The organism is Pseudomonas sp. NFACC05-1, assembly GCF_900100135.1.
Taxonomy (GTDB): Bacteria; Pseudomonadota; Gammaproteobacteria; order Pseudomonadales; family Pseudomonadaceae; genus Aquipseudomonas; species Aquipseudomonas fluorescens_Q.
On sequence record NZ_FMTR01000003.1, the window covers coordinates 228,755 to 344,097 of the forward strand.

At 61.7% G+C, this 115,343-nt stretch carries 98 protein-coding genes and 4 pseudogenes (2 of these 102 running past the window's edge); 44 read left to right on the forward strand and 58 right to left on the reverse strand.

Going from position 1 to position 115,343, the window contains the following annotated elements; all coding sequences use genetic code 11:
- The 8 genes and pseudogenes from tatC to ubiE form a co-directional block, all read right to left on the reverse strand.
- A protein-coding gene (tatC, locus tag BLO97_RS07370; RefSeq protein WP_060739577.1) for a twin-arginine translocase subunit TatC crosses the window boundary here: on the reverse strand, positions 1–774 show its 5' portion. The gene continues 24 nt to the left of window position 1, outside the view; the window shows 774 of its 798 coding nt (coding positions 1–774); its start codon is at positions 772–774; its stop codon lies beyond the left edge, outside the window.
- Positions 771–1,193: a Sec-independent protein translocase protein TatB gene (tatB, locus tag BLO97_RS07375; RefSeq protein ID WP_092146802.1), complete on the reverse strand. Its 423-nt coding sequence runs from the start codon at positions 1,191–1,193 to the stop codon at positions 771–773. The genes tatC and tatB overlap by 4 nt, the downstream gene beginning before the upstream one ends.
- Before the next feature lie 10 nt (positions 1,194–1,203).
- Positions 1,204–1,491, reverse strand: coding sequence for a twin-arginine translocase TatA/TatE family subunit (locus BLO97_RS07380; RefSeq protein ID WP_063323323.1), 288 nt, complete (start codon positions 1,489–1,491; stop codon positions 1,204–1,206).
- A 24-nt stretch (positions 1,492–1,515) separates the two neighbouring features.
- Positions 1,516–1,848, reverse strand: coding sequence for a phosphoribosyl-ATP diphosphatase (locus BLO97_RS07385; RefSeq protein ID WP_003186671.1), 333 nt, complete (start codon positions 1,846–1,848; stop codon positions 1,516–1,518).
- A complete protein-coding gene (hisI, locus tag BLO97_RS07390) occupies positions 1,841–2,239 on the reverse strand; it encodes a phosphoribosyl-AMP cyclohydrolase (protein WP_063323322.1) in 399 nt (132 codons plus the stop codon). Before hisI ends, BLO97_RS07385 begins: the two co-directional genes overlap by 8 nt.
- Before the next feature lie 112 nt (positions 2,240–2,351).
- Positions 2,352–3,956 (reverse strand): ubiquinone biosynthesis regulatory protein kinase UbiB, encoded by a 1,605-nt coding sequence (ubiB, locus tag BLO97_RS07395; RefSeq protein ID WP_092345454.1) that lies wholly within the window; start codon positions 3,954–3,956, stop codon positions 2,352–2,354.
- Positions 3,953–4,577: pseudogene (locus BLO97_RS07400) on the reverse strand (SCP2 domain-containing protein). Before BLO97_RS07400 ends, ubiB begins: the two are co-directional and overlap by 4 nt.
- Entirely contained in the window at positions 4,577–5,347 is a 771-nt protein-coding gene (gene ubiE / locus BLO97_RS07405) for a bifunctional demethylmenaquinone methyltransferase/2-methoxy-6-polyprenyl-1,4-benzoquinol methylase UbiE (RefSeq protein ID WP_003196937.1), read from the reverse strand. The pseudogene BLO97_RS07400 and the gene ubiE overlap by 1 nt, the downstream one beginning before the upstream one ends.
- 155 nt (positions 5,348–5,502) lie before the next feature.
- Between ubiE and BLO97_RS07410 the strand changes: the two genes are divergently transcribed.
- The 3 genes from BLO97_RS07410 to BLO97_RS07420 all read left to right on the forward strand — a co-directional run bounded on the left by BLO97_RS07410 (position 5,503) and on the right by BLO97_RS07420 (position 7,367).
- Complete coding sequence (locus tag BLO97_RS07410; RefSeq protein ID WP_092146798.1) at positions 5,503–5,778, forward strand: polyhydroxyalkanoic acid system family protein; 276 nt, start codon at positions 5,503–5,505, stop codon at positions 5,776–5,778.
- Between the two features lie 265 nt (positions 5,779–6,043).
- Positions 6,044–6,466 (forward strand): phasin family protein, encoded by a 423-nt coding sequence (locus BLO97_RS07415; RefSeq protein ID WP_003196940.1) that lies wholly within the window; start codon positions 6,044–6,046, stop codon positions 6,464–6,466.
- 10 nt (positions 6,467–6,476) lie between these two features.
- Complete coding sequence (locus BLO97_RS07420) at positions 6,477–7,367, forward strand: phasin family protein (RefSeq protein WP_092345456.1); 891 nt, start codon at positions 6,477–6,479, stop codon at positions 7,365–7,367.
- A gap of 207 nt (positions 7,368–7,574) precedes the next feature.
- On the opposite strand, the gene BLO97_RS07425 is transcribed toward BLO97_RS07420, so the two are convergent.
- The 10 genes from BLO97_RS07425 to BLO97_RS07470 all read right to left on the reverse strand — a co-directional run bounded on the left by BLO97_RS07425 (position 7,575) and on the right by BLO97_RS07470 (position 20,575).
- Positions 7,575–8,195 carry a TetR/AcrR family transcriptional regulator gene (locus tag BLO97_RS07425; protein ID WP_092146795.1) on the reverse strand — a complete coding sequence of 207 codons (621 nt, stop codon included), beginning with the start codon at positions 8,193–8,195 and terminating at the stop codon, positions 7,575–7,577.
- 61 nt (positions 8,196–8,256) lie between these two features.
- The gene (phaC, locus tag BLO97_RS07430; RefSeq protein ID WP_063323317.1) at positions 8,257–9,939 is read right to left on the reverse strand and encodes a class II poly(R)-hydroxyalkanoic acid synthase; all 1,683 of its coding nucleotides are present in this window, start codon (positions 9,937–9,939) and stop codon (positions 8,257–8,259) included.
- 112 nt (positions 9,940–10,051) lie between these two features.
- On the reverse strand, positions 10,052–10,906 hold the full coding sequence (gene phaZ / locus BLO97_RS07435) for a poly(3-hydroxyalkanoate) depolymerase (RefSeq protein WP_072344981.1): 855 nt from the start codon (positions 10,904–10,906) through the stop codon (positions 10,052–10,054).
- A 98-nt stretch (positions 10,907–11,004) separates the two neighbouring features.
- The gene (gene phaC, locus BLO97_RS07440) at positions 11,005–12,684 is read right to left on the reverse strand and encodes a class II poly(R)-hydroxyalkanoic acid synthase (RefSeq protein ID WP_092222305.1); all 1,680 of its coding nucleotides are present in this window, start codon (positions 12,682–12,684) and stop codon (positions 11,005–11,007) included.
- Positions 12,685–12,962: 278 nt separating this feature from the next.
- Positions 12,963–13,340 (reverse strand): gamma-butyrobetaine hydroxylase family protein, encoded by a 378-nt coding sequence (locus tag BLO97_RS07445; RefSeq protein ID WP_063323314.1) that lies wholly within the window; start codon positions 13,338–13,340, stop codon positions 12,963–12,965.
- A 186-nt stretch (positions 13,341–13,526) separates the two neighbouring features.
- A complete protein-coding gene (gene hslU, locus BLO97_RS07450) occupies positions 13,527–14,864 on the reverse strand; it encodes an ATP-dependent protease ATPase subunit HslU (RefSeq protein WP_063323313.1) in 1,338 nt (445 codons plus the stop codon).
- A 56-nt stretch (positions 14,865–14,920) separates the two neighbouring features.
- On the reverse strand, positions 14,921–15,451 hold the full coding sequence (gene hslV / locus BLO97_RS07455; RefSeq protein ID WP_003196958.1) for an ATP-dependent protease subunit HslV: 531 nt from the start codon (positions 15,449–15,451) through the stop codon (positions 14,921–14,923).
- A gap of 294 nt (positions 15,452–15,745) precedes the next feature.
- On the reverse strand, positions 15,746–16,441 hold the full coding sequence (locus BLO97_RS07460; protein WP_063323312.1) for an SPOR domain-containing protein: 696 nt from the start codon (positions 16,439–16,441) through the stop codon (positions 15,746–15,748).
- Between the two features lies 1 nt (position 16,442).
- Positions 16,443–18,179, reverse strand: a complete 1,737-nt coding sequence (gene argS, locus BLO97_RS07465) for an arginine--tRNA ligase (protein WP_092345458.1) — start codon at positions 18,177–18,179, stop codon at positions 16,443–16,445.
- Between the two features lie 176 nt (positions 18,180–18,355).
- A complete protein-coding gene (locus BLO97_RS07470) occupies positions 18,356–20,575 on the reverse strand; it encodes a primosomal protein N' (RefSeq protein WP_092345460.1) in 2,220 nt (739 codons plus the stop codon).
- A 289-nt stretch (positions 20,576–20,864) separates the two neighbouring features.
- On the opposite strand from BLO97_RS07470, the gene rpmE reads away from it, so the two are divergent.
- The 3 genes from rpmE (at position 20,865) to BLO97_RS07485 (ending at position 23,366) form a co-directional block, all read left to right on the forward strand.
- Entirely contained in the window at positions 20,865–21,089 is a 225-nt protein-coding gene (gene rpmE, locus BLO97_RS07475; protein WP_003196965.1) for a 50S ribosomal protein L31, read from the forward strand.
- A 41-nt stretch (positions 21,090–21,130) separates the two neighbouring features.
- Positions 21,131–21,913 (forward strand): thermonuclease family protein, encoded by a 783-nt coding sequence (locus BLO97_RS07480; protein ID WP_092345462.1) that lies wholly within the window; start codon positions 21,131–21,133, stop codon positions 21,911–21,913.
- A 184-nt stretch (positions 21,914–22,097) separates the two neighbouring features.
- Positions 22,098–23,366 (forward strand): malic enzyme-like NAD(P)-binding protein, encoded by a 1,269-nt coding sequence (locus tag BLO97_RS07485; RefSeq protein WP_092146789.1) that lies wholly within the window; start codon positions 22,098–22,100, stop codon positions 23,364–23,366.
- A 223-nt stretch (positions 23,367–23,589) separates the two neighbouring features.
- Here the strand turns inward: BLO97_RS07485 and BLO97_RS07490 are convergent, their stop codons facing one another.
- Complete coding sequence (locus BLO97_RS07490) at positions 23,590–26,034, reverse strand: penicillin-binding protein 1A (RefSeq protein WP_170862058.1); 2,445 nt, start codon at positions 26,032–26,034, stop codon at positions 23,590–23,592.
- A 208-nt stretch (positions 26,035–26,242) separates the two neighbouring features.
- Between BLO97_RS07490 and BLO97_RS07495 the strand changes: the two genes are divergently transcribed.
- The 24 genes from BLO97_RS07495 to gspM all read left to right on the forward strand — a co-directional run bounded on the left by BLO97_RS07495 (position 26,243) and on the right by gspM (position 53,794).
- Entirely contained in the window at positions 26,243–27,307 is a 1,065-nt protein-coding gene (locus BLO97_RS07495) for a pilus assembly protein PilM (RefSeq protein WP_092146785.1), read from the forward strand.
- The gene (locus BLO97_RS07500) at positions 27,307–27,873 is read left to right on the forward strand and encodes a PilN domain-containing protein (protein ID WP_092222311.1); all 567 of its coding nucleotides are present in this window, start codon (positions 27,307–27,309) and stop codon (positions 27,871–27,873) included. The genes BLO97_RS07495 and BLO97_RS07500 overlap by 1 nt, the downstream gene beginning before the upstream one ends.
- A complete protein-coding gene (pilO, locus tag BLO97_RS07505) occupies positions 27,870–28,493 on the forward strand; it encodes a type 4a pilus biogenesis protein PilO (RefSeq protein ID WP_092222313.1) in 624 nt (207 codons plus the stop codon). Before BLO97_RS07500 ends, pilO begins: the two co-directional genes overlap by 4 nt.
- On the forward strand, positions 28,490–29,017 hold the full coding sequence (locus BLO97_RS07510) for a pilus assembly protein PilP (protein WP_063323303.1): 528 nt from the start codon (positions 28,490–28,492) through the stop codon (positions 29,015–29,017). Before pilO ends, BLO97_RS07510 begins: the two co-directional genes overlap by 4 nt.
- A gap of 13 nt (positions 29,018–29,030) precedes the next feature.
- A complete protein-coding gene (pilQ, locus tag BLO97_RS07515) occupies positions 29,031–31,121 on the forward strand; it encodes a type IV pilus secretin PilQ (protein ID WP_063323302.1) in 2,091 nt (696 codons plus the stop codon).
- 4 nt (positions 31,122–31,125) lie between these two features.
- Positions 31,126–31,644 (forward strand): shikimate kinase AroK, encoded by a 519-nt coding sequence (aroK, locus tag BLO97_RS07520; RefSeq protein ID WP_003196983.1) that lies wholly within the window; start codon positions 31,126–31,128, stop codon positions 31,642–31,644.
- 178 nt (positions 31,645–31,822) lie between these two features.
- Positions 31,823–32,923, forward strand: a complete 1,101-nt coding sequence (gene aroB / locus BLO97_RS07525) for a 3-dehydroquinate synthase (RefSeq protein ID WP_063323301.1) — start codon at positions 31,823–31,825, stop codon at positions 32,921–32,923.
- Between the two features lie 9 nt (positions 32,924–32,932).
- Positions 32,933–34,513: an AAA family ATPase gene (locus tag BLO97_RS07530; protein WP_092146782.1), complete on the forward strand. Its 1,581-nt coding sequence runs from the start codon at positions 32,933–32,935 to the stop codon at positions 34,511–34,513.
- A 350-nt stretch (positions 34,514–34,863) separates the two neighbouring features.
- The gene (gene gltB / locus BLO97_RS07540) at positions 34,864–39,312 is read left to right on the forward strand and encodes a glutamate synthase large subunit (protein WP_063323299.1); all 4,449 of its coding nucleotides are present in this window, start codon (positions 34,864–34,866) and stop codon (positions 39,310–39,312) included.
- Positions 39,313–39,345: 33 nt separating this feature from the next.
- Positions 39,346–40,764, forward strand: coding sequence for an FAD-dependent oxidoreductase (locus BLO97_RS07545; protein WP_039592434.1), 1,419 nt, complete (start codon positions 39,346–39,348; stop codon positions 40,762–40,764).
- A 187-nt stretch (positions 40,765–40,951) separates the two neighbouring features.
- Positions 40,952–42,019, forward strand: coding sequence for a uroporphyrinogen decarboxylase (gene hemE, locus BLO97_RS07550; protein ID WP_092222317.1), 1,068 nt, complete (start codon positions 40,952–40,954; stop codon positions 42,017–42,019).
- A gap of 340 nt (positions 42,020–42,359) precedes the next feature.
- Positions 42,360–43,823, forward strand: coding sequence for an N-acetylglucosamine-binding protein GbpA (gbpA, locus tag BLO97_RS07555; protein ID WP_092222319.1), 1,464 nt, complete (start codon positions 42,360–42,362; stop codon positions 43,821–43,823).
- Positions 43,824–43,889: 66 nt separating this feature from the next.
- Positions 43,890–44,435, forward strand: a complete 546-nt coding sequence (locus BLO97_RS07560) for a cytochrome b (RefSeq protein ID WP_092345527.1) — start codon at positions 43,890–43,892, stop codon at positions 44,433–44,435.
- Entirely contained in the window at positions 44,432–44,956 is a 525-nt protein-coding gene (locus tag BLO97_RS07565) for a type II secretion system protein N (protein ID WP_092222321.1), read from the forward strand. The genes BLO97_RS07560 and BLO97_RS07565 overlap by 4 nt, the downstream gene beginning before the upstream one ends.
- 8 nt (positions 44,957–44,964) lie before the next feature.
- Entirely contained in the window at positions 44,965–46,887 is a 1,923-nt protein-coding gene (gene gspD / locus BLO97_RS07570; protein WP_170862056.1) for a type II secretion system secretin GspD, read from the forward strand.
- Positions 46,884–48,356: a type II secretion system ATPase GspE gene (gspE, locus tag BLO97_RS07575; protein ID WP_092222325.1), complete on the forward strand. Its 1,473-nt coding sequence runs from the start codon at positions 46,884–46,886 to the stop codon at positions 48,354–48,356. The genes gspD and gspE overlap by 4 nt, the downstream gene beginning before the upstream one ends.
- Before the next feature lie 4 nt (positions 48,357–48,360).
- Entirely contained in the window at positions 48,361–49,569 is a 1,209-nt protein-coding gene (gene gspF, locus BLO97_RS07580) for a type II secretion system inner membrane protein GspF (protein WP_092222327.1), read from the forward strand.
- Between the two features lie 3 nt (positions 49,570–49,572).
- Entirely contained in the window at positions 49,573–50,028 is a 456-nt protein-coding gene (gspG, locus tag BLO97_RS07585; RefSeq protein ID WP_092146771.1) for a type II secretion system major pseudopilin GspG, read from the forward strand.
- Positions 50,029–50,030: 2 nt separating this feature from the next.
- On the forward strand, positions 50,031–50,498 hold the full coding sequence (gene gspH / locus BLO97_RS07590; RefSeq protein ID WP_092222328.1) for a type II secretion system minor pseudopilin GspH: 468 nt from the start codon (positions 50,031–50,033) through the stop codon (positions 50,496–50,498).
- Complete coding sequence (gene gspI / locus BLO97_RS07595) at positions 50,491–50,877, forward strand: type II secretion system minor pseudopilin GspI (protein ID WP_092222330.1); 387 nt, start codon at positions 50,491–50,493, stop codon at positions 50,875–50,877. Before gspH ends, gspI begins: the two co-directional genes overlap by 8 nt.
- Positions 50,870–51,403, forward strand: a complete 534-nt coding sequence (locus BLO97_RS07600) for a type II secretion system protein GspJ (RefSeq protein ID WP_092222332.1) — start codon at positions 50,870–50,872, stop codon at positions 51,401–51,403. Before gspI ends, BLO97_RS07600 begins: the two co-directional genes overlap by 8 nt.
- Positions 51,400–52,248 carry a type II secretion system protein GspK gene (locus tag BLO97_RS07605; protein ID WP_092146763.1) on the forward strand — a complete coding sequence of 283 codons (849 nt, stop codon included), beginning with the start codon at positions 51,400–51,402 and terminating at the stop codon, positions 52,246–52,248. The genes BLO97_RS07600 and BLO97_RS07605 overlap by 4 nt, the downstream gene beginning before the upstream one ends.
- Positions 52,245–53,348 (forward strand): type II secretion system protein GspL, encoded by a 1,104-nt coding sequence (gene gspL, locus BLO97_RS07610; RefSeq protein ID WP_092222334.1) that lies wholly within the window; start codon positions 52,245–52,247, stop codon positions 53,346–53,348. The genes BLO97_RS07605 and gspL overlap by 4 nt, the downstream gene beginning before the upstream one ends.
- Positions 53,348–53,794, forward strand: coding sequence for a type II secretion system protein GspM (gene gspM / locus BLO97_RS07615; RefSeq protein WP_063323286.1), 447 nt, complete (start codon positions 53,348–53,350; stop codon positions 53,792–53,794). Before gspL ends, gspM begins: the two co-directional genes overlap by 1 nt.
- Positions 53,795–54,013: 219 nt before the next feature.
- Here the strand turns inward: gspM and BLO97_RS07620 are convergent, their stop codons facing one another.
- On the reverse strand, positions 54,014–55,189 hold the full coding sequence (locus tag BLO97_RS07620; protein ID WP_371914892.1) for an MFS transporter: 1,176 nt from the start codon (positions 55,187–55,189) through the stop codon (positions 54,014–54,016).
- Between the two features lie 221 nt (positions 55,190–55,410).
- On the opposite strand from BLO97_RS07620, the gene BLO97_RS07625 reads away from it, so the two are divergent.
- Together BLO97_RS07625 and BLO97_RS32220 are read left to right on the forward strand one after the other, a co-directional pair.
- Positions 55,411–56,316, forward strand: a complete 906-nt coding sequence (locus BLO97_RS07625; protein ID WP_092222338.1) for a LysR family transcriptional regulator — start codon at positions 55,411–55,413, stop codon at positions 56,314–56,316.
- Between the two features lie 228 nt (positions 56,317–56,544).
- Positions 56,545–56,634 (forward strand): annotated as a pseudogene (locus tag BLO97_RS32220) (VUT family protein); the annotation flags it as partial.
- Between the two features lie 50 nt (positions 56,635–56,684).
- On the opposite strand, the gene queC reads toward BLO97_RS32220, so the two are convergent.
- From queC to BLO97_RS07640, 3 genes are all read right to left on the reverse strand, one after another.
- Positions 56,685–57,380: a 7-cyano-7-deazaguanine synthase QueC gene (gene queC / locus BLO97_RS07630; protein ID WP_092222340.1), complete on the reverse strand. Its 696-nt coding sequence runs from the start codon at positions 57,378–57,380 to the stop codon at positions 56,685–56,687.
- 263 nt (positions 57,381–57,643) lie between these two features.
- Positions 57,644–61,708: a dermonecrotic toxin domain-containing protein gene (locus BLO97_RS07635; protein ID WP_092222342.1), complete on the reverse strand. Its 4,065-nt coding sequence runs from the start codon at positions 61,706–61,708 to the stop codon at positions 57,644–57,646.
- Between the two features lie 172 nt (positions 61,709–61,880).
- A complete protein-coding gene (locus BLO97_RS07640; RefSeq protein WP_371914891.1) occupies positions 61,881–62,930 on the reverse strand; it encodes an alpha/beta fold hydrolase in 1,050 nt (349 codons plus the stop codon).
- 246 nt (positions 62,931–63,176) lie between these two features.
- Between BLO97_RS07640 and BLO97_RS07645 the strand changes: the two genes are divergently transcribed.
- Positions 63,177–63,809 carry a PAAR domain-containing protein gene (locus tag BLO97_RS07645; protein ID WP_256571721.1) on the forward strand — a complete coding sequence of 211 codons (633 nt, stop codon included), beginning with the start codon at positions 63,177–63,179 and terminating at the stop codon, positions 63,807–63,809.
- Between the two features lie 75 nt (positions 63,810–63,884).
- Here BLO97_RS07645 and BLO97_RS07650 read toward each other — a convergent pair whose 3' ends face one another.
- The 21 genes from BLO97_RS07650 to BLO97_RS07750 all read right to left on the reverse strand — a co-directional run bounded on the left by BLO97_RS07650 (position 63,885) and on the right by BLO97_RS07750 (position 82,493).
- Positions 63,885–64,331 carry an excinuclease gene (locus tag BLO97_RS07650; protein ID WP_092222344.1) on the reverse strand — a complete coding sequence of 149 codons (447 nt, stop codon included), beginning with the start codon at positions 64,329–64,331 and terminating at the stop codon, positions 63,885–63,887.
- 42 nt (positions 64,332–64,373) lie between these two features.
- Complete coding sequence (locus BLO97_RS07655) at positions 64,374–65,600, reverse strand: beta-ketoacyl-ACP synthase (RefSeq protein WP_072339967.1); 1,227 nt, start codon at positions 65,598–65,600, stop codon at positions 64,374–64,376.
- Positions 65,600–66,328: a 3-oxoacyl-ACP reductase FabG gene (fabG, locus tag BLO97_RS07660; protein WP_003197011.1), complete on the reverse strand. Its 729-nt coding sequence runs from the start codon at positions 66,326–66,328 to the stop codon at positions 65,600–65,602. Before fabG ends, BLO97_RS07655 begins: the two co-directional genes overlap by 1 nt.
- The gene (locus BLO97_RS07665; RefSeq protein ID WP_092345465.1) at positions 66,325–66,792 is read right to left on the reverse strand and encodes a hotdog family protein; all 468 of its coding nucleotides are present in this window, start codon (positions 66,790–66,792) and stop codon (positions 66,325–66,327) included. Before BLO97_RS07665 ends, fabG begins: the two co-directional genes overlap by 4 nt.
- A complete protein-coding gene (locus BLO97_RS07670) occupies positions 66,789–67,985 on the reverse strand; it encodes a beta-ketoacyl-[acyl-carrier-protein] synthase family protein (RefSeq protein ID WP_092345467.1) in 1,197 nt (398 codons plus the stop codon). Before BLO97_RS07670 ends, BLO97_RS07665 begins: the two co-directional genes overlap by 4 nt.
- Complete coding sequence (locus tag BLO97_RS07675) at positions 67,982–68,464, reverse strand: DUF3261 domain-containing protein (protein ID WP_063323276.1); 483 nt, start codon at positions 68,462–68,464, stop codon at positions 67,982–67,984. Before BLO97_RS07675 ends, BLO97_RS07670 begins: the two co-directional genes overlap by 4 nt.
- Positions 68,461–69,189 (reverse strand): class I SAM-dependent methyltransferase, encoded by a 729-nt coding sequence (locus BLO97_RS07680; protein WP_092345469.1) that lies wholly within the window; start codon positions 69,187–69,189, stop codon positions 68,461–68,463. Before BLO97_RS07680 ends, BLO97_RS07675 begins: the two co-directional genes overlap by 4 nt.
- 10 nt (positions 69,190–69,199) lie before the next feature.
- The gene (locus BLO97_RS07685) at positions 69,200–70,447 is read right to left on the reverse strand and encodes an NAD(P)/FAD-dependent oxidoreductase (RefSeq protein ID WP_072339979.1); all 1,248 of its coding nucleotides are present in this window, start codon (positions 70,445–70,447) and stop codon (positions 69,200–69,202) included.
- On the reverse strand, positions 70,434–71,591 hold the full coding sequence (locus BLO97_RS07690; RefSeq protein WP_092345471.1) for a sodium:proton antiporter: 1,158 nt from the start codon (positions 71,589–71,591) through the stop codon (positions 70,434–70,436). Before BLO97_RS07690 ends, BLO97_RS07685 begins: the two co-directional genes overlap by 14 nt.
- Positions 71,588–73,927, reverse strand: coding sequence for an MMPL family transporter (locus tag BLO97_RS07695; protein ID WP_092345473.1), 2,340 nt, complete (start codon positions 73,925–73,927; stop codon positions 71,588–71,590). The genes BLO97_RS07690 and BLO97_RS07695 overlap by 4 nt, the downstream gene beginning before the upstream one ends.
- Positions 73,911–74,504, reverse strand: coding sequence for an outer membrane lipoprotein carrier protein LolA (locus tag BLO97_RS07700; RefSeq protein WP_063323271.1), 594 nt, complete (start codon positions 74,502–74,504; stop codon positions 73,911–73,913). The genes BLO97_RS07695 and BLO97_RS07700 overlap by 17 nt, the downstream gene beginning before the upstream one ends.
- Positions 74,501–74,926: an acyl-CoA thioesterase gene (locus BLO97_RS07705; protein ID WP_063323270.1), complete on the reverse strand. Its 426-nt coding sequence runs from the start codon at positions 74,924–74,926 to the stop codon at positions 74,501–74,503. The genes BLO97_RS07700 and BLO97_RS07705 overlap by 4 nt, the downstream gene beginning before the upstream one ends.
- Positions 74,919–76,463 (reverse strand): HAL/PAL/TAL family ammonia-lyase, encoded by a 1,545-nt coding sequence (gene hutH, locus BLO97_RS07710; RefSeq protein ID WP_063323269.1) that lies wholly within the window; start codon positions 76,461–76,463, stop codon positions 74,919–74,921. The genes BLO97_RS07705 and hutH overlap by 8 nt, the downstream gene beginning before the upstream one ends.
- Entirely contained in the window at positions 76,444–77,388 is a 945-nt protein-coding gene (locus tag BLO97_RS07715; protein ID WP_092146738.1) for an LpxL/LpxP family acyltransferase, read from the reverse strand. The genes hutH and BLO97_RS07715 overlap by 20 nt, the downstream gene beginning before the upstream one ends.
- On the reverse strand, positions 77,385–78,119 hold the full coding sequence (locus tag BLO97_RS07720; protein WP_063323267.1) for a glycosyltransferase family 2 protein: 735 nt from the start codon (positions 78,117–78,119) through the stop codon (positions 77,385–77,387). The genes BLO97_RS07715 and BLO97_RS07720 overlap by 4 nt, the downstream gene beginning before the upstream one ends.
- Before the next feature lie 146 nt (positions 78,120–78,265).
- Positions 78,266–79,945 (reverse strand): acyl-CoA synthetase family protein, encoded by a 1,680-nt coding sequence (locus tag BLO97_RS07725; protein ID WP_092345475.1) that lies wholly within the window; start codon positions 79,943–79,945, stop codon positions 78,266–78,268.
- Positions 79,942–80,487, reverse strand: coding sequence for a COG4648 family protein (locus BLO97_RS07730; protein ID WP_092146734.1), 546 nt, complete (start codon positions 80,485–80,487; stop codon positions 79,942–79,944). Before BLO97_RS07730 ends, BLO97_RS07725 begins: the two co-directional genes overlap by 4 nt.
- Complete coding sequence (locus BLO97_RS07735; RefSeq protein ID WP_003197040.1) at positions 80,484–80,738, reverse strand: acyl carrier protein; 255 nt, start codon at positions 80,736–80,738, stop codon at positions 80,484–80,486. Before BLO97_RS07735 ends, BLO97_RS07730 begins: the two co-directional genes overlap by 4 nt.
- 9 nt (positions 80,739–80,747) lie before the next feature.
- On the reverse strand, positions 80,748–81,008 hold the full coding sequence (locus BLO97_RS07740; RefSeq protein WP_063323264.1) for a phosphopantetheine-binding protein: 261 nt from the start codon (positions 81,006–81,008) through the stop codon (positions 80,748–80,750).
- Entirely contained in the window at positions 80,989–81,798 is an 810-nt protein-coding gene (locus BLO97_RS07745) for a lysophospholipid acyltransferase family protein (protein WP_072339995.1), read from the reverse strand. The genes BLO97_RS07740 and BLO97_RS07745 overlap by 20 nt, the downstream gene beginning before the upstream one ends.
- Positions 81,774–82,493, reverse strand: a complete 720-nt coding sequence (locus BLO97_RS07750; RefSeq protein ID WP_063325179.1) for a beta-ketoacyl synthase chain length factor — start codon at positions 82,491–82,493, stop codon at positions 81,774–81,776. Before BLO97_RS07750 ends, BLO97_RS07745 begins: the two co-directional genes overlap by 25 nt.
- A 359-nt stretch (positions 82,494–82,852) precedes the next feature.
- On the opposite strand from BLO97_RS07750, the gene BLO97_RS07755 reads away from it, so the two are divergent.
- On the forward strand, positions 82,853–83,623 hold the full coding sequence (locus BLO97_RS07755; protein WP_003197050.1) for a ParA family protein: 771 nt from the start codon (positions 82,853–82,855) through the stop codon (positions 83,621–83,623).
- A gap of 59 nt (positions 83,624–83,682) precedes the next feature.
- Here the strand turns inward: BLO97_RS07755 and trxC are convergent, their stop codons facing one another.
- Together trxC and ycaC are read right to left on the reverse strand one after the other, a co-directional pair.
- Entirely contained in the window at positions 83,683–84,105 is a 423-nt protein-coding gene (trxC, locus tag BLO97_RS07760) for a thioredoxin TrxC (protein WP_092146730.1), read from the reverse strand.
- A 174-nt stretch (positions 84,106–84,279) separates the two neighbouring features.
- Positions 84,280–84,906: an isochorismate family cysteine hydrolase YcaC gene (gene ycaC / locus BLO97_RS07765; protein WP_025211469.1), complete on the reverse strand. Its 627-nt coding sequence runs from the start codon at positions 84,904–84,906 to the stop codon at positions 84,280–84,282.
- A 207-nt stretch (positions 84,907–85,113) separates the two neighbouring features.
- Between ycaC and BLO97_RS07770 the strand changes: the two genes are divergently transcribed.
- The 4 genes and pseudogenes from BLO97_RS07770 (at position 85,114) to BLO97_RS07785 (ending at position 87,252) form a co-directional block, all read left to right on the forward strand.
- Complete coding sequence (locus tag BLO97_RS07770; protein WP_218189611.1) at positions 85,114–86,019, forward strand: LysR substrate-binding domain-containing protein; 906 nt, start codon at positions 85,114–85,116, stop codon at positions 86,017–86,019.
- A gap of 132 nt (positions 86,020–86,151) precedes the next feature.
- Complete coding sequence (locus BLO97_RS07775) at positions 86,152–86,430, forward strand: hypothetical protein (protein WP_092222361.1); 279 nt, start codon at positions 86,152–86,154, stop codon at positions 86,428–86,430.
- Between the two features lie 165 nt (positions 86,431–86,595).
- A pseudogene (locus BLO97_RS07780) lies at positions 86,596–86,854 on the forward strand (type II toxin-antitoxin system HigB family toxin).
- Entirely contained in the window at positions 86,851–87,252 is a 402-nt protein-coding gene (locus BLO97_RS07785) for a helix-turn-helix domain-containing protein (RefSeq protein WP_092345479.1), read from the forward strand. Before BLO97_RS07780 ends, BLO97_RS07785 begins: the two are co-directional and overlap by 4 nt.
- Positions 87,253–87,489: 237 nt before the next feature.
- Here BLO97_RS07785 and selO read toward each other — a convergent pair whose 3' ends face one another.
- The 5 genes and pseudogenes from selO to BLO97_RS32230 all read right to left on the reverse strand — a co-directional run.
- Complete coding sequence (selO, locus tag BLO97_RS07790) at positions 87,490–88,953, reverse strand: protein adenylyltransferase SelO (RefSeq protein ID WP_092345481.1); 1,464 nt, start codon at positions 88,951–88,953, stop codon at positions 87,490–87,492.
- A gap of 37 nt (positions 88,954–88,990) precedes the next feature.
- Complete coding sequence (gene mscK / locus BLO97_RS07795) at positions 88,991–92,353, reverse strand: mechanosensitive channel MscK (protein ID WP_092146718.1); 3,363 nt, start codon at positions 92,351–92,353, stop codon at positions 88,991–88,993.
- 34 nt (positions 92,354–92,387) lie between these two features.
- A complete protein-coding gene (locus BLO97_RS07800; protein WP_092146716.1) occupies positions 92,388–94,130 on the reverse strand; it encodes a potassium/proton antiporter in 1,743 nt (580 codons plus the stop codon).
- A 273-nt stretch (positions 94,131–94,403) separates the two neighbouring features.
- Entirely contained in the window at positions 94,404–95,276 is an 873-nt protein-coding gene (locus BLO97_RS32225; protein ID WP_371914213.1) for a methyl-accepting chemotaxis protein, read from the reverse strand.
- Positions 95,277–95,306: 30 nt separating this feature from the next.
- Positions 95,307–96,029 (reverse strand): annotated as a pseudogene (locus BLO97_RS32230) (MCP four helix bundle domain-containing protein); the annotation flags it as partial.
- A gap of 268 nt (positions 96,030–96,297) precedes the next feature.
- On the opposite strand from BLO97_RS32230, the gene BLO97_RS07815 reads away from it, so the two are divergent.
- Positions 96,298–96,528, forward strand: coding sequence for a hypothetical protein (locus tag BLO97_RS07815; RefSeq protein WP_063323244.1), 231 nt, complete (start codon positions 96,298–96,300; stop codon positions 96,526–96,528).
- Entirely contained in the window at positions 96,525–96,827 is a 303-nt protein-coding gene (locus tag BLO97_RS07820) for a cell division protein ZapA (protein ID WP_003197073.1), read from the forward strand. The genes BLO97_RS07815 and BLO97_RS07820 overlap by 4 nt, the downstream gene beginning before the upstream one ends.
- A 214-nt stretch (positions 96,828–97,041) precedes the next feature.
- On the opposite strand, the gene BLO97_RS07825 is transcribed toward BLO97_RS07820, so the two are convergent.
- A complete protein-coding gene (locus BLO97_RS07825; protein WP_092345487.1) occupies positions 97,042–98,844 on the reverse strand; it encodes an acyl-CoA dehydrogenase in 1,803 nt (600 codons plus the stop codon).
- A gap of 162 nt (positions 98,845–99,006) precedes the next feature.
- On the reverse strand, positions 99,007–102,960 hold the full coding sequence (putA, locus tag BLO97_RS07830) for a trifunctional transcriptional regulator/proline dehydrogenase/L-glutamate gamma-semialdehyde dehydrogenase (RefSeq protein WP_092345489.1): 3,954 nt from the start codon (positions 102,958–102,960) through the stop codon (positions 99,007–99,009).
- A gap of 462 nt (positions 102,961–103,422) precedes the next feature.
- Here putA and putP point away from each other — a divergent pair, with 462 nt between their 5' ends.
- On the forward strand, positions 103,423–104,907 hold the full coding sequence (putP, locus tag BLO97_RS07835) for a sodium/proline symporter PutP (RefSeq protein WP_092146708.1): 1,485 nt from the start codon (positions 103,423–103,425) through the stop codon (positions 104,905–104,907).
- Positions 104,908–105,046: 139 nt separating this feature from the next.
- Here the strand turns inward: putP and BLO97_RS07840 are convergent, their stop codons facing one another.
- Positions 105,047–105,811: a heparin lyase I family protein gene (locus tag BLO97_RS07840; RefSeq protein ID WP_092345491.1), complete on the reverse strand. Its 765-nt coding sequence runs from the start codon at positions 105,809–105,811 to the stop codon at positions 105,047–105,049.
- A gap of 90 nt (positions 105,812–105,901) precedes the next feature.
- Entirely contained in the window at positions 105,902–106,396 is a 495-nt protein-coding gene (locus tag BLO97_RS07845) for a DUF2165 family protein (RefSeq protein ID WP_063323239.1), read from the reverse strand.
- Positions 106,397–106,665: 269 nt separating this feature from the next.
- Here BLO97_RS07845 and BLO97_RS07850 point away from each other — a divergent pair, with 269 nt between their 5' ends.
- The 3 genes from BLO97_RS07850 to BLO97_RS07860 all read left to right on the forward strand — a co-directional run bounded on the left by BLO97_RS07850 (position 106,666) and on the right by BLO97_RS07860 (position 110,369).
- Positions 106,666–108,720, forward strand: a complete 2,055-nt coding sequence (locus tag BLO97_RS07850) for a type VI secretion system Vgr family protein (RefSeq protein ID WP_092345493.1) — start codon at positions 106,666–106,668, stop codon at positions 108,718–108,720.
- Positions 108,717–109,448: a DUF4123 domain-containing protein gene (locus tag BLO97_RS07855; RefSeq protein WP_170862057.1), complete on the forward strand. Its 732-nt coding sequence runs from the start codon at positions 108,717–108,719 to the stop codon at positions 109,446–109,448. The genes BLO97_RS07850 and BLO97_RS07855 overlap by 4 nt, the downstream gene beginning before the upstream one ends.
- 81 nt (positions 109,449–109,529) lie before the next feature.
- Positions 109,530–110,369 carry a 23S rRNA (adenine(2030)-N(6))-methyltransferase RlmJ gene (locus tag BLO97_RS07860; protein ID WP_072340026.1) on the forward strand — a complete coding sequence of 280 codons (840 nt, stop codon included), beginning with the start codon at positions 109,530–109,532 and terminating at the stop codon, positions 110,367–110,369.
- Between the two features lie 136 nt (positions 110,370–110,505).
- On the opposite strand, the gene msrA is transcribed toward BLO97_RS07860, so the two are convergent.
- The 3 genes from msrA to BLO97_RS07875 form a co-directional block, all read right to left on the reverse strand.
- The gene (gene msrA, locus BLO97_RS07865; protein ID WP_072340029.1) at positions 110,506–111,153 is read right to left on the reverse strand and encodes a peptide-methionine (S)-S-oxide reductase MsrA; all 648 of its coding nucleotides are present in this window, start codon (positions 111,151–111,153) and stop codon (positions 110,506–110,508) included.
- Positions 111,154–111,238: 85 nt separating this feature from the next.
- Complete coding sequence (locus BLO97_RS07870; RefSeq protein ID WP_092345495.1) at positions 111,239–113,932, reverse strand: putative bifunctional diguanylate cyclase/phosphodiesterase; 2,694 nt, start codon at positions 113,930–113,932, stop codon at positions 111,239–111,241.
- A 182-nt stretch (positions 113,933–114,114) separates the two neighbouring features.
- A protein-coding gene (locus BLO97_RS07875) for an alkaline phosphatase D family protein (protein ID WP_092345497.1) crosses the window boundary here: on the reverse strand, positions 114,115–115,343 show its 3' portion. The gene runs 163 nt beyond the window's last position; the window shows 1,229 of its 1,392 coding nt (coding positions 164–1,392); the start codon falls outside the window, past its right edge; its stop codon occupies positions 114,115–114,117.

Consider the following 115,343-nt stretch of genomic DNA (forward strand, 5'->3'; position numbering starts at 1 on the left):
GTCGTTGTGGTCATCGACCGGCTGGTCCTCGGGTTCTTCTTCCCGGCGCTTGCGCACCAGGCCACCGAACAGGATGCCGATCTCGAACAGCAGCCACATCGGCACCGCCAGCAGGGTCTGGGAGAAGATGTCCGGTGGGGTCAGGATCATGCCGACCACGAAGCAGCCAATGATCACGTAAGGGCGGATCTTCTTCAGGTAGGCCACGTCGACCACGCCGATCCATACCAGCAGCACCACGGCCACGGGGATTTCGAACGCCACGCCGAAGGCGAAGAACAGCGTCATGACGAAATCCAGGTAGCTGCTGATGTCGGTCATCATTTCCACGCCCGCCGGGGTGGCGGCGGCGAAGAACTTGAAGATCAGCGGGAACACCAAGTAATAGGCGAAGGCCATGCCGGTGTAAAACAGCAGGATGCTGGACACCAGCAGCGGCACGGCGATGCGTTTTTCGTGCTTGTACAGGCCCGGTGCGATGAAGCCCCAGATCTGGTGCAGGATCACCGGGATCGCCAGGAACAGCGAGACCATCATCGTCAGCTTCAGCGGTGTCAGGAACGGCGACGACACGTCGGTGGCGATCATTGTCGCCCCTACCGGCAGGTACTGGCGCAGCGGCGTGGAGACGAAGGTGTAGATCTGCTGGGTGAAGGAAAACAGCCCGGCGAAGATGATGAAAACCGCCGCGACGCAACGCAGCAGGCGTGTGCGCAACTCGGTGAGGTGCGATACCAGCGGCATCGGCTGGTCGTTTTCAGGGATATCGCTCATGGGGCTCGCGGCGGCAAAGTAGGGTCGTTAGGCGCAGGGACAGCAGGGGGCGCTGTATCCGTTACCGTCGGTGTCACTGGTGCCGGTTCAGCCAGCGGCTGCGCACCATCCACCGGCGCCTGTGGCGCAATCGTCGGTTCGGCCACGGGCTGAACCGGCGTCGGTTCCTGTTGGGTCGGCGTGAAGATTTTCCGCGCTTCCTGCTCCAGGGACAGAATATGTTCGTTGTGAAGTTGCCGACGGATGTCGTCGGCCCCGATTTCACGTTCAACTTCCTGTTTGATCGCATTGAAGCTGCGCTTCAGGCGGCCGATCCACAGGCCGGCGGTGCGCGCAGCACCCGGCAGACGCTCGGGGCCCAGTACCAGCAGGGCGACGAGGCCGACGAGCAGCAGTTCAGTGAAGCTGATCCCAAACATTAGTCAGTGCTCACGAGTCTTTGCGGACGGGCTCTTCGACTTTCTGTGCCTGCACGTCGATGGTGTGCGGCGCGTTCACAGGCTGGCTGGCCTGGGGGTGTACCGGTTGGGTCGGCTGCGCCGGTTGGCTAGCAGCCGCCGACGGGTCGGCCGGTTTTTCGTCGTCGTTCATGGCCTTGCGAAAGCCCTTGATCGACTCGCCGACATCGGTGCCGAGGTTTTTCAGTTTCTTGGTACCGAACACCAGCACCACGACGACCAGGATGACGACCCAGTGTTTCCAGTCAAAGATACCCATGTGGCTACTCCTCTCAAAAATTGATCAGGCGGACGGGCGCGAGGCTTTCTCGACATGCCCGGACAGACCGAAGCGACGGTCCAGTTCATCCAGTACGGCCTGCGGATGCTGCCCCAGTTGGGCCAGCATGACCAGGCTGTGGAACCACAGGTCGGCGGTCTCATAGATCACGTCGCTGCAATCGCCACTGATGGCGGCGTCCTTGGCGGCGATGATGGTCTCGACCGACTCTTCGCCGACTTTCTCCAGAATCTTGTTCAAGCCCTTGTGGTACAGGCTGGCGACATAGGAACTGTCGGCCGCGGCGCCCTTGCGCTCTTCCAGCACCTGGGCCAGGCGGGTCAGGGTGTCACTCATGCGTATGTCCTGAATAAATGGCGTGCGGGTCCTTGAGCACCGGGTCGACGATTTTCCAGTCGCCGTTCTCGAAGACGCGATAGAAGCAGCTTTGACGGCCGGTGTGGCAGGCAATCTCACCGACTTGCTCGACCATCAGGATGATGACGTCGCCGTCGCAGTCCAGGCGCATCTCATGCAGGTGCTGCACGTGCCCGGACTCTTCACCTTTGCGCCACAGCTTGCCACGGGAACGTGACCAATAGATGGCGCGGTTCTCGGCGGCGGTCAGGGCCAGCGCTTCGCGGTTCATCCAGGCCATCATCAGCACACGCCCGGTCTTGTGATCCTGGGCGATGGCCGGCACCAGGCCGTCAGCGTCCCATTTGATCTCGTCCTGCCAGTTTTTCATCTTGAGTCCTGACGGCAGCGGCAAGCTTTAAGCTTCAAGCTGCAAGTAAAAAGCAGATTTATGTATGTATGGAGCTTGTGGCTTGCAGCTTAAAGCTTGCGGCTGATTCCTGCTATCGGCGAACGACCAGATACAGACCGACCACCATCATGATACCGGCGGGCCAGTGACCCAGCTGGCTCAGCGGCCCGCCGGTCGCCAGCACGGCGCCGCCACCCAGGTGAGCTGCGCCCAGCAGGCGCAACAGCCAATCGTCCTTGCGTCGTTGCCACGGGGGCGCCGGGTCGTGGGCGTGGGGCTGTGACATGCGTTCGAGCAGGTCGCGGGTCATGTTGGCCAGGTGCGGGAGCTGCTCGAGCTGGCTTTGCACGTTGCCCAGCAAGGTTCTGGGGCTGACGCGCTCGCGCATCCAGCGTTCGAGGAACGGCTGGGCGGTATTCCACAGGTCGAGGTCTGGGTACAACTGGCGGCCGAGGCCTTCGATGTTCAACAGGGTTTTCTGCAACAGCACCAACTGTGGCTGGACTTCCATGTTGAAGCGTCGCGCCGTCTGGAACAGGCGCATCAGTACCTGGCCAAAGGAAATGTCTTTTAACGGTTTTTCGAAGATCGGTTCGCACACGGTACGGATCGCCGCTTCGAATTCGTTGAGCTTGGTCTCGGCCGGCACCCAGCCTGAATCGATGTGCAGCTGGGCGACGCGACGGTAGTCACGCTTGAAGAAGGCGAACAGGTTACGCGCCAGGTAGTCCTGGTCTTCAGGGGTCAGGCTACCGACGATGCCGCAGTCGATGGCAATGTACTGCGGGCTCCACGGCTGCACCGTGCTGACGAAGATGTTGCCTGGGTGCATGTCGGCGTGGAAGAAGCTGTCGCGAAACACCTGGGTGAAGAAGATTTCCACGCCGCGTTCGGCGAGCATCTTCATGTCGGTGCGCTGGTCGGCCAAGGTCGCCAGGTCGGTGACCTGGATGCCGTAGATACGCTCCATCACCAATACTTTCGGCCGGCACCAGTCCCAATAGACCTGCGGCACATAGAGCAGAGGGGAGCCCTCGAAGTTACGACGCAACTGGCTGGCGTTGGCGGCCTCGCGCAGCAGGTCAAGTTCATCGTAGATGGTTTTTTCGTAGTCCTGGACCACGTCCACCGGGTGCAGCAGGCGGGCATCGGCTGACAACCGCTCGGCGGCGCGGGCGAGGATGAACAGCCACGCCAGGTCTTGGGCAATGATCGGCTTGAGGCCCGGGCGGATGACCTTGACCACCACTTCTTCGCCGCTCTTGAGTTGTGCGGCGTGAACCTGGGCGACGGAGGCCGAGGCCAGGGGTTCGACGTCGAAACGGCTGAAGACTTCGCTGATCTTCTTGCCCAGTTGTTCCTCGATCAGCGCCACCGACACCTTGGAATCGAACGGCGGCACGCGGTCTTGCAGGCGCATCAGTTCATCGGCGATGTCTTCGGGCAACAGGTCGCGACGGGTCGAAAGAATTTGCCCGAACTTGATGAAAATCGGCCCCAGGTCCTGCAAGGCCAGGCGCAAGCGCGCACCGCGACTCAAGTCCAGCGTTCGCCGGGGAAACCAGCGCCACGGCAGCACGAAGCGCAGGGCCAGGAGAAACCAGGGCAGCGGCAGGGCGAACAGCAGGTCATCGAGGCGGTAGCGGATCACGACGCGCTGGATGCGCAACAAACGGCGGACGGCAAGCAGCTTCATGCGTTATCGCTTGGTTTCAAGGGATCGGGAAAGGCGCTCGAAACGCGCCTCGAGACGTTCCAGGTCAAGTTTGATCTGGTCCAGTTCATTAAAACGGGCTTGTGCTTCGCGTTGGCCTACGAGGGTACGCGATTCTTCGGCCAGGTATTCACTCAGATTCTGCCCCAGGCTGGCGAACCCTTGCCGATACCAGCGGCTGCGGCTGCGCAAATGGCCGCTGAGCAATTGGGTCGCCACCGGACCGATCCAGCGAGACACTTCGTATTCCCAGTCCAGTTCCAGGTCCTGAAGAATCGCCGCCAGCTCCAGCAGTACGCCGCTGTCGCCGTCGAGCTCCACGTCGGGGCTGTGCAGCACCGCGGTCTTGTCCTTGCCCAGGGCCAGGTTCAGCAGGCTCGACGCCGGTGCGCGCAGCGTGCAGTCGGCCTCGGCCTCCCAGTGCGCAGCGAGCATCAGGCCCTCGTCGCTGGGCAGGATGAACAACCGCAACGTCGGGCTGCGGCAGTCCACGGCAATCACCTTGCCGCTCAAGTGCGCCAGGCGCGCGAGCGCCGTGCTGTCCAGGCGCAACACCCGGTTGAGGCCGAGTTCAACGCTGGCAAGCAGGCCGGTGAGCAGCATCAGGGCTTGATACCGCGGTGCAGGGCGACAATGCCTGCGGTCATGTTGTGGTAGGTCACGCGGTCGAAACCGGCCTCGACCATCATCGACTTCAGGGTTTCCTGGTTCGGGTGCATGCGGATCGATTCGGCCAGGTAGCGATAGCTTTCCGAGTCGTTGGTAATCAGCTTGCCCATCAGCGGCATGAAGGCGAACGAGTAGGCGTCATAGGCCTTGGACATCAGCGCGTTGGTCGGCTTGGAGAACTCCAGCACCAGCAGGCGGCCACCGGGCTTGAGCACGCGCAGCATCGAGCGCAGGGCATCTTCCTTGTGGGTGACGTTGCGCAGGCCGAAGGCGATGGTCACGCAGTCGAAATGGTTGTCGGGGAACGGCAGCTTTTCAGCGTCGGCCTGGACAAACTCGACGTTGCCGGCCACACCCAGGTCCAGCAGGCGGTCGCGACCGACCTTGAGCATGGATTCGTTGATGTCGGCCAGGACGACTTGGCCGGTCGGCCCAACGATGTGGGAAAACTTCTTCGTCAGGTCGCCCGTGCCGCCGGCGATGTCCAGTACGCGATTACCACTGCGCACGCCCGACAGTTCGATCGCGAAACGCTTCCACAGGCGGTGCATGCCGCCCGAGAGCAGGTCGTTCATCAAGTCATACTTGGCGGCTACGGAGTGGAAAACCTCAGCGACTTTTTCCGCTTTCTGGCTTTCCGGCACGTTCTTGAAGCCGAAGTGAGTGGTGGGTTCGGCATCGCTGCCTTTGCGCTGATCAGTCATATCGCGGTCACCAAAAAAGAATGCGGGACATTCTAATCCCGGTGGAGGGCTTTGTCTTGGCAAGGCTGAAGGTAAGATGGGCGACCGCCGGGACGTTTTGACGCAGGCAGGGTCTGAAACGTTCAGGCAAGTCCCGATAAAACAGGAGTCACCCGATGGCCCGTATAACGGTTGAGCGTGCCCATGGCCTGGGCAAGGAAGCGGCACGAGAGAAAGCCGACAAGCTGGCGCAGAAGTTGTCCGATAGCTATGGCCTGGAGCCGCAGTGGGAGGGCGACACCCTGAAACTCAAGCGTTCCGGGGTCAAGGGCGAAGTGCATGTTGGCGAGGACTCGATCCGCGTCGATGTGGAACTGGGCATGTTGATGTCGGCCATGAGCGGCACGATCAAGAGCGAAATCGAAAAGGCGTTGGATAAGGCGTTGGTCTGATTGTTCGAAAGGGTGGGGTGGAACACATCCAAGTTCACAACCTACTCCTGTGGGAGCGGGCTTGCTCGCGAAAGCGGTGGATCAGTCGACATCAATAGTGAATGGTCCACCGCATTCGCGAGCAAGCCCGTTCCCACATGAAGTCGGTCGCCATCCGGTTATGTGTCAGTTGTTAGGGTGCCCTTTCTAATTATTGTCACTACTTTGTGCCTGAGCCCGACCGTGTGCGGGCAGTTCCTCAAACCATTTTCGAGTGAGGTGCACCATGGCCAAAGTTATTCTGAAGAAAAAAACCGACGTTGAATCTTCCACGCTCAGCGACGTGAAAACGTACGCGCGCAAGATCTGGCTGGCGGGCCTGGGCGCCTACACGAAGGTCGGCCAGGAAGGCAGCGAGTACTTTCAGGAGTTGGTAAAGGCTGGCGAAGTTATTGAAACCAAAGGCAAAAAGAAAATTGCCGGAAAACTTGAAGCGGCCAACAGCGAATTGATTGAAGCCAAGAGCGACGTCAATACTTTCAAGGCCCGGGTTGAAGTACAACTCGATAAAGTCGAGAAGGTATTCGATGCCCGTGTTGCAAGTGCCTTGAATCGTATCGGCATTCCGTCTAAACATGACGTTGAGACACTCTCTGCTAAGCTCGATGAGCTGACAGCATTGCTCGAACGTGTCGCGCGTAAACATTAAGGAGAACGGGATGGCTGGCAAAAAAATCACAGAAAAAGAGGGCAGCTCGTGGGCCGGGAAGATTGAAAAGTATTCCCGCAAAATCTGGCTTGCTGGTTTAGGCGTGTACTCGAAGATCGACACTGACGGCAGCAAGCTCTTCGAGTCCCTGGTTAAGGACGGCGAAAAGGCCGAAAAACTCACCAAGACGGCAGTCGGCAAACAAGTCGATGCAGCCAAGGACTCTGCCGAGTCCGCCAAGTCGCGAATCGGTGGCGTGAAGGAGCGTGCACTGGGCAAATGGGACGAACTGGAGGGGGCTTTCGACAAGCGCCTGAACAGTGCGATCTCGCGCCTGGGTGTGCCGAGCCGTAATGAAGTCAAGGCACTGCACAGCAAGGTCGACACCCTGACCAAGCAGATCGAAAAACTCACCGGCGCCAAAGTCGCACCCGTGGCGACCAAGACTGCAGCGGCCAAGCCGGCCGCTAAAACGGCGGCCAAGCCACTGGTCAAGGCTGCGGCAAAAACCGCCGCCAAACCTGCGGCGAAAGCAGCAGCCAAGCCCGCGGCTAAAACTGCTGCGGCCAAGCCTGCTGCCAAGGCGGCCAAACCGGTAGCGGCCAAAGCGGCAGCCAAGCCTGCGGCCAAACCCGCGGCTAAAACGGCAGCGGCCAAACCGGCAGCGAAACCCGCGGCCAAGCCTGCGGCCAAGCCTGCGGCAAAAGCGGCCAAACCTGCTGCGGCGAAAAAACCGGCCGTGAAAAAGCCGGCCGCGCCGAAAGCCGCTGCACCGAAGGCGCCAACCGCGGCCGCCAAACCGGCGACCCCGACGAGCACGGCGAACTCCGCCGCCGCTCCGACCCCGGTCGCCACGCCAACTCCAGCGCCGGCTCCAACGACGCCTCCCACCCAGTCCTGATTCTGCGGGACATGCAAAAACGCCCGGCCTGTGAAGGTCGGGCGTTTTTGTTTGTACGCAGGTCAATCTCAAACTTTGAAATCACCCAGAAAACAATGTGGGAGCGAGCTTGCTCGCGATAGCGGCGGGTCAGCAGTATTGATCTTGACTGATACACCGCAATCGCGAGCAAGCTCGCTCCCACAATGGATCTTCCACTGCTGGTCGTCAGTCATGCTCTTCCAGGTAGCGCAACGCCAGTTGCTCAGTCGCCACCTTGGTCGCGGGCGGGAGGTGCGGGGCCACCAGCATCATGATCTGGTAGACCACCAACCGAACCTCGCCTTCACGGTCGAGGATCCGCTGGTAGTCCAGGGAGAACAGCAAGGTCATGGTGATCTGCTCCACCAGCTGCCCCAGGGCCTGGGTATCGCTGATCAGCAAACCCTGGGCCTTGAGCTGCGCCAGCAGTGAGGCGAGGGTGCGCTTCAGGGCATTGAGCAACTGGCGGATACCCTTGGCCAGCTTCGGCAGGCGCCCGGCCAGGTTCGACAGGTCCTGGAACAGAAAGCGGTACTGGGCCAGGCGTTCGACGATCAAGTGCAGGAACAGCCAGTAGTCTTCTGGCGCCAACTGCACGTCCGCCGGAGGGTCCAGCAGCGGCGCCAGTTCGCCCTGGAATCGCTCGAATAGCCCGAGGATCAGCGGTTCCTTGCCATGAAAGTGGTAATAGAGGTTGCCCGGGCTGATGCCCATTTCGTTGGCAACTTCCATGGTGGAGACGTTCGGCTCGCCCTTTTCGTTGAACAATTGCAGGGCACATTCAAGGATGCGGTCGCGGGTTTTCATCCGGTCTTCTTAATGATCAAGTCATGCCACGGCCAATCGCCTGGCCGTGGGGTAAGGTGCTTCAGCGCACGCGAACATAGGTACCGGGAGCTGCGTCCAGAGGCGGGTAGTTCGCGTTGCCCAAGGTCATCTGGGTTTCGTGCTGGGCGCCGGAACGCTCCTGGATCCAGCCCAGCCATTGGGTCCACCAGCTGCCTTCGACGTGCTTGGCGTCGTAGTACCAGGCCCGTGGGTCGCTGCTCAATTTTGCGCTTTCGATGAAGTTGGCCTTGGGGTTGCCCGGCGGGTTGAGGATGCTCTGGACGTGGCCGCTGTTGGAGAGCACGAAGCGTTTTTCGCCACCGAGCAACAGGGTCGAGCGATACACCGCGTCCCACGGTGTGATGTGGTCATTTATGCCGCCCACACTGAAGCTGTCCACCGTCACTTTCTGCAGGTCGATAGGTGTGCCGCACACTTCCAGACCGCCGGGATGGGTCAGTGGGTTGTGCTTGAAGAAGTCCAGCAGGTCGCCGTGGTAAGCCGCCGGCAGGCGGGTGCAGTCGTTGTTCCAGTAGAGGATGTCGAAGGCCGGCGGCTCCTTGCCCAGCAGATAGTTGTTGATGAAGTAAGTCCAGATCAGATCGTTGGGGCGCATCCAGGCAAACACCCGGGCCAGGTCGCGGCCATCGAGGATGCCTTTCTGGTAGGAGCGGCGCTTGGCGGCTTCGAGAGTCTGCTCGTCGATGAACAGCGTGGCCGGGCTGTCGATCTGGCTGTCCAGCAGGCTCACCAGGTACGTGGCACTGGCGACCCGACGCAACTGGCGCTTGGCTTGCAGGTGGCCTTGCAGGGCGGCGATGGTCATGCCTCCGGCGCAGGCGCCCATCAGGTTGACCTCGCGGGCGCCGGTGATCGCCCGGCAGACGTTCATGGCCTCTTCCACGGCCTCGACGTAGCTGGACAGGCCCCATTCGCGGTGGCGTACGTCAGGGTTGCGCCAACTGATGATGAAAACTTGCAAACCGTTTTTCAGGGCGTACTGGACGAAGCTGTTGGAAGGGCTCAGGTCGAAAATATAGAACTTGTTGATCTGCGGCGGCACGATCAGCAACGGCTTGGCGTATTGCTTTTCGCTCATGGACCGGTACTGGATCAGCTCGAGCAATTCGTTGCGAAACACCACCGCGCCAGGGGTGGTTGCCAGGGTCTTGCCGACTTCAAAGGCATGGGGCGTGGTTTGTCGCGGCAACCCGTCGTTGTGCAGCAGGTCATCCACCAGATGGCTGAGGCCTCGAACCAGGCTGGTGCCGCCGGAGTTGAACAGCTCCTTGACCGCCAGCGGGTTGAGCAAGGTGTTGGACGGCGAAACGGCGTCGTTGAGCAGGGCGAAGGCGAAGTGGGCGCGGGCGCGGTCATCCTGGCTCATGGTGCTTTCGTCGATCCAGCTCGTCACCTGTTTCTGCCAGCTCAGGTAGGCCTGCAGGCTGCGGCGGTAGAACGGATTGAGCTGCCAGGTGGGGTCGGCGAAACGCTGGTCGTTGGGGTTGGTGGGGTGCAGGGTCTCCCCCAGCAGCACTCGGCCCAGTTGACCGCCCAGCTTCAGCGCATGCCGGGCACTGTGCACCGGGTTGCGCAAGCCGTGTACGGCAACGCTGCGCAAGGTGGACAGCAGGTCCCTGCCACGCAGGCCGGTGACCGCACTTTGTGCGTTGATGAAGCTGGCAGGGGCGGGCATGGAACCCTTCGCCGGTTTGTCGCGCATGAGTCAACTCCTTCGTCATCAGGCTAAAAACAAACACACCGAACCAGACAACATAGTCGCTGTTTCGGGTCGCTGCGCGGTCCGGCGTCCTGCCAGGCGCTAATGGGCGGTTTCAGCCGCCCAGTGGTGAGGGGTGCGGATGCATCACCGCACGCTGACGTTCTTCCTCCAGGAATTTCATGATGATCGGCGCCACCGCCTCGGCCCGGGTGATCAGGAACAGATGGCCGTCATCGATGATGTGCAATTGGGCGTTGGGAATGCGCCAGGCCAGCATGCGCATGTTGATCAGCGGGATCAGCGGGTCATCGTCGCCAGCCAGCACCAGGGTCGGCTGGTGGATCTTGTGCAGCCAGTGGATGCTGGTCCAGCCCAGGCCGGCGAACAGTTGCCAGTAATAACCGAGCTTGCCCGCCGAACGAACCTTGGCCGCATGGCTGGCCGCCAGGCTCGGGTCGCGACGGAACGAACCGCCGTAGATCAGTGGGGCGATACGCATCACATGGGAAGGTTGAACGTAGCGCCGGGGACTGGCCATCATCCACAGCACCTTCGGTTTACCCGGCACCATCACCGCCCCGGCCGCCGTGGCCGCCAGTACCAGCTTCTTGCAGCGCTCGGGGTAGTCATGGGCGAACTGCTGGGCCAGGGCGCCCCCCCAGGACACGCCGATCACATTGACCTGCCCGTAGTCCAGGTAATCGAGCATTCGCGCGGTGAGTTTGGCCAGGCCAGGAAAACGATACGGCCGGTTGGGCGTCGATGAGCCGCCGACACCGGGTACGTCAAAGGCGATGACTTCCAGGTCCGGGTCCAGGGCCTGGATGAACGGGAACACCAGCTCGAGGTTGGCGCCGATGCCGTTGAAAATCAGCAGCGGCGTCAAGTGAGGCTTGCCGGGACGTACCGCGGTGCGCAAGGTCTGGCCATCCAGATCGACGGTACGGAAGATGTACGGTTGCGGCATGCTCAAGCCCTGGGGTGGAGAAGTGGAAAAGCAGCATCAAGCTTCAAGTTTCAAGCTGCAAGTTAAGGCGCTTGAAGCTTGAAGCTTGATGCTTGCAGCTATCTTTCATGCACATAAGTGCCGGGCGCCGCTTCGCCGGCCGGGTAGGCCTTGTTGCCCAGCACGGTCGGGGCTTTTTTCAGTTTGCCCGAGCGCTCGGCCTGCCAGGCCTGCCAGTGCAGCCACCAGGAGTCGGTGTGCTTGGTTGAATTCTCCTGCCAATCCTCGGCCTTGGCTGGCATGTCATCACTGGTCATGTAGCGCGACTTGGGATTGCCTGGCGGGTTGAGGATGCTCTGGATATGGCCGCTGCTCGACAGCACGAACTCCACCTTGCCACCAAACAGCTGTGCCGACTTGTAGCAGGACTTCCACGGCGTGATGTGGTCGTTGGTGCCGGCCAGGGAGAAGATGTCGGCGGAGACCTGCTTGAGATCGATGGGCGTGCCGCACACTTCCAGTGCATTGGGACGGATCAGTGGATTGTTCTTGAACATTTCGATGAGGTCGCCGTGGAACGCCGCTGGCAGCCTCGTGGTGTCGTTGTTCCAGAACAGGATGTCGAACACGGGTGGCTCGTTGCCCAACAGATAATTGTTGACCCAGTAGTTCCAGATCAAGTCGTTGGGGCGCATCCAGGCGAACACCTTGGCCATGTCGCGACCTTCGAGTACACCGGCCTGGTAGGAATGGCGCTTGGCCGCTTCCAGGGTCTGTTCGTCGACGAACAACGCCACGTCGGTGTCCAGGGTGGTGTCGAGCACGCTGACCAGCAGGGTCAGCGCATTGACCTTTTTCTCGCCGAGGGCGGCGTAATGGCCCAGCAGCGCGGTGCAGGTGATGCCGCCCGAGCAGGCGCCGAGCATGTTCACGTCCTTGCTGCCGGTGATGGCCGTGACCACGTCCACCGCTTCCTTGAGCGCCTCGATGTAGGTCGACAGGCCCCACTCGCGCTGTTCCTTGGTGGGGTTGCGCCAACTGACGATGAAGGTCTGCACGTTGCTGCGCAGGCAGAAGCGCGCCAGGCTCTTGTCCGGGCTCAGGTCGAATACATAGAACTTGTTGATTTGTGGCGGTACCACCAGCAGCGGTCGCTCGTGGACCTGCTCGGTGATGGGGCGGTACTGGATCAGCTCCAGCACGTCGTTGCGAAACACCACGGCGCCTTCGGTCACGCCCAGGCTCTTGCCGACCTCGAACGCGCCCATGTCGACCTGGCTCGGCATCCCGCCGTTGTGCACCAGGTCCTTGGCCAGGTGGGACAGGCCATCGAGCAGGCTCTTGCCGCCGGTTTCGAAGAAGCGCTTGACTGCTGCCGGGTTGGCCGCCGAGTTGGTCGGGGCCATGGCTTCGGTCATCAGGTTGATCACGAAATGCCCGCGGCTGATGTCCGCGGGCGAGAGGTTGCTGTCGTCGATCCAGGCGTGCAGCTCCTTGCGCCACGCCAGGTAGGTTTGCAAGTAGCGTTTGTAGAGTGGGTTCTGGCTCCACGCCGGGTCAGCGAAGCGACGGTCGTCGCCGGCCGGTTGCAGTTCGGATTTGCCGAACAGGACATTCTTGAGTTCGACGCCGAAATGGGCGACGTGCTTGACGCTGTGCAGCGGTTGTTTGATGGCCTGGGTCAGCACCATGCGGGCAGAGGCCAGCAGATCTTTCCTGCGCAAGCCGACGACGGGATTCAACCCCAGGGTATTTTCCGAGGCTTGATACTTCAGGTCATCGTTGTTCTTGTTGCTCATCTACGACGCTCCATTGTCCTTCAGACGAGTACCCGGATCGTGCCATGAAGCCACACAGCCAATACCAGGTACGCTGCTCGGGTGACCATTAATTCCGCATCGAGGGCCAATGAGGAAACGTATGCCAGGAACTCGGCGGTTCCTTTGCAGGTAACTTGCCAGCTCCATTGGTTACCCGAGTTTAATTTTTTTCGCAAGCAGGCCAGTCATTGACGTTGCTGCGCGGGCATTCAAGCAGATGAGTCTAGAAAAATCGCCCTAAAGCGCCAGCCCCTGAGTTAGAGCATCAGCTTGACGACGGACTCGTCCGGGTCGCGGGTTTTTCCGGCGGCCTTGAGTTCGCCAAGATAATCGTTCCACAAGTCTTCCTGACGCACCGCCAACTGGTAGAGATAGTCCCAGGTGAACAGCCCGCTGTCGTGGCCGTCGTCGAAGGTCAGTTTCAGTGCGTACTGGCCGGCCGGTTCGACCTTGATCAGTGCAACGTTGAGCTTGCCGTATTGCAGGATGGGTTTGCCGTGGCCCTGGACCTCGGCGGAAGGCGAGTGCACCCGCAGGAACTCGGCGGGCAAGTGATACTCCTCGTCCGGCGCGTATTTGAGCGTCAGGGTCTTGGAGGCTTTGTGCAGGTTGATGGCGGTGGGGAGTTTGGTCATGGCAGATCGTCCGTTTCGTGACGCCTTGCATGAGCGATCCGTGGCGAGGGAGCTTGCTCCCGCTGGAGGGCGAAGCCCTCCCAAAAGACTCCCGATAATCCGCCGGAGTCGGGTTTTTGGGGCCGCTTCGCGACCCAGCGGGAGCAAGCTCCCTCGCCACAGGAGCCCGCTCACACAGCGTGTGACCTACAGGATATACCGCGACAGGTCTTCGTTCTGCGCCAATTCACCCAGGTGGCTGTTGACGTACTCGGCGTCGATGAGGATCGGCGCTTCGTTGTGGGCGCTCGCCAGGTCGCCGGCGCTGAACGAGACTTCCTCGAGCAGGCGTTCGAGCAACGTGTGCAGGCGACGGGCACCGATGTTCTCGGTCTTCTCGTTGACCTGCCAGGCGATCTGGGCCAGGCGCTTGATGCCTTCCGGGGTGAACTCGATGTTCAGGCCTTCGGTCTTGAGCAGCGCGCAATACTGTTCGGTCAGGGACGCGTGGGGCTCGCTGAGGATGCGTTCGAAGTCTTCCGGCGTCAGCGCCTTGAGCTCGACACGGATCGGCAGGCGACCCTGCAGCTCTGGCACCAGGTCGCTCGGCTTGCTCAGGTGGAACGCACCGGAGGCGATGAACAGGATATGGTCGGTCTTGACCATGCCCAGCTTGGTGTTGACCGTGCAGCCTTCGATCAGCGGCAGCAGGTCGCGTTGTACACCTTCGCGGGACACATCGGCACCGCCGACATTGCCGCGCTTGGCGACCTTGTCGATTTCATCGATGAACACGATGCCATGTTGCTCGACCGCCTCCAATGCCTTGGCCTTCAACTCTTCTTCGTTGACCAGGCGGCTGGCTTCTTCGTCGCGCACCAGTTTCAGCGCTTCCTTGACCTTGAGCTTGCGGTTTTTCTTCTTGCCCTTGCCCATGTTGGCGAACAGGCTCTGCAACTGGTTGGTCATCTCTTCCATGCCTGGCGGCGCGGAAATATCGACGCCGGCCATTTCGGCCACTTCGATCTCGATTTCCTTGTCGTCCAGCTGGCCTTCGCGCAGGCGCTTGCGGAACAGTTGGCGGGTGTTGGAGTCCTGGGTCGCGGCGGCGTCGGCGTTGAAGCCCATGCGCGCTGGTGGCAGCAGGGCGTCGAGGATGCGCTCTTCGGCGGCGTCTTCGGCGCGGTGGCGGACCTTGGTGATTTCCTGTTCGCGCAGCAGCTTGATGGCGGCATCGGCCAGGTCACGGATGATCGACTCGACGTCGCGGCCGACATAGCCGACTTCGGTGAATTTGGTGGCTTCGACCTTGATGAACGGCGCGTTGGCGAGTTTGGCCAGGCGCCGGGCGATTTCGGTTTTACCGACACCGGTCGGGCCGATCATCAGGATGTTCTTGGGGGTCACTTCGACGCGCAGTTCTTCGGGCAATTGCATCCGGCGCCAGCGGTTACGCAGGGCGATGGCGACGGCGCGCTTGGCATCGTCCTGGCCGATGATATGGCGGTTGAGTTCGTGGACGATTTCGCGGGGAGTCATGGACATAATAATGGGTGGTCCTCAAGCAAGAATGGGCCGTGGCGTGGTTCGCCTGGGCAGGCTTATTCCGCGAGGTCCTGCTCCTCAATGGTCTGGGTGTGGTTGGTGAAGACACAGATGTCGCCGGCAATGCCCAAGGCAGTCTCGACGATCTCACGAGCCGACAGGTCGGTTTTTTTCAGCAGGGCACTGGCCGCAGCCTGGGCGTAGGCTCCGCCGGAACCCATGGCGATCAGGCCGTCTTCGGGCTCAACGACGTCGCCGTTGCCGGTGATGATCAGGGAGGCGTCCTTGTTGGCGACCGCGAGCATGGCTTCGAGGCGGCTCAGGGAGCGGTCGGTGCGCCATTCCTTGGCCAGTTCCACGGCGGCTCGGACCAGATGGCCCTGGTGTTTCTCAAGTTGGCCTTCGAAACGTTCGAATAACGTGAAGGCGTCGGCAGTGGCCCCGGCGAAACCGGCGATGACTTCGCCGTGATACAGGCGGCGGACTTTCTTCGCGTTGCCTTTCATCACGGTGTTGCCCAGTGAAACCTGGCCGTCGCCGCCCATGACGACTTTGCCATGACGGCGGACTGAAACGATGGTGGTCAAGGGAGAGTCTCCACGCAGCGGGGCGAAAATGCCCGGATGGAACTCATATGGGGGTGGCGCGGGGTTTTTCAACTGTGGGGTGGGGGAGGGGATGAGCGGTTTGTCTTGCCTCACAGGCCAATCATACCTGTGGCAATGATTATCTGTGGCGAGGGGATTTATCCCCGCTGGGCTGCGTAGCAGCCCTAAAACCTTAAATGCGGTGTGTCAGATTGATCTGGTCGCTGCTTTTGGGGCTGCTGCGCAGCCCAGCGGGGATAAATCCCCTCGCCACAAGGGGGAGTGTCGCCTGGCCTAGCGGCTCTGGCGTTGTTGTAACAACAGGTTGCTGAAACCGCTGCCGGCCAATTGTTTCTGGGCCTTGGTCAGTTCTTCGCGGTTGCTGAACGGCCCGACCAGTACCCGGTACCAGGTTTCGTCCTTCACGGTGCCGGACTCCACCGCCACGGACTGACCCAGCAGAATGATCTGCGCGCGGACCTTGTCGGCGTCGGCTTCCTTGCGGAACGAACCGGCTTGCAGGAAGAACTTCGTCACCGGCGCGGCTTTCTGCACCGGTGGGGCGGGCGGCGGCGTGATGCCGGCCAGGGCCGCCTGGGCGCGAGCGGTGTCGATCTTCGCCGCTTCGGCCGGGGTCACCGGCGTGGTGGGCACTTGCGGCGTCGGCAGGGTTTTCTCCGGTACGGCTTCGGGCGGCACGATGACTTCCGATTCCGGCAGCAAGGTGTAGAAGTCGTACTTCGGCTTCACCGGTTGCGTTGGGCTCGGCGGAGTCTTGTTGGCCTCGGCGATCCGCGTGGCTTTCTGCTGCTCTTGCCGGACGCGCTTGACGTCATCGCCCTGGCCCGGCTCCAGCTTCATCAGAAACACAATGAAAGCGCCGACGGTCAGGCCGATGGCCATCCACAACCAGCCCGGAATCGGTTTTTTGGCTGGAGGCTGGTAACGACTGGCGCCGCGTTTGGGTGCAGGTTTTTTCTTGGCTGCCAACTTACATGCGCTCCAGGGTTTCCAGGCCCAGCAGTTCCAGGCCTTGCTTGAGCGTACGCCCGGTCAGCGCGGCGAGGCGCAGGCGGCTCTGCATTTGCTCTGAGGTTTGCGCGTTGAGGATCGGGCAGTTCTCGTAGAAGCTGGAGAACAGGCCGGCGACATCGTACAGGTAGGCGCACAGGGTGTGCGGCGTGCCCTTGTCGGCGACGTTATTCAACACTTCACCGAACTGCGCCAGCTTCGCCGCCAGCTCCTGTTCGTGAGGGGCCTGGAGCACAATCTGGCCGTCCACTTCATTGAAGCTTTTGCCGAGCTTGCGGAACACCCCCGCCACGCGGGTGTAGGCGTACAGCAGGTACGGCGCGGTGTTGCCTTCGAAGTTGAGCATCAGGTCGAAGTTGAAGCTGTAGTCGCTGGTGCGGTGCTTGGACAGGTCGGCGTATTTCACCGCGTCGATGCCCACGACCTTGGCGATCTTGCGCAGTTCGTCTTCGGCCAGCTCGGGGTTCTTGCCCTTGACCAGGGTGTAGGCGCGGTCCTGGGCTTCGGTCAGCAGGTCGATCAGCTTCACCGTGCCGCCGTCGCGAGTCTTGAATGGGCGGCCGTCAGCGCCGTTCATGGTGCCGAAGCCCATGTGCTCCATCTCCATTGGATGGGTCACGAAACCGGCCAGGCGTGCGACTTCGAACACTTGCTGGAAGTGCAGAGCCTGGCGCTGGTCGACGAAGTACAGCACCCGATCGGCCTTGAGCACGCTGTTACGGTAGCGCACGGCTGCCAGGTCGGTGGTGGCGTAGAGATAGCCACCATCGGCCTTGACGATGATCACCGGCAACGGCTCGCCATCGGCGGTCTTGAACTGGTCGAGGAACACGCACTGGGCGCCGTTGCTTTCCACCAGCATGCCCTTGGCCTTGAGGTCGTTGACCACGTTGATCAGGTCGTCGTTGTAGGCGCTTTCGCCCATCACGTCGGCCATGGTCAATTTGACGTTCAGCAACTCGTAGATTTTCTGGCAGTGGGACAGGGAGATGTCCTTGAACTTGCTCCACAGCGCCAGGCACTCGGCATCGCCGGCTTGCAGCTTGACCACCAGGCCCCGGGCACGGTCGGCGAACTCGGGCGACTCGTCGAAGCGTTGCTTGGCGGCGCGGTAGAAGTTCTCCAGGTCCGACAGTTCATCGCTGGTAATGGGGTTTTCCTGAAGGTAGGCCATCAGCATGCCGAACTGGGTGCCCCAGTCGCCAACGTGGTTCTGACGGATCACGGTGTCGCCGAGAAACTCCAGGACCCGCGCCACGCCGTCGCCGATGATGGTCGAGCGCAGGTGGCCGACGTGCATTTCCTTGGCCAGGTTGGGCGCCGAGAGGTCGACCACGGTGCGCTGCAACGGACCGGCCTTGCGCACGCCAATGCGCTCGTCGGCCAGGGCCGCGTCCAGGCGCGAGGCCAGGGCCTGGGTGTTCTGGAAGAAATTGATGAACCCGGGGCCGGCAATGTCGGCCTTGCTGACGTTCTCGTCGGCCGGCAGCGCGGCGATGATTTTCTCCGCCAAGTCCCGCGGTTTCATGCCGGCCGGCTTGGCGAGCATCATCGCGATGTTGCTGGCGAAGTCGCCGTGGGTCTTGTCGCGGGTGTTTTCGACCTGAATCGCCGGCGACAGGCCTTCTGGCAGCACACCTTCAGTGACGAGTTGGGCGATGGCTTGCTGGATGAGCTGGCGAATGGTGTCTTTCATGGTCTTCTCTTTCAACCGCAGGCGCGGCGGCGCTTCGATGCGCTGGTGGAAAAACTGGGCATTATCCGTGGCCCGGACGAGCTTGCCAACTGTAGCGGGTCGGTTGGGGATGTGTGGTGACTATTCTTGCTGGCCTGGAGGCACGCGATCCCACAGGGGGCCGGCTTGCGGTCCATTCAGTACAAATCCACCGGATCCACATCCAGCGACCAGCGCACTGCCCGTCCGCTGGGCATCTGCTCCAGCACCAGTAGCCAGGCGCTCAATAGCCGATGCAACGGCGCCCGGGCATTGGCTTGTAATAAAAGCTGGGCTCGATAGCGCCCCGCCCGCCGCTCCATCGGCGCCGGTACCGGGCCGAGCAGTTCGATACCGGTAAGGTTCTGCTGCGCCAGCAAACGCTCGGCCTCGCTGCAGGCTTCATCAAGGAACGCTTCGGCCTGCCCCGGCTTGTGAGCTTCAGCCCGCAACAGCGCCAGGTGTGCAAACGGCGGCAGGCCGGCGCTGCGCCGTTCACTCAAGGCCTGTTCGGCGAAGGCGAAATAACCTTGCTCGGTCAGTTGGATCAGCAACGGATGATCGGCCAGGTGGGTCTGGATGATCACTTTGCCCGGCTCCTCGGCCCGCCCGGCCCGGCCTGCGACCTGGACGATCAACTGTGCCATGCGCTCGCTGGCGCGGAAATCACCGGAAAACAGTCCGCCATCGGCGTCGAGGATCGACACCAGCGTGACCCGTGGGAAGTGGTGCCCCTTGGCGAGCATTTGCGTGCCCACCAGGATGCACGGCTGGCCCTTCTGGATCGTTGCGAACAACTGGTTCATCGCATCTTTGCGCGAAGTGCTGTCGCGATCCACCCGCAGTACCGGGTAATCGGGGAACAGGATGCCCAGCCGTTCTTCGGCGCGTTCGGTGCCGGCACCGACCGGGCGCAAGTCCACTTTGCCGCACTGCGGGCAATGCCTTGGCACGCGCTCGACGTGGCCGCAATGGTGGCAACGCAACTCGCCATGGCGTTGATGCACGGTCATCCGCGCATCGCAACGCTCACAACCAGACATCCAGCCGCAGTCGTGGCACAACAGGGTCGGGGCAAAACCGCGGCGATTGAGGAACACCAGGACCTGTTGCCCGGCAGCCAGGGTCTGGCCGATGGCTTGCTGCATCGGCCCGGAAATACCGCTGTCCAGCGGGCGGCTTTTCACGTCCAGGCGCAGGAAGCGCGGTTGCTTGGCGCCGCCGGCCCGCTCATTGAGGCGCAGCAGGCCGTAGCGACCGGTATAGGCGTTGTGCAGGCTTTCCAGCGACGGGGTTGCCGAGCCGAGCACGATGGGAATGTTTTCCTGGCGGGCGCGCACCAGCGCCAGGTCGCGGGCGTGGTAGCGCAGGCCTTCCTGCTGTTTATAGGAACCGTCGTGCTCTTCGTCGATGATGATCAGGCCGGGGTTCTTCATTGGCGTGAATAGGGCCGAGCGGGTGCCGATGATGATGTCGGCCTCGCCGTCCCGGGCGGCGAGCCAGGCCTCCAGGCGTTCGCGGTCGTTGACCGCTGAGTGCACCAGGGCGATCCGGGCGTTGAAGCGCTGTTCGAAGCGCGCCAGGGTTTGCGGGCCGAGGTTGATTTCCGGAATCAGCACCAGCGCCTGCTTGCCGGCCTCCAGCGTCTGGCGGATCAGTTGCAGGTAGACCTCGGTCTTACCGCTGCCGGTGACACCTGCCAGGAGAAAGGCGTGATAACTGTCGAAACCTGCGCGAATCGCTTCGCAAGCGGCCCGCTGTTCGGCGTTGAGCGGCAGTTCCGGCTGGGCCAGCCAATGTTCATGGCGGGCGCCGGGGGCATGCCTGCGTACTTCCACCTGGACCAGGTCCTTGGCCAGCAACAGGTCCAGGCTGTCCTTGCTGAGCATCAGTTTGCTCAGCAATTGGTGCGCCACGCCGTGGGGATGTTGGGCCAGGGTCGCCAAGGCCTCGCGCTGGCGCGGGGCGCGGGCGATGCGTGGATCGTCCAGCGAGGCGCCGGGCGCCACCGACCAGAACCGCTCCTGGCGCGCCTCGGCCGGTTCGCCCTGGCGCAGCAGCACCGGCAGCGCCCAACTCAGGGTGTCGCCGAGGCTGTGCTGGTAATACTGGGACGTCCACAGGCACAACTTGAACAGCGCGGCGGGCAGTGGTGGCGTGGCATCGAGCAGGGCCAGGGCTGGTTTGAGCTTGTCGACCGGGACCTCGCTGTGGTCGGTGACCTCCACCAGGATGCCGATCATCTCCCGCCGGCCGAACGGCACCCGCAGGCGCATGCCCGGCTGCAACTGGGCGCGCAGGGCTCCGGCCGGGGCGCGGTAGTCGAACAGGCGGCGCAGCGGCGAAGGCAGGGCGAGGCGCAGGATGGCGTCGGGCACGCGGGGGATCTCGATAGGCGGACAAGTTCGCAAGGCTGAACACGATTCAATGTGGGAGCGAGCTTGCTCGCGATGGCTGTGGCACAGCCAGCATCACTGCAACTGACCCACCGCTATCGCGAGCAAGCTCTCTCTCACAGGGATTGTGCTTGAGGCCGCGAGCCTAGCAGACGGTTGGTACAAGTCATAGCTTGCGTGATTGATGTTGTCTGGTAGAATCCGCGGCCTAATTACGTGCGGTATTCAACAATAGTGTTGGGTGGCGGCACGCTAGCCTGAGGAAAACAGCATGAAAACCGATATCCATCCGGAATACCCAGTAATTGCCGTAACCTGCAGCTGCGGCAACAAGTTCGAAACGCGTTCGACCTACGGCAAAGCCCTGGCGATCGACGTTTGCAACGAATGCCACCCGTTCTACACCGGCAAGCAAAAGACTCTGGATACCGGCGGTCGTGTTCAGAAGTTCGCCGATCGTTTCGGTGCTTTCGGCAAAGTTACTCCAAAAGCCTGAGGCTGATCATTTTGGATGGTCGTCCCGACCGCTCCAGACTGATGAAAAAGGCGTCCCTTGCGGGCGCCTTTTTTGTGTCCGCGATTTGCCTCGGTGGTGCCCAGGCGTCCTGTCCTTCGCCCGGCAACCTGCCCCAAGTGGCGGTGCAACGGGTGGTGGACGGCGATACCTTGTACCTGGAGGATGGCCGGCGCATTCGGATGATCGGTCTCAACAGCCCTGAACTGGGCAAGCGAGGCCGCGCCGACGAACCGTTCGCCGTGGCGGCGCGTCAGCGACTCGAAGCCCTGGTAGCCGCCAGTGATGGCCGGGTGGGCGTGTTGCCTGGCAAGGATGACCACGATGATTACGGTCGCACACTGGCCCATGTCTACAACGCCCAGGGCGAGAACCTCGAGGAACGGTTGATTGCCGAGGGGCTGGGGTTTCTGGTGGCGGTCGCGCCGAACGTCGACCTGGTCAGATGCCAGCAAATGGCTGAACGTCATGCGCGGCAAGCCGGATCCGGCCTCTGGAAAAAATCGCCCATCGTGCGAGCGGAGCAAATCAATGCGCCCGGTTTTGTGCTGATGAGCGGACGTGTCGAAAACGTGCAGCGCAATCGCGGTGGCATCTGGATTGAATTGCAGGGGGCAGTTGTCTTGCACATCGCGCCCGGTGTGCAAAGACGCTTCGACGCCTCGGCCCTGAAGCGGCTAAAGGGCCGAAAAATCGAGGCCCGTGGCTGGGTCGTCGATCGCGCCCGACGCGGCGGCCACAAGGCTGGGCAGGCGCGATGGATGTTGCCGCTGACCGATCCTGCCATGCTGCAAGCGGTGTTGTAAGAAAAAATTGTAGACATTTTGTCAGTGGATTGTATGCATGTGGCTCTTGTGTTTCGTGGCTCTTGGCCCAAAGTCGTAGGGCAGGGCGCTTGACAGCAGTGACTGGTCAGTCTTGTGGGGACTTTGCGAGGCGCGTATCCTCGGCGGTCCGTCTGTCCAACACAGTAAAAAGCGGAATGCCCACATGTCTGATCTGAAAACTGCCGCTCTCGAATATCACGCTAATCCTCGTCCAGGGAAGCTGAGTGTCGAGCTCACCAAGGCCACCGCTACTGCTCGCGACTTGTCGCTGGCCTACAGCCCCGGCGTAGCCGAACCAGTCCGCGAAATCGCTCGCGACCCTGAACTGGCCTACAAATACACCGGTAAAGGCAACCTGGTTGCAGTCATTTCCGATGGCACCGCGATTCTCGGCCTGGGTAACCTCGGCCCATTGGCTTCCAAGCCAGTCATGGAAGGCAAGGGCGTGCTGTTCAAGCGCTTCGCCGGTATCGACGTATTCGACATCGAAGTCGATTCCGAGAGCCCGCAAGCCTTCATCGACACCGTCAAGCGCATCTCCATCACCTTCGGCGGCATCAACCTGGAAGACATCAAGGCACCTGAGTGCTTCGAGATCGAGCGCGCCCTGATCGAACAGTGCGACATTCCGGTATTCCACGATGACCAGCACGGCACCGCGATCGTTACTGCGGCCGGCATGATCAACGCCCTGGAAATCGCCGGCAAGACCCTGCCGGAAGCCAAGATCGTCTGCCTCGGCGCTGGCGCTGCGGCCATCTCCTGCATGAAGTTGCTGGTGAGCATGGGCGCCAATATCGAAAACATCTTCATGGTCGACCGTACCGGTGTGATCCACTCCGGCCGTGACGACCTGAACCAGTACAAGGCCGTGTTTGCCCACGCGACCGAGAAGCGCTCCCTGGCGGACGCGCTGGACGGTGCCGACGTGTTCGTCGGCCTGTCGGGTCCGAACCTGCTGAGCCCGGAAAACCTGCTGCGCATGGCGCCGAACCCAATCGTGTTCGCGTGCTCGAACCCGGACCCGGAAATCGCCCCGGAACTGGCTCACGCCACTCGCAACGACGTGATCATGGCCACCGGCCGTTCGGACTACCCGAACCAGGTCAACAACGTACTGGGCTTCCCGTTCATCTTCCGCGGTGCCCTGGACGTTCGCGCCAAGCGCATCAACGAAGAAATGAAAGTCGCGGCCGCCAACGCCCTGCGCGAACTGGCCAAGCTGCCGGTGCCTCAGGAAGTGTGCGACGCCTACGGCGGCATCAAGCTGGAATTCGGTCGTGAGTACATCATCCCGAAACCAATGGACGCCCGCCTGATCACCCTGATCTCCGACGCCGTGGCCAAGGCCGCCATCGAGACTGGCGTGGCCACCCTGCCGTATCCGAAGAACTACCCGCTCAAGAGCGTGGATGATGTGTTCAACGGCTAAGCCGTTGTAGCGCTTCAACGAAAAACCCCGGCTCTTGCGAGTCGGGGTTTTTTATTGTCCTGCGGAAATTGTCTGGGGCGACATGGTTCTTCAGGGAAGCCAGATAACCTGTGGCAAGGGAGCTTGCTCCCGCTGGGCTGCGAAGCGGCCCCAAAAACTTGCGGTCGCTGCGCAACCGAGCGGGAGCAAGCTCCCTCGCCACAGGTTGGTGTGCTGTTGTTGCTTAGAACAGATCGATCGGCGCCGCTTCGTCCGCTGGCAGCGGGCTGCCCGGTGCGACGCCATTGCCCAGCTCGTTGACCGATGGCGGGGTGTCTTCGCTCTTGAACAGTTCGAAGTACGCACCCGGGGTGCCCGGCGTGGCCGCTCGGCCGCTGACCGGATCGACCCGCAGGCTGAGGATGCCTTCCGGCTCCGGCTGGGTGTGCGGCGGCTTGTCCTTGAGGGCGGCGCCCATGTAGCTCATCCAGATCGGCAGCGCCACGGTACCGCCGAACTCGCGGCGACCCAGGCTTTCGGGTTGGTCGAAACCGGTCCAGACGGTGGTCACGTAATCGGCGTTGTAGCCGGAGAACCAGGCGTCCTTGGATTCGTTGGTGGTACCGGTCTTGCCCGCCAGGTCGGTGCGGCCCAGGGCCAGGGCGCGACGGCCGGTGCCGAGCTTGATCACGTCCTGCAGCATGCTGTTGAGGATGTAGGTGGTGCGGCCATCGACAATGCGTTCCGCGATGGCGGGCGCCTGGGGCAGGCCTGGGGCCGTGGTGGCTTCGCCCGGCGTCGCATTGACCGTAAATGTCTCGGTGGATGGGGCGGCGAGGCCATCGCTGGCCTGCTCACCCGTGGGAACGCGTGGCGGGTTGGCGACGAACAGCGTCTCGCCGTTGCGGCTTTCGATCTTGTCGATGATGTACGGAGTGATCTTGTACCCGCCGTTGGCGAACGTACTCCAGCCGGTGGCGATTTCCATCGGCGTCAAGGTCGCGGTGCCCAGGGCCAGGGACAGGTTGCGCGGCAGGTCCTGCTTGTTGAAGCCGAACTTGCTGATGTAGTCGATGGTGCGGTCCACGCCCAATGCCTGCAGCAGGCGGATCGATACCAGGTTACGGGACTTGTACAGCGCTTCGCGCAGGCGGATCGGGCCAAGGAACGTATTGGTGTCGTTCTTCGGTCGCCAGACCTTGTCCAGGTATTCATCGACGAACACGATCGGTGCGTCGTTCACCAGGCTGGCGGCGGTGTAGCCGTTATCCAGGGCGGCGCTGTAGACGAAAGGCTTGAAGCTCGAGCCTGGTTGTCGCTTGGCCTGCAACGCGCGGTTGTAGTTGCTTTGCTCGAAGGCGAAGCCACCCACTAATGAGCGGATGGCTCCGTCCTGCGGGTCGAGGGACACCAGGGCGCCCTGGGCGGCCGGGATCTGGCTGAACTTGAGCGTGTTGTCCGCCTGGCGCTGGACGCGGATCAGGTCGCCGACCTGGGCAACGTCGGACGGTTGCCGTGGGTTGGCGCCCATGCTGTTGGTATTGAGGAACGGCCGGGCCCATTTCATGGTGTCCCAGGCCACGTGTTCCTCCTGTTCGCCGTTACGGGTCAGCACCTTGATGCCGTCCTTGTCCACCGACGTGACAATCGCCGGCTCCAGGCTGCTGATGGTGCGCTGCTTGGTCAGCTCCAGGGCCCAGGCTTCCTTGGTCTTGCCCGGCAGGCGCGATTCAGGGCCACGATAGCCGTGGCGCTGGTCGTAGGTCATCAAGCCTTCGTGCAGCGCGGTGTTGGCCATTTCCTGCAAGTTGCTCGGCACCGTGGTGGTCACGCGGAAACCTTCGGTGTAAGCGTCGCTGCCATAGCGCCCAACCATCTCGGCACGGGCCATCTCGGCGATGTACGGGGCGTTCACTTCCGGGGTCGGTACGTGGTAGCTGGCGTTCAACGGTTCATTGATCGCGGCGGTGTAGTCGGCCTCGCTGATCTTGCCGAGCTTATACATGCGCCCCAGGATCCAGTCGCGACGTTCCTTGCTGCGTGCCGGGTTGGCCAGCGGGTTGAAGCGCGAGGGTGCCTTGGGCAGGCCGGCAATCATCGCCATCTGTGCCAGGCTCACGTCGCGGATCGACTTGCCGTAATACACCTGCGCCGCCGCCTCGATGCCGTAGGCGCGGTTGCCCAGGTAAATCTTGTTCACGTACAGCTCGAGGATTTCATCCTTGGTCAGTTGCCGCTCGATTTGCAGGGCCAGGAGGATCTCGGTGGTCTTGCGCGAGAAGCTGCGCTCGCTGGTCAGGAAGAAGTTCTTGGCCACCTGCATGGTGATGGTGCTGCCGCCGGACTGGATGTGGCCGCTCTTGATCAACTGGCTGGCGGCGCGCATCAGGCTGCCCGGGTCGACGCCGTAGTGATTGGCGAAGTTATCGTCTTCAGCACTTAGTAACGCATTGATGAAATTGGGGGGAATGTCGGCGAAACGGATCGGCGTGCGGCGCATTTCGCCAAATTCGGCGATCAATTTGTTGTCGCTGCTGTACACCCGCAAAGGAATCTGCAACTGAATACTTCTCAGCGCCTCCACGGACGGCAATCCCGGACTAAGGTAAAGAAAGGCACCGCTCAGGCCCAAGAGCAGTCCGCAGAAAACGGCGACGATGGACCATCCGAAAAATTTCAGCAGACGAATCAAGGCTTTTGGATATCCAGGCAAAGAATGAAGAAGGCGCCAGGTGCTGGGATGGACCCGTGCTTGCAACAAAGCGAAAAAAAACGCTGGGCATTATAAGCATTTTTTTTCGTCGGGAATGCCATCCGGACGTCCGTCGGACCGGTGTGATTGAACGCAATGCATATTAGAGAGTCCGTAACTCACGGATAGTCATAGGGAATTGGTAGTGCTACGACTCTTCAATAAAAAAACCCATGCGCTTCTGGGGATCGACATCAGTTCGACGTCGGTGAAGCTGCTGGAGTTGAGCCGCCAGGGCGATCGATACCGCGTCGAGTCCTACGCGGTCGAACCGTTGCCAGCCAACGCCGTGGTCGAGAAGAACATCGCCGAGCTCGAAGGGGTGGGGCAGGCGTTGTCGCGCCTGTTGGCCAAGGCCAGGACGCCCTTGCGTGGCGTGGCCGTGGCCGTTGCGGGTTCGGCGGTGATCACCAAGACCATCGAGATGGACGCCGGGCTGTCCGACGATGACATGGAAAACCAGCTCAAGATCGAGGCCGATCAATACATCCCCTATCCCCTGGATGAGGTGGCCATTGATTTCGAAGTCATGGGTGTTTCGCCACGCAGTGCCGAGCGCGTCGAAGTGCTGCTGGCGGCGTGCCGCAAGGAAAACGTCGAGGTCCGCGAGGCCGCGTTGGCGCTCGCCGGGCTGACGGCCCGGGTGGTCGATGTGGAAGCTTATGCGCTGGAGCGTGCTTTCGGCCTGCTCGCCAAGCAACTGGCTGCCTCTCAGGAACGGCTGACTGTGGCGGTTGTCGACATCGGCGCCACCATGACCACCCTTAGCGTGCTGCACAACGGGCGCATCATCTATACCCGCGAACAATTGTTCGGCGGTCGCCAACTGACCGAGGAAATTCAGCGTCGCTATGGCCTGACACCCGAACAGGCCGGCCTGGCAAAGAAGCAGGGTGGCCTGCCGGACGACTATCTCAGCGAAGTGCTGCAACCTTTTCGCGAGGCCCTGGTACAGCAGGTCTCGCGGTCCTTGCAGTTCTTCTTCGCCTCGGGCCAGTACAGTGCGGTGGACCACATTTTGCTGGCCGGGGGCACGGCTTCGGTCGCCGGCCTGGATCGGCTGATCGAGCAGCGCCTGGGCACGCCGACCCAGGTGGCCAACCCCTTTACCAACATGGCCCTGAGCAGCAAGGTCAATGCCGGCGCCCTGGCCGGTGATGCGCCGGCACTGATGATTGCCTGTGGGCTGGCCCTCAGGAGTTTCGACTGATGGCGCGGATCAACCTGCTTCCATGGCGCGAAGAGCTGCGTGAAGAACGGCGTAAACGCTTTTTGCTGGCCTTGGTGGGGGCGCTGGTCGGTGCGGTCGGCGTGGTCCTGGTCGCGGTCCGGTACTTCGACAGCGCCATCGACCATCAGGTCGCTCGCAATAGCCATCTCTCCCAGCAGATCGCCGTGCTGGACGAACGCATCAAGCAGATCAGCGAATTGAAGGCCCGTCGCCAGCAATTGGTGGAGCGCATGCGCATCATCCAGGACTTGCAAGGTAACCGGCCGGTCAGCGGGCGCATCTTCGACCAATTGGTGCGGACCCTGCCGGACGGGGTGTATTTCACTGAAGTGAAGATGGAAGACCGGACGCTCTTGATCAAGGGGGCCGCGGAATCGAACAACCGGGTTTCGGACCTGATGCGCAACCTGGACTCGTCGGACCTGTTCGACACGCCCAGCCTGACGGAGGTCAAGGCCACCACCGCTGGGCAGCTCGACCAGGCCAACGTCTTCCAGTTGACGGTTCGCCAGACTCGCCCGGCCGATGCGGAGGACGCCCAATGAAGCCAGGGGAGTGGTTCGACGCATTGCGCAAGATCGATCTCAGTGACCTGGACACCAACAACATCGGTTCCTGGCCTGCGCCGATCAAGTGGCTGGCGGGTGTCCTGCTGGTGGTCCTGGTGCTGGGGCTGGGCTATAACTTTGCCTTGAGCGACTTGGAGAACCAGTTGCAGCAGGTGCGCGAGGAAGAAAACACCCTCAAGGCGCAATTCGCGGGCAAGGCCCACATGGCTGCGAACCTGGAGCGCTACACCGAGCAGATGAAGCAGATGGAAATGTCTTTTGGTGTGCTGTTGCGGCAATTGCCTAGCGATACCGAAGTGCCAGGCCTGCTGGAAGACATTACTCGCACCGGCCTGGGCAGTGGCCTGGAGTTCGAGGAAATCAAGCTGCTGCCGGAAGTCACCCAGCCGTTCTACATCGAGTTGCCGATCCAGATCACCGTGACCGGCGGCTACCACGACCTGGCGACGTTCGTCAGTGGGGTGGCGGGGCTGCCCCGGATTGTCACGCTGCACGATTTCGAGATCGCACCGATGGAGCCCGAGGCCGGCGCGAAGCTGCGCATGAGCATCCAGGCCAAGACCTACCGGTACAACGAGCAGGAGGCGCAACCATGAGGCCGCTGTGTCGTATCTGCCTGCTGGCAGGCCTGGTTGCGCTGGCGGGCTGCGATAACGACAACGGTTTCAGCGACCTGGACGCCTACATGAACGAAGTGCGTCTGCGGCCACCCGGCAAGATCGAGCCGACGCCGACGTTCAGGCCCTACGAAACCTTTACCTACAGTGCCGCCAACCTGCGCAGCCCGTTTTCCCGGCAGGTTCGCGTGGACCAGGCTGAACGGCAGCGGGGCTCGCGCAATGTCCGGCCCGACCCGAACCGGGTCAAACAGTACCTGGAAGGCTTCAACATCGAGCAGTTCGAAATGGTCGGTACGATCTCCAATGTCAGTGGCTCCTTCGCGCTCCTGCGGGGCGCGGGCGGGGTGCATCGGCTCAAGGTCGGTGACTATCTGGGGCGCAACGACGGGCGGATCGTCAGCATCAGTGCCACCCAGGTCGATGTGGTCGAAATCGTTCCCGATGGCGAGGGTGCCTGGCTGGAGCGACCACGGACCATTCCTTTGAAAGAGCATTCATAGTGGAATTCGAACAATGAACAGGTTTTTTTCAGCCCTCGGTATTTCGCTATGGATAGCGCTGTTGTCGCCGATGGTTCTTGGGGCCAGCCTGAAGACGCTGGATGTGGCGGCGTTGCCGGGGGACCGTGTCGAGTTGAAGCTCACCTTCGACGGGCCGCCGCCACCACCCCGGGGCTACACCACCGAACAACCGGCCCGGATTGCACTGGACCTGCCGGGCGTGACCAATCAACTTTCCAGCAAGCGCCACGACCTGGGCGGGGGCAATGCACGCAGCGCCACTGTGGTCGAGGCTGGGGATCGTACTCGGTTGATCATCGGCCTTACCCAACTGGCGCCATATGACACCCGGATCGAAGGTAACAACCTGTTCGTGGTGGTTGGCAAGGGCGCCGCCCCGAAGAGCACTGCCCCGAAGAACTCCACCACTCAGCCCCCGCGCCCGGCGGTTGCCAGCGCTGCGCCTGCGAGGGCCAGTGGGCCGGTGGGCAAGGCGATCCGTGGGGTGGACTTCCAACGCGGGACCCAGGGCGAAGGCAACGTGGTGATCGATCTGTCTGATCCGTCCATCGCCCCGGACATCCAGGAGCGCGAAGGCAAGATCATCCTCAATTTCGCCAGGACGCAGTTGCCCGAGCCGCTGCGGGTGCGCCTGGACGTCAAGGACTTCGCTACCCCGGTGCAATTCGTCAATGCCAGCGCCGGCAGCGACCGGGCGACCATCAGCATCGAACCCAGCGGGACTTTCGACTACTCGACCTACCAGACCGACAACAAGCTCACCGTCAGCGTCCGGCCCATGACCGTCGACGACCTGCAAAAACGTAACGCCGACCGGGCGGCCTACAGTGGCGAGAAGCTCTCGCTCAACTTCCAGGACATCGAGGTGCGTTCGGTCCTGCAACTGATTGCCGATTTTACCAACCTGAACCTCGTGGCCAGCGACACGGTGCAGGGTGGCATCACCCTGCGGTTGCAGAATGTGCCCTGGGACCAGGCGCTCGACCTGGTGCTCAAGACCAAGGGGTTGGACAAACGCAAGGTCGGCAACGTGCTGTTGGTGGCTCCGGCCGATGAAATTGCCGCCCGTGAGCGCCAGGAACTGGAGTCGCAGAAGCAGATTGCCGACCTGGCGCCGCTGCGGCGTGAGCTGTTGCAGGTCAACTATGCGAAGGCGACGGACATCGCCAAGCTGTTCCAGTCGGTGACCAGCGCCGAGGCGAAAGCCGATGAGCGCGGCACGATCACGGTCGATGAGCGAACCAACAACATCATTGCCTACCAGACCCAGGACCGTCTCGACGAACTGCGCCGGATCGTGGCGCAACTGGATATTCCGGTGCGCCAGGTGATGATCGAGGCGCGGATTGTCGAAGCTAACGTCGACTACGACAAAAGCCTGGGCGTGCGTTGGGGCGGTTCGATTCAAAACAAGGGCAACTGGAGTTCCTCGGGGGTTACCACGGGCGATTCAACCACTATCGGCACGCCGGGTAGCACCAGCACCAACCAGCCGTTCGTCGACCTGGGCGCCTCGGGCAATACCTCGGGCATTGGCATTGCCTTCATCACCGACAACGTATTGCTGGACCTTGAACTGACGGCCATGGAGAAGACCGGCAACGGGGAGATCGTCTCCCAGCCCAAGGTGGTGACGTCCGACAAGGAGACGGCAAAGATCCTCAAGGGCACGGAAATTCCTTATCAGGAAGCCAGCTCCAGCGGTGCGACGTCGGTGTCGTTCAAGGAGGCTTCACTGTCGCTGGAGGTGACCCCGCAGATCACTCCAGACAACCGGATCATCATGGAGGTCAAGGTCACCAAGGATGAGCCGGACTACCTGAACAAGGTGAATGATGTGCCGCCGATCAAGAAAAACGAGGTCAATGCCAAGGTCCTGGTCAATGATGGCGAGACCATTGTGATTGGCGGGGTTTTCTCAAATACTCAGAGCAAGGTTGTAGATAAGGTGCCATTTCTTGGCGATGTGCCGTATCTTGGCCGCCTTTTCCGGCGTGATGTGGTTTCGGATAGCAAATCCGAGCTGCTGGTGTTCCTCACTCCGCGTATCATGAATAACCAGGCGATTGCTGTGAGTCGTTGATTCTGTGCGAAATTTGATTCTTGTTGGGCCGATGGGCGCTGGAAAAAGCACCATCGGCCGTTTGCTGGCCAAAGAGCTGCGCCTGCCGTTCAAAGATTCCGACAAGGAAATTGAATTGCGCACGGGCGCCAATATCCCATGGATTTTCGACAAGGAAGGCGAGCCGGGCTTTCGTGACCGTGAGCAGGCGATGATCGCCGAGCTGTGCGCGTTCGATGGCGTGGTGCTCGCCACCGGTGGCGGCGCGGTGATGCGCGAAGCCAACCGTCGGGCGCTGCATGCCGGCGGACGAGTGGTCTATCTGCATGCTTCTGTCGAGCAGCAGGTGGGTCGCACCGCTCGGGATCGCAACCGCCCGCTGTTGCGCACCGCCGACCCGGCCAAGACCCTGCGGGACCTTCTGGAGCTGCGTGATCCGCTGTATCGGGAGATCGCCGACCTGGTGGTGGAAACCGACGAGCGGCCGCCGCGGATGGTGGTGCTGGACATTCTCGATCGCCTTCAGCAACTGCCTCCCCGTTAATGCGCTTGGCGAAATGCGCTATCCTCGACGTCCCGTCGGAACCCGTCCGAGGCGTGGCGGATAGCCATTAATGACGGCAAGCCAAGCTCTTGGGACCTGTGGCGAGGGGATTTATCCCCGTTGGGCATTTCGTTAATCGCAGGCAGGACGCCTGATTCCATCTTCACTGTGGGGACACATGCAGACACTTAAGGTCGACCTGGGCGAGCGCAGCTACCCGATTCATATTGGCGAGGGCCTGCTGGACCAGCCCGAACTGCTGGCGCCGCATATCGCCGGGCGGCAAGTAGCGATCATTTCCAATGAAACCGTCGCGCCCCTGTATCTGGAACGTCTGACCCGCAGCCTGTCGGCCTTCTCGGTCATATCCGTGGTATTGCCCGACGGCGAAGCCTTCAAGAACTGGGAAACCCTGCAACTTATTTTCGATGGCCTGCTGACTGCGCGCCACGATCGCCGCACCACGGTGCTTGCCTTGGGTGGCGGTGTGATCGGCGACATGGCCGGTTTTGCAGCCGCCTGCTATCAACGCGGCGTCGATTTCATCCAGATCCCCACCACGCTGCTGTCGCAAGTCGACTCGTCGGTGGGCGGCAAGACCGGGATCAACCATCCGCTGGGCAAGAACATGGTCGGTGCTTTCTATCAGCCCAATGTGGTGCTGATCGACACCGCCACCCTCAATACCCTGCCGGCTCGCGAACTGTCTGCCGGGTTGGCGGAAGTCATCAAGTACGGGCTGATCTGCGACGAGCCGTTCCTGGGCTGGCTCGAAGAGAACGTCGACCGCCTGCGCGCACTCGATCAAGCAGCCCTGACCTACGCCATCGAACGCTCCTGCGCCGCGAAGGCCGCCGTGGTGGGGGCCGATGAGCGTGAATCGGGAGTGCGTGCCACGCTCAACCTGGGCCACACCTTTGGCCATGCCATCGAAACCCACATGGGCTATGGTGTCTGGCTGCATGGCGAGGCCGTTGCGGCCGGTACGGTCATGGCCCTGGAGATGTCTGCGCGCCTGGGCTGGATCAGCGAACAGGAGCGCGATCGCGGTATCCGTCTGTTCCAGCGCGCCGGGCTGCCGGTGGTTCCGCCTGAAGAAATGACCGAGGCGGATTTTCTTGAACACATGGCAATCGACAAAAAAGTGATCGACGGTCGTCTGCGTCTGGTGCTGCTGCGCCACATGGGCGAAGCGGTGGTGACCGACGATTATCCGAAAGAAGTTCTACAGGCCACGCTGGGAGCGGACTACCGCGCCCTGGCTCAGCTTAAAGGTTAATAAGATCCGATGACTAGTTTGCATGCCGACGAGGCTTTCCTCGGCCATTTCCAATTGAGTCATGACCCTTTCGCACCGCGGGTCCCGGGCTTCAAGTTCTTTCCTGCACAGCGCAAGCCGGTACTGGGCCAGTTGCATCACCTGGCGCGCTACAGCCAGTTGCTGCTGGTGGTCACCGGTCCCCAGGGTAGCGGCAAGACCTTGCTGCGCCAGGCCCTGGTGGCCAGCACCAACAAGCAGTCCGTGCAAAGCGTGGTGGTATCGGCCCGTGGCGCCGGCGATGCGGCCGGTATATTGCGTCAGGTGGCCCAGGCGCTGAACGTCGCGCAGGCCGAAATCGGTGCAGTTCTCGATCAGATCGTGCAACTGGCGCTGACCGGGCAGGAAGTCTATCTGCTGGTGGACGATGCCGAGCAGCTCGACGAATCGGCCCTCGAGGCCCTGCTGGCCTTGGCGGCCGGAGCGCCAGAGGGTCGCCCTCATGTGTTCCTGTTCGGTGAGTCGTCGCTGATCGCTGATCTGGAGCAATTGAACCTTGAGGAAGAGCGCTTCCACGTCATCGAGTTGGCGCCCTACACCGAGGAAGAAACGCGTGAATACCTGGCCCAGCGTCTTGAGGGGGCGGGCCGGGGTATCGAACTTTTCACCGCCGATCAGATCTCTGAGATTCACGAAAGCTCCGACGGTTGGCCTGGCAACATCAACCAGGTCGCCCGCGATGCTCTGATCGAAGTCATGATTGCCAGCCGCTCAGCGGTGAAGCGTCCAAGTATGGGGTTCAACATGCCGAAGAAACACGTATTGGCAATTTCCGCCGTCGTCGTGGTCGCGGTTGCCGCCGCCTGGCTGATGCCGGGGCGCACCAAGGCGCCTACCACGGGTACCCCTGCCAACGAACAGGCGCAACTGCCTCTCGGCCAAGGGACGCCGCAACCCAACGGGGGTGCGCCGGCAGTGGAATTCGCCGGCAACACCCAGCCGATGCCACTGCCGCTGGTCGGCCAGTCGCAACCGGTCATGCGTGGCCCGTTGGCTGAAGCGGCCGGTGGCATCACCGAAGGCGACGACGGCGCTGCGCCACCGGTCGACGACAGCAGCGACGTGCCGCCGACCGTGACCACCACCGCACCGCCTGTGGGCGTGCCGGCCGGCCCTGCCCCGACGCCTGCCCCGGCCGCCAAGCCGACTCCGGCACCCACCCAGGTGGCCACCGCCAAGCCTGCCCCGGTTCCAGCGCCTGCCGCCAAGCCGGCGGCACCAGCGCCCGCAGCCAAGCCTGCTGCTGCCCCGGCCAAGACCGCGGGCGGTAGCTGGTACGCTGGCCAGGCACCGGGCAACTATGTAGTGCAGATCCTCGGCACCAGCTCCGAAGCCGCGGCACAGAACTTCGTCAAGGAGCAGGGCGGCGAGTACCGCTATTTCAAGAAAGTCCTCAACGGCAAGCCGCTGTATGTCATCACCTACGGCAGCTTTGCCAACCGTGATGCAGCCGTTTCCGCCATCAAGGCCTTGCCAGCGAAGGTTCAGGCTGGTAAACCTTGGCCTCGCACTGTCGCCAGCGTCCAACAGGAACTGGCAGCAACTCGCTGAAGATTCGGCGGCCTTACCCAGGCCGCCTCTCCCGGCAACCTCAAAATTTCCGCAGGGGCGGGCGACCTTTCAGGCCGCGCGCCTTGTGGTGTCTGCGTCACAGTAGTGTTTGAGTCGTAGCGGTCGGACCCAAAAAAGTTTTGACTAGCACAGCATATAGCTTTAAACCTTTCACAAATGCGACATGGATTTGCGACAGTTCGTCGTCAAATTTGTGAGCCTCTGTGTCGGTGTGTACAATGACCTCCCTTTTGCCCCCGCAAAGCTGGCGTACGTTCGGCGCGGCATGCAACTGGTTGAATTGAAAAGAAATTTGCCTCGATTAGAGGCAGCCTGGTGAGAAAGTGTCTATGAAAGCAGGTCTGTACCAACCAGATGAATTCAAGGATAACTGCGGTTTCGGCCTGATAGCTCATATGCAGGGCGAGCCCAGCCACACCCTTTTGCAAACGGCCATTGAGGCCCTGACCTGCATGACCCACCGTGGTGGGATCAACGCCGACGGCAAGACCGGCGACGGTTGTGGCTTGCTGATTCAAAAGCCCGACGAGTTCCTGCGTGCCATTGCCCAGGAAACGTTTGGCGTGACCCTGCCCAAGCAGTACGCCGTGGGCATGGTGTTCTTCAATCAGGACCCGGTGAAGGCCCAGGCGGCTCGCGAAAACATGAACCGCGAGATCCTGGCCGCCGGCCTGCAACTGGTCGGCTGGCGCAAAGTGCCGATCGACACCAGTGTCCTCGGCCGCTTGGCGCTCGAGCGCCTGCCGCAGATCGAACAGGTATTCATCGCTGGCGAAGGCCTGAGCGACCAGGACATGTCGATCAAGCTGTTCAGCTCCCGTCGTCGTTCGTCCGTGGCCAATGCCGCCGACACCGATCACTACATCTGCAGCTTTTCCCACAAGACCATCATCTACAAAGGCCTGATGATGCCGGCGGACCTCACCGCCTTCTATCCGGACCTGAGCGACGAGCGCCTGAAAACCGCGATCTGCGTGTTCCACCAGCGCTTCTCCACCAACACCCTGCCGAAATGGCCGCTGGCCCAGCCATTCCGCTTCCTCGCCCACAACGGCGAGATCAACACCATCACCGGCAACCGCAACTGGGCCGTGGCCCGTCGCACCAAGTTCGCCAACGACCTGATGCCCGACCTCGAAGAACTCGGCCCGCTGGTCAACCGCGTGGGTTCGGACTCCTCAAGCATGGACAACATGCTCGAGTTGATGGTGACCGGTGGCATCGACCTGTTCCGCGGCGTGCGCATGCTGGTGCCGCCGGCGTGGCAGAACGTCGAGACCATGGACCCGGACCTGCGGGCCTTCTACGAATACAACTCCATGCACATGGAGCCGTGGGATGGCCCGGCCGGTATCGTCATGACCGACGGTCGCTACGCCGTGTGCCTGCTGGACCGTAACGGCCTGCGGCCGGCGCGTTGGGTCACCACCACCAACGGGTTCATCACCCTGGCTTCGGAAATCGGTGTCTGGAACTACCAGCCCGAGGATGTCATCGCCAAGGGGCGCGTGGGCCCGGGCCAGATCTTTGCCGTGGACACCGAGACCGGCCAGATCCTCGACACCGACGCCATCGACAACCGTCTCAAGTCCCGTCATCCATACAAGCAATGGCTGCGCAAGAATGCCCTGCGCATCCAGGCGACCATGGAAGACAACGACCACGGTTCGGCTTTCTACGACGTCGATCAGCTCAAGCAGTACATGAAGATGTACCAGGTGACGTTCGAAGAGCGTGACCAAGTGCTGCGTCCGCTGGGCGAGCAGGGTTACGAAGCGGTCGGCTCCATGGGTGACGACACGCCGATGGCCGTGCTGTCGCAGCGCGTGCGCACGCCTTACGACTATTTCCGCCAGCAGTTCGCCCAGGTGACCAACCCGCCGATCGACCCGCTGCGCGAAGCGATCGTGATGTCCCTGGAAATCTGCCTCGGTGCCGAGCGCAATATTTTCCAGGAGTCGCCGGAGCATGCCTCGCGGGTGATTCTCAGCTCGCCGGTCATTTCCCCGGCCAAATGGCGCTCGCTGACCAATCTCGACCGTCCGGGCTTCGCGCGCCAGGTCATCGACCTGAACTACGACGAAAGCGTCGGCCTGGAAGCGGCGATCCGCAACGTTGCCGATCAGGCGGAAGAAGCCGTGCGCGCCGGTCGTACCCAGATCGTGCTGAGCGACCGTCACATCGCGCCGGGCAAGCTGCCGATCCACGCCTCGCTGGCCACCGGCGCGGTGCACCATCGCCTGACCGAAAAAGGTCTGCGCTGCGACTCCAACATCCTGGTAGAGACCGCCACCGCCCGCGATCCGCATCACTTTGCGGTGCTGATCGGTTTCGGTGCCTCGGCGGTGTATCCATTCCTGGCCTATGAAGTGCTGGGCGATCTGATCCGTACCGGTGAAGTGCTGGGCGACCTCTATGAGGTCTTCAAGAATTACCGCAAGGGCATCACCAAGGGCCTGCTCAAGATCCTGTCGAAGATGGGCATCTCGACCATCGCCTCGTACCGTGGCGCGCAACTGTTCGAGGCCATCGGCCTGTCGGAAGAAGTCTGCGAGCTGAGCTTCCGTGGCGTGCCGAGCCGCATCAAAGGGGCGCGTTTCGTCGACATCGAAGCCGAACAGAAAGCCCTGGCGGCCGAAGCCTGGAGTCCGCGCAAGCCGATCCAGCAAGGCGGCCTGCTGAAGTTCGTCCATGGTGGCGAGTACCACGCCTACAACCCGGACGTGGTCAACACCTTGCAAGCCGCCGTGCAGCAGGGCGACTACAGCAAGTTCAAGGAATACACCTCGCTGGTGGACAACCGTCCGGTGTCGATGATTCGCGACCTGCTCAAGGTCAAGACCCTCGACACGCCGTTGGACATCAGTGAAATAGAACCGCTGGAGTCGGTGCTCAAGCGCTTCGATTCGGCCGGTATTTCCCTGGGTGCCTTGTCCCCGGAAGCCCACGAAGCCCTGGCCGAAGCCATGAACCGCCTCGGTGCGCGTTCCAACTCCGGCGAAGGCGGCGAAGACCCGGCGCGCTACGGCACCATCAAGAGCTCGAAAATCAAGCAGGTGGCCACCGGCCGCTTCGGTGTGACGCCGGAATACCTGGTCAACGCTGAAGTGCTGCAGATCAAGGTTGCCCAGGGCGCCAAGCCCGGCGAAGGCGGCCAGCTGCCTGGCGGCAAGGTCAACGGCCTGATCGCCAAGCTGCGCTACGCGGTGCCTGGCGTGACCCTGATCTCACCGCCGCCGCACCACGACATCTACTCGATCGAAGACTTGTCGCAACTGATCTTCGATCTCAAGCAGGTGAACCCCAAGGCGCTGGTCTCGGTGAAACTGGTGGCGGAAGCGGGCGTTGGCACCATCGCGGCCGGCGTGGCCAAGGCCTATGCCGACCTGATCACCATCTCCGGCTACGACGGCGGCACCGGCGCATCGCCGCTGACCTCGATCAAGTACGCCGGTGCACCGTGGGAACTGGGCCTGGCCGAAACTCACCAGACCCTGCGCGGCAACGATTTGCGCGGCAAGGTCCGGGTGCAGACTGACGGCGGCCTGAAAACCGGCCTGGACGTGATCAAGGCCGCCATTCTCGGCGCCGAGAGCTTCGGCTTCGGCACCGCGCCGATGATCGCCCTGGGCTGCAAATACCTGCGCATCTGCCACCTGAACAACTGCGCCACGGGCGTGGCGACCCAGAACGACAAGCTGCGCAAGGACCACTACATCGGTACCGTGGACATGGTGGTGAATTTCTTCACCTACGTGGCCGAAGAAACCCGTGAGTGGCTGGCGAAGCTGGGCGTGCGTTCGCTCGAAGAGCTGATCGGCCGTACCGATCTGCTGGAAGTGATCGAAGGCCAGACCGCCAAGCAGCATCACCTGGACCTGACCCCATTGCTGGGCAGCGATTACATTCCGGCAGACAAGCCACAGTTCTGCCAGGTTGATCGCAACCCACCATTCGACAAGGGTGAGCTGGCCGAGAAGATGGTCGACATGGCCGCTGCGGCGATCAACGACCTGAGCGGTGCCGAGTTCGACCTGGATATCTGCAACTGCGACCGTTCCATCGGCGCACGGATCTCCGGCGAAATCGCCCGCAAGCACGGCAACCAGGGCATGGCCAAGGCGCCGATCACCTTCCGCTTCAAGGGCACCGCAGGCCAGAGCTTCGGCGTCTGGAACGCCGGTGGCCTGGACATGTACCTGGAAGGCGATGCCAACGACTACGTGGGCAAGGGCATGACCGGCGGCAAGCTGGTCATCGTTCCGCCCAAGGGCAGCGTCTACAAGACCCAGGACAGTGCCATCATCGGCAACACCTGCCTCTACGGCGCCACGGGCGGCAAGCTGTTCGCCGCCGGCACCGCAGGCGAGCGTTTTGCCGTGCGTAACTCCGGGGCCCACACTGTGGTGGAAGGCACCGGCGATCACTGCTGCGAGTACATGACCGGTGGTTTTGTCTGCGTGCTGGGCAAGACCGGTTATAACTTCGGCTCTGGCATGACTGGCGGTTTCGCCTACGTGCTCGACCAGGACAACACCTTCGTTGACCGGGTCAACCACGAACTGGTGGAAATCCAGCGGATCAGCGGCGAGGCGATGGAAGCCTATCGCAGCCACCTGCAAAACGTGCTGAACGAGTACGTCGCGGAAACCGACAGCGAGTGGGGGCGTGAGCTCGCCGAGAACCTCGATGACTACTTGCGCCGTTTCTGGCTGGTCAAGCCGAAGGCTGCCAACCTGAAGTCGTTGCTTTCCAGCACTCGTGCCAACCCGCAGTGATATGCGCCTGAAGAGTTTGATGAGGTTTTAACAATGGCTGAACGTCTGAATAACGACTTCCAGTTCATCGATGTCGGGCGCAAGGATCCGAAGAAGAAACTGTTGCGTCAACGCAAGAAAGAGTTCGTGGAAATCTACGAGCCTTTCAAACCCCAGCAGTCGGCCGATCAGGCCCATCGCTGCCTGGGCTGCGGTAACCCGTACTGCGAATGGAAGTGCCCGGTGCACAACTTCATTCCCAACTGGTTGAAACTGGTGGCCGAGGGCAACATCCTCCAGGCCGCCGAGCTGTCCCACCAGACCAACACCCTGCCGGAAGTCTGCGGCCGGGTGTGCCCGCAGGATCGCCTGTGCGAAGGGGCGTGCACCCTCAACGACGGTTTTGGCGCGGTGACCATCGGTTCGGTGGAGAAATACATCACCGACACTGCGTTCGCCATGGGCTGGCGTCCGGACATGTCCAAGGTCAAGCCGACCGGCAAGCGCGTGGCGATCATCGGTGCCGGCCCGGCGGGCCTGGGCTGTGCCGACGTGCTGGTGCGTGGTGGCGTGACCCCGGTGGTGTTCGACAAGAACCCGGAAATCGGCGGCTTGCTGACCTTTGGCATCCCCGAGTTCAAGCTGGAAAAGACTGTGCTGAGCAATCGTCGCGAAGTCTTCACCGGCATGGGCATCGAGTTCCGCCTGAACACCGAGGTGGGCAAGGACGTGACCATGGAGCAACTGCTCGAAGAATACGATGCCGTGTTCATGGGCATGGGCACCTACACCTACATGAAGGGCGGCTTTGCCGGAGAGGACTTGCCGGGTGTCTACGACGCCCTGGATTTCCTGATCGCCAACGTCAATCGCAACCTGGGCTTTGAAAAGTCGCCGGAAGATTTCGTCGACATGAAAGGCAAGAAGGTGGTGGTGCTCGGCGGTGGCGACACGGCGATGGACTGCAACCGCACCTCGATCCGCCAGGGCGCCAAGTCGGTGACCTGCGCCTACCGTCGTGACGAAGCCAACATGCCCGGTTCGCGCAAAGAGGTGAAGAACGCCAAGGAAGAAGGCGTGAAGTTCCTCTACAACCGCCAGCCGATCGCCATTGTCGGCGAAGACAAGGTCGAAGGCGTGAAGGTGGTCGAGACCCGTCTCGGCGAGCCGGACGCCCGTGGCCGCCGCAGTCCCGAGCCGATCCCCGGTTCCGAAGAGATCATCCCGGCCGACGCCGTGGTCATCGCCTTCGGCTTCCGCCCAAGCCCGGCGCCGTGGTTCGAGCAGTTCAGCATCCAGACCGACAGCCAGGGCCGCGTGGTGGCTCCGGAGCAGGGCCAGTACAAGCACCAGACCAGCAACCCGAAGATCTTCGCCGGTGGCGACATGGTCCGTGGTTCCGACCTGGTGGTAACGGCGATCTTCGAAGGCCGCAATGCGGCGGAAGGGATTCTGGATTATCTGGGCGTCTGACGACGCCAGCTGCGAGCTTTAAGCTGCAAGCCACAAGTTCGAAGCAGATGAGCTTGAGGCTTGTAGCTGATAGCTTGCAGCTGCTTCTATGCGACAAATTGCCCCGATAGATAAAAGGCACGGCTCTTGCCGTGCCTTTTGCGTCGCGCTCTGAGAAAATGCCCGCACTTTTTTTCCGGATGCCGACATGACTGCCCTGAAGAACGACCGTTTCCTTCGCGCCCTGCTCAAGCAACCCGTTGACGTCACCCCGGTGTGGATGATGCGCCAGGCTGGTCGCTACCTGCCGGAGTACCGCGCCAGCCGCGCCAAGGCCGGTGACTTCATGAGCCTGTGCATGAACCCACAGTTCGCCTGCGAAGTGACGATGCAGCCGCTGGATCGCTATCCGCAGCTGGACGCGGCCATCCTGTTTTCCGACATCCTGACCATTCCCGATGCCATGGGCCAAGGCTTGTACTTCGAGACCGGCGAAGGCCCGCGCTTCAAGAAAGTCATCAGCACCCTGGCCGACATCGAGGCCTTGCCGATTCCCGATCCGCAGAAAGACCTGGGCTACGTCATGGACGCGGTCAGCACTATTCGTCGTGAACTCAACGGGCGCGTGCCGCTGATCGGTTTCTCCGGCAGTCCCTGGACGCTGGCGACCTACATGGTCGAAGGCGGTTCGTCGAAGGACTTCCGCAAGACCAAGGCGATGCTCTACGACAATCCGCAAGCCATGCACCTGCTGCTGGACAAGCTGGCCCAGTCGGTCACGTCCTACCTCAACGGGCAGATCCTGGCCGGTGCACAAGCGGTGCAGATCTTCGATACCTGGGGCGGCAACCTGTCGGCGGCGGCGTACCAGGAATTCTCCCTGGCCTACATGCGCAAGATCGTCAGTGGCCTGATCCGCGAGCACGAGGGTCGTAAAGTCCCGGTGATCCTGTTCACCAAGAACGGCGGCCTGTGGCTGGAAAGCATCGCCGATGCCGGCGCCGACGCCCTGGGCCTGGACTGGACCTGCGACATTGGCAACGCTCGCGAGCGTGTCGGTCACAAGGTTGCCCTGCAAGGCAACATGGACCCGACCGTGCTTTACGCCAAGCCTGAAGCCATCCGCGCAGAAGTCGGGCGCATCCTGGCCAGCTACGGCAGCGGCAGTGGCCATGTGTTCAACCTCGGCCATGGCATCACCCCGGAAGTCGACCCGGAACACGCTGGGGCCTTCCTGCGGGCGGTGCATGAGTTGTCGGCGCAGTACCACCAGTAATCGTTTTCCAGCGTCACCCCGCCTGTTCGGACCCGTGCCGGACAGGCTTTTTTTCGCCTGTTTTTTTATCTATTAAATGCAAGGCGTCAGTTGTTTTGTCTGATGTGTCTGTTTGTTTTTGTTTGATAGTTATTTCTGTTCGTAAGAAGTTTCTCAAGCTATGTAAGAGAAATAGCTTCAGAGATCATTCCTTCTATTTTGAGAGATTTTTCCTACATAGGAACTGTTCAACTTTCTATAAGGTTCGGCGCTTGTTAGGTCTGGCGCTGAACGATCCGGCGCGCCTTTCAAGATGACGGTGATTCGTCTTTTCAATCTCGATGAGTAGTCTGGAACTTATATGAAAAATAACTTCAATAAGGGCAATGTATTAACGGGGTGTGCTTCGTCGTTAGTGCTGTTGTCGGCCATGGTGGCGTCCCAAGGTGTGCATGCACATGGTTTCGTCGAAGTGCCGCCTTCTCGTGCGCTGTTGTGCCAGAAAGGTGTCAACCTAAACTGCGGTGGCGCGCAATACGAGCCGCATAGTACCGGCGAGACCTTCAAGGGCTTCCCGAATGGAGCCGGTGGTGGGCCGCTGCAAGGCCCTATCGACGGCAAGATCGCCAGCGGCGGCAACGCCAACTTTTCTGCCCTTGATGCGCAATCGGCTTCGCGCTGGCATCTGACCGAAATCAGGGACCGCAACACTACCTTCCAATGGAAATACGACGCAGCGCACCGGACGAGCAAACACGAATACTTCATTACCCGCGACGGTTGGAAGCCGAACCAAGCGCTCAAGCGCTCCTCGTTCGACAGCACGCCGTTCTGTACGGTGGATGGCGGTCATCAAATTCCGGTAAGCGGTGCCCCGCACAACTGCGTCATTCCTGACAGTAAATCGGGTCATCACGTCATCCTGGCCGTCTGGACAGTGGGCGACACGGATAACGCGTTCTACAACCCGGTGGATGTGAACATTCTCGCCGAAGCCGCATTGCCGGGCGGCTGGTTGCCGGTGGGCAGCATTACGCCATCGACTCCGTTGCTGGCGGGTGACAAGGTCAAGGCCCGTGCATTCTCCGCCACCGGCGAAAATGCTGAGTACAGCGTAGAAATCAGTATCGACAACGCTGAAGAAGGCAAGCCTGAGAATTGGTCGTTCAAACTGGCCGAAGCCATTAACACCCATGCCCTGATTCGTGCCGGTATTCGTGGTGAAGACGGCAATATCGCGCCGGTCAAAGGTACCAACAGGCTGTACGCCCAGAAAGAAAGCGGTGTGACTGGCTATCAAGTGCAGTTGGACATGCAGGAAGACGCCAGCGCCAGCATGGAAATTTCTTCCCTGCAGCCAGAGTACGTGCTCGATAAAGGTCGGGTCAGCATGGCGTTCACCGCGCAGACAAACCGCCGAATGAACCTCGAAGCCGCACTGTTCGATGAGAAGAACAAGCAGGTCGGTACCGTCAGCCAGGCCGTGGGTGAAGGCAGTACCGGCCTGAGCCTGGACGTGCGCAGCGCCCCGGGCGCCCACACCCTGACGCTGGTGGGCACCACCGAAGATGGGCGTACCACGCGCCAGGAGACCCAGACCGTCACCCTGACCGGTGAGGGCGCCGGCATCGAGTACGACTTCGTGTTCCCTGAAGGCATCAGTGACTACACCGCCGGCACGAAAGTGCTGCAGCCCAAGACTGACGAAGTCTTCGAGTGCAAGCCGTTCCCGGCGTCCGGCTACTGCAAGCAGTACAGCCCGACCTCGAACGGTTTTGAACCGGGTGTCGGTGCCTCCTGGCAAAGCGCCTGGGACAAGCTGTAAGTCCTGACAGGCATGGCTTCAGGCGGCCCACCGGGTTGCCTGAAGCCTTCAAGCGAGGGCGCGATGATGCATTCCAATTATTCCAAGCGACGGGTGCTGCTGCACTGGCTGTCGGCGGTGATTATTTTATGGACGTTGGTGTCCGGTTTTTATGTGGCATTCAACCCGGTGTCGGCTTCGACCGAACACTGGATTGGCTCACTCAATGTGTCGTTGACCACGCTGTTCATTCCGTTTTTCGTGTGGCGGGCCTGGCTGTTTTTTTGTGAGCTGGAGCCCCGTGGGGCAGCGCCTTCATTGAACAAGAAGCTGGCCTTGGCGGTGCATGCGCTGATCTACCTGACCATCAGCGTCGTGCTGGTGACCGGCGTACTGATGATGAAAAGCACCATCAGTGTCTTCGGCCTTGTTCGCTTTCCTCAACCATTGGCTGATCCGGCGCTGATCGAACTGGCCAACACCCTCCATAGCCTGTCTTGCGTGGTGCTTTCGATGCTGATTGCGCTGCACCTGTGCGCGGTGCTCTGGCATGAGTTTTCCGGGCGCAGGGTGGTACGACGCATGTCTTTCGCCAAGCCAGCTGGCGCGATGAGCCGGAGAGCGCAAAGGTGAGCCTGTCTTTCCTTGGCCGCCGCCTGCCGAGGCTGCTGCTGGTGCTCGTGCCGCTGCTTTACGGGATATTGCTGGCCGGACAAGAGTGGCGCTTTCACCAGGGTTTGGGTCGTGATGTGCCGGTGCCGGCGGACCCGCCGATGGTTCCGGTTCGTGACCTGCCCAACGTGCAAGCCGTGGCGACCGTGCTTGGCCTGGCGCCTGAAGGTGCCCAGGCGCCAAGCGCCGAACCGATTACGTTGCAGGCCAGTTTTGTCGCCGGCCAAGGTTTGTCGCGGGCATTGTTGGCGGACGCCGCCGGCCCGCGCATTTACCAGGTGGGTGAGCGCTTGCCCGGTGGCAGCGTGCTGCGTCGGGTCGAAGCCGGCCATGTGACGTTGTGGCGCAACGGACGTGAAGAGCGCCTTTCCCTGCAACAAGACGCCAAGCCCTTGCTGCGCCGATTGACCCCCGAAGACGGGCACCATGCCACGCTTGTTTCCACGCAATACCTACGCCCGGTGGCCGGGCAATCAGAGTGATCGAATTCATGAACAGCTTTATCCGGGGCCGTGTAGCACGCGTCCTGTTCGGCCTTGCAGTGGTGTGTCCACTGACGTTTCCCGTTTCGCTGCGAGCCGAGGAGGCCCAGTGGCAACTGGCGATGAACAACGCGGAACTGCGCGACGTGGTCGAGGAATTCTCGGCGATCCTGGGCAAGACCGTGGTGCTCGATCCCCGGGTGTCAGGGCGCATTACGGTCATGTCCCGTCAAGCGCTGGACCGCGAGGGGGTACGTCGGTTGTTCTATTCGGTACTCGATGCACACAACTTCACCGTGATCGACGAAGGCGAGCGGATCCTGATCACCCCGGTCAGCGATGCCAAGACGCGTGCCGGTATCGCCGACGAACAAAGCGCCACACCGTCGCAGTTCATCACCCGGGTCCTCGACTTGCAATCGAGTGTCGCTGCCGACGTCGCCGGGCTGATCCGCCCCTTGGTATCGGCCAATGGTTACGTCGGCCCTTCGGTCTCGTCCAACGCCTTGGTGGTCACCGACACGGCGGCCAACGTCCAGCGCATCACCGGCGTGGTGCAACGGTTGGATTCAGGACGCAACCGCAATCACGTGGTGGTGCGCTTGAAGCACGCCCAGGCCGGGGACATCGCCCCACTCGTGGAAGCCTCCGGCGGCAAGCGCGAGGGGGAAACGGCGGGCGTGGTGATCGCCGATGCCCGCAGCAACCGGCTGGTGATCATCGGCGCGCCAGCGGTGCGTCAACGCCTGGTCGACCTGGCCCGGACCCTGGACGTGCCGGCAGCCGCTTCCCAGGACAACGCGCGGGTCATCCGTCTGCGTCACAGCGATGCCAAACAGTTGGCCGAGGTCCTGGAAGGTGTCGGGCAGGATAGGAAAACCACGCCGGTCCTCGCTGGCCAACGGGAAACCGCGGGGGCCAGCCCCTTCAGGATCAAGGCCGATGAAAGCCAGAATGCCTTGGTCCTGATCGCCGAGCCGGCCCAGGTCCGCATCATCGAGAACATCGTCCGGGAGCTGGACCAACCCCGGGCCCAGGTGCTCATTCATGCGGCCATCGTCGAGGTGAGCGGAGATATTTCCGAAGCGCTGGGGGTGCAGTGGGGACTCAAGAGCGGCAGCGCGACAGGTGGCATCAATTTCCCGGGAACCGACATTCCGATCGTCGGCCTGGACTTCAATAAGCTGGATAAAAAGACTGAAGGCGCATTCCTGCGGCTGGGCGGTGACCGCTTCAGTGCGCTGGTTTCGGCGCTGGCGAGCGATACTCACAGCAACCTGCTTTCCACCCCCAGCCTGCTCACCCTGGATAACCAGGAAGCGGAAATCATCGTGGGCCAGAACGTCCCGTTCAAAACGGGTTCCTATGCCACCAGCGGCAACGGTGCGGACAATCCGTTCACCACCGTGGAGCGCAAGGACGTCGGCATCAGCCTCAAGGTCAAGCCCTACATCAACGAAGGCTCGACCTTGCGTCTTGAAGTCGAGCAGGAAGTTTCGGATATCGCACCGTCTGTTTCCGGAGTCGATTCCTCCGATCTGATCACCAACAAGCGCGCCTTGAAGAGCACGATCCTGGCGGACGATGGCGAGATCATCGTGATCGGCGGCCTGATCCGCGACAGTGTCCGCAGCCAGCAAAGCGGTGTGCCGCTGCTGCGCAGTATTCCCTACTTGGGCGCGTTGTTTCGCTGGAACCGCGACACCCAGACCAAAAGCAACTTGATGGTGTTCCTGCGCCCGACCATCGTGCGCAGCAGCGAAGACCTGGCCGATGTGAGTCGCCAGCGCTACGACGCGCTCCGGGAACTGAGCAAGCCCGGCTCGCGGAAAAACAACTCGCTGCTGTTGCCCCGGGATGCCCGCCAGTTGTTCGACTCATCCAAGGATGCATCAGCGGCCGATTCGCAACAGCGTGCGGGGGCCTTGTGACTGAACCGCAGGCCCCGTTGCCCTTTGGTTTCGCCAGACGTTTCGGTGTGCTGCTCGAAGGCGAGGGGCCGACCTTGAGCCTGGTGATGCGCGGCGACACGCCCCTGACCGCCGTGGCCGAAGTGCGGCGCCTGTGCGGGCGGGATTTGCCCATCCAGGTGCTGGAACCGACGCTGTTCGCCGCGCGCCTGGCCAGCGTCTATCGCCAGGGCCAGAGTGCCGCCGAGCAGGTGGCCCAGGGCCTGGACGAAGAGCTGGACCTGCTCAGCCTGGCCGACCAAATGCCGCAGACTACCGACTTGCTGGAGCAACAAGGTGATGCGCCGATTATCCGGCTGATCAACGCGCTGCTCAGCGAGGCAGTCCGCGAACAGGCCTCGGACGTGCACCTGGAAACGTTCGAGCAATACCTGTCGGTGCGCATGCGCATCGACGGGCAGTTGCAGGAAATGCTGCGCCCGCGCCGGGAACTGGCGAACTTGCTGGTGTCGCGGATCAAGGTCATGGCCCGTTTGGACATCGCCGAAAAGCGCGTACCCCAGGATGGGAGAATGGCCTTGCGCCTGGCCGGCCATGAAGTCGATGTACGGGTCTCCACGTTGCCTTCGGCCCATGGCGAGCGCGTGGTGTTGCGCTTGCTCGACAAGCAGGCCGGGCGTTTGGACCTGCATCGCCTGGGCCTGCCCGACGACACCCTCGCCGACCTGCGGCTATTGCTCGGCAAACCCCACGGCATCGTGTTGGTGACCGGTCCCACGGGTTCTGGCAAGACCACCAGCCTGTACGCGGCCTTGAGCAGCATCAACGACCAGAGTCGCAACATCCTCACCGTCGAAGACCCCATCGAATATCACCTGCCGGGCATCGGCCAGATGCCGGTCAACCCGAAGGTCGACATGACATTCGCCCGTGGTTTGCGGGCTATTTTGCGCCAGGACCCGGACGTGGTGATGGTCGGCGAGATACGCGACCGCGAGACCGCCGAAATCGCCGTCCAGGCGTCGCTGACGGGCCACCTGGTGCTCTCGACCCTGCACACCAATACCGCCGTCGGCGCGGTCACGCGGCTGGTGGACATGGGCGTGGATGCGTATCTGCTGGCGTCGTCCCTGGCCGGCATCGTCGCCCAGCGCTTGTTGCGGGCCTTGTGCCCGTCCTGCAAGACGCCTTATGTGGCCGACGTCGCTACGTGTCGGCGCCTGGGCCTCGATGCCGGTGCCGCGCCCCGGTTGTTCAAGGCCCAGGGCTGCGAGCAATGCCAGAAGGGTTATCGCGGACGCTTTGGTATCTATGAGTTGGTGAATGTCAGCGCCGCCCTGTCGCAACTGATTCATCAGGGCGCCACCGAGCAGGCGCTGGCCGCCGAGGCGCGCAAGACCTCCCGCAGCCTGTTTCAGGACGGTCGCCAGCGGGTGCTGGAAGGCCTGACCAGCGTCGACGAACTGCTGCGCATTACCCAGGGGGATTAGCACCATGCCGACCTTCGACTATCGGGCCGAGGACGCCCAGGGCCGCCGCTGCAAGGGCCGTGTGGAAGCCGACAGCCCGCGCCATGCTCGCCAGTTGCTGCGCGAGCGCGGCTTGCTGCCCTGCGAACTGCTTGCAGCGAAGGAACCGCGAACCCTGGGCGGGTGGCACGCCGGAACGTGGTTGAGCCCGGCAGATCTGGCATTGCTGACGTTGCAGTTGTCCACCTTGATCCAGGCCGGCCTGCCCCTCGAAGAATCCCTGGGAGCGGTGGCGCAACAGAGCCAGAAGCGCCGTGTCGCCCACCTGCTGGCGGCGGTGCGCAGCCGGGTGATGGAAGGCCACGCATTGGCGACGGCCCTGAGGGCCTTTCCCCAGGCGTTTCCCGAGCTGTTCTGCGCCACCGTGGCCGCCGGCGAGCAATCCGGCCACTTGGGCCAGGTGCTGGAGCAATTGGCGACCTACACCCAGGCGCGCCAGGCGTCGCGCCAGCGCATTCAACTGGCGTTGGTGTACCCACTGATTCTGATGCTGGCCTGCGTCGCGATTGTCGCGTTCCTGCTGGGCTACGTGGTGCCGGATGTGGTGAAGATTTTCGTCGACAGTGGCCAGCCGTTGCCTTGGCTGACTCAGGCGCTGATTGCGATGAGCGACGGCTTGCGTCGCTACGGTCTGCTGTTGCTCGGGGCCCTGGCCGGGCTGCTCGGGCTGTGGCGCTGGAGCCTGCGCCAACCGGCGTGGCGCCTGCGTTGGCACCGCTTGTTGCTCAGGCTGCCGTTGTTGGGCGAGGTGCTGCGGGCAATGGAAGCGGCCCGTTTCGCCAGCACCTTGGCGATCCTGAGCAAAAGCGCGGTGCCGCTGGTGGAGGCCTTGCACATTGCCGCCCAGGTGATCGGCAACCTGACCATTCGCGCACGCATGGCCGACGTGGCCCGTTCGGTCCGCGAGGGCGGCACCCTGACCCGTGGCCTGGAACTGGGCGGGGATATCCCGCCGCTGATGCTGCACATGATCGCCAGCGGTGAACGAGCCGGCGAACTCGACAGCATGTTGGCCCGCGCCGCCGAACAACAAGAGGCCAGCCTCGCGGCACGCATCGCGCTGGTGGTGAGCCTTTTCGAACCGGCCATGTTGGTGCTGATGGGCGGCGTCGTGCTGCTGATCGTCATGGCCATTCTGCTTCCTATCTTGAGCCTCAACCAATTGGTGAATTGACCCATGACACTTCAAAACAACCGACCGGTACGCCCCCAGCGTGGTTTCACCCTGATCGAAATCATGGTGGTGGTGGTCATTATCGGCATCCTCGGCGCCATCGTCGTGCCGCAGTTTATGAGCCGGCCTGACCAAGCCAAGGTCACGGCCGCGCGCACTGATATTCAGGCGATTGCCACGGCCCTGGAAATGTACCGTCTCGACAATGCTCAATATCCTTCGACCCAGCAGGGCCTGGAGGCGTTGAGCAAGCGTCCTTCCGGTACGCCAGCCGCGAAAAACTGGAACCCCCAAGGGTATCTGAAGAGCCAGCCGGTCGACCCTTGGGGCACGCCCTATCAGTACCTCAATCCTGGCCTCAAGGCGCTCGATGGCGGTTACGACCTGTACTCGCTGGGTGCCGACGGCCTGCTGGGCGGCGAGGGCTTTGCCGCCGACATCGGCAATTGGGCTGAGTGAACATGAGCCGTGATTCTCGGGGTTTCACCTTGCTGGAACTGATGGTCGTCATTGTGTTGATCGGGAGCGTGATGGGCATGGTCAGCCTGGCTATCGGCCCGAGCCCGATGCGTGAGGCCCGGCAGCAAGCCCAGGACTTCATCCGCGTGGTGCAGCAGTTGCGCGAACGCGCGGTATTGGATGGGCTGGAATATGGGGTACGTGTACAGCCTCGCGGCTATCAGGCGTTGCGACTCGAGTCTCAGGGTTGGACAGCGGTGTCGGCGTCGCAACGGCTGCCTGAAAGCCTGACGCTTGGGTTGGAGCAGGACGGCCATGTCGTGGCGCTCGATGATGCCCGAGGTCCACCACAGTTGCTGATGCTCAGCAGTGACGAGATCAGTCCGTTCAGGTTGCTCATCAAAGTTGCTGGCCAGACGATTTCCCAGGTCGTGAGTGACGGCTTGGCGCAGCCGCTGATCGATGGCTGACGCTCGCAGGCTGGCCGCCGATTGCCAGGGGTTCACCTTGTTGGAAGTCATGGTCGCGCTGGCGATTTTCGCCACGTTGGCGGCTGCGGTGCTGTCGGCCAGTCAGTTCGTGCTCAAGCAAAGCGCCGGGCTTGAGGACCGTCTGTTCGGCGCCTGGCTGGCGGACAACCAGCTCAGCGAGCTCCGTCTGCAAGCCGCTACGCCACTGGGCCAACAGCGCCTGGCCCGGCACCTGGATCAGCGCGATTGGATTTTGCAACAGCGTGTCGCCGCGGCCCGCGACCCGCGTCTGCTCCGGGTCGAGATCCAGGTCAGCCGGGCCGGCAGCCCAGCAGTCGTGCACCGCACCACGGGATGGGTCCGCGACCGTCATGAATAGACAATCGGGCTTCACCTTGTTGGAGCTGGTGATTGCCATCGCCATTTTTGCCTTGCTCGGCCTGGCCAGTTGGCGCCTGTTCGACGGCGTGGTGCGTACCCAGCAGGGCGCCGGCCAGCATGAGCGCGAAGTCAGGGCCTTGCAGCGTGCGGTGGGGGTGATCGAACGGGATGTGTGGCAGGCCGTTGCCGGTTCCACCGTGCTCGCGTCAGGGCGCCTGCAATTGCAGCGTAGCCATTGGCCTAATCCGCTGGACCAGCCACGCAGCGAGCGGCAAACGGTGAACTATCGACTCGAGGCAGCGGTGTTGTGGCGCGACAGTCGCGGTGAAGGGCCGGTCATCGTGCAACAGCAGAAAGTGCTCGAGGACGTACGCAGCCTGAGCTGGCGTGTATTCGATGCGCAACGAGGCTGGCATGACGAAACCGTGCGCGGCAACGCGCCACTGGCGTTGGAGCTGGTGATTTCCACGGGGCGTTTCCAGCAGATCCGCCGCGTGCTGTTGTTGCCGGGGGCGTTGCCGTGAGCCGGCAACGAGGCGTGGCGCTGATCAGTGTGTTGTTGGTCCTGAGCCTGGCGCTGCTTTTTACCGCTGGCATGCTGCGCAGTCATCGCCTGTTGTTGCAGAGCAGCGCTCAGCAGTTGCAGCACGTCCAACTGCGTCAATTGGGGCTGGCCGCTGAAGCCTGGGCGCAGGCGGTGTTGGAAGGTAGCGCGATAACTTCGTCCGGGCCGGTAGACCTGAGCCAGGATTGGGCTCGGCTCAAACCTGCATTCGAGATGGAGGACGCCGAGGTTCACATCGATATCGAGGATTTGTCCGGGCGCCTGAACCTTAATGCGCTGCTGGCTCAGGGCCAGACCGATCAAGTTACCCTCGGTCGTTGGAGGCGATTGTTGGCGTTGCTGGAGCTACCCGCGCTGTCATTGCCCCAGGTCGGCTCGGTGCAGGAGTTGAGTCAACTGCGCCTGTTGCCGGGCATCGACGGTCAGACGCTGCGGCGCCTGGAGCCTTGGGTGGTGGTGTTGCCCAGGGACGCCCTGGTGAATATCAATACCGCGCCGCTGCCAGTGTTGATGAGCCTGGACGGCATGGAGGATGAGGTGGCCAAGGTGTTGATCAACCAGCGTCGCCATCAGCCATACGCCAGTGTGCAGGCCTTCACCAATGACCCGCTTTTATCCGGGGTGGGCATCGGCAGCCATGGCCTGGGCGTGAGCAGCCGCTGGTTCCGAATCACCGTGAGCGTGACCCGTGCCGATAGCCGTCTGCGCCTGGCCTCGGACATCGAGCGCGACCCCGTTAGCGGACGCTGGACGGTGGCTCAGCGTCGTTTTTTACCCATCAGCCCCAGCGAGTCCCTGAGATGAAAACCTGGCTTTACCTGACAGCCGACGGCATGGATGAGCCTTGCGTCAACTGGCCGTGTTGCGTGTGGTCGCCCACGGGCGAACGACGCAGCCTGCCCTTGCATGAAGCCGCCCGCGAGTTGAATGGGCGAGTCGTCGATGTGCTGTTGCCGATGGAAATGTGCAGTTGGCTGCGCAGCGATCCGTGGCCCTCTGGACGCCAGCCGCGACCCCAGGCCCTCGCATTCGCCATCGAAGAACAACTGAGTGAAAATCTGGAGGCGTTGCACATCAGCGTTGGCGCGCGGGACCGACAACAGCGCTACCCGCTGATGGTGACCGAGCGAGGCCGGTTCCAGGCACTGCTGGCGCTGCTGGCTGCGCAAGGCGTCGATGTACGGGCAATGCATGTCGACGCGGACCTGCTTCCCCATGACAAGGCTTTTGCGGTGCGTTGGTTCGGTCGCTGGCTGTTGGGCGGGGCATTACCGGCGCGAGTGTCGCTGTCGGCCCGAGCCCTGGCAACGCTCAAGCCGGACTTGCCCGAAGAGATTCACTGGCTGGACGAGGGACGCGATCGTGAAGGCATCGATGATTGGCTGCTCTGCGCTGGCGGACATCCCATCGACCTGATGCAGGGTGAGTTCCGTCGACGTCGCCAGCCGCTGCCGTGGCGTGGCGTGGCGGTTACTGCGTTGGGATTGCTATTGCTCACCTGGGCATTCAGCGAGGGCCGCATACGATTTCTTGAAAGCGAAAGCCGTCATCTGTATGCCCAGGGCGAGCAGCGATTCAGGTCGCTGTATCCCGAGGAAACGCGGATTGTCGACCTGGCGGCGCAGTTCCAGGCGCTGCAAAGTCGTCGTGGGCGAAGCCAGGACACACAGGTCGCTCGTCTGGTCCGTCTGACGGAGCAGGTCATTGGTGCGAGCAGCGTCGAAGTGCAGCGCATCGATTTTCGTGAAGACGAAGGTTGGAAAATCCAGCTCACCGCCACCAGTTTCGTCGAGCTTGAGCAACTGCGCGAGCGGGGGCAGCAAACCGGACTGTCCGTCACCCTGGGCAGCGCCAGCAAGCAGAACAACCGCGTGCAGGCCATCCTCACCCTGGAGAACAGTTGATGAACTTCAATAGCTTGATACAGGCCTGGGGGAGGCTGTCACGCCGTGAGCAACAATTGTTGCTGGGCCTTGTCGGGCTGCTGCTGGTGGTCGTGGTCTACACAACGATCTGGCAACCTGTCCGGCAACGGCTGGATGTCGCCGAGCGACAGTACCGCCAACAGGCCGAGCTGCACGCACGAATCCAGCGCGCCGAGCCCGCCCGGGATCTAACCACCGCCACACGGCCCTTGTCGGTGCGCGTCAATGACAGTGCGGCCGCGACGGGGTTGGAAATAGCTGAAATGGAGGTCGATGGCGATTCGTTGCGACTGGCCGTCAGTGGCGATGCCAATCAATTGCTCCAGTGGCTGGATCAACAAGAGCGGGAGGGCGCGACGCTGCAGTCGTTGACTCTGGAAGCACGTAATAGTGTGTTGGAGGCGCGGGTGGTGTTGCGTCAATGAGCGATCGAGTACACAGCCATTTTGGCCTGAAGCATGGGTTTTTTGTGGCGAGGGAGCTTGCTCCCGCTCGACTGCGCAGCAGTCGTAAAGCGGTTTGCAGGGTTCACCTGTTGCTCCGCGGCGTCTGGTTCTGGGGTGGCTGCGCCACCCAGCGGGAGCAAGCTCCCTCGCCACAAAGTATTCGCTCTGTCCCTGGTTTGGGTCGTGAACTCGTGATGGCTAAACCTGAACATTCCCCGGCGACAACGGTAACTTCGCCAGTTTCACCGCCACCAGCAACGCCACCACCAGCAAGGTGCCGATGAACAGACCGACACCGTTCCACCCGCCCAAGTGCCAGGCCACGCCGCCCGCCGTACCTGCGACACTCGATCCGGCGTAATAGCTGAACAGGTAAAGCGACGACGCCTGGCCCTTGGCTTTGAGGGCGCGGCGGCCGATCCAACTGCTGGCGACCGAGTGGGCGCCGAAGAAGCCGAAGGTGAACACCAGCATGCCCAGCACGACCAACCACAACGGCGTGGCCATGGTCAGCGCGAGGCCGGCCAGCATCAGCGCGATGGTTGCCCAGAGCATTTTGCGTCGGCCGAGTTTGTCCGCCAGTGCGCCGATTTTTGCCGAGCTGTAGATGCCCGACAGGTACACCACCGACAGCAACCCGACAAAGGCCTGATCCAAGTGATAAGGCTCGGCCAGCAGGCGGTAACCGATGTAGTTGAACAGGGTGACGAACGCGCCCATCAAGACGAAGGCCTCGAGAAACAGCAGCGGCAAGCCGGCGTCGCGAAAGTGCATGATGAAACCGTCCAGCAGGCTACGCGGGTGCAGCGAGCGAGGACGGAAGTTGCGCGACTCGGGGAGAATCCTCCAGAACACCGCCGCCGCGATCAAGGCCAGGCCACCGATCACCAGCATCGCGGTGTGCCAACTGACAAAGTCGATCAAGACCCCGGTGATCAGGCGCCCACACATCCCGCCGATGGCGTTGCCGGCGATGTACAGCCCCATCGCCAGGCCGATGTGCTTGGGATGGATTTCTTCGCTCAGGTAGGTCATCGCGACTGCAGCCAAGCCGCTCAAAGACAGCCCCACCAGGGCGCGTAGCAGCAGCACGCCGTGCCAGGTCGGCATCATGGCACTGGCGATCGTGCACACCGATGCGGCGAACAGCGCCGCGACCATCACTGGCTTGCGACCAATGCGGTCGGAAATCGGGCCGGTGATCAACAGACCGATGGCGAGCAAGCCGGTCGCGACCGACAGGATCAGGCTGCTCTGCGCCGCATTGATGGAGAACTCCGTGGACAACAGCGGCATCATCGGTTGCACGCAATACAACAGGGCGAACGTTGCAAAGCCGCCGCTGAACAGTGCCAGCACCGTGCGCATGAACATGGGCGTGCCTTTTTCGATGTAGATGTCCTTCAGTTCGGCGACGACCTCATCTTGCACACGAGGTGGGATTTCATGGGCCAGTGGAGCGACAGCAGTTTTCACGTTGAACCTCGAACGAGCACGGCCAGGCAGGCATTGAAAAAAGCATATAGCCGGCTAACGTTTCTATCCAATATATTGTTCGACCCGTTTAAGACGTTTTACGACCTATTGGATCACCCATGGAATTGCGCCACCTGCGTTACTTCATCGCCGTTGCCGAAGAACTGCATTTCGGCCGCGCCGCCTTGGCCCTGGGTATCTCCCAACCGCCCTTGAGCCAGCAGATCCAGGCCCTGGAACAGGAGATCGGGGCGCGGTTGTTCGAGCGTACCAATCGTCGGGTCGAGCTGAGCGAGGCCGGTCGACTGTTTCTCGAGGAGGCGCGACGGGTTTTGGTCCAGGTCGATAAGGCCGCCGACGTGGCCCGTCGTGCCCAACTGGGGGAACTGGGAGAACTGAAAATCGGCTTCACCTCTTCGGCACCGTTCAACTCCACCATTCCCCAGGCGATCTTCTCGTTCCGTCAGCGCTTCCCCGCGGTGCACCTGAACCTGCGGGAAATGAGCAGCACCCAAGTGGCCGATGCGCTGCTGGACGAGGTAATCGAGGTGGGCATCATGCGGCCGTTGCCACTGCCCGACGCCTTGAGGGAAATCGAACTCAGCCGCGAACCGCTGGTGGCCGTGCTCAGCGCCAAACATCCGCTGGCCCAGGGCAACGAAGAAGGCCTGTTTCTCTCGGCGTTGGCCCAGGAACCGTTCGTGTTCTTCCCGCGCAGCTACGGCAGCGGCCTGTACGCGCAACTCCTGAACCTGGCCCGCGACGCCGGCTTCAGCCCGCACTTCGCCCAGGAAGCCGGCGAAGCCATGACCATCATCGGCCTGGTGGCGGCAGGCCTGGGCGTTTCGGTCTTGCCAGCGTCTTACCAACGCATGCGAATCGATGGCGTGGTCTACCGGCCGCTGCTCGATCCGGCGGCGGTGTCAGCGGTGTGGCTGGTGCAGCGCAAGGACCAGCGATCGCCGATGGCGAAAGCGTTTGTGGAGTTGTTGACTGAAAATATAGACACCCACAGTTCGGCGTGATGAATAAAAAACTTGCCTATATGTGAAGGGGCGCCGCAAGGCTAATGCTGGTCATGAGAAAAGTGATGGACCTGTGGCGAGGGAGCTTGCTCCCGCTCGGCTGCGAAGCAGTCGTAAACCGGCGGGTGCGGTGTGTCTGATGTTCCGCATCTGACAGGTTTTGGGGCCGCTTCCCGGCCCAGCGGGAGCAAGCTCCCTCGCCACGGGTGTATCGATTGCCTTAGGTGAAAAATGTGTTTTGCTGTTTTTAATGTACTACCCGCCTACGGCGCCAGGGCGTTGTTTCGAAAGTATGTAACCGGTGCCCAGCCTGCATAAGAGTTCAATGGGCTATTGCCTCATAGCCCATTACCCTTCGAGCGTTGTGCCTATAAATCCAGTTTTGTCTTCAGGCTGTTCATGATCTCCACCCGGTTTTCAAGGTAGTGGCTCAGGCCCTTTGCGCGCAGATGACAGGCGGCGCAGTCACCGCAGCCTCTGCCCTTGATGCCGTTGTAGCATGTCAGTGTCTGTTGATCGATGAACTCCAACCACCCGTGATAATCGGCCAGCGCCCAGGTTTGGGCTTTGTTCAGCCACATCAAGGGCGTCTCGATGCGCAAGGGATAGTCCATGCCCAGTTCAATGGCGTTGTTCAGCGCCTTCACGAACGCATCGCGGCAGTCCGGATAGCCCGAGAAGTCGGTTTCACACACACCGGTGATAAGCGTTTTTGCACCCACCTGATACGCATAGATAGACGCCAGGGTCAAAAACAGAATGTTGCGCCCAGGCACGAAGGTGCTGGGCAGGCCATCTCCATCGCTGTTGGCCGCGGGCACTGGAATGTTGTCGCGGGTGAGGCTGCTGATGGCCAGTTCGTTGAGCAGGGTGGTGTCCAGTATTTTATGAACGGTCACGCCAAGGGCCTTGCAGAGTTGTTGCGCCACTTCGATTTCTTGACGATGGCGCTGGCCGTAGTCGAACGTGATGCAATGAACTTCGTCGTACCGGGGTAAGGCGTGAACCAGGCAGGTAGTCGAATCCTGGCCGCCGCTGAAAACGATGACTGCTTTCTTTGTCATTTCATTCATTTGGACCTGTCCCAATAGGTGCTGAAGGAGTGACCCTAGCCCGAAGTTCAACACCTTGTTGTGGGAAGTTTCCGAATTTACGTGCTCCGCTTTCTCTATTTGGGTTTTCAGTCGCAAGTGAAGCCGCTAGAAGATCGCTGCCACGGCGGGTGCCGCACACCCGGAGAATCCTCGCCAATTGGAATTGTCCGTGCGCGGCGGCGCTTGCCGTGGCAGGCGGTACTCACCTCGATCCTTTATTTTTTCACTTGGCCTTACCAGACCGTCGCAGGTTTATTGGCGTGGTAATCATAAAAACCCTGGAGTATCCAGGTATCGCCCTTGCGTTCGAACGCGGCGCGCCATGCGCTTCTGCCGCCACCGGGGGATAGCTGGGCCATGTCGTACCAGTAATATTTGTTGATTCGTTTTGTCGTGGCCCTGCCGGCTCGAATGTCATCCATGATTTCGTTGATCTTGGCTCGGGCCGCTTCGGGAAAGTTGTCATAGGACATCTGTGTTTCAGCCAGCGTGCTGAGAGTCACCGTAAACTTGTCTATTGCGGTGGATGCTTCCCCCAGTACTGGTGAAGTGCTGGTGGTAGGTGATGTGCCAGTGACCTTCTTCGTCGGGACTTGGGTCACGACCTCGATATCAAACGCGTCGTAGTTCGAGAGATTTTTTGCGAAGTTGGTAATGTCCTCTCCGGTGACCAGTAACGTCTTGCGCTGCGACTTGCCCTTGTTGGCGATGACGTAAGGAATCTTGTTGTTGCGGATTTCCGTCAGGAGCCCGGGTTTGTGTCTTTTTTTCATCTCGTCCCGGAACGCGCCGAGCTTTTTCTTTTTGTACTCCGCGAAGTTTGCAGGGTTCGTTTTATAGTCCTCCCTGGCAGCCTCTACCTCTGGACCTTCTCCTGAAAACCGGACGCCCAGGTCCTCCCAGACGCGCTTTTCCGCGACTTTGACCACCTCATGAATATCGTCCTGTATCTTGGTCATGGCGGCTTTCTTCTTTCCCTGTTCAGGGACGATGGTGATGAATAATGCGCCGGTGAGGTTGTCTGGCAAGGAGGACATCATCATCTTGAAGTTGCCTTCGTTGTCGAAAAGCTCCTTCTTGAGTGGCAGGGTCATGTCGAAAACTTTTATTTTTTGCGCGGCCGTCAGCTGGATGCCCTTTACCTGGGAGTCGATGTCTCGGGTGCAGTAGTCGACGGCCTGCCATACGTTGAATTTGTACAGCAGGCTTTCGTGGGGCTTCTTATGTTGCCCGAGGCCGTGGAGGCCCTTGTTGATCTGGTTGATTCGTGAAAGGTAAGTGTCTATATCGGGCACGTTGATGTCATTCATGCTCTCGCGCAAGGTGCGTTCGGCCAGCTCCTCGGGCATCGAGTGGATGACCTTCTTTACCGTATTCACCACCTGTCGAGAAGGCCAGTGATGGTCGACCAGGATGCCCTCCACCAAGGCGTTATAGGTTTTCTGTTGCGCAGTTTCCGGGGCCCGACTGAACAGACTATGCAGGACTCCGCCACCGAGCAGGCGTTGCGGTTCTTCGATGTGCCAGCGACCGTTTTTCCACGTCACCGTCCGTTGATGGGTACGATTGTTGGGCGCGTAGATAATCCGCAGGCTTTCCTGGATCGCGGTTTTGCAGTAGTCATGCCCCATCTTCAAATAGGCTTGGCCGGACGTGTCCCTGTACAGGTTGCGACCCTCGGGGACGAGCCCTTTGCCGTCAAAACCTTTCAGGAGAAAAGGGCCTAGCTCGGGGTCGGGCATACGGGGCAGGGAAGACAGCTCCGGGCGGGTCTTGTCCCGGCGTCGTGCCGCGCGCGCCATGATCAGGTCCTGCCCGGCCTCTGCCACGACCTCACCCAGCCCGCTGATGAAATCACTGGCCCACTGGCTGAAGCTGCCGCCCTCGTCTTTTATGGCCGACACCGCAGCGCCCCCGGCCATCACCGGCAGGATCGCACGGCCCAGTACCCCGCCCAGGCGGCCCGCGTAGAACATGGCCATCGCGCCCGCCAGCAAGGTGACGCCATTCCTGCGCCCCTCCTGGGCCGCTGCGCTGTCGCGCTCGGCGTTCGTTACCATCAGCGCGTCAGCCGTCTTGAGCGCGTGGCTGATCTGCGTTTCGTGCAGTGCTTTGAGCAGGTCGCCTTTGACCACGGGGGAGGCGACCTTCAAGGCGAAATCATCCTGAACCCGATGCTTTATCCATGAGAAGGTGGACTGCGTGACTTTCTTTATCTTCTCGTTGAGCGTCAGGTTTTCCGCGGCCGGCACCAGGCTGGCAAGCTGATCGGCTTGTTCCATCAGCGGCAGTTGGGAAATCAGCCAGCGGGTCATTTCCAGCGTGCTGATGAGTGTCTTGACCAGGACCGCTTCCAGCTCCCTTTCGCTTCCTGCGTGGATGTCCCTGAACACTTTTCCGTCCGGCGCACCCGGCGTGTACAGCGTCAATGAAGGCCGGCTGGATAGTTTCCTGACGCCAAAGGCCAGCAGCTCTTTCAGCACACTGTCGCCCCACTGGATCTGCCGCACCACCACCTCGTGCCCGTTGACCTTGCGGCGTTCCTCAGGCATTGCGCTGTCCAACGCCGCCAGCACCAGGTTCAGGCCGGTGTTGTCCTTATCATGTGTAAAGTCTCCCGATATATGCGCGGCCCACGCCTGCGCCCGCATTTGTTTGGCTTTCAGAGCCATCCATTGTGCCTGGCGCTCCCGGGCCGCAAGCAGCAACGCGGGCGGGATACGGGCACCCACATTTGCCCTTTCAATGATCTCCACGATCTGTGCAAAGCTCAGCGGCCCCTCTTCGGTGTGGTGGGAAGCGTTGCGTTCGTCCGGTGTCAGGTTGGACATGGCCCACTGCGTCATGGAACGGCAATCGTCGAATATCGCCTTCGCACTGCCTAGCGACACCCCGGACCCGAACGGTGACTCGCCCGTGGGCGCGTGCGAGTCGATGGTCTGCTTGCGGATACACAGGGATACCTGGTCAGGATCGACTGGGGCGTATTTGTCCTTGATGAAGCCGGCGAGCAGCGTGCGGGTCCGATCCTGGAGGGCGTCAGGGGACGCCAGCATCACTGGATCTGGCGGGGGTGGGGTATCCGCCAGGGTTATCTGCAGGTCCTGTAGCGCGTTCCACCAGGCCACGCGGTCGCTGCCGATCACGTTCGGGTTGGCGTGCAGCCAGTCGTCCAGTTTTTTCTGGTAGAGCCGTAGCGCGCGCTCGTCCATGGCGCCCGCCAGGTCCAGCTGGTCCTTGAGGTTCGCCGCGATATCCAGCCTGGCGATCCAGGCGCTGATTTCCTCATCATCTCCCGGCCCGTTCAGCAACACGTCGCTCACGGCGGTTTTTTGCGCCGCTCGCAGATCCATAACCAGGTAGGCAAGGAAGTCCCCGGCGATGGGGGCGATTGTCACGTCATACTGAACGTTATCGTCGGCCTCCAGGCTGGCCTTCAGCGCCGTCAGGTCCGCGTACACTTCCAGCGGCTTGCCCAAGCTGTACAGCGCCGCGCTTGCCGGGTAGTCGGTATTGTCATGTCGGGTCAGTGCAACAGCGCCTGACACCGGCACGCTGAACCCCCATCCTTCAGGGGTGATACTGAGGCTGTAGACCCCGGGCCGGTCACGTTCCGCCAGCCTGGCGCGAGACGTTGCGTCCGGTGCCGACAGTGCATGTTCCGTCAGCGCCTTGTGCAGTGGCGGGCTCAGGGTTCCATCCAGTTGCTGGAGATCGGCCTGTGCCTTGAGTTGCCTACCGAATTCATCGGCCAGCCATTGGCTGACGCTGCGGTCCTGGCTAACGTCGGGCGGGGTGTCCCAGAAGTTGTCCAGTGCCCGCGCCAGCATTTGTTCATACGACGTTGGGGTGACGCTTATCAGTTGCTTGATTGCTTGCTTGGCGTCACGGCTATTCAGGGCTGCCGGCATCTCCGTGACGCTGTTCAGCTCGGTGACGATGTCTATATTGCCCAAATCGTCGAAGAACTCGTGGGCGTTGATCTTTCCTGCCACCGCACGCCAGAAGAGCGTGTCGAGGGGGACTGTTTGCGCCACCTTTTTAAACGCCGGCGCGTTGGCTGCGCGTTCAGTTGGGGGAACGGCTTCATCTTGCAGTCGGCACACGCGTATTTCTTTGACGGCCAGCTTGTTCACCAGGGTGGGAAAGGCTTGCCTGAACCCATTATCCAAGTGCCGCGCAGCCACTTCCGAGGCGCGCGGAACGGCATCGTTCAGGCGGATCATCTGCTGCTGCGAGGCATTGAGTTGGTGTATCAGCAGGGCGCTAGCGGTTTGTAAGGGGGTGTTCTCCAGCATGTTCTCTTCCTGAAAGTTTTTCGGAAGGAACAACCTATTGAAGGTGCGCGAAGAGGGGGCGGTATATAGATACCGCATGGAGCGGCGACAGGCGGTGTACCGGTGTTGTGGATACATAATCGATGTGGCAGCGAGCCTGTTCGCGATGCGCCTTGACGGGGCATGCTAACGGTCATGTTTTATCACGCAGAAATACCAGGATCGCCTCGCAGGTTGCCTGTGTTCTTTCTTCCAGTACCCAATGTCCGGTGTTGTGCAATATAAAAGAGTACGGTTGCGTGGTGATACATTTGACTTGCTCGGCCAGGGTACTTCCTCTCGAATGGTCCCCACCGATAGTGAGCACAGGCACTGTCAGTTTATTGTTGGCGTATGCTTGATTATCACCCACATCATGCTCTATCCAGGCTGAATAAAGCTTGAAGGCTGCCTCCATGCGTCCGGGCTGGGAATAATCTTTCACCAAAGCCATACGCACCTCGTCCGGCATTGTGTCGTTGCCGGGGAATACAAAGTCGTCAAAAAACATGTCCAGGTAAGTTTTTTCCTGACCTTGGATCATGGTGAGTGCTGTCTTGCCAAAGAAGCGGAAATGCCACTTGCTGGCAATGCGGGCTTGCGGGTCTCCGTTATAAGCTGTTTCCCACCCTGGGATGCCAGGAATGAATCCGTCCATCAGGATAATACGTTTGGTTTCATCGGGATAAAGGGCTCCGTAGGCATAGGCAATCATTAAGCCCATGTCATGGCCGACAATATCAACCTGTTTGATATTCAGGTGGGTGACCAGCTCGTGCAGGTCATGCGCCATATTTTTTTTATCATAGCCGCTTTCTGAAATATCGGTTTCTCCAGCACCGCGATAATCAGGAACGATAGGCGTATAACCGGCACGCACCAATGGCCCCATCAATACCGTCCAATTGCGCCAGCTTCCCGGGAACCCATGCACCAGCAACACAGGGTTTGCGCCATCACCGCTTATAAGATAGTGCATGCGGATGCCGTTCACGTACACGTAGGCCCGTGTGAACGATGCACCCCCTACAACAATATTTTGTTCTACAGAAGGCGATGTGGCCTGGTGTCGAGAAGATAAGGCGATGGCGCCCGACCAGGCTATTGTATCCATCATTTTCTTGTCCATTTTGGGAGCCGAATTAATTCCATGAGCTACGCCGTGCAGCTCATAAGTAACGGCGAACTGTTTATCGAGCGTCAACTTCTAAGGTATTTTTTAAAGCATTTACAGCTTGTGGCTTTCCGAATGCTATCGATACTGTCGAAGTTGACAGTTCCGACAAGCGGCAATTGTTCCGATTGAGCCCCGGCAGAGCAGTTGCAGGTGAAAAAAAAGCAGGGCGGAACTTGCATCGGACCCCTGTTGACTGTAGGAAAAGTCGCGTTTCCAGTTGCGATGTTTCCTATTCGCTCCAGATGCCCATGATGTTGGGGTTGCGATTCGCCTGTGTTGCAACGTTTTATTCATCATTCCGAATTGTCTGGCTCAGTGCTCTTTCCCGGCGGAAAGGGAACCCGCCTGAAGCCCGTGAACAAGGCCTTGGAAATGCACTCATCTTTGTACGCCCCCTACACCAACGAAGTCTCCTGTGACTATCTCCGTCATTTGGACGATCTGTACTTGGCGCAACAGCAACTCGATGGTGTTGACGAAAAAGTCATCACATTTATTAATCGACAAAAAGCATTCGTCAAAGCTCATCCCCCAATCGCTATTTACCGAGTGGCCACCGAGGGCAGCCAGACCCGTAACGGCGCAACGATCCAGCAAGTGTCATCGTCGTTGACGTTCACCTTGGATAATGGCTGGAAAGTACGAGCCGCGCGGAAAGGCGACCAGGTTGTGTATGCCGATGGCAGTACCGCGCGGATCGTAACCGCCGCGGGGGCAGCCAACAGTAATATTGCCCTGGTCGGCAGCCGTTTGAGCAATGGCGACGAGATCATCAATACGCTTCAGAGACGTTTTCTGATCATCGTGCGTGAAGGCGTGCCGATGGCAGAAGACTTTTTGCCCGCTCTCAAACTGGCGGATGTTCATTACTTGCACTCGGATGAGGTGAAGGAGAACATCCAATGAGCGTACAGCATAGATCCACTGTGGGAGCGAGCTTGCTCGCGATTGCGGTGGATCGGTGCCACAGCCGTTCCGGGCTTATTGCACCTTCGCCAAATCTCCCTTCAACGCAACGCCCGCCATGATCGCCCCGGCGTGGCATTCATAGGTGGTCGGGTCCTTGCGTTCGTTGCTCTTGTAGAAGCTGACAATGTTGGTGACGGCGTTGGCGCCGGCGTTCTTGGCGGCCTGGTGCAGGCTGATCAGGGCCGATTGCAGCACCCATTCGCAGGCGACTTCATCGGACTTGTTGAACGCGTTGGTTTTCTTGTTGGTCACGGCACCCGGGCTGACGACGATGACGTTGCCGGCCGGTTTATTGCCGGCCAGGTAGAACTTCACGCTGCCGTCGATCTTGCCGGTGCGGATGGCTTCGGCCACGACTTTGTCGAACGGCAGGAACAGCGCGGTATCACGGGCCTGGCTGAGGCTTGGCAGGGTGCTGAGCAAGAGGGCGGTGGTCACAGCGATTTTCTTCAACGACATCGTGGTCTCCTTGACGAGGGGCAACAGGGTTTTGAATCCGATTCAGTGCCAGCGGCGGAAAATCAGCGAGGTGTTGACCCCACCAAAGGCGAAATTGTTGTTCATCACGTATTCGTTGCTCATCGACCTGAACTCGTTACGCAGGTAATCGAGCTTGCCGCATTGGGGATCAACCTCATCGAGGTTGAAGGTGTGCACGTAGAGGTCGCGGTTCATCATTTCGATGCTGAACCAAGACTCCAGCGCCCCGCAGGCACCCAGGGTGTGGCCCAGGAAACTCTTCTGTGAGCTGATGGGCATGTGTTCGCCAAACAGGCTGCTGGTGGCCAGGGTTTCGGCAATGTCGCCCTGTTCGGTGGCGGTGCCGTGGCCGTTGACGTAGCCAATGGCTGAGGGACTGAGGCCTGCGTCTTCCAGGGCCAGTTCCATGGCCCGGCGCATGGTGACCAGTTCTGGGCGCGTGGCATGCTGGCCGTCGGCGTTGCTGCCAAAGCCGACAATTTCGGCATGGATCCGCGCACCGCGCGCCAGGGCATGTTCCAGTTCTTCGAGCACCAGCATGCCGGCGCCTTCGCCGATCACCAGGCCATCGCGGTCCTTGTCGTAGGGGCGCGGGCTGGTTTGTGGTGCTTCGTTTTTCAGGCTGGTGGCGTAGAGCGCATCGAACACCATCGCTTCGGTCGGGCACAGCTCTTCGGCGCCACCGGCGAGCATCAATGGCAGGCGCCCGAACTTGATGGCCTCGTAGGCATAGCCGATGCCATGGCTGCCGCTGGTGCAGGCGCTGGAGGTGGGGATCAGGCGCCCGGTCAGGCCGAAGAAGATGCTGATATTGGCCGCCGTGGTGTGGGGCATCATCCGCACGTAGGAGTTGGCGTTCAGCCCTTCGGCCACGCTGTTGAGCAGCATGTTGCCAAAGGCCTTGATCTCGTCGGTGCTGCCGGTGGACGAACCGCAAGACACGCCCATGCGCCCGTCCTTGATCGACTCGTCGCCCAGCAGGCCGGCGTCGGCCAGGGCCTGTTCCGCCGACGCGACCGCCAGGCGCGAAACCCGGCCCATGCTGCGCAGTTGCTTGCGGGTCCAGTGGGCCGGGACCTGGAAGTCGTCGATGGGACCGGCCAGGCGGGTGTTCAGTTCGGTGAAACGGTCCCACTCATCCATGCGCCGGATGCCGCTGCGGTTGGCGGCGAAGTTGGCGGCGATGGTGTCCCAGTCGCTGCCGATGGAGGTGATGCCGGCCATGCCGGTAACGACGACGCGCTTCATCAGCACAAGCCTCCATTGACGGCCAGGACCTGCCGGGTGATGTAGCCGGCTTCGGCCGACATCAGGAAATTTACCGCACCCGCCACTTCTTCCGGGGTGCCCATGCGCTGGGCGGGGATCATTTTCATCAGTTCCTCCACCGGGACGTTTTCATCGAGCATGGCGGTATCGATCAGCCCGGGCGCGACGCAATTGACGGTGATCTTGCGCTTGCCCAACTCGATTGCCAACGCCTTGGCCGCGCCGATCAAACCGGCCTTCGAAGCACTGTAGTTGACCTGGCCGCGATTGCCGATCAGCCCGGAAACCGAAGTGATGCAGACGATCCTTCCGGCGGCGCGACGACGGATCATCGGCATCATCACCGGGTGCAGCACGTTATAGAAACCGTCGAGGTTAGTGCGCATCACCACATCCCAGTCGTCTTCGCTAAGGGCCGGGAAAGCGCCATCGCGGGTCAGGCCGGCATTGAGCACCACGCCGTAATAGGCACCGTGGGTTTCGACGTCGGCTTCGAGAATGGCCTTGCACGCGGCACGGTCGGCCACGTCGAATTGCAGCACCCGGGCGTTGCGGCCCAGGGCCTGGATTTGCGCCTGGACTGTCTCGGCCTCGGCGCGGCCGCTACGGCAGTGCAGCACGATGTCGTGCCCGGCCTGGGCCAGGCGCAGGGCGATGGCGCGGCCGATGCCACGGCTGGAGCCGGTGACCAGTACGGATTCAGTCATGACGGGTTTCCTGTTGCGGACGGTTCATGAAGGTAATGGGCGGCCTGGGGCGGACGGAATACGTTGAGCCGGGCCGTGGCATGGATGCCGGGGGCGTGGATGTGGCATTCGAACACGCCCATGCCGTTGTCGTCTTCCAGGGAGCGCACGCCGTGGATGGTCAGCTCGACGCCGACGGGAAAACACTCGACATTGCATTCGAACTTGCGGGTGCCGAGCAAAAAGCCCAACTCCACGGCATCGCCGCGTTGGCGTGCATGACAACCGGCAAAGGCCGCGACGCTTTGCGCCATCAGCTCGATGCCGACCCAGGCCGGCAGCGTGCCATCGTCGCGGCTGAACAAACCGCCGGGCTTGACGGTGGCGTGGGTATGGATCTGTTCGTCATCGAACGACAGGATCCGGTCGATGAGGATCATGTCGCCGGCATGGGGCAGCAGTTCGGCGAGCGGCCAGTCAATCATGGGGCGTCTCCGATAATCAGGCTGACGTTGTTGCCACCGAATGCAAATGAATTGCTCATCAGGCGGCGCGGGGTGGCCGGTCTCAGGTGGGTGCCGGCGGTGACCCAGTTCAGCGCCGGCAGGGCCGGATCGGCCTGGCCGTCCCAGACATGCGGCGGCAGGGCCAGGACGGTATTCTCCGAGCTCAGGGCCAACCAGCAGAACGCCGCTTCCAGCGCCCCGGCCGCGCCGAGGGTATGGCCGGTCATGGGCTTGGTGGACGAGCAGGGCACGCCCGCCGGAAACAGCCCGGCCACCGCCTGGCTTTCCATGGCGTCATTGTGCTGCGTGGCGGTGCCATGCAGGTTCAGGTAGTCGATCTGGCTGGCCTCGAGGCCGGCGCAACGCAGGGCTTTTTCCATGGCCTGGCGGGCGCCGCGACCACTGGGTTCAGGTGCGGAAATATGGTGGGCGTCGGAACTGGCGCCGTCGCCGAGCAAGGCAATCGGTGTCCCGTCGCCTGGCGTCTTGCTCATGAGAAACAGCACGGCTGCTTCGCCAATGTTGATGCCGCTGCGGTTCACCGAAAACGGATTGCAGCGTTCGTTCGACACCGCTTCCAGGGCCGAAAAACCGTTGAGGGTCAGTTTGCACAGGCTGTCCACGCCACCGCACAGCACGGCATCGCACAGGCCCAGGTCCAGCAGGCGCCGGGCGCTCATCAAGGCGCGGGCGCTGGAGGTGCAGGCCGTGGAAATCACGTAGGACGGGCCGCTCAGGCCGAGCCAGTCGGAAAGAAAGTTGGCCGGCGCGCTAAGTTCCTGTTGCTGGTAGTCGTAGCCGTCGGGGAAGTGTTGCTCGCGCAGGTAATGGGCAATGCCCTGGCTGGCCTCGTCGATCCCCGACGTGCTGGTGCCCAACACGATGCCGATGCGGGCGCGACCGTAGGCCTGGATGGCCTGGTCGATCTCGGCGCGAATCTGCAGCCCGGCTTCCAACAGCAATTGATTGTTGCGGCTGCGGTGCGCCAACAGGGTTGGGGGGATGGGGGCGAGTTCACCCGGCACCGCGGCAACCGGCAACGCACGTTCGGCGACCCAGCCGTCCTTGATACGCACGCCCGAGCAGTCGCCGGCAAACAGGTTGCGCGCGACGCTGGGCTTGTCGCGGCCCAGGGCACAGATCACCCCGAGGGCATTCAAATAGGCGGTCATGGGGCGTTCTCGGTCAACGGTGTGATGCGGTAGCGGGGGCCTTGGGGCAGGCTCATCTCAAAATCCAGCGGCTGCGTGTAGCGCACCTGCCAGCGACTATCGAGGGTCCGTTGCGACGCCTGTTGCCGGGCGGCCGGGTAGTTGTCGGGCAGTTCGGCTTCGGGGGTCAGGGCGAACAACAGCGCGGCGAACAACTCCCGGGCCTCGGCATTGGGCGGCAGCAGACCGTCGGCCTGCCACTGACCTGCGACCAGGCGCTGGCGGGCCACGGGAATGCCCAGCGGGTCCATCATCGACCAACGGATGCCGGTGTCTTCGCGCTGGATCACCAGCAACCAGTCCTGGCGTTGGCCGACCAGGGTCCGCTCGATGTGCAGTTGCATCGGCAAGGCCAGGGTTGGCGTGCGCTCGGGCAGCGGCGCATGGCTGGCGCAGGCACTGAGCAGCAACAGGCAGCCGATAAGCAGGGCTCGAATCATCCAATGGCCCCTTCGACGGGCTTGCGCGCCACCACATTGACCAGGGTTTCCTCTCGCTCGCCGAACGGTTTGGCCCGGCGCAGGCCAAAACGCTCCAGCAAGCCGAAGTCCTTGGCGCGGCTCCACCACAGGTACGGATAGGACACGTTGCGGGCTTCGAACTGGAAACCCTGCCCACGGATCATCTCCAGGTACTGCGTGGCACTTTTCTGCACGTGCATGGGATGGCGGAACAGCCAGCGGATCACCCAGGTATCGATGTAGGCCTCGGTGGATTCGGCGAACATCAGGTAGCCACCAGGCTTGAGTACGCGGTAGAACTCGGCGAGGGCTTTTTCCTGCTCCACCAGGTGATGGAAGGTCTGGTGGCAGAACAGCAGGTCGACGCTGGCATCCGGCACTGCCAATGTCGCGCAGTCGCTGCCGATCAGCTCCACGGTCATGCCCTGGCGCGCGGCCTCCTCCCGGCTCAGGTCCAGGCTGTGGGGGTCGGCATCCACGCCGATCAGGCGGTGTGGCGCGAACACCTGGCGCAGGTACTGGAATGATTTGCCCTGGCCGCAGCCGGCGTCCAGCAGCACCGGGTTGCTCGGCAGCGGGGTGCTGAACAGGCTGCGCAGGTCGTTGATCGCCACGCGCAACACATGGTGCTGCCAGGTGTGGCTGCGCAGGAACCAGAAACCGAAGCGGGTTTCTTCGACGTAGTTGTCGCTCAAGTAGCTCATGGTTGCTGACTCATGGCGCCGGGCTCGCGCAGATTTCCGAGAGCATGCGCAGGCGCCGCTTGGGTTCGCTGACGAACGGGTTACGCTGATCCCAAGCGTAGCCGGCCAGGATCGAGCTGATCATGCGGCGGATGTCGTCCGAGCCTTCGGTGTAGAAAATCACGTCCTGGAAGGTGCCGGCGTACCAGCCCTCGACATAGCAGCGGAAGGTGTCGACGCCGCGCTTGAGCGGCTCGGCGAACTCGCTTTGCCAATCCACGCTTTCACCTTGCAACTGACGGTGGAGCACGTCGGCGGCCATGCTCGCCGAACGCATGGCAATGGTCACGCCGGAGGAGAACACCGGGTCGAGGAATTCCGCGGCGTTGCCCAGCAGGGCGAAGCCTGGGCCGTGCAGGGTCTTGACGTTGGCCGAGTAGCCGCCGATGGTCCGCGCCGGGGTGTCCCACACGGCGTTCTGCAGCACGCCGGCCAGGCTTGGGGTTTCGTCGATGAAACCGCGCAGGCAGGCATCGAGATCGTCGGTGCGGCCGGCGAAATGTTCCGCCGCCGCGACCACGCCCACCGAGCAGCGCCCGCCGCTGAACGGAATGGTCCAGAACCACACGTCGCGTTTGCTCGGGTGGGTGGTGATCAGAATCTTTTCTCGATCGAACGCCGGGGCGTCGATGCGATCCTCGATGTGGGTGAACACTGCTTGGCGCAGCGGGAAATTCGACGGGGCTTCGAGGTCCAGCAGGCGCGGCAGGACTCGGCCATAGCCGCTGGCATCGAGCACGAAGTCGGCCTCGACACAGTACTCGCTGCCATCTTCGCGCTGCACGCCCAGTTGTGGTTTGGCGAGGCTGAAGTCGGCGCTGGTGATCGCTTGGCCGTAGCGGATCTCCACGCCTTGCAGGGCGGCCTGGTCGGCCAGCAACTTGTCGAAGTCGGCGCGTTGCACCTGGAAGGTCGTGGGCTTGCCGTTGCTGAAGGTATCGCCGAAATCGAAGGCGCTGTAGCGCTCGCCCCAGGCAAACGCGGCGCCGTTCTTGCGCTGGAACCCGGCGGCATTCACCGCGTCGAGCATGCCGGCTTCTTCGACGAAATCCAGGCAATGGGACAACAGGCTCTCACCGATGGAGAACCGGGGGAAATGCTGGCGCTCGATGACCAGCACCTCATGGCCCTTGCGCTTGAGCAGCGCGGCGGCGATGGCGCCGGAAGGGCCTGCGCCAATGATGACGACCTGTCGACGTTCCATTTCAACTGTTGGCACTGGAGCTCCTGGCCGGGACGGCAATCGAGGGAATACGGTGCAAACCGGTCACGGCCGGCAGCAATGTGGCGATCAGCCCCATCAGCATCAGCGTGAAATACAACGCGGGGCTGATGAGCTGTTGTTGCAAGAGCAGATTGAGGAACACGATTTCACTCAAGCCGCGAATGTTCAGCAGGATACTTTCGCGCCAGCGACTGGCGCCGGCGAATGACGCGGCGGCCCAACCCAGGCCCAGCCAGTTGCCCAGTAGTTTGCTGGCAATGGGCAACAGCAGCAACGCCGTCAATTGCACCCAGTCGAGGCTGCTCATGGCGCTGTGGACGTCGATCTGCACAATGCCGAACGTGAGAATCAGCGGGATCGCCAGGTACGTCTGCAAACCCTGCATCCAGGCGATATTGAGCGCCAGCCTCAAGGGCACTTTGAGCGCGGCCATGCACAGCAGATAGCCGATGCCGACGATCAGTGCATTGAGCCGGTAGTGTTCGGCCACCACCAGCAGGGCAAAAAACACGCCGCTGTACAGCAACGGCTGGCGCAGGCCAACCAGGCGCAACAGCAGCGGCACGCAGGCGCCGGCCATCGGCAACAGCAGGCTGCCCAGGTGGAGACTGCCCTGGGCCAGGCCGAACAGGCTCCAGCAGGCCAGGTCGATCAGGATCGCCGTTTGCACCAGTCGCCGAGTGGCGGCGGGTGGGTAATCGATGTGACGCAGATACAGATACAGCACAGGAATCGCTGTGATCGCAAACAGCAGTCCCACCGCCAGGGAGCTGATCCAGGGCTGGGGCGGCAGCAACCAGAACGCTGTCGCCAGACCGCAGGCGAACGGAACGACGAAGCTTGGCAGGGCGATTTTCACGCTCTGGCGGTCCAGGCGCAGGTCGATCACGTCGCTGAGGATATGCCCCAGCAACAGCGCGAACGCGAGGCTGTAGAGGTTCTTCAGCCACACCGGCGACACCAGTTGCGCGCCGCTGAGCTGCCAGCCCGGCTCGATCCAGAAATACATCAGCAGCGGCAGGCCGAAGGTCGCCAGCAACAACTGGCTGACAATCGGGATCAACCCGAAGCGAGCGCCCAGGCGTGTGGCAACTGCGAACAGCCCCAGGGCCATGAGCCAGAACAGCAGGGTCATCATTGGGCGGGCTCCGCGACCGTCGCCGCGTGGGCTTGTTGTCCGGCCCAGGGCGCCAACATGAAGCTGAAAGCCAGCCCCAGGCTCACCGCCAGGCCGAAGTTACTCACCGCCGGTGTGCTGGACAGCGCCAGCAGGCCGAACGACAGCCAGGTGGTGACCGCCGCCAGGAACGTGCCCAGCAGGCTCACGGCGGCACCGCCGATCTGTTCGCGCATCAGGATCGCGTAGTCGACGCCGATGGCCGTCACCAGCAACAGGCCGAACAGGCTGAACAAGGTCAGTGGCTGCCCCAGCCAGCCGAGGCTCGCCAGGCTGCACAGCGCAGCCAGCAGCGGCAGTGCCACGATGCGCAAGGCGCCGCCGACGCCAAACGGCCAGATCAGCACCAGCACAATCAGCACGCAAGAGGCCAGTTTCAACTCGGCGGCGCTGACCTGCGTGGCGGCGAAGACCCGGTTCAGGTCGCCCAGGCGATCCACCAGTTGTACGCCTGGCAGATCCACCGCCTGTATCCGCAGCAGCGCCGCATCGTTCAAACCTTGCAAGCTGACCACCGCCGCGACGCCTTGCGCTGTTGGTCCGAGCCAGAGTGTGCGATACGGCTCGGCCAGCGGACCTGCCAGTGCGGCGTCAATGTCGGTCACCGGCAGGGCCTGTAATTGCGCCAGTTCCGCTTGCAGCGCAGCGACCGGGACGCCCAGGTCCAGTAGCGGTTGCCAGACGGCTGGCAAGCGCCCCAGGGCCTCACGCACTTTCTGTTGTTCGGCGGGTGGGCTGACCAGTTGGTTCAGCGACAGGTAGCCCTGGAGCTTTTCCAGGCCGATCAACTGATCCAGCCGCTCGTTGAGGGCGGTCTGGCGCTCCAGCAGTTGGGATTGATCGTCGGCGCGGATCAGGAAGAACTGGCTGGTGGGCTGGAAACCGGTGATGCGCGCGATGTCGTGGGCTTCGTCGGTCAGGTGCTGGGGCGTGCCGATCCACTGGCGGATGTCGTTTTTCGGGGTCAGGTGCCAGAGCCCACCCGCGCAGAACATCAGCAACAACATCAGCAGGGCCGGCGTGCGTACCCGTTTCAGCAGGGCTTCGCGGGCCTTGAGCAGGTATTGGCAGACTTGGAGCGGCCATTGGGCGGGACGCAACTCTGCGCCCTTGAGCAGCGCCGGTAGCAGGCAGACGGCGCTCAGGTAAGCGCCGACGAGGCCAGCGGCGGAAAATATCGCGATCTGGGTCAGGGCCGGAAAGGGCGTCCAGGCCAGGGCCAGGTAGCCAATACAGGTAGTCACAAGGCTCAGGCTCAGCCCCGGCAGGGTCAGACGCAAGGCCGGCCAGCTGCGCCATGGCTTCAGGCTCCAGCTCTTGGACAGGTAGTGCAGCGGGTAATCCACGGCCACGCCAATCAGGCTGGAACCCAGGACCAGGGTCATGACATGCATGCGGCCAAACAAGGCCACGCAGGCCACCGCGCCGAACAGCACGCCCACCAGCACCGGCACGAACGCCAGCCACACTCGCAGGCGCCGGAAGGCCAGCAACAGCAACAGCAAGATGCCGACGGTCGCGCCACCGCCGACCCAGGTGATTTCCCGCGACGCCTGTTGCTGACCGCTGGCGGCGTACAGCAGGCCGCTCGCCGCCAGCAGTTGACCTTGGGCCTGGCTCGCCTGGTCGCGGCTGCGTTGCAGCAGCTCGGCCACTTGCAGCGGCAGGTTCATGTCGAAGGCGTTGCCCTGGGCGCGGGCCCGCAGCATCACCCAGCTTTTACCGTCGGCATCGGCGACCAACGCACCGCTGCCGATGTCGAATTTGATCGCGCCGCGTTGTGGCTGGCTGTTCTGGATGCGCCCGGTCAGGCCCAGCCAGTCGTCCTGGTTCGGCACCAGGCTGAAGCCGCTGAACGGGTCGAACAGGGCCTGCACCCGTTGTTGGATGAACGCCTGGGGCTGCTCGATCAATTGCTGCCGGTCGGCCGCCGAGAGCATCGCCAGCCGCCCGTTGAGCAATTGCGTGCGCAGCGCCGGCAAGTCGGCCTGCAACGTCCACTGCACCTTGTCGAACAGACCGCTGGCCTGCCATTGCTCGCCGAGGGTTTGCGCCAGGGCGATGGCCTGCTGGCGATCGGTGTGGCCGACCAGTACCAGCATCTCGCGATTGAGCGGCTCCTGCATGCGTTGTTCGGCGATCAGTTCCAGGGCATCGGGCGACGTGCCCGGCACCAGCTCCATGAGATTGGCCGACAACGGCGCGCCGTTGCGCCATTGCCAACCGGCGAGCGCCAGCACCGCCAGCAGCAGGATCAGGAACAGCCGGGGCAGCATCCGTTCACTCGGCAAAATCATGTTGCTCCGCTTCGCTCAAGGGTTGTGCGCTGTTGCTGTCCTGCATGCGCAGCACGGTACTGTCGCCTTGGGTTTCCAGCAGTTCGATGCGCTGCACCAGTTCGCCGCCGTCGATGTTGATCTGGTTGAAAACCTGCTTGAGCAGCACCGAGCGCGGGGTCAGGGTGAGCTTCCATTGTTGCGGCTCGCCCGACAGGCTCAGTTCGAAATCCCGTTGCAGGCCTGTGCTGTCTCCCTGCAATACCGCCAGGAACAAGCGGTTCTGCTCGGCGCCGGCGCTCTTGTTCGGCAGCATCTGCCAGGCGTTGCCATCCCGCCGGGCGATGCCCTGGGCGGTGATGCGGTAGTCCTGTTGCAGCGGGGTTTGCAGCAGCCACAGCAGTCCGTGGTTTTTCGCCAGCACGAAGCGTCCCTTGCTGGTGAGGGGCTGGGGCAGGGCGCGCAGGTGTTTTTCCTGGATAAACTGCCCGTGGATCACTTCCGGGCGGGCCAGTTGGTCGCTCAACTGTTGCAAGTCGAACGCCTGGGCCAGGGGGGCCAGGCAGCACAGCAACAGCCAGACTGACAGGCGCTTCATGGCAGTTTCCTTTCCACGGCTTCGACAAAGACCCGGGGCGAGGCCAGCAGCATTTCGCGACTGGCGAGGTCCACGGCCACTTGCACCGAACTGGCACGGGTCAAGCGCTCGCCCGTGGTTGCGTCGCTGATCAGGTAATTGATCTTCAGCCGGTTTTCCCACTCCACCAGACTGGCACGCACGGTCAGGGCCTGGCCGAACACGGCGCTGCGCACGTAGCGCAGTTGCAGGTCGATGATCGGCCATGCGTGGCCGGATTCGAGCATGTCGTTGTAGTTGTGGCCGATCAGGTCGAGCAAGGCGCAGCGGGCCACTTCCAGATATTTGATGTAGTGGCCGTGCCAGACCACGTTCATCGAATCGACATCGAAGAACGGCACCACGATGTGTGTATCGACGTGCAAAACACCTTGGCTACGCATGCAGCCTCCAGTGTTGCTCGGCGATGCGTTGCAAGCACAGGCGCAGTTCGCCTTCCAGGGCGCGGTCTTCGATGACCGGGGCGAAATCCTCGGCCAGTTGCTCGTGCATGGCGGCCAGGGCCGGCGGCAGTGGGCGGGCGTCTTCGGCGCGGCTGCGCAGCCATACGCCCTGGTTGGCGGCCAGCAAGGTCGCGGCGGCGACTTGTTCGGTCAGCTCCAGTACGCGGATGGCGTCCCGGGCGGCGATGGTGCCCATGCTCACCTTGTCCTGGTTGTGGCACTCGGTGGAGCGCGAGAACACGCTGGCCGGCATGGTGTTTTTCAGGGCTTCGGCGGTCCAGGCGCTGGTGCCGATCTGCACGGCCTTGAAGCCATGGTTGAGCATCGCTCGGTCGGCGCTGGCGCCGGACAGGTTGCTCGGCAGGCCATGGTTGTAACGCTCGTCCACTAGCAGCGCGAGCTGGCGATCCAGCAAGTCGGCGACGTTGGCCACCAGGTTCTTCAGGCTATCCATGGCGAAGGCGATATGCCCGCCGTAGAAATGCCCGCCGTGCAGTACGCGCTCGGCTTCGGCGTCGATGATCGGGTTGTCGTTGGCACTGTTGAGTTCGGTTTCGATGAACGCGCGCAGCCAGCCCAGGCTGTCGGCCAATACCCCAAGCACGTGGGGCGCGCAGCGCAGGGAGTAGCGATCCTGGAGGCGGTGCAACGGCGCGGTCGGCGCGTCGATGGCCAGGTCCTTGCGCAGCCACGCGGCGACTTGCATCTGTCCCGGGTGCGGCTTGGCGGCGAACAGGCGCTCGTCGAAATGTTCCGGGTTGCCCTGCAGGGCGACGACGTTCAACGCAGTGATGCGGGTTGCCAGTTGCAACAGGTAATCGGCCCGGGCGAAGGCCAGGCAGGCCAGGCCGGTCATCACGGCGGTGCCGTTCATCAGCGCCAGGGCTTCCTTGGGCCGCAGCACCAGCGGGGTCCAGCCCAATTCGCGGTGCACATCGGCGGCCAATCGCCGTTCGCCACGGAACATCACTTCCCGTTCGCCGGACAGCGTGGCGGCGACGTAGGACAGCGGCGTCAGGTCGCCACTGGCGCCCACCGAGCCTTCTTCCGGAATCAACGGCAGGATGTCGTGTTCAAGAAAGGCCTGCAGGCGTTCCAGCAGTTCCACCCGCACCCCGGACACGCCGTGGCACAGCGACTGCAGACGCGCCGCCAGCACCGCACGGGTGGCCTGGGCGTCGAGCAGCTTGCCCAGGCCGCAGCCGTGGAACGTATACAGGTGACGCGGCAGGGCCTCGACGTGGTGCAACGGCACGGCCACCACGCAGGAGTCGCCGTAACCGGTGGTCACGCCGTAGATAACGCCTTCCTTGTCCAGCAAGGAATCGAGGAATTGCGCACCCTTGGCGATGCGCTGGCGGAACGCCGGGTCATCCTGCAACTGCGTCGGTGCCTGACGGTTGGCCAGGGCCAGCACATCTTCGATGCGCAAAGGGCGTTCGCCGAAGGTTACCGGCTCAAGAGTGGGCATCGTCATCGGTCTTCCAGAAAGGGTAAAAGTTGAACCACTGTTGGGGGGCCTGGAGGCAGTATTGCGCCAGGCGCTCGGCGTAGCGGCCAGCCCAGTGGGCAATCACTTGCTCGCGGTCGTTGCGTTTCCACACCACGGCATCGGCGAAGGGTTCGAGGGTGACGCGATAGCGCCCCTCGTGCTTGAGGCACATCAGCAGGTTGACCGGGCATTTCAGCAGGCCGGCCAGCAACCAGGGGCCCTGGGGAAAAGCGGCCGGCTGACCCATGAAGTCCACGGTCACGCTGCGCCCGCCGTGCAGCGGTACGCGGTCGCCGGCAATTGCCAGCCACTCGCCGCGCTCCAGGCGTTCGCTCAACTGCAACATGATCACCGGGTCCAGCTCGCTGACCTGGATCAGCCGCAGGTGCGTGGCACCGGCTTCGCCCAGCAAGCGGTTGAACTGCTCGGCGTGCTTGGTGTGCACCAGCACGTTCATGGTGACTTTCTCGCCCAGCTCGGCCAGGGCCCGGCACATTTCCAGGTTGCCCAGGTGAGCGCCCACCAGCATTTGCCCGCGGGTGTCTCGCAAGTGATTGCGCAGCAGTGCCTTATCGACGATTTCGATCTGGTCGATGCTCAGCTTGCCGTTCCAGACGTCGAGCTTGTCCAGCAGGGAGTCGGCAAACGCCATGAACTGGCCGAACACCCGCCAGTGGCTCGGGTGCAGCTCGGGACGTGCGCTCCAGTCGGCCAGGCGCTGCTGATATTGCCAGGCCGCCTGGCGCGCGCTGCGGCCGAAAATGAAGAAGTACAGGACGATGCCGTACAGCACCGGAGTCAGCAAGCGCCGGCCTAGTACTTTGGCAGCGACTGCGGTGAGTTTCATCAGCCAGAAACTGCCGCGCTCCTGGCGGTCGGCCCAATGTTGCTTGTCTTGCTGAAGGCTCATGCTCGCCACCGTCGCCAGAGAATCAGGGGAAAGCGCACGAGCATGCCGAAGAACAACCGGGTGTGCATGCTGGAAATCAGCACGTTGTCGTGGAACAGGCGAAAGTGCGAGACCCCGTCCTGGGGGTAATGGACCCGCGTGTGCAGCCAGCGCATCGGCTGATTGCGCCAGGCCAGGCGCACGAGGATGTCCGAATCGAAATCCATGCGCTTGCCGATATTGGCCGAGTCGATCAGCGCCAGGGTCGGTGTCAGGGGATAGACCCGAAAGCCGCACATGGAATCGCGGATTTGCAAGGACAGGCTGTTGATCCAGACCATCACGTGGGTCAGGTAGCGCGCGTACAGGCGACCTTTCGGCACACTGGCGTCGTAGCGCGGATAACCACAGATCACCGCGTCCGGGTGGGCACGGGATTGTTCGATGAAGGCTTTCACGTCGCCAAGGTCGTGCTGCCCGTCGGCGTCCACCTGCAAGGCGTGGCTGAAACCCAGGCGCGAAGCCTCGCGCAGGCCAGTCATCACCGCGCCGCCCTTGCCCTCGTTGACGGCTAGCCTGACCAGATGAACCCGCTCGCCCTCTGCCAGCCGGTCGAGCACGGCGGCACACGCCGGGCTGCTGGCGTCATCCACCAGCACGCAGGGCAGTCCGTTGGCGAGCAACGCCTGGACCACCGCCGAGATGGCGGTTTCGTGGTTGTAGACCGGGATGACGGCGCAGGGGTTATGCATGCGGCATGTCTCGGTGGCTAAGGTGCACTTTGTGGCGAGGGAGCTTGCTCCCGCTCGAGTGCGAAGCACTCGCTCTTGTAGCACCAGGGGCTGCTTCGCAGCCCAGCGGGAGCAAGCTCCCTCGCCACAGTGATCTGTGCAGATGCCTAGGCATTGTTTTCCCCCAATACAATCCGCCCACTGGAGCAGGCCGCCGTGTCATTGCGGTAGGCGAAGTACAGCTTGCCGCGCTCGCGGTCGAAGCGCAGGTGCAATTGGATGTCATCGCCGGGGCGCACCAGTTGCTGGAATTTCAGCACTTCCATGCCGACGAACCGAGGCGGCAGGTCCAGCAGTTGGCGCCCCAGGCTCAAGGCCCAATCGACCTGCACCACGCCCGGCAGTACCGGCGCGGTGGGGAAGTGGCCGCTGAAGTACGCCAGATCGGGCGGCACGACCAGTTGCAGGCTCCACTCACCATCGGTTTCGACTTGCGCCAACACGTCGGGGGCCTTGGGGCGTGGCGCCATCAGCAGCGCCTCGACCTCGGCCTGGGGCAGCTTGCCCTGGGCGTTGAGCGGCAACTGCCGCAGCCAGCGCCAGCGCCGTGGCAGGGCGAGGGTTTCGCAATGTTCGCTCAGGTGCCGGCGCAGGCCCTCGGTCACGGCGCGCCGACCCTGGTTGCGCAAGGCGCCCAGGCCGGCATCGCTCAACACCAGCAGCGCGCCAAGGGAGGCGCGATTCTCCTGCACCACGCCCAGTCGCGCTTCGCTGACCCAGTCGTGGGTCACCAACGCGTGTTCCAGCATGGGCAGGGAGATGCGCTTCTCTTCGAGCTTGACGATACGGTCCAGTCGCCCGAGTAGCTCGAAACGGCCGTCTGCGGCGATCCGCGCCGCGTCGGCGGTGTGTTCCACATGCCCGGCCGGCAGATAGGGCGACGCGATCAGCAAGGCGCCGTCGCTGTCCTGGCTCAACTCGACGCCGGCAAAGGGCTGCCACAATCCGCCACCCTGGCGCCAGGCAATGCCGCCTGTTTCCGAGCTGCCGAAAATTTCCGTGGGCCATTGCCCCAGGCGCTGTTGCAAGCTTTGCGCTGCCTCGGGGGGCAAGGCGCCGCCAGAGGAGAACACCCGGCGCACGCTGCTCAGGGCTGGCCAATCGAGGTTATCGCCCATGCGCTTGAGCAGCGCCGGGCTGGCGACCCAGGCGAAGGCCAGTTGCTCACGGCTGGCACGTTGCAGGTCTTCCGGGAAGGCCAGTTGCCGACGCACGAACGCACGCCCGGCGCACAGCGGCCACAGCACCCGGAACAGCAACCCGTAGATGTGCTGGGTAGCAACGCTGCCGATCATGCAGGCCGGGCCCAGGTCGGCGCCCCACAGGTGTTCCAGGGCCTGGACCTCGTTGCTTAACTGGCGCAGGGTTTTCTCGATGCGCTTGGGCTCGCCGCTGGAGCCGGAGGTGCACAGGCTCAGCCAGCAGTGATCGAGGTCCAGTTCGGCGGCGTCCATCGGCGCTTGTTGCAGGTCGCCGGGATGTGTATCGCCGGGCTGGTCGGTCAGCCACAGATCCACGTCCGCCGCCCAACGCTGACGTGTCTGCGCTTGCAGGTCGGCGGGCAGCAGGACCCGGACCCCAGCGCGCCAGGCACCAAGCAGGGCGACGGCCAGGTCGGCGGCATCTTCCAGGTGCACCGCCACATGCCGCGCCCCGCGAGCTTGCAGGCCGGCCGCCAGGCGCAACGCCGCGTCCCGCAGTTGCGAGTGATTCAGCGCCGGATCGACCGCAACGGTGCGTTCCGGCTGAGTCTTGAGCAGCATCTGCTCAAGTGTTATCCAATTCATGGGCGGCCTCTTACCCGTTGTCGTATGAGCCATTCAATGGCAAACAGCAGCCCCATCAATCCGTAGGAAATCAGGCCGGTGTACAACATCCACCAGCTCAGCGGCGCCCAGAGGGTGAGGGCGGCGGCGAGCAAACCGTTACACAGGAAAAACACACTCCAGGCCACCGTGACCTGGCGCGTATACACCACCGCCTTGGCCGGCAACTGCGGTTCGCGCAGGCGGGCCAGGCGTTCGATCATTGGCGGGCCGTATTTCAGGCTCAGCACGAACAGCCCGAGCATGAACGCGCTGATCAGCACCGGGTACCAGCGCAGCAGGAGCGGGCTGTCGAACAGCGCGAGCAATATGCAAAACACGATTGCCGTGGCCGCCATCCAGCGGCTGCCGGCCCCGCCTGTGCCAAGCAACGCCCGGGCCAGCCACAGGCTGCCCAGCAGCAGTCCGAACTGCCACGGGGCAAAGTGCTCCATGCCGAAATACACCGCAAAGGGGTACAACAGGCCCACCAGCAGCAGGCCAAGGCCAATCAGCCGGGTCATGCGGCCGGTTGGACCAGTCGATAGACCGCCTCGACCACGTCATTGACGGTGCGCACCGACTTGAATTCTTCGGCGGCGATTTTCTTGCCGGTCTGACGCTTGATATGGTCGATCAGGTCGACCGCATCGATGCTGTCGATTTCCAGGTCCTGGTACAGGTTCGATTCCAGCGTCACACGCTCAGGGTCCAGCTCGAAAAGCTCGACCAGAGCATCGCGCAGGGTGTGGAAAATATCGTCACGAGTTTGCATGGTCTGGTCTCAGGCTACGCTTTTTGCAGTGACGAAGGCCGCAAGGCTTGCCACATTGCTGAAATGGTTACGGGTGTCCTTGGCGTCGGCGTCTATCTTGATGCCGTACTCCTTCTGGATCGCCAGGCCTAACTCCAGGGCATCCACCGAGTCCAGGCCCAGGCCTTCGCCGAACAGCGTCTGGTGGTCGCCGATGTCGTCGATGTCGATGTCTTCCAGGCCGAGGGCGTCGATGATCAGCTTTTTGATGTCACGGTGCAGATCGCTCATCTTCGGCGAGCTCCTTGATGTAATAGTGATGCAAAAAATCGTTGAGCCTGCGCGAAGCCTGGGGTGGCGGGCCGAGCGCGGCGAACGCCTGTGGGTCTATATCGGCTCCGACGTGAAAACTGAAGTGCACGCGGCGCAGGGGGATGCGATACCAGGGTTCAGCCTTGGTCAGGGTCGTGGGGCAGACCTTGATCGTGACGGGCGTGAGGATTTTCGCACCCCGCAGGGCGATGGCCGCCGCCCCCCGATGAAAGGCCGGCACCTGGCCTGGCTGGGTGCGTGTCCCTTCGGGGAAGACGATCAACGTCTGGCCCTCTTGCAAGGCGTCGCTGGCGGCATCGAGCATGTCCATGCTGCCGTCGTTGCTGATGTATTGGGTCGAATGCAGTGGGCCCCGGGTAAAGGGGTTGTCCCAGAGGCTTTGCTTGACCACGCAGTTGGCGTCGCGCACCAGCCCGATCAGGAACACCACGTCGATCAGCGACGGGTGATTGGCAATGATCATCTGCCCAGGGCGCCCGAGTCGTTCGGCGCCATCGATCTGATAGGTGAGCACGCCGGTACGGGCCATGAACCGGATAAAGAACCAGAACAACCGCCCGACCGTGCGGCGCGCCCTTTGCCGGTGGGCCTGGGCATCGCCGGGCCACCAGGCCAGCAACGGGAACACCAGCAAACGCAGGCACAGCCCGCCCAGCCCGAACAGGGCGAAGCTTGCGGCGGTCGCGATCAGGCGCCAGTAATAGGCGTCGCGATGTTTACCCGTCACCGGTTGCGTTGCCAGGTCCATACACGATTCTTCCAGGCATGTTGGCAGGTGGTTTCATTGTTCAGCAGGGTACGCAACAGATCCAGGGCATGGGGCCAGTCGCTGCCAGGCGATTGGCCGGCCTGCGCGCAGAGATCCAGTTGCCAGTCATCGCCCGGGGTCAGTAGCAGGCCCATGGCATAGGGAAACGGAACGTCATCGACCCAGGGTGCATAGACTTGCGGAGGTTGCTCTTCGGTGATCACCAGCAGCACCGCAGGCGATCCTTCGTTCAGCAGCGCGACGGCCTCCAGCACGCCGTGTTCCAAGCCGTCGCCGGTAGCGGCCAGGGCGGTCATTTCGCTGGTTTCGCCGCGCATGATCGACCACAGGCCAATCACCGCGTTGTGCACCGACAGGCTGAATTGGGTGGGCGACAAGGGCTGGTCGGCTGCCAGGTCCTTGAGAATCTCAAAAGTGCGCGGGGTTTCGCCGTGGCGGGAAATAAAGACCAACGGTAGGTCCGGCCGGCCCTCGGCCAACGGCCAGCCAACACTGAAGGCCATCCGCGCCAGGCGGCTGAGGCGCCGGCGCTGCATGGCCGGCAGGAACGAAACGTCAGGGGCGGCATCGCTGGCCGGCAATACGACCGGCTGTCGGCTCCATGCCTGCCAATCGTCCACGCTTTCGAGCCCAGGGGCCCACGCGCGCCATTGGGCGATATTGAAATTGATCACAAACTTCACCCCACCCCTGCGGGCTTTTATTGTCACGGTTCAGTGGTTTGACCCGCGTCCAACCCTGCATGGCCTTGCGACCCAAGTGGCGCGCATTATCCCGGTGCGATTGGCTTGTAGCAAATGCTGGTTACATTTTGTCCAGCGAAATGTACGAGTTGGTCCGCTCAAGGCCAGGCTTGGACCATTGTCGCGATCATCATGAGCCTGTCTGTCGGTTATTTCTGTCACGGTCTGGGCGAATTGACGTCTGAATTGTGGGAAAAGCCACTGTTGCTGTAGTCCTTCTACGCGGAAGGTAGCTAAGCGGTGTCGCTGCCTACTACACTCGGGAATCTTTGATACACGGAGGTTTTGACATGCGGCGTGTGGTGTTCAATCAGAAAGGTGGCGTGGGCAAGTCCAGCATCGCCTGCAATCTGGCGGCAGTCAGCGCCAGCGAGGGCTATCGCACGCTGTTGGTAGACCTGGATGCCCAGGCCAACTCCACTCAATACCTGACTGGCTTGACCGGCGATGACATTCCCATGGGTATTGCCGACTTCTTCAAGCAAACCCTGTCGTCCGGGCCGTTCTCGAAAAAGAACAAGGTGGATATCTACGAAACGCCGTTCGACAACCTGCACGTCATCACCGCCACGGCGGAACTGACGGATCTGCAGCCCAAGCTTGAGGCCAAGCACAAGATCAACAAGCTGCGCAAACTGCTCGAAGAGCTGGAGGAAGATTACGACCGGATTTACCTGGATACCCCGCCAGCACTGAATTTCTATGCGGTTTCAGCATTGATCGCCGCCGATCGGGTGCTGATCCCTTTCGACTGCGACAGCTTCTCCCGACAGGCGTTGTACGGACTGCTGGCGGAAATCGAAGAGCTCAAGGACGACCATAACGAAGGCCTGGAAGTCGAAGGCATCGTGGTCAACCAGTTCCAGGCTCGGGCCAGCCTGCCACAGCAGATTCTCGACGAACTGATCGCCGAAGGGCTGCCGGTATTGCCGGTGTACCTGAGCAGCTCGGTGCGCATGCGCGAATCCCACCAGGCCAGCCTGCCGCTGATTCACCTCGACCCGCGACACAAGCTGACCCTGCAGTTCATGGAGCTGCATAGCCTGCTGGAAAGCGCCTGAATCTGACCTGTGCAAAACTCATGTGGAGCGAGCTTGCTCGCTCCACATGGGTTTTTGATTCAAATCCCCTGGCTGCGCAACCAAGCCATCAACTGCGGCAACGGCAGCGCCCCACTCTGGCGCGCCACTTCCCGGCCATCCTTGAACAGAATCAGGCTGGGAATCGAGCGGATCCCCAACTGTGCCGATAACTGCTGATTGGCCTCGCTGTCGAGCTTGGCCAAGCGGCATTTGCCCGCCAGCTGTGCGGCGGCTTGTTCGAACACGGGCGCGAAGGACTTGCACGGCCCACACCAATCGGCCCATACATCCACCAGCAATGGCAGGTCGCCTTTGATCTGGCTGGTGTAGTCGCCTTGCTTGAGTTCGAACGGTTTGTTCAATAGCACCTGGGCTTTGCAGCGCCCGCATTTGGGTTGGTCGCCCAGGCGTTCGGCGGGTATGCGATTGAGCCCGTTGCAATGGGGGCAGGGGATCAGCATCAGGTCAGTCTCCAGAAAATCATGGGCACAGATTGAACACTATATAGAAACCAGCACAAAAACCTGTGGGAGCGAGCTTGCTCGCGATGGCGGTGTATCAGTCAGATACTGGATCGACTGTCAGACCGCTATCGCGAGCAAGCTCGCTCCCACAAGGGTATATCGGTGAGGCTGTTATTTAGCGTTGGTCAACGTGTTGTAGCTGGTCATCAGGTTGCGGTAGTCCGGGATGTGGTTGGAGAACAAGGTCGCCAGCCCTTCCACGTCGTTGCGCCAGTCGCGGTGCAGTTCACAAGCCAGGCCGAACCAGGTCATCAGTTGCGCACCCGAGGACGACATGCGGTCCCAGGCCGATTGACGGGTCAGCTCGTTGAACGTGCCGGACGCATCGGTGACCACGAACACGTCGAAACCTTCGGCCAGGGCCGACAGTGCCGGGAAGGCTACGCAGACTTCGGTGACCACACCGGCGATGATCAGTTGCTTCTTGCCGGTGGCCTTGATCGCCTTGACGAAATCTTCGTTGTCCCAGGCGTTGATCTGGCCAGGACGGGCGATGTACGGCGCGTCCGGGAACAGGGTCTTGAGCTCGGGCATCAACGGGCCGTTGGGGCCGGTTTCGAAGCTGGTGGTGAGGATGGTCGGCAGTTGGAAGTACTTCGCCAGGTCGGCCAGGGCCAGCACGTTGTTCTTGAAGCGGTCCGGGTCGATATCGCGTACCAGAGACAGCAGGCCGGCTTGGTGATCGACCAGCAGAACGGCGGCGTTATCTTTGTCGAGGCGGTTGTAGGAAGTGGTCATGGCGTAGTCCTCATCAAGTTTTGGTTGCCGAAGGTGTCGGCGTGGTTAAGGTTTTCAATGTCGGTGCAGCGATTGATCGGTGACTCATCCGGTCGAAGCGCCCCGGCTTCAATCCGTGTTGCGTTTCGATGGGTGTAGATTAAAACTGGCACCTTTGATGCGCTAGACTGCGAAAATTAGCCTTAGCGTTCTATTTGGAGAACGATCATCGAAGACCTCAACACGCTTTACTACTTCACCCAGGTCGTGGAGCACCGTGGGTTCGCCGCTGCTGGCCGGGCGCTGGACATGCCAAAGTCCAAACTCAGTCGGCGTATCGCCCAGTTGGAAGATCGGCTCGGGGTGCGCTTGCTCCATCGCACCAGCCGCCACTGCACGTTGACGGAGATCGGCCAGGCCTATTACCAGCGTTGCCTGGCGATGCGGGTCGAAGCCGAGAGCGCGGCGGAAGTGATCGAACGCAACCGCTCCGAGCCCCAGGGGCTGGTGCGCATCAGTTGCCCGACGGCGCTGCTCAACAGTTGGGTCGGGCCGATGCTGACCCGCTACATGCTCAAGTACCCACGGGTGGAGTTGTTCATCGAGAGCACCAACCGCCGGGTGGACCTGATCCATGAAGGGTTCGATATCGCCTTGCGGGTGCGCTTTCCGCCGCTGGAAAACACCGACATGGTCATGAAAGTGCTGAGCAACAGCACCCAATGCCTGGTGGGTAGCCCGGCTTACCTTGAGCGCTTGTCTTCACCCGCTTCGCCGGCGGACCTCAACGGCCTGCCGAGCGTGCATTGGGGCGGGGCGCAGCGCGAATATCAGTGGGAATTGTTCGGCCCGGACGGCAGTCGCGCATTGATCCGTCATGAACCGCGCATGGTCACCGACGACCTGCTGGCCCTGCGTCACGCCGTGTTGGCCGGCATCGGCATCGCTCACCTGCCCACTGTGGTGGTGCGTGAAGACATCGCGGCTGGCCGGCTGCTGGAACTGGTGCCGGGCTGGACGCCCAAGTGCGGGATCGTCCACGCAATCTTTGCCTCACGACGCGGGTTGCTGCCGTCGGTACGTACGCTGATCGATTTCCTGGCCGAGGAATTCAGTCATAGCGATATGGCATAGGGCCGGGCCCGTTGGTTTTTTGTCTGCGGTGAAGGGCGGCTAGCCAGGCTGCCATTCATCAGGTGCGTTGCACTCAATGCACGCCAGGCCCTCAAAAAACCACAACGTACCTGTTCGCAACCCGGAGGTCCCATGAGCAATCCTCAAGACCCAGACACCCCACAGGCCGTGGACAACCCCAATGACGACGGCTTCGTCCTCGGCACCGCCGGCCGCGACGAAGACCCCAACGCCGCCCCGCCCTACGCCACCGACCGCCGCCACGACCGGGACGAGCTGACCCCCGAAGACGCCCGCGGCATGCCCGGTTATCCCGAGGAAAAACCAGCGGCCAAACCCAAGGAGAAGGGGGGTGAAGAGGCGGAGCCGGGGATCGAGACGCCTGAGCAGGGGAACGATAAGGTTGGGTGAGCAGGACTCATATCTGCTCACATTTCTTACCGAGACCTAAATCTTTTGGCGACTAGGCTGGAAACCAGCAAGAGCTAACCATTTGTCTAACTGGCGCTATCGCAATTTGCGATGCGCCAGATTTGTGTTTAACTTCCCCATAGCAAAATGCGATAAGGACGTTGCATGCATGTGATCACTGAGAAACGCATTTGGGAGGCCAAGGAGAAATGGCCACATTCAGCGAATGCGTTGGATCAATGGTATCGGCTGATCAAGCGCAATAGCCCGGCTGATTTCGCGGCGATGAAATCCATATTTCCGGCAACCGATAAGGTCGGTCCGCTGCATGTGTTTGACATCGGTGGAAACAAGTTGCGGCTGATTGCGGTGATTTGACCATCGGGAATACGACAGAGGCAAGTGGAAGGAGGAAAAGGGATGAGTGCACTGATTGAACAAGTCGCTGCCCATTGGGAGTTTGTGTCGCCCCTGCTGCGTAAGCCCAGGAGCGAAGAGGATTATGACCGATTGGCGAGTGCTCTTGATGAGCTGTTGGTGTTGGTGGGCGAAGACGAAACCCATCCTCTCATGAGCCTGGTGGATATTATCGGCGAATGGATCGAGGCATGGGACCAGCAGCACCGGCCAATACCCAAGGCGAGCGGTGTCGAGGCGCTGCGTTACCTGATGCGTGAACATGGCATGAGCCAGAGCGACTTGCCGGGCGTTGGTACCCAGTCGGTGGTATCGGAGGTATTGAGCGGTAAGCGTCAGCTCAATTTGAGGCAGATCCGCTGGCTGGCCGAGCGCTTCGGTGTATCGGTGGAAACCTTCATTTGATGGTTCGGTGTAGCGCTGCGAAATACCGACCTGCTTTTGTGGCGAGGGGATTTATCCCCGCTCGGCTGCGAAGCAGTCGTAACCCGGCTGACGCGGTTCATCTGTTGCACCGCGTTGCCTGTGTTGGGGCTGCTGCGCAGCCCAGCGGGGATAAATCCCCTCGCCACAGGGTAGTCATCTCTGCGATCCAGACAGGTATGTGTTGGGCGGGTGGTTTCTTTCAGCCGTGGCGCCGCGTTACGACGAGCAACTGATCTCCAGGTGCTTGCCCCACTCCGGCGGACGTTGCGCGTAGCTGTCCATGCCCGGTTGCTCTTCGAACGGCTTGCTCAGCACGGTGTGCAGGCGGCGCACTTCGTCGTAGTCGCCTGATTCGGCGGCGTCGATGGCTTTCTGCGCCAGGTAGTTGCGTAGCACGTACAGCGGGTTGACGGCGTGCATGCGTGCGCGGCGTTGGTCTTGATCTACGGGGCCTTCGCGGTTGACGCGGGCAACATACAATTGGCCCCAGGCATCGAAGCCCTTCAGGTCGACGAAGTCATCGCGCAGGGTCGCGACGGCCTGCTCGGGAGCTTGGTCGCCCAGTCGGCGGAAGAACAGGCTGTAGTCGACGCCGCTGTTCTGCATCAATTGCAGCAAGCGCTCCAGCAGTTTCTGGTCGTCTTCTTCGGCTCGGCTCAGGCCGAGGCGGCGGCGCATCAGGTCCAGGTAGTGGGCCTGGTACAGCGGCAAGTACAAACCGAGGGTCTCACGCAGGGCTTCGACGCTGATGAACGGCGTCAAGGCCTGGGCCAGGGCGCTGAGGTTCCATTGGCCGATGGGCACCTGGTTGCTGAACGAGTAACGGCCCTGGTCATCAGAGTGGTTGCAGATGAAGTTGGCGTCGAAGTCATCAAGGAAGGCGAACGGCCCGAAGTCGAAGGTGATGCCCAGGATCGACATGTTGTCGGTGTTCATCACGCCATGGCAGAAACCGTAGGCCTGCCATTTGGCAATCAGCTCGGCGTTGCGCTCGACGATTTCGCGGAACATCGACAGGTACGGCTCCGGTTGTGCACGGCACTCGGCAAAGTGCAGGTTCAGCACATGCTCGGCGAGGGCCGCGTGCAGCTCGGGCTTCTTGGTGTAGTAGAAATATTCGAAATGCCCGAAGCGCACATGGCTGGGGGCCAGGCGCAGCACCATGGCGGCGCGTTCCTGCTTTTCCCGCCACACCGGGGTGTCCGAGCCGATCACACACAAGGCCCGGGTGGTGGGGATACCGAGCGCGTGCAGGGCTTCGGAGGCGAGGAATTCGCGGATCGAGGAGCGCAGCACCGCGCGCCCGTCGCCCATCCGTGAGAACGGCGTCTGGCCGGCACCCTTGAGGTGCAGGTCCCAGTGCTCGCCCGCCTCGTTGTACACCTCGCCCAGCAGCAATCCTCGACCGTCGCCCAGTTGTGGGTTGTAGTGACCGAACTGATGCCCGGAATACACCATCGCCCGTGGCTCGGTTTCGGCCCAGAGCTTGTGGCCGCCAAAGATCTCGGCGAACAGCGGTGCCTGGGCTTCTGCCGGGTCCAGGTCCAGCAACGCCATGGCCGCCGGGCTGGCGACCACCAGCCGTGGATTGTCGATGGGCTCGGGCAGCACGTGGGTCGAGAAACCGTCGCCCAGGCGGGCGAAACGGTTATCGAAGGTCAGGGTTTCCAGTGTTTTCATGGCCGTCTCCGGCGGGACGCCCGCAGGCAACCCGCAATCAGTCGAGTGTGCCTTGCGGCGGCTCAGGCACCGGCTTGATGCTGGCGACAGCCGACGGCACGGGCGTGATGGTCTTTTTGTCGGGCTCGGCAGGCACCAGTTTGTATTCCTGGCCTTGCAGGTTCTTCAGATAGATTTCCATCTGCCGGAAGGAGATGTTGATGTGCTCCTTCTTGAACTCACGGTTGATGAAGCGGTTGATCTCGTCCAGTACCGGGTTGCGGTCACCGAGGTCGCGTACGTGCATGCGCAGCTCATGGTCGAGAGTGCTTTCACCAAAGTTCAGGAAGTACACGATCGGCTCCGGTTCCTTCAGCACCCGTGGGTTGTCGCGTGCGGCCTTGAGCAGCAACTCACGCACCCGGTCCAGGTCCGAGCCGTAGTCCACGCCCAGTTTCAGGGTTACCCGGGTGACGGTGTCGGTCAGCGACCAGTTGATCAGTTGCCCGGTGATGAAGGTCTTGTTCGGGACGATGATGTCCTTGCGGTCGAAGTCGGTGATGGTGGTCGCGCGGATGCGGATCTTGCTGACCGTGCCCGACAGGTTGCCGATGGTGATGGTGTCGCCGATGCGCACCGGGCGCTCGAACAGGATCATGATCCCGGAGATGAAGTTGGCGAAGATCTCCTGCATGCCGAAGCCCAGGCCCACCGACAGCGCGGCCACCAGCCATTGCAGTTTGTCCCAGCTCACGCCGAGGGTGGACAGGGTGGTGACGAAACCGACACCGGCGATCACATAGGACAGCAACGTAGTGGTGGCGTAGGCGCTGCCCTGGGCCAGGTTCAGCTTCGACAGCACGAACACTTCCAGCAGGCCCGGCAGGTTGCGCGCCAGGGCGAAGGTGATGCCGATGATGATCAGCGCGCCGAGCATGTCGCCGATGCTGATGGGCACCATGCTCATGTTGGCGCCAGTGCCGCTGGTGTATTCGTAGAGGGTGATGTTGTCCAGGTACGAGAACACGCTGATCAGGTCCGACCAGACCCAGTACAGCGCGGCGATGAAGCCGCCCAGCAAGGCCAGGCGGATCAGGCGCAGGGACTGTTCGTTGACCTTCTCGATATCCAGTGTCGGCTCTTCGATCACCGCTTCGCCGTCGCCGGCCTCCTTGGCCGCCTGACGCTTGGCCAGCGCGCGCTGGTAGGCCAGGCGCCGCGCCGCGACCGACAGGCCACGGACGAAGGTGGCCTCGATCACCAGCCAGAACATCAGCAGGTACAGGGTGTTGATCAATCGATCGCTGAGTTTCAGCGCGGTGTAGTAGTAGCCGAAGCACACCGCCACGAACAGCGCGATCGGCAGCGCGGTGAACAGCACCCCGACCGCCTTGCGGAACAACGAAGTGTTCTTGTGGGTCGGGCTGCTCAGCAGCAGACGGCTGAGTAACCACGCCATCAGCGCGTAGCAGGTCAGCACTACCGGCATGCCGAGCACGTCATCGGCCAGGGTCGAGGGTTGCAACTCGGCCACGGCCACCACAGCCACCAACGCCAGCACCACCAGCCCGAGCCGGCGAATCCAGCCCTGGAGGAATTCGACCTGGGGTTTCTCCCAGCGGAAATGCAACTCGGCCACGCCGCCGGGGGCCAGCACGCGATAGGCCGTGTAGAACACCAGCCAGGCCTGGCCGATCTGCAGCAGCGCCGCACCGAGGTTGGCGTTCTGGCCGCGGGCGTCGATCTGCAAGGCGTAGCCGCAGAGGGTCAGTGCCAGGGCCACCGGCATCGCCAGCAGGATATTGATCAGGATCGCCTGGGGGGTGTGCCACTGGCTGTCGCGCTTGAAGTGACCGACGTCCTGGTGAACCTTGTTCAGGCGAGCATAGAGATTCTTGCGCCGCCACAGCAACGCCCCGATCAGCAGCGCCAGGGGCAGGAACAGCAGTGGCCGCTGGGTCAGGCCATCGGCCAGTTCACTGAGGCTCGAAGCCCAGGGCAGCGAGTCGATCTGTTTTTCCAGGCGCGTCGGCACCGCACGCATCCATTCGAAATCCAGCGGTTTGTTGCTGGGAATCCAGAACATCTGCTCTTCGAGGGTCGCCCGCAGGTTCTGGGCGGTGCTGAGCAGCTGTTTCTGGTTGAGCTGCAAGGTGATCGATTCGTTGAGCACTGCGCTCAACTCACGGTTCAGCCGTTCCAGCAGGTCGACACGGGTCAGGGCCAGTTCCAGCAAGGTCTTGCGCAGTTGCGGGGTGACTTGTTCCGAGGGCTGGGAGGCCAGCAGGCTGTCGACGTAGGCGCTGGGGTTGTTCAGCAGTTCACGTTGCTGGCTGACTTCGAACTGGTACAGGCGGATGTCGGCGATCTGGTCGGCCAGGTTCTGGTCCAGCTTGAGGCGTGGCAAGGTCTGGCGCTGCTTGTAGAGAATCTTGGAGAGCAGCAGGCTGCCCTTGAGCACGCTGATCTGCTCGTCCAGTGCCGCGTCGGTCTGGGTCACGCTGTCCAGCAGTTGCTTGGTCTGCAGGTTCTGTTGGGTGACCTCGTTGAGGCGGTCGGTGCTTTTGAGCAGGTAGTCGGAGAGCTTCAGGTTGGCCGCGCTCTCGGTCGCCAGCAAGCTGCTGCCACCGGCCTTCTGGGCTTCGATGGATTGCTGGGTCACCGTCTCCTGGGACTGGGCCAGGCGCTTCTGGTTGATCAGGTTTTGCAGGTCCTGGATTTCCTGCTCCGTGCGGGCGATTTTTTCCATCAGCAAGTCGTGCTGGCCGTTGCCCAGATCCTGCAGTTGGCTGTTGCCGGCCAGTTCCTGGCGGCGCAGCGGAATCAGCGCATTGAGGGCCGCCAGCTCGGCGGTGAGCTGGTCGCGTTGCTCGCCACTCAGGGTCTTGCCGGCATCCCGGCCGGCCTTGAGGATGGCGTTGATCTGCTGGATGCGGGTCTGGCTGCTGGAAATTTCCGCCTGGGCCCGCTCGGGACGGGTCTGGGCGGTGATGATCAAGCTGTTGGCATCGGCCAGGGCTTTTTGCAGATCGCCCTGCTGGGTGGAGCGATCCGTGAGCATTTGCTCGAGCTGGGGAATCGGCAGGTTGGCGTAGCGTTGCGCCACCGGCACCACCGCGGTGCCTTTGAGCCGCGCCAGTTCGCGCTGGTTTTCGATGTTCTGCTTGGGGGCGGTAGCCAATTGCTGCTTGAGGGCGAGCAGCTTCTGTTCGTAGTCGGCCTTGTTGTTGAGCTGGGTCAGGGTGTTTTGCAGCACCGCCTGCAAGGCCTTCTGCTCGGCTTCCGGCAGTTTGCGGTCGGCGATTTTGTCCAGGCTGGCTTCTACCGAGGCGCTGGTCAGCGGTTCAGCGGCTTGCAGCGTGCAGATGGAAAGACTCAGGCCCAGCAGGGCGATGGTGATAAAGGAGCGCAGGGTAGGCATAGAGACCGGTCAAGCAAGTGAGAGTGGGAGCAGTTTAGAGGAACAAGCCGGGACCCGGGCGACTTCCTTCGGGGAATCTGACGCCCACTTTGCCTATCTTGTTCCCGTCCATGACCGCGACGGTCCACAGGGTGTTATTCCATTCCACCTGGTCGCCGACCACCGGTGCGCCACCGACTTTCTGAGCGATGAAGCGCCCCAGGGACATGTCTGGATCGATGCCGTCCAGTTGCAACCCGTACAACGCCGCAACCGCGGCCAGCTGGGCGTCTCCTTCGAGTACGAAGTCGCCGAAGAAACGCAGATCCAGGCCCCGCTGCGGCGCTTGGCTGAACAGTTTTCCAAGGGCTGGCAAGTCGTGTTCATGGCCGATAACACACAGCAAATCACCGACTTCCAGCACCGTACTGCCCGACGGATGGAGCAGTTGCTGGCCACGAAACAGTGCCGCGATGCGGGTGCCATCGGGCATTTTCAGGTCCCGCAGGGGCGAGCCGATGCACCATTTTTCAGCGCCCAGGCGATAGATGAACAACTCCCACTCGCTGGTGACGTGCACTTCCAGCGCGGCCCGGGAAATCGGCAGGGGCTCGGGTGGGACGGTCACGTGCAGCAGCTTGGCGACCCACGGCAGGCTCGTGCCCTGCACCAGCAGCGAGACCAGCACGATAAAGAACGCCAGGTTGAAATAGAGCTGGGCGTGAGGCAGGCCGGCCATCAACGGGAACACCGCGAGGATGATTGGCACCGCGCCGCGCAGGCCGACCCAGGAGATAAAAGCTTTTTCGCGACCGTGGAATGCCTTGAATGGCAACAGGCCCACCATGACCGAAAGGGGCCGTGCAAACAGAATCATCCACAGCGCCAGGCCCAGGGCGGGCAGGGCGATGGGCAGCAGGTCATGAGGCGTGACCAGCAGCCCTAGCACCAGGAACATGCCGATCTGTGCCAGCCAGGCCATGCCATCGAGCATGTGCAGGATGCCGTGGCGGCTGCGCACCGGACGGTTGCCGATCACCAGGCCGCACAGGTAGACCGCGAGGAAGCCGCTGCCGTGCAGGGCGTTGGTCAAGGCGAATACCGCCAGGCCGCCGCTGATGACCAGGATCGGGTACAGGCCGTTGGCCAGATTGATGCGATTGACCAGTTGCAACATCAGCCAGCCACCGCCCAGGCCAAGCACCGCGCCGATACCAAACTCGCGCACCAGATGCCCCAGCAGGCTCCAATGCAGGCCGGTTTCGCCACTGGCGAGCATGCCGATCAGGGTCACGGTCAGGAATACTGCCATGGGGTCGTTGCTGCCAGACTCGATCTCGAGGGTGGCGCTGACCCGTTCGTTCAGGCCCTTGCCGCCCAGCAGCGAGAACACCGCCGCGGCATCGGTCGAGCCGACGATGGCGCCGATCAGCAGGCCTTGGATCAGGTTCAGGTTGAACAGCCACGCCGCCGCCAGGCCGGTCAGCCCGGTGGTGATCAACACACCGACCGTGGCTAGCGACAACGCCGGCCACAGTGCGACGCGGAAACTCGAGACCCGCGTGCGCAAGCCGCCGTCCAGCAGGATGACGGCCAAGGCGAGGTTGCCGACCAGATAAGCCGTGGCGTAGTTATCGAAAAGAATACCGGCGCCGTCGACACCGGCCACCATGCCCACGGCCAGGATGATCACCAGGATCGGGATGCCCAGGCGGGACGAAAGGGAACTGACCAGGATGCTCGCACCTACCAGCAACGCGCCGATCAAGAACAGGCTGTTGATGGTCGTAGCAGTCAAAGGCAGTACTCCGGAAAAGCTAAGGGCGGGCGCAGACTGACCATGCAGTCTGCGTGCCAGCGATTCTAACCTGTTGAAATGTGATGCTGTCAAAAAAGGTTTGGGCTGGGGGGGCTGGGCACAGCCCTTGTGGCGAGGGGATTTATCCCCGTTGGGCTGCGAAGCAGCCCCGAGAACTTTGCCGCCATATAGATCGATAGCGAGCGCTTCGCACTCGATCGGGGATAAATCCCCTCGCCACAGGAAGTTCTCGCCACAGAGGTAGGTTGAGTCTTAAAGGCTGAACCGCCCAACCATGTTGTTCAAGTCCACGGCCAGGCGCGACAGTTCGGCACTGGCGGCGCTGGTCTGGTTGGCGCCGGTGGCCGATTGCACCGACAGGTCGCGGATGTTCACCAGGTTGCGGTCCACTTCACGGGCCACTTGGGCCTGCTCTTCGGCGGCGCTGGCAATCACCAGGTTGCGTTCATTGATCTCGACGATGGCGGTGTTGATGGTGTCCAGGGACATGCCGGCGCCGCGGGCGATGTTCAGCGTCGACTCGGCGCGCTCGGTGCTGTTGCGCATCGAATCCACGGCGTGTTCAGTGCCGCTCTGGATGCTGCCGATCATGCGTTCGATCTCGCTGGTCGACTGCTGGGTGCGATGGGCCAGGGCGCGGACTTCGTCGGCCACCACGGCAAAACCACGACCGGCCTCACCGGCACGGGCGGCTTCGATGGCGGCGTTCAGGGCCAGCAGGTTGGTCTGGTCGGCCAGGCCACGGATCACATCCAGCACCTTGCCGATGTCACGGGACTCATCGGCCAGGTTGCCGATCAACGCCGCGGTGCTTTGCACATCGGCGCTCATGCGTTCGATGGCGCTGACGGTTTCCTGCACCAGGTCGCGACCGTCGCCTGCGGAGGTGGTGGCGTTTTTCGATGCTTCGGAGGTGCTCACTGCATTGCGCGCGACTTCTTCCACGGCGCTGGTCATTTCGTTGACGGCGGTGGCGGCCTGTTCGATTTCGTTGTTCTGCTGGGTCAGGCCACGGGCGCTTTCATCGGTGACACTGTTGAGTTCTTCGGCGGCGGAGGCCAGTTGTGTGGCCGAGCCGGAAATCCGCTGCAAGGTGTCGCGCAGTTTTTCCTGCATGGTCGACATTGCCCGCAGCAGGCGACCGGCTTCGTCGCTGCCATCGACGACAATCGGTCGAGTCAGGTTGCCCTTGGCGATTTCTTCAGCCGCATCCAGGGCGTTGGCAATCGGCTTGGTGATGCTGTTGGTCAGGAGCCAGGCGAACAGCAGGGTCAGGCCGGTGGCAACCACCAGCAGGACCACCACCATGTTGAAGGCCGAGCCGTACTGATCGACCGCCTGCTTGTTATACCCTTCGGCCTGTAGATTATTGATCTGCAGGAGACGGTCGAGCGCCGTGTTGATCGCTTCGGAATTACTCAGCAGTTCAGTGTTCAGCAGCACCTTCAGTTCGTCGACCTGGTTGTTGCGCGACAGGGTTTTCATACGGTCTTCGAGTTGACGGTATTGGCTCAGCAATTGAACGTACTGATTGTAGGCGGCGCGTTCATCGGCGGCGGCGATGAGTTTTTCGTACTCAGCCTGGACTACGCTGATCTGCTGGCTGCGCTGGTCAAATTGTTCGAGGGTTTTTTTCTGGAGGTCTGGTTCGCGGCTGCTCAGCAGGCGATAGGACAGCACCCGCAGGCGCAGGGTGAGTTGGGTCAGGTCGTTCAGGGCCTTGATGCTAGGCACACTGTTGGCAACCACGCTCTCGCCGGCTTCGCGAATTTTGCTCATCTGGTTGAGGGCAAACACCCCGAGAACCAGCATCAGGGCGCCAATCATGGCGAACCCCAGGAACGCCCGCGGCGCGATGTTTATATTGCGTAACGACATGACAAAGTACCAGACAGGTGCACGTTCGTGCTGGGTTGGAGGACTTACTTAAAGCTATCGGGACAGCGGCTGGAGTCTTGAGAGATGTGTGCGCTTGGGCGGCCTCGGGGCGACGAAATGCAGGAACCAGATAGTCTGTCCATAGTCTTTAAGGCTCACCAGGAGAGTCTAGTCGCTTCGCCGACACAGGCTTGGCCTGAATAAAGCGTGGCATCGACCAGGACTTTTCCTTATCGTACGCGCCCCTTGAAAAAGCCTGGAAATCAACATGTTGGAAACATCCCTCAGCCAACTGGAGCAACTGGTCAATGACCTGGTGCAACAGAACCGTCACCTCACCGGCCTGAACGAAACCCTGAACACCGAGCTTGCCAAGGCCAAGGATGAAAACGAAAGCCTGCAACTGAGCCTGATGGAACAGGAAGAACTGCACGGCACCACCGCCGCCCGCATCCAGGCCCTGATCGAGCGCGCCAGCGCCGGTCCTGTCAGCGCATGAAGCACGGCGCCGATGGGGTGACAGTCATCTCGATCCTGGGAGAAGACTATTCAATCAAAGCGCCGGCCGGGCAGGAACAGGCCCTGTTGGACGCCGCTTCGATGCTCAAGGCCGCACTGGCCGATACGAAAAGGAAGTACCCGACGCTGATCGGTGATCGCCTGCTGGTGCTGGCGGCCATGAACCTGTGTTCGCAGCAGATGGAAATGCAGAAGCAACATCAAGCGGAACTCGACCGTTACCAAGAGCAAGTCAGCGCCACGGTCGATGTGATTGCCAAGACGATCCAGCAGGCCTGAACCGGTTAGCGAATGTTGACTGTGGGGCTTGTGTGGGAGCGAGCTTGCTCGCGATGGCGTCAGCTCAGCTACCTGTGTGTTGGCTGAAACACTGCTATGGCGAGCAAGCTCGCTCCCACAATGGATCGGTGGTGAACGCAGATGTCGCGTCCACTTGGAACCCCTTGTGGAAGCGAGCCTGCTCGCGATTGGATGTCTGCCGCACCACGCTGGGTCAGAACCACTCATCCCGCATCCCCAGGCACGTATCATCCCGCGCTTCGAGAATCGCCAGCTCATGATGACAACCCGGCACTTCCCAGGTCAGGAAGTAGCGCGCCGCTTGCAGCTTGCCTTTATAGAAGTCGCTGTCCGCGGTATTCCCCTTGGCCAGGCCCTCCTCGGCACGGATCGCCTGTTCCAGCCAGCGCCAGCCAATCACCATATGGCCAAACACCTTGAGGTACAGGGCCGAGTTGGCCAGGCTGCTGTTCACCTTGCCCTGGGCCAGGTCCGTCAGCAGTCCGAGGGTGACGGTTTGCAGGCGTGCCACGAGGGCTTCCAGTGGTTGGCGCAACGGCGTTAACGATGGGTGCGCCTGGGCGCGTTCGGTGGTGTCGGCCACCAGGCGGACCAGTTGCTTGAGCCCGGCACCGCCGTTCTGCGCCAGTTTTCGCCCCAGCAGGTCCAGGGACTGGATGCCGTGGGTGCCTTCATGGATGGGGTTCAGGCGGTTGTCGCGGTAATACTGCTCCACTGGGTATTCGCGGGTGTAGCCGTGGCCCCCCAGAATCTGGATCGCCAGCTCGTTGGCCTTCAGGCAGAACTCAGAGGGCCAGGATTTGACGATCGGGGTCAGCAGGTCCAGCAGCTCATGGGCGCGTCTGCGCTCGGCTTCGCTTTCCAGGGTGGTGGTGTCGTCGAACAAGCGCGCCGCGTACAGGCCCAGGTCAAACGAACCTTCAACGTAGGCCTTCTGGGTCAGCAGCATGCGGCGCACGTCGGCGTGCTGGATGATCGCCACCGGGGCGGTGGTCGGGTCCTTGCTGTCGGGCACCCGGCCCTGTGGGCGTTCGCGAGCGTATTCCAGGGAATACAAGTAGCCGGCGTAACCCAGCATTACAGCGCCCATGCCGACGCCGATCCGCGCCTCGTTCATCATCTGGAACATGTAGCTCAGGCCGTGGTGCGGTTTACCTACGAGGTAACCGACACACGCGCCGTTGTCGCCGAAGTTCAGCGCGGTGGAGGTGGTGCCGCGCCAGCCCATCTTGTGGAACAGCCCGGCCAACAGCACGTCGTTACGCTGGCCGAGGCTGCCGTCATCGTTGACCAAGAACTTGGGCACGATAAACAGCGAAATGCCCTTCACGCCCGGCGGGGCGTCCGGCAATTTCGCCAGGACCATGTGCACGATGTTTTCCGACAGCGGATGATCGCCACCGGAGATGAAGATTTTGTTGCCTTTGACTCGATAGCTGCCGTCGGACGCCGGCTCCGCACGTGTACGAATGTCCGCCAGCGAGGAGCCAGCGTGGGGTTCGGTCAGGGCCATGGTGCCGAAGAAACGACCGTCGATCATCGGTTGCAGGAAGCGTCTTTTCTGCTCTTCGCTGCCGAAGCTTTCGATCAGGTTCGCCGCGCCCATGGTCAGGAACGGATAAGAGGTCGAAGCGGCGTTGGCCGACTGGAAGTGCGCGAAGCAGGCCTGGGACAGCAACGTCGGCAGTTGCATGCCGCCTGCCTCGAAACTGCGTGCGGCGTTGAGAAAGCCCGCCTCGAGGAAGGCATCCACCGCCGGCTTCACCTCGGGAATCAGAATCGCCTCGCCGTTCTCGTAGCGCGGTTCGTTTTCATCGTTCTTGCGATTGTGAGGGGCGAAAAATTTCTCGGCGATGCTGCGGGCCGTATCGATGGCCGCGTCGAAGGTTTCGCGATTGTGTTCGGCGAACCGCTCGCGCTGGGTCAGGCCCTCGGCATCGAGGACTTCATACAGCTCGAAAGCCAGATTGCGGGAACTGAGCAGCGTCTCGGACATGGCGGCTTACCTTTTTTGGGATGGGCCGAGTCTAGGCGTGCTGATAAAGGCTGAACAGGATGATTGATGGGGGTGATAGAGCAGCACAAGCTGCAAGCTGCAAGCTGAAGCAAAAGCATCTGCTTTTACTTGCCGCTTGTAGCTTGCCGCTCGCAGCTGCTTTCAGCCGATAGTCATCAAGCTGGCGTTACCACCCGCGGCCGCGGTGTTGACGCTCAAGGCTCGCTCGATCACCAGACGCTCCAGCGCCACGCTGGTCTCGCCCTGGGACAAACCATGGACCCCGACGATGGCACCGGCACGCTTGGCCACTTGCTGGCAAACGCTGCGCAGTTGATCCGAATCGCCGTGGTGCAGGACTGCGTCGAACAGCACCTCGTCCTTGGTCCAGTCGGCCACCCGCTGGATGCGCGCCTGAATCTCTTTCGGCAAGCGGGCGAACAAGGCCTTGCTGGTGTCGGTTTCCGGCCACACGGCCGAGCCGCCCACGGCCAGTACGGCCGCCAGTTGCGTCAGCAGGTCGCCTTCCACGTCGGCCAGGCACAACACGTGCTCGCGGGGCAGGATGGCGTAGCTGTTGCGTTCGCCGGTCGGCCCGGTCAGAGTCCGGGTAATACCGCTTTGCGATTGAGCCGCGAACTGCACGCACAGGGCGCTCAGCTCGGCGAGCTTCTGGCTGTCGGCCCAGGCTTGCAGGGCGGTCAGCGGTTTGCTCATGGCGTCGCGCAAACGCAGGTCCGGCGCGGTGAGGGCATCACCACGGGCGAAGGATTGCTGGATCGCATCGGTAGGACGTGTCGACAACAGGCGGTACAGGTACAGCGGACCACCGGCCTTGGGACCGGTGCCCGACAGGCCTTCGCCGCCAAACGGCTGCACGCCGACCACAGCGCCGACAATGTTGCGGTTCACGTAGACGTTGCCCGCATGGACATTGTCGATGACCTTGGCGATGGTCTCGTCGATGCGCGTGTGCACGCCCAAGGTCAGGCCGTAGCCGGAAGCGTTGATCTGGTTGATCAACTGGTCCAGCTCCTTGCGCTTGTAGCGCACCACGTGCAGCACCGGACCGAAGATCTCGCGCTGCAGCTCGTCGAAGCTTTCCAGCTCGATCAGGGTTGGCATCACGAAGGTGCCGCGCTTGCACTCGTCACTGTCGGCGATTGCCATCTGGTACACGGTGCGACCTTTATCGCGCATGGCCTGGATGTGTTTCTCGATGCCAGCCTTGGCTTCGGCGTCGATCACCGGGCCGATGTCCACGGACAGACGCTCGGGGTTGCCGAGGCGCGATTCGGCCATGGCGCCCTTGAGCATTTCGATGACGCGGTCGGCGGAATCTTCCTGCAAGCACAGGACCCGCAGGGCCGAACAACGCTGGCCGGCACTGTCGAAGGCCGACGACACCACGTCGATGACCACTTGTTCGGTGAGCGCCGAGGAGTCGACGATCATGGCGTTCTGGCCGCCGGTTTCGGCGATCAGCGGGATCGGACGGCCCTGGTTGTCCAGGCGCCCGGCGATGTTACGTTGCAGCAGGCGAGCGACCTCGGTGGAGCCGGTGAACATCACGCCCTTGACCCGCTCGTCACCCACCAGGCGGGCACCGACGGTTTCGCCGCGCCCCGGCAGCAATTGCAGCACGCCTTCCGGAATGCCGGCTTCGAGCATCAGGCGCACCGCCTGGGCAGCCACCAATGGCGTCTGCTCGGCGGGCTTGGCCAATACCGGGTTACCGGCGGCCAGAGCGGCGGCGACCTGGCCGCTGAAAATCGCCAGCGGGAAGTTCCACGGGCTGATGCAGACCACCGGACCCAGTGGGCGGTGGGCATCGTTGGTGAAATCGTTGCGCGCCTGCACCGCGTAGTAGCGCAGGAAATCCACGGCTTCACGCACTTCGGCGATGGCGTTGGCGAAGGTCTTGCCGGCTTCGCGGGCCAGCAGGCCCATCAGCGGCTGGATCTCGCCTTCCATCAGGTCGGCGGCACGTTCGAGGATCGCGGCGCGCTCGGCTGGCGGCGTGGCTTGCCAGATCGGTGCGGCGTTGAGGGCGCACTGGATGGCGTTGTCGACATCGGCGACCGTGGCTTCCTGCACATGGCCCACCACGTCGCGGTGATCGGACGGGTTCAGTACCGGGGCCGGGGTTTCTTCGCTGGCGGCGCAGCCGAGCATCGGCACGGCTTTCCAATCGTTATGGGCAGTGGCAAGCAGGGCGCAGGACAGCGACGCCAAACGATGTTCGTTGGCCAGGTCGATGCCGCTGGAGTTGGCGCGGTCGCTGCCATACAGGTCGCGCGGCAGTGGGATGCGCGGGTGCGGCAGGCCGAAACCGCCTTCCAGCGTCGCCATCTGCTCGATGCTGGCCACTGGATCGGCCACCAGCTCCTGAATCGAGATGGACTGGTCGGCGATACGGTTGACGAACGAAGTGTTCGCGCCGTTTTCCAGCAGGCGACGTACCAGGTACGCCAGCAGTGTTTCGTGAGTGCCGACCGGAGCGTACACACGGCACGGACGGTTCAGCTTGCCTTCGGAAACCTTGCCTACAACCTGTTCGTACAGGGGTTCACCCATGCCATGCAGGCACTGGAATTCGTACTGGCCCGGGTAATAGTTCTGACCGGCGATGTGGTAGATGGCTGCCAGGGTATGGGCGTTGTGCGTGGCGAACTGTGGGTAGATGACTTCGGGCACCGACAGCAGTTTGCGGGCGCAGGCGATGTAGGACACGTCGGTGTACACCTTGCGGGTATAGACCGGATAGCCTTCCAGGCCTTCGACCTGGGCGCGCTTGATTTCGCTGTCCCAGTACGCGCCTTTTACCAGGCGAATCATCAGGCGATGACGGCTGCGACGAGCCAGGTCGATCACATAGTCGATCACGTACGGGCAACGCTTCTGGTAGGCCTGGATCACGAAGCCGATGCCGTTCCAGCCGGTCAATTGCGGCTCGAAGCACAGGCGCTCGAGCAGATCCAGCGACAGCTCGAGGCGGTCGGCCTCTTCGGCGTCGATGTTCAGGCCGATGTCGTATTGCTTGGCCAGCAGGGTCAGCGACAGCAGGCGTGGGTACAGCTCGTCCATGACGCGCTCGTACTGGGCGCGGCTGTAACGTGGGTGCAGGGCGGACAGCTTGATGGAAATGCCTGGGCCTTCATAAATCCCACGACCGTGGGACGCTTTGCCGATCGAGTGGATGGCTTGTTCGTACGAGGCCAGGTACTTCTGCGCATCGTGTTCGGTGAGTGCGGCTTCACCCAGCATGTCGTAGGAATAGCGGAAGCCTTTGGTTTCGAACTTGCTGGCGTTGGCCAGGGCCTCGGCGATGGTTTCGCCGGTGACGAACTGCTCGCCCATCAGGCGCATGGCCATGTCGACGCCCTTGCGGATCATCGGCTCGCCGCTCTTGCCGATGATGCGGCTCAGGGAAGAGGTCAGGCCTGCTTCGTTATGGGTAGCGACCAGCTTGCCAGTCAGCAGCAGGCCCCACGTGGCGGCGTTGACGAACAGCGACGGGCTGTTGCCCAAGTGTGGCTGCCAGTTGCCGGTGCTGATCTTGTCGCGGATCAGGGCGTCACGGGTGCCTTTGTCCGGGATGCGCAGCAGCGCCTCGGCCAGGCACATCAGTGCTACGCCTTCCTGGGACGACAGGGAAAATTCCTGCAGCAAACCCTGAACGATACCGGCACGGCCGCCGGCACTTTTCTGGTTGCGCAGTTTTTCAGCAATCGAAGCCGCCAGTTTGTTGGTGGCTTCGGCCATTTGTGCCGGCAGGCGGGCCTGTTCGATCAGCATCGGCACCACTTCCGGCTCTGGGCGACGGTAAGCGGCCGTGATGGAGGCGCGCAGGACCGATTGCGGCAGGATGCTCTCGGCAAATTCGAGGAAGCATTGGTGAGCATGGTCGATTTGCACATCGCCAGCATCGTCGCTGTCGGTGCGAGGTGAACCGTTCAGCTCGGTCAGGGTTGCACCACCCTCGAGTTTTTCCAGGTAATTGAAAATTGCCTGCTTGATCAGCCAGTGCGGCGTGCGATCAATCGAGGTTGCGGCCGCCTTGAGGCGTTCGCGGGTCGGGTCATCGAGTTTGACCCCAAGGGTGGTGGTAGCCATATTTTTATCCTCATGTTTACCACGTATCGCGTGGCATCAGCTGGCGGCAAGATTAGCTGCGGGATGATTGAGGTGCAACCGGGTGCAACCCTTTTTTTCTCGAAATGACAGGCAGCTCATCCGGAAGCAAATATCGTCCGGCTGATCCTGCACCGGCTTAGTGCTTTAGCTTCTAGCTGAGTGCTGGGAACTGCACTAAAAGGGAGCAAAAAACTCGAATCTTGCGATAAAACCGATCAGGTGCAACTTATTCGAGCGAAACTGGTTGCACCTTATTTGATTTGTTGAATAGCATTCGCGGCCAAGGTGCAACCGGTTCAAAGCCGAGGGGCATCGGCTGATGGCTTTCCTGGGGAAACATCAGTCATAAATTCGCGGGACTGCAAATCGTCGCTACAACATCTGTGTTGTCGATGCTTTCAACTGCCACCGCTACATAAAAACAAAGCCAGGGCGTAACTCATGAGTGTTAGTAATCCCACCTTGATCACTTTCGTGATCTATATCGCAGCCATGGTCCTGATCGGTCTGATGGCTTACCGCTCCACCAACAACCTTTCCGATTACATCCTGGGCGGTCGTAGCCTGGGCAGCGTGGTGACGGCACTGTCTGCAGGTGCTTCCGACATGAGCGGCTGGTTGTTGATGGGTTTGCCCGGTGCAATCTACATGTCCGGCCTGTCGGAAAGTTGGATCGCCATCGGCCTGATCGCCGGTGCCTACCTGAACTGGTTGTTCGTGGCCGGTCGCCTGCGGGTTCAGACCGAGCACAACGGTGACGCACTGACGCTGCCGGACTACTTCTCCAGCCGTTTCGAAGACAAGAGCGGCGTGCTGCGGATCATCTCTGCGGTGGTGATCCTGGTGTTCTTCACCATCTACTGCGCTTCCGGCATCGTGGCCGGTGCCCGTCTGTTCGAAAGTACCTTCGGCATGTCTTACGAGACGGCGCTGTGGGCCGGTGCTGCAGCAACCATTGCCTACACCTTCGTCGGTGGTTTCCTGGCCGTGAGCTGGACCGACACCGTACAAGCCACCCTGATGATCTTTGCGCTGATCCTCACGCCGATCATCGTGCTGCTGGCTACCGGTGGTGTGGACACCACGTTCCTGGCCATCGAAGCAAAAGATCCTACGTCGTTCGACATGCTGAAAAACACCACCTTCATCGGCATCATCTCGCTGATGGGCTGGGGCCTGGGCTACTTCGGCCAGCCGCACATCCTGGCGCGCTTCATGGCGGCGGATTCGGTCAAGTCGATCGCCAATGCCCGTCGCATTTCCATGACCTGGATGATCCTGTGCCTGGGCGGCACCGTGGCTGTGGGCTTCTTCGGTATCGCTTACTTCTCGGCGCACCCTGACGTGGCCGGCCCCGTGACCGAGAACCCAGAGCGGGTGTTCATCGAGCTGGCGAAGATCCTGTTCAACCCATGGGTTGCCGGTGTGTTGCTGTCGGCCATCCTGGCGGCGGTGATGAGCACCCTGAGTTGCCAGTTGCTGGTGTGCTCCAGTGCCCTGACCGAAGACTTCTACAAGACCTTCCTGCGCAAGGGCGCTTCCCAGCTGGAACTGGTCTGGGTCGGCCGCGCCATGGTGCTGCTGGTGGCCCTGGTCGCCATTGCCCTGGCCGCTAACCCGGAAAACCGCGTACTGGGTCTGGTGAGCTACGCCTGGGCTGGTTTCGGTGCTGCCTTCGGCCCGGTTGTCCTGATCTCGGTAATCTGGAAGAACATGACCCGCAATGGCGCGCTCGCCGGCATCCTGGTGGGTGCGATCACCGTGATCGTCTGGAAGCATTTCGCGTTGCTGGGCCTGTACGAAATCATCCCGGGCTTCATCTTCGCCAGCCTGGCTATCTACTTCGTCAGCAAGATGGGCACGCCTACCGCGGGTATGCTGCAGCGCTTCGACGCGGCGGAAAAAGATTTTCGCCTGAACCAGTAAGGCCTTCGGCGAGGCCTTGATGGCTCGCAGGACGACTTGCATGAAAACGGCCCGTCTCCAATGGAGGCGGGCCTTTTTTACGGGTGTCAGGTGGGATGGGACTGGCAAAACGTGTGGCTCACCGAGCGAATCCAGCCCCTCAATGACAGGACTGTTCGACATCGGCGTACGTGGTGCCGATCTTCAGGCCGGAAATATAGTTCTTCACATCCTCCATGACGCCTGGCTGATGCTTATTGTAAACGCCCCATTTAGGCTCGTTCGCACCTATGTTCGCGCCGTCCCAGGTTCTTCCGGAAAAGCGTTTCTGGCCGTTGCTGAAGGTCTGTGCCTGACCCTCGAACCATAACTCCGTCCAACCGCTGCTTGATTGATTGGAAGTATGGATGGCCAAGACCAGGCAGTACCACTTCAGCGGTTCAATGGGGCGGGTCCAGATCACACCGGATGTCTCGCCTGGCATGCCGTAGTAGAAAAGCCTCAAGTTGCCGTCCTTGGCACTCATCAGGAACGGATAGTTTTGTTGATGCCCCGCTTCATAGGACTTCCACTGGAATGGATGATGATTGCTCTGGGTGTCATTCAACCTGAATGACCAGCCAATAAAATAGGTTCTTTCCTTTTCGAATCGATAGGGTGTGTGATTGGCGCCAGTCCTGATATTGCGTGCTTCGCAGCGGGGCTCGCCGGCGCCTTTATGGAATAACCAGGATTTGCCTCGGTCATCATCGTCTACCACGGTGATGCTGGACGGGGCTGGGCATTCACTCACGGCATTCGCGAATATTTTTTCTTTACCGATAGGATTGGCGGCGTCTCCATTCCAAATCAAGTGGGCCTCCGCGGGGGGGCAAAGATGAAAGGCAGTGATCAGGCTCGCAGCGGCGAGCAGGGGAAATTTCATCAGTGAGTTTCCTGAAGTTCTTGATGTTGTTGACGTGAAACTTTCGACACTTATGGGAGGCGTGATGTGGGCCCGCGATGCTCACGGCGCTCACGCCATGTCGGGATCCGCCTGGTTGAGGAAGATCAGCACGCCCAGGATCGCCATGTAGAATCTGAACGCGGCATCCTGGCCATTCCAGATTTCTGACTGCCACATCAGAAACCATTCGCCGCCAACGACCATGAAGCCGAAAAACCAGACGAAAAAACCCACCGTCAAGCCGGCGATGGCCCACCCCTTGGCACGTGCGAACACCGCGCCCTCGGCCTTGCGCGCCTGCCACAGCAGCAGCGCGCCGTAGCCCAGCAGCCCTGCCGTGATGGCTTCACCGAGGATGATCAGCCAATAGGCGCCGTGCCACACCCAGGGTTGGTCGATCGCACGATACCGGGCGGCATTGTCGGGGAAGGTGGTGTCCATACTCAGCACGTGATGGACGAAATTGAAATTGGAGCTGTAGTCCGTGATGTTGTTGAACACGGTCAGGAAGGCGAATGCGGCGAGCGCCAGGATCATTGCAATCTTTGCGTAGCGAATGGTCATGGGTTGCGTCCTTTGCTTTTTTGTAATCGGGTAAAAAACGTTATCACGCGAACTTGCAGTCAGAGTCCTGTTGCGTTGTAAGAAGTTGCTGATTCATTCGTGCGACGGTTTCTGAAGGGCGTGATGCAAGGATTGTCTGTCGGAAAGCGCCACACGTTTTGCAGCTTTTAGCTTTGTGTATGTAAGGAAAATCTGTTTTTCCTGAGCGCTGATCAACTTTCCGATGGCTGATGCAGAATCGCTGGCCTCCACTCAGCAAAGGACATCGGATGTTCGCGCCTGCCAATCCATCACGTTTCACGCTAACGCTCGACAGCGGGCCGAGTGAACTCAAAGTGCTTGAGTTCAAGGGGCAGGAGGCCATCAGCCAACCCTATCGCTTTGATCTGGAACTGGTCAGCGAGCGGTCTGACCTGGCGCTGGAAGAGCTCCTGCATCGCCAGGCATTTCTGGGGTTCGATGATCGGGACAGTGGCGTACACGGTCAGGTCTATAGCGTGGCCCAGGGGGATTCGGGCAAACGCCTGACCCGTTACCAGATCAGCCTGGTGCCCCGCCTGGCCTACTTGCGCCATCGCATCAACCAGCGGATTTTCCAGCGCCTGAACGTACCCGATATCGTCGCCCGGGTGTTGAAGGAGCACGGGATCCTGGCGGATGCCTGCCAGTTCACGCTTGGCGGCCAATATCCCGAACGCGAGTATTGTGTGCAGTATGGCGAAAGCGACCTGGCCTTCATCGAGCGGATCTGCGCCGAAGTCGGTATCCATTATCACTTCAGGCACCGCCCTTGCGGTCATCTGCTGGTGTTTGGTGACGACCAGACGGTGTTTCCCCGCCTGCCTGAGTCGACGCTATACCTGCCGGACAGCGGCATGGCTGCCAACGAGCCGGCCATCAAGCGCCTGGCGGTGCGGCTCCAGACCCGTACCACTGCCGTGACGTTGCGCGATTACGACTTCCGCAGGCCCGGTTCGTTACTGCAAACCCAACTCGACAATCGACAGCGTCCTGTGCTCGAGGACTATCACTATCCCGGTGGTTTCTGCGCCCGTGACGACGGCAAGCATCTGACCCGATGCGCCCTCGAGCGCCACGGCGCCGACCACTGCGTGGCAGAAGGCGGCAGCAATGAAAACGCCCTGGTCAGCGGACATTTCATGCGTATCAAGGAACATCCCCGAGAGCCGTGGAATGATCTCTGGCTCCTGACGCAGATCGACCATCATGGCCGCCAACCGCAGGTGCTGGAAGAAACCGCCGCCGGCCCGGATGAATTCCAGGGCTACAAAAATACCTTTCTTGCCACGCCATGGGACGTGTTCTTTCGGCCACCCTTGCATCACGAAAAGCCCCGTGCCCAGGGCTATCAGTTGGCGGTGGTGACCGGACCGGTGGACAGCGAGATCTATTGCGATGAGTTCGGACGGGTCAAGGTGCAACTGGTCTGGGATCGCGACGGTCAACGCGACGAGCATTCCAGCTGCTGGCTGCGCGTGGCCTCCGGTTGGGCTCACGATCGCTATGGCGCAGTGATGATTCCCCGAGTCGGGATGGAAGTCCTGGTGGGGTTCATCGATGGCGACGTGGACAAGCCGTTGGTCGTCGGTTGTCTGCCCAACGGCGCCAACCCGGTGCCACTGGACTTGCCTGCGGACAAGACCCGAAGCGTGTTGCGCAGCCAGAGCAGCCCCGGCGGGGGAGGCTACAACGAATTGCGCATCGAGGATCGCAAGGGCGCCGAGGAGATCTACCTGCGGGCCCAGCGCAACTGGACCCAGCATGTGCTGCATGACCAGCGGGTGCAGGTCGATCACGAGCGCAGCATCGTTGTCGCCGGTACGGCACGGCACGAGCTCAAGGCCGATGAGCAGCGCCTCACCCACGGTCAACGCCGGGCAGAAGTGCGGCATGACGATCATCTGCTGGTGAGCGGCGAGCGGCATATTCGTGTCACCAGCCAGGTCCTGAATGCCAGCCAGCAGTTTCATGTCAGCGCCGGCCAGCAGGTAGTCTTGGATGGGGGCGCGAGCGTGACCCTTCAGGCTGGCGGTCATTGGATCAACATCGGTGCCGGCGGGATTTCCAGCAGCGTACCCATCGAGGTCGGTGGCGCGCCGATGGCGGTCATGAGCGCGGCATTCGGCTCTCCAGGCGGCGCCGAGAAGCGGGTCGCTGCGGCGGCACCTGCGCTTTCCCTTGCGCAGATTCTCAGTTTCCAAGGTTCGGCGCCGTTCTGTGAGGAGTGCGAGCGTTGCAGAAATGGCGCCTGTGCGGCGCCGCCGGTCTTTCACAAACCTGTCGATGTCCGGAGGCGTCCATGAACAGCGATCAATCTCCTCGCGCCTGGCTTGAGGAGCACCCCTTGCAGGCCTCCGAGCAACTATTCGCCATTTTCAGCAATGCCAGTAGCGCCGGGGCGTTGTCGGCCTGGAGGCGCTCGATGAACTCGGTCGCCAGCCCGATCTGGGCCGACACGCCGTACGCCGGGTGGGAAGCGGTCATGCCCTATGTAGGGCTGGTCAGCGCAGACAGTGGGTTTCTTGATTGGATAGCCGCCACCGATTCCCTCGATTGGGGTTGGCTGGCGGTTTCGTGCGTGAGTCAAGAAATCCTTGTCGAACACTTGCGAGGGCTCACACAGGTACTGTTGCCCGGTGGCAAGCCGGTCTTCCTGCGTTTTTGGGATGGGCGCTTCATGCGGCCGATCCTGCAATCGACGGAGGTGGAGGCCGGGCAACTCTTGCCGGTTATCAAACGTTGTCTGATCAATGGCCGATCCCTTGAGGTCGTGGGAAATGCCCAGCGGCCGGCCCAGGCTTTTCCCTGGTGGCAAGTGCCCATCACCCTGTTGGCCGCAACGACCGAGGGGCCGACGGACTGTCTGCTGGACAACGTGCTCACTTGGCTGGGTGAAGAGCATCCCCATGTGTTCGAGCGGGTCGACGGCAGCGTCCTGCGCTGCAAGATTGCCCACTTTCTTGAGCGATCGGCGGTGGCTGAGGCGAAAATGGCGCCATTGCAGGCCTATTTGCTGCGAGAGCTGGGCTGATGATGGCCTGTCCGCTGGGCTGCGAACCCCTGACGTTCGACGCACTTCAAGGTAAACTCGTCGCCCTTCGCAGGAGCCGCCATGAATTATCGCCACGCCTTCCACGCCGGCAATCACGCCGATGTATTCAAACACCTGACCTTGACCCGCCTCATCGCCTTGATGTCGCGCAAGGAGCAGCCCTTCGCCTACCTCGATACCCACGCGGGCATCGGGTTGTACGACTTGCAGGGTGACCAGGCCAACCGTACCGGTGAGTATCTGGAAGGCATTGCGCGGTTGTGGGGCGAGAGCGATCTGCCGCCGCTGACCGCCGACTACATGAAGGTGCTGCACGAGATGAACCCGGACGGGCAGTTGCGCTACTACCCGGGCTCGCCGGAGTTGGCGCGGCGCCTGACCCGTTCGCAGGACCGTGTGCTGCTCAACGAGAAACACCCTGAAGACGGCGTGTTGCTCAAGGACAACATGAAAGGCGACCGTCGCGTGGCGGTCCATCTGGGTGAGGGCTGGCATGTGCCGCGGGCGCTGCTGCCGGTGGCAGAGAAGCGTGCCTTGATGCTGATCGATCCGCCCTTCGAACAGCTGGACGAGATGCAGCGCTGCGCCGCCTCCCTCAAGGAAGCCATTGGCCGGATGCGCCAGACGGTGGCGGCGATCTGGTACCCGGTCAAGGACCAGCGGATGTTGCGCCGCTTCTACCAGGACCTGGCCGGCACGGGCGCGCCGAAGCTGTTGCGGGTGGAACTGCTGGTGCATCCATTGGCCACGCCCAACAGCCTGAACGGCTCCGGCCTGGCGATTGCCAACCCGCCGTGGGGGCTGGAGCAAGAGTTGCGTGAACTGCTGCCGTGGCTGTCGAAAAAGCTGGGGCAGACCCAGGGCGGGTGGCAGATGGATTGGTTGATTGCTGAAAGCTGAGTTTTGCTGGCGCCTGGAAGGGCGCTATCGCGAGCAAGCTCGTTTCCACATGGGATCTTAGGCGTACGCAAGAGTTGTGTACGCCGCCAGACCTGTGGGAGCTGGCTTGCTCGCGAAGCTGTTCAGGGCCGGACAGTCAGATCGGGCAGGTCACGCCGGTCCCGCCAATCCCGCAATAGCCTTCAGGGTTCTTCGCCAGGTACTGCTGGTGATAGGCCTCGGCGAAGTAGAACGTTGGCGCTTCTTCGATTTCGGTGGTGATGGTGCCTTTGCCGGCCTTGGTCAACTCGGCCTGGAAGACTTGCTCGCTGTGTTTGGCCGCCGCCAGTTGGGCTGGGGTGGTGGCATAGATCACCGAGCGGTACTGGGTGCCGATGTCGTTCCCCTGGCGCATGCCCTGGGTCGGGTTGTGCAGTTCCCAGAACATCTTCAGAAGCTGTTCGTAGCTGACTTTCGCCGGCTCGTAGACCACCAGCACCACTTCGCTGTGGCCGGTAAGGCCCGAGCAGACTTCTTCGTACGTCGGGTTCGGTGTGAAACCACCGGCGTAACCCACCGCGGTACTGACCACGCCTTCGCGCTGCCAGAACTTGCGTTCCGCGCCCCAGAAACAGCCGAGGCCGAAGATCGCGAAATCCACGTCCATGGCAAACGGCCCCAGCAGCGGTGCGTCGAGGACGAAGTGTTTTTCCGGCACGGTCATCGGGGTTTCACGGCCAGGCAGGGCTTGTTCTTGAGTAGGGAGCACGTTTTTGTTCACCAGGATTTCCGAGCGCAAGACCATTTATCAGTCCTTTCAGTCAGATTGAGTTGAGCGAAATAGACCGTCAGTGTGCCTCAGAAAAGCCGCCGCAAGCTATACGCAGCTGTCAGACCAGAGGCCCACGCGGGTAGCGCTTGAGCTTTTCGATCAGCTCCGCGCCCGGGATTGGCCGGTCGAACAGGTAGCCCTGGCCGACGTCGCAGCGGTGGCGCCGTAGAAACGCCAGTTGTTGGGCGGTCTCGATGCCTTCGGCCACGACCTTGAGTTTCAGGTTGTGGGCCATGGCGATCACCGCCGAGGTGATTTCCATGTCGTCCTGGTTGTCCGGGATTTCGTGGATGAAGCTGCGATCGATCTTGATAATGTCGATCGGGAATTTCTTCAGGTAACTGAGGGACGAGTAACCGGTGCCGAAGTCGTCCATGGCCAGGGTCAGCCCCAGGCGCTTGAGCTGGTCGAGCTGCAAGTGGGTGTCTTCGGTGGCTTCCAGCAACAGGCCTTCGGTCAGTTCCAGCTCCAGCAACCGGGCCGGCAGTTGTTCTTCCTTGAGGATGCTGGCGATAGAGGCGACCAGGTCCGGGTCGGAGAACTGCTTGGGCGACAGGTTGATCGCCACCTGCAGGTTGCCCAGGCCGGCGGCGGTCAATTGCTTGCTCATGCGGCAGGCCTGGCGGGCGATCCATTTGCCGATGGGAATGATCAGGCCGGTTTCTTCGGCCACGCTGATGAACTGGTCCGGGCGGATCATGCCCTTTTCCGGATGGTTCCAGCGCAGCAACGCTTCCATGCCCAGCAGACGGCCGCTGCGCAGGCACAGCTTGGGTTGGTAGAACACGTCCAGTTCATTCTGGGTCAAGGCGCGACGCAGGTTGTTTTCCACGAACAGCTTGTAGCTGGCCTCGGCATTCAGTGCTTCGGTGAACACTTGGACCTGGTGTTTGCCGTTGGCCTTGGCCTTGTGCAAGGCGAGGCCGGCGTTGCGCATCAGGGTCTGCGGATCGCGGCCGTGCAGCGGCGCGCAGGCCAGGCCCACGGAGCCGGTCACGCTGATCAACTGGTTATCGACGAACATCGGCTTGTCGAGGGTCATCAGCAACTGACTGGCGATCTGTTGCCCGGCTTCCAGGCTCGTGTCGTCCAGCAGGACCGCGAATTCGTTACTGGCAAATCGCGCCAGGCTGCCGCTGGGGCTCAAGCTGTTGCGCAGGCGCCGGGCCAGGCTGATCAGCAGTTTGTCACCGGTTTGGTGGCCGAGGCTGTCGTTGATGCGCTTGAAGTTGTCGATGTCCACCAGCAGCAGGCTGATGGGCGAATCACTGTCCCGGGCGAAGCGTTCATCGAGGTTGCGAATGAACGCCGGACGGTTGCCCAGGTTGGTCAGGTTGTCGGTGTACGCCAGGCGCTCGATGCGCTGCTGGGCCAGCTTGGTCTGGGTGATGTCTTCGTAGATGCCGATGTAGTGGGTCAGCTCGCGGTTATCGCCGTAGACCTTGGAAATCGACAGCTGGCCCCAGTAGGGCTCCAGGTTCTTGCGTCGACTCTTGAACTCACCCTGCCAACTGTTGCTCTGGGCCAGCGCCGAGGGGGCGTCGAACAGCAGTTCGCTGAGGTTCTCCAGGGCCGGCAGTTCCGAGAGGCGTTGGCCGTGGACTTCCTCGGTAGTGTACTGGGTGATCGCGGTGAAGCTCGGGTTGACGTACTCCACCACACCGTCGCAATTGACCAGCAGGAACGCGTTGGCGCTCTGTTCCACGGCGCGCTGGAACAAGTGCAGGGCGCTGGTGGCGGTGCGTCGGTTATGGTTGTTGATGACTTGGGCGAACTGGTCCGCGAGCTCGCCGGCAAAGGCGATTTCATCCGACTGCCAGGCGCGGGTGACGCCTACTTGCTCCAGGCACAGCACGCCCACCACCTGGCCGTCGATACGCACGCTGGCGTCGAGAATGGCATTGACGTCGCGGGCGCGCAGGTTCTCGGCCATTTCTCGGGTGCGTGGGTCGCGCATTGCATTGTGGGCGTCAATGGCGCGGCAGGTCTGCAGCGCCTCCATGTAGTCGGGAAAGTCGTTGGCGTCGATCACCGCGGGCAGGAAGTACGCCTGGGACGCGCGGTTGTAGGCGGAAATCGGTACCAGTTTGCCATCGTCCAGATTCCAGAGGCTGGCGCAGTCGATCTGGTAGATGTCACAGGCGCTGCGGGTGATGAGTTCGGCGGCTTCGAGCAGGGAGTTGTTGGCGCTGTAGCGTTGACGGGTCAGCAGCAGGATCAAGTCCTGTTGGGCGCGTACCCGGTCCAGGTGCTGGAGTTGTTCTTGCTGGGCGCGCTGGTTCAGTTCCAGGGCGATCTGCAGGCGTGAGTTCTGGGTTTCCAGGTCCAGTGCCGGCACGGAGGGTTCGCCATGCAGCAAATTGTCCACTGCCAGCAGGTAACCGCGCAGCAGATGACGATTGTGTTGCTTATAGGCCTCACCCGTCTCCAGCACGTTCATCGGTCCCTTGGCGGTGTGGAGCGTGTAGCGAATCTGGTAATGCGCGGCCTGGGCCAATTGTTGCTGGATGGCGTCGTGCAACTGATAGCGTGCTTCGGGCTCCATCAAGCTGGCGTAAGGCGCACTGACCAGCGAGCACAGCTCTACCGCCGGCAGGCCGAAGTATCGCTCGCAGTTGGGATCGAGGAACAACAGCGCCCAGCTTGCTTCATTCAGCCGTTCGAAACGCAGCATACCGAGCCGCGAGGGCACCGGTAACTGCGTCACTACCTCGGCCGCCATACGGCTGGCGGCATCGGGTTGGCTTTTCATGGGGAAACTCGCTTCGAAAATGCTGATCGCGCCGGGCTGACGCCCTCGTTATTACGGATTGGCGCAAGGTTGCATCATTGCGGCACTGGCTGACAAGAGAGATGAAGGCCAAGTGCTATAAACCTTTTATCGGCCGACGAGAGGATTTCTCCAGTCGCCGACCGATCAGAGGGCATGGAAGATCATTGCAGTGGGATGTCGACCGTCTGCAAGGGGTTGCCGTCCCGGTCGTGGAAGGTGACTTGAAGGCTCTGGGCCGTGACATGCAGGCGGGCGAAGTTGTCCTGGCTCACCACTTTGCTGGTCAGTTCATAGCGGTACTGGCCGCTTTGGGTACGGGCCATGGGCCTGTGGAAAATAAAATCCGAGGCTTTTGCAAAAGGCAGCAATTTACTGTTGTAGAACGGTGAGGAAACGACGGTGTTGACCTCGAAATCAGGATCCTCGCTGTGACGCAGGCGGCTGGTCATGGAGCCGTGGACATCGCCCGAGACGAAAATCACGTTTTTGATCCGATGGCGGCGTATGGTTTCCAGCAGGCGCAGGCGTTGTTCCGGGAAGGCCTGCCAGGCGTCGCCGTCATCGTGCTTGCTGTCAGGGAAGAACATGACGCTGGTCACGACGAGTTTGACCCTGGCGGGGCTGTCGATGAGCCATTGGAGCAGGGACTGTTCCTGTTCTTCGTCGAGGATGCGCCGGTCATTCGCCGACAGGTTGCGTTGCGTCCGGCTGTCGGTGACGAACCATTGGATATCGCCGTGGGAGAAGGTGTACCAGTAACGGGTTAACGACTTGTGTAATGTTCCGTCGCTCGACAGTTCATGGGCTGGCCCGTGGCTGGCCTGATAAAGCCTATAAGCGCCCATGGCATTTGCGTAGAGGATGTCGTCGTTGACGGTTTTCCTGGCGGGCCAGTTGTCTTCGATCTCATGGTCGTCAAGGATCATGTAGGTAGGGGTGCCAGACATCAGTTTCCGGATATGCGGCTGGGTAAATACCGATCGGTATCTGAAAAGGATGTTCTGATAGGTTCGGTCCGGTCCGATGACATTCAGGTCATCCAGATAAACCTGGTCGCCGGTCATCAATACCGCGCTGATCGGTGGGTTGGCCTGCGCCACGAGGCGGTTGATGCCGGCAAAGGTGCGGTCGCCAAGCCCAGGTAGCAATGGGATGCCGGCGGCGATTCGCAAGTAGCGACAAGAGCCCACGATATAAGCGCGTGGCGCATCGGTTTTGCTGGCCGGCGTGCGTAAGCAGTAGGTGGTCCTGGGCCATTGCAGCGGCAGTTCCTGGACGGTTTCCACGGTATGGGTCGGGCTCAGGGGGCTGAACCAGCCGGCCTGGTACTCGTAGGCGGTATCGGGTTGAAGGCCTTTCAGCACGATGACATCGGACATGTCGCGGTAGG

Excerpts from the sequence above, each read along its gene's own strand:
- tatB (WP_092146802.1), bottom strand. The coding sequence starts at position 1,193 with ATGTTTGGGATCAGCTTCACTGAACTGCTGCTCGTCGGCCTCGTCGCC.
- BLO97_RS07380 (WP_063323323.1), bottom strand. The coding sequence starts at position 1,491 with ATGGGTATCTTTGACTGGAAACACTGGGTCGTCATCCTGGTCGTCGTG.
- BLO97_RS07385 (WP_003186671.1), bottom strand. The coding sequence starts at position 1,848 with ATGAGTGACACCCTGACCCGCCTGGCCCAGGTGCTGGAAGAGCGCAAG.
- hisI (WP_063323322.1), bottom strand. The coding sequence starts at position 2,239 with ATGAAAAACTGGCAGGACGAGATCAAATGGGACGCTGACGGCCTGGTG.
- ubiB (WP_092345454.1), bottom strand. The coding sequence starts at position 3,956 with ATGAAGCTGCTTGCCGTCCGCCGTTTGTTGCGCATCCAGCGCGTCGTG.
- ubiE (WP_003196937.1), bottom strand. The coding sequence starts at position 5,347 with ATGACTGATCAGCGCAAAGGCAGCGATGCCGAACCCACCACTCACTTC.
- BLO97_RS07410 (WP_092146798.1), top strand. The coding sequence starts at position 5,503 with ATGGCCCGTATAACGGTTGAGCGTGCCCATGGCCTGGGCAAGGAAGCG.
- BLO97_RS07415 (WP_003196940.1), top strand. The coding sequence starts at position 6,044 with ATGGCCAAAGTTATTCTGAAGAAAAAAACCGACGTTGAATCTTCCACG.
- BLO97_RS07420 (WP_092345456.1), top strand. The coding sequence starts at position 6,477 with ATGGCTGGCAAAAAAATCACAGAAAAAGAGGGCAGCTCGTGGGCCGGG.
- BLO97_RS07425 (WP_092146795.1), bottom strand. The coding sequence starts at position 8,195 with ATGAAAACCCGCGACCGCATCCTTGAATGTGCCCTGCAATTGTTCAAC.
- phaC (WP_063323317.1), bottom strand. The coding sequence starts at position 9,939 with ATGCGCGACAAACCGGCGAAGGGTTCCATGCCCGCCCCTGCCAGCTTC.
- phaZ (WP_072344981.1), bottom strand. The coding sequence starts at position 10,906 with ATGCCGCAACCGTACATCTTCCGTACCGTCGATCTGGATGGCCAGACC.
- phaC (WP_092222305.1), bottom strand. The coding sequence starts at position 12,684 with ATGAGCAACAAGAACAACGATGACCTGAAGTATCAAGCCTCGGAAAAT.
- BLO97_RS07445 (WP_063323314.1), bottom strand. The coding sequence starts at position 13,340 with ATGACCAAACTCCCCACCGCCATCAACCTGCACAAAGCCTCCAAGACC.
- hslU (WP_063323313.1), bottom strand. The coding sequence starts at position 14,864 with ATGTCCATGACTCCCCGCGAAATCGTCCACGAACTCAACCGCCATATC.
- argS (WP_092345458.1), bottom strand. The coding sequence starts at position 18,179 with ATGAAAGACACCATTCGCCAGCTCATCCAGCAAGCCATCGCCCAACTC.
- rpmE (WP_003196965.1), top strand. The coding sequence starts at position 20,865 with ATGAAAACCGATATCCATCCGGAATACCCAGTAATTGCCGTAACCTGC.
- BLO97_RS07480 (WP_092345462.1), top strand. The coding sequence starts at position 21,131 with ATGAAAAAGGCGTCCCTTGCGGGCGCCTTTTTTGTGTCCGCGATTTGC.
- BLO97_RS07485 (WP_092146789.1), top strand. The coding sequence starts at position 22,098 with ATGTCTGATCTGAAAACTGCCGCTCTCGAATATCACGCTAATCCTCGT.
- BLO97_RS07500 (WP_092222311.1), top strand. The coding sequence starts at position 27,307 with ATGGCGCGGATCAACCTGCTTCCATGGCGCGAAGAGCTGCGTGAAGAA.
- pilO (WP_092222313.1), top strand. The coding sequence starts at position 27,870 with ATGAAGCCAGGGGAGTGGTTCGACGCATTGCGCAAGATCGATCTCAGT.
- BLO97_RS07510 (WP_063323303.1), top strand. The coding sequence starts at position 28,490 with ATGAGGCCGCTGTGTCGTATCTGCCTGCTGGCAGGCCTGGTTGCGCTG.
- pilQ (WP_063323302.1), top strand. The coding sequence starts at position 29,031 with ATGAACAGGTTTTTTTCAGCCCTCGGTATTTCGCTATGGATAGCGCTG.
- aroB (WP_063323301.1), top strand. The coding sequence starts at position 31,823 with ATGCAGACACTTAAGGTCGACCTGGGCGAGCGCAGCTACCCGATTCAT.
- BLO97_RS07530 (WP_092146782.1), top strand. The coding sequence starts at position 32,933 with ATGACTAGTTTGCATGCCGACGAGGCTTTCCTCGGCCATTTCCAATTG.
- gltB (WP_063323299.1), top strand. The coding sequence starts at position 34,864 with ATGAAAGCAGGTCTGTACCAACCAGATGAATTCAAGGATAACTGCGGT.
- BLO97_RS07545 (WP_039592434.1), top strand. The coding sequence starts at position 39,346 with ATGGCTGAACGTCTGAATAACGACTTCCAGTTCATCGATGTCGGGCGC.
- hemE (WP_092222317.1), top strand. The coding sequence starts at position 40,952 with ATGACTGCCCTGAAGAACGACCGTTTCCTTCGCGCCCTGCTCAAGCAA.
- gbpA (WP_092222319.1), top strand. The coding sequence starts at position 42,360 with ATGAAAAATAACTTCAATAAGGGCAATGTATTAACGGGGTGTGCTTCG.
- BLO97_RS07560 (WP_092345527.1), top strand. The coding sequence starts at position 43,890 with ATGCATTCCAATTATTCCAAGCGACGGGTGCTGCTGCACTGGCTGTCG.
- gspD (WP_170862056.1), top strand. The coding sequence starts at position 44,965 with ATGAACAGCTTTATCCGGGGCCGTGTAGCACGCGTCCTGTTCGGCCTT.
- gspF (WP_092222327.1), top strand. The coding sequence starts at position 48,361 with ATGCCGACCTTCGACTATCGGGCCGAGGACGCCCAGGGCCGCCGCTGC.
- gspG (WP_092146771.1), top strand. The coding sequence starts at position 49,573 with ATGACACTTCAAAACAACCGACCGGTACGCCCCCAGCGTGGTTTCACC.
- gspH (WP_092222328.1), top strand. The coding sequence starts at position 50,031 with ATGAGCCGTGATTCTCGGGGTTTCACCTTGCTGGAACTGATGGTCGTC.
- gspI (WP_092222330.1), top strand. The coding sequence starts at position 50,491 with ATGGCTGACGCTCGCAGGCTGGCCGCCGATTGCCAGGGGTTCACCTTG.
- BLO97_RS07600 (WP_092222332.1), top strand. The coding sequence starts at position 50,870 with ATGAATAGACAATCGGGCTTCACCTTGTTGGAGCTGGTGATTGCCATC.
- gspL (WP_092222334.1), top strand. The coding sequence starts at position 52,245 with ATGAAAACCTGGCTTTACCTGACAGCCGACGGCATGGATGAGCCTTGC.
- gspM (WP_063323286.1), top strand. The coding sequence starts at position 53,348 with ATGAACTTCAATAGCTTGATACAGGCCTGGGGGAGGCTGTCACGCCGT.
- BLO97_RS07620 (WP_371914892.1), bottom strand. The coding sequence starts at position 55,189 with ATGTTCATGCGCACGGTGCTGGCACTGTTCAGCGGCGGCTTTGCAACG.
- BLO97_RS07625 (WP_092222338.1), top strand. The coding sequence starts at position 55,411 with ATGGAATTGCGCCACCTGCGTTACTTCATCGCCGTTGCCGAAGAACTG.
- queC (WP_092222340.1), bottom strand. The coding sequence starts at position 57,380 with ATGACAAAGAAAGCAGTCATCGTTTTCAGCGGCGGCCAGGATTCGACT.
- BLO97_RS07635 (WP_092222342.1), bottom strand. The coding sequence starts at position 61,708 with ATGCTGGAGAACACCCCCTTACAAACCGCTAGCGCCCTGCTGATACAC.
- BLO97_RS07650 (WP_092222344.1), bottom strand. The coding sequence starts at position 64,331 with ATGTCGTTGAAGAAAATCGCTGTGACCACCGCCCTCTTGCTCAGCACC.
- BLO97_RS07655 (WP_072339967.1), bottom strand. The coding sequence starts at position 65,600 with ATGAAGCGCGTCGTCGTTACCGGCATGGCCGGCATCACCTCCATCGGC.
- fabG (WP_003197011.1), bottom strand. The coding sequence starts at position 66,328 with ATGACTGAATCCGTACTGGTCACCGGCTCCAGCCGTGGCATCGGCCGC.
- BLO97_RS07665 (WP_092345465.1), bottom strand. The coding sequence starts at position 66,792 with ATGATTGACTGGCCGCTCGCCGAACTGCTGCCCCATGCCGGCGACATG.
- BLO97_RS07670 (WP_092345467.1), bottom strand. The coding sequence starts at position 67,985 with ATGACCGCCTATTTGAATGCCCTCGGGGTGATCTGTGCCCTGGGCCGC.
- BLO97_RS07675 (WP_063323276.1), bottom strand. The coding sequence starts at position 68,464 with ATGATTCGAGCCCTGCTTATCGGCTGCCTGTTGCTGCTCAGTGCCTGC.
- BLO97_RS07680 (WP_092345469.1), bottom strand. The coding sequence starts at position 69,189 with ATGAGCTACTTGAGCGACAACTACGTCGAAGAAACCCGCTTCGGTTTC.
- BLO97_RS07690 (WP_092345471.1), bottom strand. The coding sequence starts at position 71,591 with ATGATGACCCTGCTGTTCTGGCTCATGGCCCTGGGGCTGTTCGCAGTT.
- BLO97_RS07695 (WP_092345473.1), bottom strand. The coding sequence starts at position 73,927 with ATGATTTTGCCGAGTGAACGGATGCTGCCCCGGCTGTTCCTGATCCTG.
- BLO97_RS07700 (WP_063323271.1), bottom strand. The coding sequence starts at position 74,504 with ATGAAGCGCCTGTCAGTCTGGCTGTTGCTGTGCTGCCTGGCCCCCCTG.
- BLO97_RS07705 (WP_063323270.1), bottom strand. The coding sequence starts at position 74,926 with ATGCGTAGCCAAGGTGTTTTGCACGTCGATACACACATCGTGGTGCCG.
- hutH (WP_063323269.1), bottom strand. The coding sequence starts at position 76,463 with ATGACGATGCCCACTCTTGAGCCGGTAACCTTCGGCGAACGCCCTTTG.
- BLO97_RS07715 (WP_092146738.1), bottom strand. The coding sequence starts at position 77,388 with ATGAGCCTTCAGCAAGACAAGCAACATTGGGCCGACCGCCAGGAGCGC.
- BLO97_RS07720 (WP_063323267.1), bottom strand. The coding sequence starts at position 78,119 with ATGCATAACCCCTGCGCCGTCATCCCGGTCTACAACCACGAAACCGCC.
- BLO97_RS07725 (WP_092345475.1), bottom strand. The coding sequence starts at position 79,945 with ATGAATTGGATAACACTTGAGCAGATGCTGCTCAAGACTCAGCCGGAA.
- BLO97_RS07730 (WP_092146734.1), bottom strand. The coding sequence starts at position 80,487 with ATGACCCGGCTGATTGGCCTTGGCCTGCTGCTGGTGGGCCTGTTGTAC.
- BLO97_RS07735 (WP_003197040.1), bottom strand. The coding sequence starts at position 80,738 with ATGCAAACTCGTGACGATATTTTCCACACCCTGCGCGATGCTCTGGTC.
- BLO97_RS07740 (WP_063323264.1), bottom strand. The coding sequence starts at position 81,008 with ATGAGCGATCTGCACCGTGACATCAAAAAGCTGATCATCGACGCCCTC.
- BLO97_RS07745 (WP_072339995.1), bottom strand. The coding sequence starts at position 81,798 with ATGGACCTGGCAACGCAACCGGTGACGGGTAAACATCGCGACGCCTAT.
- BLO97_RS07755 (WP_003197050.1), top strand. The coding sequence starts at position 82,853 with ATGCGGCGTGTGGTGTTCAATCAGAAAGGTGGCGTGGGCAAGTCCAGC.
- trxC (WP_092146730.1), bottom strand. The coding sequence starts at position 84,105 with ATGCTGATCCCCTGCCCCCATTGCAACGGGCTCAATCGCATACCCGCC.
- ycaC (WP_025211469.1), bottom strand. The coding sequence starts at position 84,906 with ATGACCACTTCCTACAACCGCCTCGACAAAGATAACGCCGCCGTTCTG.
- BLO97_RS07775 (WP_092222361.1), top strand. The coding sequence starts at position 86,152 with ATGAGCAATCCTCAAGACCCAGACACCCCACAGGCCGTGGACAACCCC.
- BLO97_RS07785 (WP_092345479.1), top strand. The coding sequence starts at position 86,851 with ATGAGTGCACTGATTGAACAAGTCGCTGCCCATTGGGAGTTTGTGTCG.
- selO (WP_092345481.1), bottom strand. The coding sequence starts at position 88,953 with ATGAAAACACTGGAAACCCTGACCTTCGATAACCGTTTCGCCCGCCTG.
- mscK (WP_092146718.1), bottom strand. The coding sequence starts at position 92,353 with ATGCCTACCCTGCGCTCCTTTATCACCATCGCCCTGCTGGGCCTGAGT.
- BLO97_RS32225 (WP_371914213.1), bottom strand. The coding sequence starts at position 95,276 with ATGTCGACCATGCAGGAAAAACTGCGCGACACCTTGCAGCGGATTTCC.
- BLO97_RS07815 (WP_063323244.1), top strand. The coding sequence starts at position 96,298 with ATGTTGGAAACATCCCTCAGCCAACTGGAGCAACTGGTCAATGACCTG.
- BLO97_RS07820 (WP_003197073.1), top strand. The coding sequence starts at position 96,525 with ATGAAGCACGGCGCCGATGGGGTGACAGTCATCTCGATCCTGGGAGAA.
- BLO97_RS07825 (WP_092345487.1), bottom strand. The coding sequence starts at position 98,844 with ATGTCCGAGACGCTGCTCAGTTCCCGCAATCTGGCTTTCGAGCTGTAT.
- putA (WP_092345489.1), bottom strand. The coding sequence starts at position 102,960 with ATGGCTACCACCACCCTTGGGGTCAAACTCGATGACCCGACCCGCGAA.
- putP (WP_092146708.1), top strand. The coding sequence starts at position 103,423 with ATGAGTGTTAGTAATCCCACCTTGATCACTTTCGTGATCTATATCGCA.
- BLO97_RS07840 (WP_092345491.1), bottom strand. The coding sequence starts at position 105,811 with ATGAAATTTCCCCTGCTCGCCGCTGCGAGCCTGATCACTGCCTTTCAT.
- BLO97_RS07845 (WP_063323239.1), bottom strand. The coding sequence starts at position 106,396 with ATGACCATTCGCTACGCAAAGATTGCAATGATCCTGGCGCTCGCCGCA.
- BLO97_RS07850 (WP_092345493.1), top strand. The coding sequence starts at position 106,666 with ATGTTCGCGCCTGCCAATCCATCACGTTTCACGCTAACGCTCGACAGC.
- BLO97_RS07855 (WP_170862057.1), top strand. The coding sequence starts at position 108,717 with ATGAACAGCGATCAATCTCCTCGCGCCTGGCTTGAGGAGCACCCCTTG.
- BLO97_RS07860 (WP_072340026.1), top strand. The coding sequence starts at position 109,530 with ATGAATTATCGCCACGCCTTCCACGCCGGCAATCACGCCGATGTATTC.
- msrA (WP_072340029.1), bottom strand. The coding sequence starts at position 111,153 with ATGGTCTTGCGCTCGGAAATCCTGGTGAACAAAAACGTGCTCCCTACT.
- BLO97_RS07870 (WP_092345495.1), bottom strand. The coding sequence starts at position 113,932 with ATGAAAAGCCAACCCGATGCCGCCAGCCGTATGGCGGCCGAGGTAGTG.